The following is a 115,343-nucleotide window of genomic DNA, read 5'->3' as shown; positions in this document are numbered from 1 at the left end:
AAACAGCATTCTTTGTTCCCAACGAAAACGGCTTCTATATTCGCTGGTTTACGCCAACAAAAGAAGTCAGCTTATGCGGTCATGCGACACTAGCCAGTGCTCACATTCTCTTTTCAGAACTGAATTATCAGGGTGAGTCTATTGTATTTGATTGCATGAGTGGTGAGCTCATTGTGAAAAAGGCTGAAACGGGATATGAGATGGATTTCCCCTCACAACCAGGTGAAGTATGCGACAAATTTGATGAAGCCGAAGAGATCTTTAGTAAACGCCCTATCGCTTGCTTAAAGCATGAGGACTATGTTCTCGTATTTGATGACGAGGAATTTATTCGCAATGCAAATTTTGATATTAGTCTTTTAAAGGCATGGGACCTGCGCGGTGTAATGATCACTGCCGCTAGTACCGAGTATGATTTCATCAGCCGATTCTTCGCCCCCAATTACGGTATCAATGAAGACCCAGTGACGGGCTCTTCATTTACAAAACTCATTCCCTATTGGGCAGACAAACTAAACAAACAAACTATGTTTGCCAAACAATTATCGCCAAGAGGAGGCGAAGTGCACTGTCAGCTAAATAATGATCGTGTGTTAATTAGCGGTGGGGCAATCACATATTTAAAGGGAAAAATTATCGTTTAATAAGATAGTTCATCAAACATAGTCCAATGTTTACATGCATACTCTCAATAAAGTATGCATGTAAAAATTCTATTTTCCCGCCTCTATTAAAAGTTCGAAACACCGTTTACGATCCTCCAAATAATAGCAGTTGCTCACTACCATGATTTCGTCCAAAGCAAACGTTTCACGGATGAAGTGTAGCTTCTCCATCACCTGCTTTTGCGTGCCTACAGCACGATATAGATCACGGCTTTGCATAAACTGTGCTAACTCAGGTGTCACCAGATAGTCTTTTACTTGTTCCGGCATAAGAAAACGACCACCACTTTGGCCGGTAATAAATCGATAAAAATTCACATCGAAAGTTTTCTTCATTAAGTGCGCGTATTCCTCATCATCATGACAAAATACGCTCACAGTCAGACAGGCATAAGGGCTTTCAAGATAACTCGAAGACTTAAATTGATTTTTATAGAATTCAATGAATTCAGGCTGGACTTGTGGGTTAATAAATGCAGCAAGATTATAGGGTAAACCTTTTTCAGCTGCTAATTTGGCACTATCTGGACTGCTACCCAGCATCCAAATAGGTAAACGTTCTGGTGGTTTAGGACTAACAAGCGGATCACTCTTTTCCGATCCTAAAAAAGACATTAACTCATCCACCAATTGTGGGAAACGACTAAACTTTGGCTGACCATCAGTGGCAAGTGCCATGGCCGTTGCCATATCGGTTCCAGGTGCACGTCCGACCCCTAAATCGATACGATCCGGATACAAATTTCCCAATAAAGAAAACACCTCGGCTACTTTATAAGCACTATAGTGCGGTAGCATGATTCCGCCCGAGCCTAATCGAATATGCTGGGTGGCGGCACCTAGCGCCGCTAACAAGACTTCTGGAGCACTACCTGCAACCGTCGGGAAGCCATGATGCTCAGAAATCCAGAAGCGTTCGTATCCTAATTGTTCACACCACTTGGCCATCTCTATGGTTTCTGACAACGCTAACTGTGCGTGGTCATAGTCCCGCGCCATGGATTGATCGAGTACCGAAAGTTTCATCACATCCCCTCGCAAATACTAGCAGAATCACAATTTAAGGTTTGGGTTAACAGCCTAACCAATTACTAGACCCAATATAAAGAAGCACTAGGCTTTTTCATGATATGTTAGTATGAAAACACTGTTGCAAAAAAAATTAAGGAGTGAAGCATGATTACATATCTATATTGGATTGGTGCGCTGGCTTTAGCAGTATTGAGTTTGTATGCATTAGGCTATCGATTAAAGGCTTGGAAAGGGGCCGCAGCAACCAGCATAAGTATCTTACTAGTGGCCACATTGGCATATTTCTTTCACTTCCAACAAATTTTTGTAAAACACTGGGGTGGTGTAATGTCGGTAAGTGTACCTGAAGGGCAGAAGCACATCGCAGCGACTTGGAAGGACGATCACCTTTGGATAGAAAACTATGACCCAAAAACCAACACCTGCATATTTAAAGAGTATGCTCGCGGGGCCACACTAGAAGGTAAAGTTCTTATCAAAAACTGTAACCCAATTAAAGCGAATTAAAAAATCTATAATCAGCGCCTAGGGTATTCCATCTTTTCACCCTAGTCGCTTACTAGTAACAACCTATCCACTAGCTATGGCGCGACCTAAGTTAAGGAATTGTTGAGTCATATCGACTACAATGTAGCAATTCATCAGGGGGTTGTATGTCAGACGTTCTAGCATTAATTAAACAATATTGGGGTTTCACTGGAATCAATCCAGAAAAGGTCATTGCCGAAAATGAATTCGGCAACTTTATTCTACACGATGTGGATGGACGATTTTGGCGTCTATGTCCTGAAGACCTTTACTGCGAAATCATTGCTGATAACAAGGACGAATATAATGAATTGGTTCAAGAAGTTGAGTTCAACCAAGACTGGTTTATGGAAGTCATTCTAGAAAAAGCAGTTGAAAAATATGGCGAACTCAAACCCGGCTATAAATTTCATTTATTAGAGCCAGGAGCATTGGGCGGCAAATACGCAGTATTTAATATTCAACCGATGCCGGTGGAAAAAATCATAAAGTTCTCAGGGGAGTTGGAACATAAACGCCAACGTGCTGGTGGCAAAAAAGTTAGCTACACCCCTCTTTCGCAAGAGTCTTAATTTATGCGATTTTCGATAATTTTAACTGCCTCACTGCTATTAAGTGCATGCTCCAATCTACAGCATGAGCACAAAGCTAATAGTCAACACACCAGTAGAAATAGCCTCGACTGGGCCACTAGTTACTATGGACAGCTTCCCTGCGCAGATTGTCCCGGCATCGAAACACAAATCCGGTTATTTGATTTTGACGAAGAAGCAAACCACGGTCATTACCAACGTTTGTCGAATTACCTAGGACAACCCAATAGTCGCTTTTTTAAAGAATCCGGAACCTTTCGTTGGACGGCCGACGGTAATTCCATCGAGCTAATAAAAGAAGGCCAAGTTAGCAATACATGGAGAGTATTTGAAGATTCCTTACTCATGCTAGAACAGAATGAAAATCCAATCGAAACCTCCATGTCCAAGGCTTATAGATTGAATAAACTGAGCACCAAACAACGCCTAGCGGGTGAAATGCAACCGCGAACATGGGTTTTCTCTGAGATACTTGGTCATACCCTTGATAGCTCATCTGAAGCATTTCTTGCATTCAATGTCGATGAAATGCGAGCAGCAGGGTTCACCAGCTGCAACAGGCTAACAGGACCAATTGAAGTGAGCGATCAGCAATTGCGCTTTGGTCGTCTTGCCATGACCCGCCGTGCGTGCCCTGAATCGTCAATTGAATCCCAAGTACTGCAAGTATTACATAGAACTGCTCATTATCAGTTTCAACAGTATGCGCTGGTTCTTTTGGACAGCGACAAGCAAACACTGGCGAAGCTTGGTCTAAGCGTAAAAGAGTAAATTCATGATTTTAGATATCATCTATTTTGCAGGACTGGGCGGAACTCTCGTATTTGCCATCTCCGGAGCACTCGCTGCTGCTGAGAACGAATTAGATATCCTTGGTTTTATACTCTTTGCCACCGTGACCGGCATTGGTGGTGGTACTGTGAGAGACCTAATTCTGGGTGTCGAGGTTGCTTGGGCACACGGTCAACATGCTTATGACCTGCATATTTGTGTGGCAGCTGCCGTGGTTACTTATTTTCTCGCGCCACAATTTATAAAGCGCATGCGTTTATTGGTGTGGATGGATGCCATGGGACTCGCCATTTTTAGTGCAGTCGGTACAGCAAAGGCATATGAATTAGGACTGAGTCCTTTGGTCTGTGTTGCCATGGGTATGATCACCCCAACTTTCGGTTCTATGATTCGAGATATCCTGTCAGATCGCCAACCTGAACTGCTACAACCGGAGATATATGTCACCGCTTCCATCGTGGGAGGCGTCAGTTTTCTTTTAAGTATGCAAGTACTAACTAACCCACAGCTAAGCATACTTCTGGCGGCGCTTTCAGCGTTTTTAGTAAGATCGGCCTCAATCGTGTATAATCTACGGCTGCCTAAGTTTACGAATAAATAATTTAAGCGGTCTGGATTAGCTGAGGCACTAATCTGTCAGCCCTTAAATTGCGTATTACGACAAAGCTTAAATTAGTAACCCAAAAGGTTAACAATGGACATTTTTAACGACTACGAGTCAGAAGTACGCGGTTATATCCGCTCTTTCCCAACCGTTTTCGACAAAGCGATCGGAGCAGAGCTCTTCGATGAAGATGGAACGCGATATATAGATTTCTTCGCCGGAGCAGGCACCCTCAATTACGGCCACAACCCTGAAGTGGCAGTAGAAGCTCAGATCAAATACCTTCAAGATCGACGCATCGCACACGGCTTAGACAAGGCAACCGTTGCCAAGCAAGAGTTTATGGAGTCTTTTGTAGAGAAGATTCTTAAGCCGCGCAATCTAGAATACAAACTACAATTCACTGGCCCTACAGGTACAAACTGTACAGAAGCGGCCATGAAGCTGGCGCGCCAAGCAAAAGGTCGCCCAGGTATTGTTGCGTTTACTAACGCATACCATGGACACACCATGGGCGCATTGGCTGCGACGGGTAACGAATCTTACCGTGACGATACGTATGGCGCACGCGGTGCGACCTCTTTCATGCCATTTGATGGTTTCTTAGGCCAAGATATTGATAGCCTACATGTATTCCGTCGTTATTTGGAAGACAAGGGTTCTGGCCTTGAGCTACCCGCTGCTGTGATCATCGAAACCGTGCAAGGTGAAGGTGGTATTAACGTCGCTTCTCAAGAATTTTTACAAGGTCTTGCTGCCCTATGTAAAGAATACGACATGGTATTAATCATCGACGACATCCAAGTGGGTAATGGTCGTACTGGCAAATTCTTCAGCTTCGAAGAAGCCGGTATTAAACCAGACATGGTTTGTCTATCTAAGTCCATTGGTGGTGGCAACCCAATGGCGGTGCTTTTGATCAACCCTGAAATCGATGTTTGGTCTCCAGGTGAGCACACAGGTACATTCCGTGGTAACTCTCTTGCGTTCGTTGCTGCGAAGCAACTTATTGATCAATACTGGTCAGACGATAAGTTAACTCAAGAAGTAGATCGCAAATCAAAAGTGATGCGTGCTGCGCTTGAAGAGCTTCGTGACGAGTTCCCATCTCTAAACTGCGATGTACGCGGTCGTGGTTTGGTTCTGGGTATCGAAACAAAAGTTGAAGGTTTTGCTGACGAAGTATCTGCCAAAGCCTTTGAGAAAAAGCTTATTTGTGAAACCTGCGGTGCTGAAAGCACAGTAAACAAATTGTTCGTTGCACTAAACATCGACGACGCGATCTTCAACGAAGGCCTAGAAGTCTTTAAAGAAGCATTCCGTGAAGTAGCAAAGAAGCACGCTTAATTTGATCTGGTATAGATTTAATTAGCATCAAAGAACCCCGCGATTGCGGGGTTTTTTATGTCTGAAACAAGCTCTATTGTACGAACATTTGTATCCCTCAAATAATTTGCCATATCTAGTTTTTCGAAAACGGTTCATAAAGCGAACGGCGTTGCGTGCCATGGATGGCACGCCGAGCGCACATGGATGTGTTTACCGCGTTCGAGAGACTATGAACTGATTTTGGAAAACCCAATGATCAAATATCATATTTACTAATCCTTCATCTTTTGACGACATAGCGACTTCCAGCTGTAATATATGACTGGAATGATAAATAGCGTCAATATAATGGAAGTAAGCATTCCGCCCACCATGGGTGCAGCCAGCCGACTCATAATTTCTGAACCCGTTCCGGTAGAGAATAAAATGGGTAGCAAACCGGCAATGGTAGCCCCAGCCGTCATTAAGACAGGTCGAACCCTTAAGCTTGCTCCTTCATAAACAGTTTGCAATAACGTGGTCTTTTGACTGGCGTTTTGTTTCATGTACTCATCATATGCTTGGTTTAAATACACCAACATAATCACACCGGTTTCCACCGCTACGCCTGCTAATGCGATGAAGCCAACACCCACTGCAATGGAAAAATTAAAATCCAGTGCGTACATCAACCAGATACTGCCTGTTAAACTAAAAGGTAAGGTCGTCATCAAGATAGCGACTTCACCCAATCGCCTAAAACTTAAATACAACAGAACAATGATGATGATGAGCGTCAGAGGCACCACCAGCATGAGTTTTTGTTTCGCTCTTTCCATGTATTCAAATTGACCCGCCCATTTCAAACTGTAACCAGCAGGTATTTGAATATCCTCTTCAATTTTTTGCTGGGCCATTTTCATATAACTGCCCACATCAATATCTTTGATATCGATAAAACTCCAACCGTTAATGCGCGCATTTTCACTTTTAATAGCGCCTGGTCCCAGTTCAACATAGATATCGGCCACTTGTCCTAGGCTGAGCTCCATGCCGTTGGCGGCAATGATAGGCAGTGCCTCTAATGCTTCGGGGGAATCACGATAAGTTTGTGGATATCGCACATTAATGGGGTAGCGCTCTAAGCCTTCTACGGTTTGCGTAATGTTGCGCCCGCCAATGGCACTCGCAATTACTTGCTGTACATCAGCGATGTTCAAACCATAGCGCGCCGCTTGCTGACGCCTAATATCCACTTTGATATAGCGGCCAGCGCTGACTCGTTCACTATAAACCGATGCGGTGTTTTCCAGCTCTGCCAATGACTGTTCGATTTGCTTACCAATGTCTTCGATCACCGATAAATCGTCACCTGCTACTTTAATCCCCACCGGCGTTTTAATACCTGTGGCAAGCATATCAATACGGGTTTTAATGGGCATAACCCAAGCGTTACTTAGCCCAGGAAACTTAACAAGACTCTCCAGTTCATCGATCAAGCCTTTCGTTGTCAGCCCGTCACGCCATTGCTCGCGAGGTTTTAATTGGATGAAGGTTTCAATCATGGTTAACGGCGCCGGGTCCGTTGCGGTTTCAGCGCGACCCACTTTACCGAATACTCGATCTACTTCGGGCACGGTTTTGATTAACTTGTCGGTTTGCTGTAGCAACTCTCGTGCTTTACCAATGCTCAAGCCTGGATAGGTTGTGGGCATATACATCAAATCCCCTTCATCAAGGGGCGGCATAAATTCACTGCCCAATTTTTGCATTGGCCACAGCGTTACCAATACAAAAATAAGTGCTACCGACAATACGGTTTTTGGATAGTGAAGTAAGCGCTTAAGTACGGGCGCATATCCAGCAATTAATAATCGGTTCACTGGATTTTTCTTTTCCGGCAATACTCGCCCGCGCACAAAATAACCCATCAATACGGGTACCAAAGTGATGGATAGTGCAGCCGCTGCAGCCATGGCATAGGTCTTAGTAAAGGCTAATGGCGAGAATAGGCGACCTTCTTGCGCTTCCAAAGTAAATACAGGAATAAAACTGACCGTAATAATCAGCAAACTAAAGAACAGCGCAGGCCCCACTTCTTGCGCCGCTTGTACCACCACTTGCCAACGGTTTTCTCTATTGAGTGGTGTACGCTCCATGTGTTTATGCATGTTCTCTATCATGACAATAGCACCGTCAATCATGGCACCAATGGCAATAGCAATTCCACCCAGAGACATTATGTTGGCGTTAATGCCTTGGAGATACATGATGATATAAGCTACTAGTATGCCGACTGGTAAGCTAATCATGGCAACCAAAGAAGAGCGCACATGAAAAAGAAAAACAATACAAACCAGGACCACAATCGCCAGTTCTTCAATGAGCGTATTCCACAAGTTATCAACCGCTCGATAGATCAAACCACTGCGATCATAAACGGGGATAATCTCTACCCCTTCAGGCAAACCAAGTTTTACGCTTTCGAGTTTCTTTTTTACGCCATCAATGGTTTGTAAAGCATTCTCACCAGAGCGCATAACAATGATGCCCCCCACGGTTTCACCTTCACCATCAAGCTCTGCAATACCACGACGCATTTGCGGGCCTAACCGAACATCGGCCACATCACCTAACAATAGCGGAGAACCATTTTCATTTAATCCAAGAGGAACCTCTCGCAAGTCCTGTTGGTTTTGAATATATCCACTGCTGCTAACCATGTACTCCGCTTCGGCCATTTCAATGACTGAGGCACCGGTTTCTTGATTGCCTTGTTGGATAGCATTAGAGATATGGGCAAGTGGAATGTTATAGCCGCGCAATTTTACTGGATCAACCGTCACCTGATATTGCTTGACCATACCACCGACAGTAGCCACCTCACTGACACCGGGCACGGTTTGCAATTCATATTTTAAAAACCAATTTTGCAAACTCGTAAGCTGACTTAAATCTAACTGCCCAGTTTTGTCCTGCAATGCATATAGGAAAACCCAACCCACACCGCTCGCGTCCGGTCCTAATTGACTCTTCACTCCGTTGGGCAAATCCACTTGATTTAAATACTCAAGCACCCGAGAGCGTGCCCAATAAATGTCGGTATCATCATCAAAAATGACATACACATAACTATCACCAAAGAAACTAAAACCACGAACCGTTTTCGCACCGGGCACAGATAGCAAAGCGGTGGTCAGTGGATACGTCACTTGGTCTTGTACCACCTGTGGGCTTTGCCCCGGATACTGGGTTTTAATAATCACTTGCACATCGGATAGATCAGGAATCGCATCAACAGGTGTATTTTTAACACTAAAGATGCCAAAGGCGATGACTAAAACGGTAGCCAAGACCACGAGAAAACGATTGTGGACGGACCAATGAATCAACTGCTTAATCATGATTCATATCCTCATGATTCATAGAGCCATGGCCCATTTCACTATGATTCATGTTGTCATGATCCGCTGGCTCACTTTCCATAGGATGAATTTCGGTGACATAGAACTCATCATCATCAATTACAAACATAAAATGTATAGATTGGCTTTTATGTAAACCATTAATCAACTTGTTCGGTATGGAGGGGTCAAGTACAAAATCCATGGTAGCGGCGGGACGATTCCATTTTTCAATGGCTGCTCTACTAATATTAATGACACTATTTTTCGCATCCACATAATTGACCTTGCCCATCACGGATGCATTGGGTAAGCGCGTTGCACTGCCTCGATCTATTCGTTTAAAGTCAGACTGTTTACTGGACTCACTATCAATTAAAAATTGTGCTGAGGTAACAATGCGCTCACCTAGTTTGAGACCTTGCTCAATGGCGATAAATTGCTCATTACTCACACCAGTTTTGACTGCAATGGATTTGTACTGTCCATCTGCCACATGCTTGACCACACGATTTGAATCACCCAAGCGAATAACCGCTTCTCGAGGCACATAAGTCACTGCTTTTGACGATTGCGTTGCAAACGTCACATCCGCATACATACCAGCTTTGATTTTTTGTTGTGGGTTATTCAGTACAATACGCACCCGACCAGTACGATTCTGCATATTCAATTGCGGATAGATATAGTCGACTTGCCCATTTAACTTGTCGTCAAACCCATGAAGAGCAACGCTTACTGCTAAGCCTTGCTTGAGCCAGTGTAATTGCGATTGAAACACCTCGGCTTCCACCCACACCTTGTCGAGATTCACGATGGACATGAGCGTTTTACTCGGCCCCACAAAATACCCCTCACGGATTTGTAAGTTCTCCAACACACCTGACTGAGGTGCACGGAAGGTTACTGTTTGTTTAACGGTCTTATCTTTTCGTAAAGCTTGAATCGTTGCTTGGGGAAAATTCAACGCTCGTAAGTTATCGAGCGATGCCTCCAGTAAACTGGCATTATTTGACTTGAGGGCGAGTAAAAACTCTTCTTGCGCATTAACCAACTGTGGGGAATACAAATCATAAAGTGGCTGATTTTTTTCAACCGGATTACCAACCGCTTTTACGTGCAGTTTTTCTACCCAACCTTCTACTCGTGGATGAATATGCTGTATCGCTTCTTCATTAAACTGCACAATACCACTTGCAGTTAGTGTCATGCTTAACGGCCCTTCTTCTACTAAAGCCGTTCTCACTCCTAAATTATTTTCTACATCAGGGTTGATACGAACCAGGCCAGGAGAATCCTCTGCGCTGCTTTCTTCATAAACCGGCACTAAATCCATCCCCATGGGACTTTTACCTGGGCTATCTCGGCGATAGTTGGGATCCATGGGAGCCACCCAATACAAGGGCTCATTGCTTGAACTTGCTTCTGATTCAGCTGAAGAGAATAAAGGCGCTACTTGCCAACCCAATAATGCACCCACTAACAACAATATGAGTGCTGCTAAAAATTTCTTAACCATGTTGTGATGTTCCCGCTTTTTTAAAAAGCTAATACGAATTTTAAAGTCAATTATGCTGTTAAATTAGGGAACGTATTGGAGGACGATATAAACTGGAAGGATGTTGCTGAGTAGCAATAGTAGGGAGTTCAATCTGTATGGTACGCGCTGAGATACTTGGCGTCATCCACACAATAGAGTCATGATGGCCATGTAATAACGCTAGCATAGGGCATGAGGCGTCTTTGTCAGCACATTCGCTTTGCTGCAAATCTATCGAATGGCTATTGTGCATACTGTGGTCAGCCATAGAAACATTCGACATATCCTGATGATGACGATGATCCATCATCATGTGATCCGTTTCGGAAACCACGCTTGTACTGCTCAGCTGGGCTGTACCCGATACCATAGGACACGCACCCACCAGCCAAGACTGTAAAACCAATACACACAAAAGCACCACATAAATTGCGGTGCCGAGTATGGATTGTAAGGTCTGTCTGAGTGCGTGCATCATGATTTAAGATTAGCGCGTAATCGAGTCAAGGTAAACAATGTGACGCCATTTAGGCTATTTGGTTCCGTGATATTAGAGCGCTACAGATTTACGCATAGCCTTCTTCTGACCATGCTTGGTCTTTTTATCCATACGCTTACGCTGCGATGAGCGCGACGGCTTGGTCGGCTTTCGCTTTTTTTGCTCTTTATTGGCTTCTTTGATCATGGCCGCCAAACGCGCAAGGGCGGCTTCTTTATTGAGTTCTTGGCTTTTGTGCTCTTGGCTTTTGATGACAATCTCGCCATCTTTGGTGATGCGATGATCACTCATGGCCAATAGCTTGTCTTTATACAGGTCCGGTAGGCTGGATGCTTTAATATCGAAACGAAGATGAATGGCCGTACTATTTTTATTAACGTTCTGACCACCACTGCCCTGTGCACGCATGGCATGCATCTCAATTTCGTCATTCGGAATCTGGACTCGATGGGAAATAAATAACATAACGACCTTTGTTGCTTATTCAATCAATAGCTAGAGTAAGCGAATACCCTCTTTTTCAATTTTAATTAACTGTTGTTTATACAAGGTGCCAATTGCTTGCTTAAAGGCATTTTTACTGCACTTAAAAACACGCTTAATCGCCTCTGGTGAGCTTTTATCGCTTAGTGCAATAAAACCACCTTCCGCTTTTAGCTTGTCTAAGACTTCACCTGCCAAGCCCTCTACTTTAGCGAAACCCAAAGGACGCAAACTAATTTCAAGCTTGTGATCATCACGTACTCGTTTGATGTAGGCTTTGCGCTTATCGCCTCGTTTTAATGGTTCGAATAAATCGCTTTCATAAATCAGTCCCCAGTGAGTGCCATTTACAATCACCTTGAGGCCAAGGTCCGATTTGGCAGCGGATACGATAGTGACCTCATCGCCTTTTTTGTAAACATTGGCATCATCAATATCTAACAAAAAGCTATCAATTTTGGCGGACGCAGCAATGCGATTTGAATCGTCAAGATAAACGCGCACTAATGCTTGCTTTCCTTTCTTAAGGGCTTGGCGCTGTTCACTGAAAGGAACAAATAAATCCTTGGGCAACCCCCAATCTAAAAAACAGCCATGCTTGGTTTCATCTACCACATTTAAATACGCAAACTCACCTACTTGGACTTTCGGCTGTTCGGTAGTGGCAATCAAGCGATCTTCGCTATCACGGTAAATAAACACCGTCATCACATCGCCGACTTGTTCGTCACCCGTTAGATATTGCTTTGGCAGCAATATTTCTCCAGCGCGACCACCATCAAGCTGCAAACCTCTTGGTAGCTGACGCACTACAGGTAAATCATTGTATCGGCCGATTTGAATCATGCTGGGCTCACTTGTAAAAATAAGTCTCCATTATAGCGAAGCCAAGCCATAGCGTCATGGGAATACTCACCTGTATTACAGACGACGAGCAAAGCGATCTCGGTATGCATTGGGAGTCAAACCCGTGTGCTGTTTGAACAGGCGGCGAAAAGCCGATACGTCCTCGTAACCCACTTGCTGCATAACAGTCTCCACTGTGCGTTCTGTTTCCGCCAATGCCTTTTGTGCCACCTCCATACGAAGATTCTGAATATAGCTATGGGGCGTCATGTCTAGTGCTTGCTTAAAGCGACGAATTAGCGTGCGCTGACTGATATTAAATGTCTTAGCAAGATCATCTAGCGTCACAGGCTTATGATAGGCTGCGTCCAAATAGTCTTGAATGGATTGAATAAGACTATCTTGGTGATTGGGTCGCATACGATGCAAGCGGTAACTCAACTGACTTTGTCGGCGATAATCAATGACAAAAGCGCGCGCGGTTTGAATAGCAACCTCATAACCAGCATGCTGCTCTATCATCAGCAGTCCCATATCAAACCAAGCTAAGCCACCGCCGGCACAATAGATGTTATCGTCTTGAGTAATTAATTGATCAATACGAAGATCTACGTTGGGATAATGCCGCTTAAAGACGTCCTCAAAACCCCAATGGGTGGTGGCTTGTTTACCATTTAATAGTCCAGCTTCCGCCAAGAAGAAATTACCCGTGCAATTGGCACTTATAATCTGACAGTTTTGCTTTGCCCACTTTAGAAAAGCCAACATAGGATGGTTATTGTTCAGGGTCTGGCCAATATCCGCGCCAATGGTAGGCACGACCACAGCGTAGGGCGCAACCACCCCTTCACTATCAACATTACTCATCAGACTTTGAAAGTCGTGTTCTGCGTATAGATTTAATCCATTAATACAGCGAATGGGGCCGCGCTCGGCCGCTACCACTCTCAGATTAAAAAGTGGTTCAATCGCTTGGCCTTGTATACGTTGGTACGTCACACCGGCCAGTGCCAATAAGTCCACTACGCCAGTAATGGCTGTGGCCAGAGCACCATCAAACCCGACGACCCAGATATCACGAGTTTCTTTTTCAGTCATTGCTATTCACACCCATCAGTCACAATTAGGCATTCAACACTTAAAAATGGATTCCCAATCAAGTTGGGAATGACGGTGTCTTGAATCATCAGTCGCCATTAGGCATTCAACATTTCAAAATGGATTCCCAATCAAGTTGGGAATGACGGTGTCTTGAATCAACATTCACCACTCAACATCCAACACTAACCACTCCAAAAATGTCACTTTTAGCACTATAAATGTCATTATTGCCAATTACAGACATGCTATGGCATGGGCATACTAAAAACAAGAAAACTGCATCCAAGCACGTCATCGAGGTTTCCACATGAGTAAACTGATTAACAATAAAGACTTAAGCTTTCTGCTTTACGACGTTTTTAACGCCAACAACCTGTCTGACATTCCGGCCTATGCCGATCATGATCAGACCACCTACGATAGTGTGATCAAGACCGCTCAGCGTATTGCTGAAGATTATTTTGCTAATCACAATAGCAAGGCCGATGAACACGAACCCCAATTTGATGGCGAAAAAGTCTCCACCATTCCTGAAGTCAAAGAAGCTTGGAAACACTTTAGCGAATCGGGCCTATTGAACGCGCGCCACAGCTATGACGATGGCGGCATGCAGCTACCCGCACTGATCAACAGTGCCTGCTGTGGCTTGTTTACCAGCGCTAACCCGGGTACAGCGGGTTATCCGTTTTTGACCAGCGCCGCCGCCAATGTCATTCAAGCCTTTGGTAGCGATGAGCAAAAAGCCAAGTACTTACCTGGTATGTTCAATGGTCGCTTTAGCGGCACCATGGCGTTGACCGAACCGGATGTCGGATCCAGCCTCGGTGACCTCACGACCAAAGCAATCCCGCAAGAAGACGGCAGCTACAAGTTAAAAGGACAAAAAATGTATATCTCAGGTGGTGATCAAGACATCACTGAGAATATCGTTCACTTAGTGCTCGCCCGCGTCGAAGGTGCCAATAAAGGTGTGAAAGGTATTAGTCTGTTCATCACGCCTAAATTTTTAGTTAACGACGATGGCAGTTTGGCAGAGCGCAATGATGTAAAGCTTGCCGGTCTCTTACACAAAATGGGTTATCGCGGAACCACCAGCACCGTATTGAGTTTTGGTGAAGAAGATAACTGCACAGGTTATTTGATTGGCGAAGAAGGCAAAGGCTTGGGCTATATGTTCAAGATGATGAATGAAGCTCGCATTGGCGTTGGTCTAGGTGCCGCCATGATTGGTTATCGCGGCTACTTAGAATCATTGGATTATGCCAAAAACCGCCCGCAAGGTCGTAAACCTTCCAGCAAAGATAGCAGCAGTAAACCGCTCAATATCGTAGAGCATGCCGATGTAAAACGTATGTTGCTCGCGCAAAAATCGTATGTCGAAGGCTCCTTGGCGTTATGCTTATTCGCGTCTCGTTTAGTAGATGAGCATGAAGCAGGCGGCCATGCGGATAGCGGTATTCTATTGGATCTTTTAACGCCGATTGTAAAAAGCTTCCCTTCCTCCTACGGACTCAAAGCCAATGACTACGCCATACAGGTATTAGGCGGCGCAGGCTATATTCGTGAATACCCAGTTGAGCAATGCTATCGCGATAACCGTTTGAACCCCATCCATGAAGGTACCTATGGTATTCAGTCTTTAGACTTATTAGGCCGCAAATTATGGATGAAAAACAGCCAAGGCTTACAGTTATTGATGGAGCGTGTACAAAACACGTTAAAGCAAGCCAAAGACTTGGCGTCTTTAGCACCGCAAATAAAACGCTATCAGCAAAAACTGAATGTTTTCAGTCAGGTGGTGATGCAACTGGGTCAATCGCTGCAAAGCGGTAAAGTCGATGAAACCCTAGCCAACAGCGCGCTATTTTTAGACATGATGGGCAAGATGGTAGTGGCCTGGTTATGGATTGAAATGGCCAGCGTTGCTCAGCAAAAACTGGGCGATAGCAGCAACCAAGAAGACCAAGACTTTGTTGCCGGTAAAGTTCAAGCCTGCCGATATTTCATTGAATGGGAGCTAGGCGAAATTGAACATCAAGCTGAATTATTAAAAAGCCTAGATAGCACGTGCGCCGATATGCAAGAAAACTGGTTTTAATGAATAAGGGTTTACACAATGAGCGATAAAAAAGTATTGGTTGAAGCCAAAGATCATATTCTAACGATTACCTTTAACCGCCCTGAAAAATACAATGCCTTGGACCCAGAAAGCTACCACATACTGGCTCAAGCTTTGTATCGACTTCAGCACGAAAAAAATCTGCGCGTGGGCATTATTCAATCTCATGGGGATCATTTTACTTCAGGCTTAGAGCTAGATAAGTGGGCTCCGATTTTTGCTAATGGAGGTGAAGTGGAGCTGGCTGCAGACGAACTCGATCCCTATGGGATACAAGGAGAACGTTTAACCAAACCATTAATTTGTGCGGTGCAAGGGCTTTGCTATACATCTGGTTTAGAACTGCTTTTGAACACCGACATTCGCATTGCCACCAAAGAAACACGCTTTGCTCAGTTAGAAGTAAAGCGTGGGATTTATCCCTGCGGTGGTGGCACCATTCGCTTGCCGCAAGAGATTGGATGGGCCAACGCACAACGCTATATCTTAACTGGCGATGAGTTTAATGCAGAGCAGGCGTTTAACTGGGGACTCGTTCAGGAAATTGTGGCTCGTGATGAACTACACAATCGTGCTCGAGAGCTGGCTACAAAAATCGCTAAAGCCGCACCTCTTGGTGTGCAAGCAGCACTGAAAAGCTCCAAACTATCCCGTTATCGTGATCATGAAACTGCGTTATCCACTGTGTTCGAAGACATGCCGAAAATTATTAAGAGCAAAGATGCTCAAGAAGGCGTGCGTTCTTTCTTAGAACGTCGCGAAGCGAAATTTGTTGGGGAATGAAATGAGTTGTGAGTTGTGAGTTGTGAGTTGTGAGTTGTGAGTAATAGCGTCACCCTCAGCTTGACTGAGGGTCCATTTATCGCTTAACGAAACGGCTTAATGGATTCCCAATCAAGTTGGGAATGACGATATTGTTTGACTTTAACAATCAAACTCCAATCATTCACAACTCACAACTCAACAAATAGAGCGCTTGGTTTAAACGACTTAAACCTCGTTGTTTAAAATTCGGTTCGTCTTCTAAAATATCCCGTTCATGTATGACTGCCACCTTAAAATCATCGGCATAGTGATTGTTTATCTCTTCCGCCATTACACTAAACGGAGGGCCATCCATTTCGTTCTGATCGTAATCTAATGTGATCAAACACTGCGCTGCTTTATCGGTAATGGCCATTAATTGCTTTGCATAGGCTGATCGCATTGTCTCGGGTAAGGCAATAACAGCGGCTCGGTCATAAACCCAATCGACTGATCCTACATCGCCATGAGTCAGTTCAAAAAAATCCCCCACATAAACGGTAAGTGATCCAGCTTGATATATGGTCCCAGCTTTCCATGGACTTTTAACTGGATCTAAGTCAAGTTGCTCAAATAACGACTGTATCGCCATTTCATTTAATTCATTAGCAACCACTTCCATACCCAAGGATAAGAAAAAACCTATGTCATGAGTCTTACCGCACAGTGGAACAAATACTCTTTCGGCCTGATGTATACCTACTTCCGCTCCATATTTCTTTAACCAAGGATGAACATCGGGTAGGTGAAAACCGATTTGATTTTGCTGCCAACGTTCGTGCCACCACTCCTGTTCATGCTGGGACATAGTCATTACAAAACCCTCTTGTCTTTTTGTTCTAAGCGGCCAATGGTCGCCAATACTTTAAGTTTTCTGAATCCTTCCATGCTCGTTTCGTTTTGATGAACCCACATCCAGGCTTTATTTCCCATGTGATCTATGTATCGAAGAATAAGGAAGGAAGACCAGAGCGAATAAACACTCACATCACTAATAGGTTTTGCTTGTTGATCGTAGTGACTCAAAGAAACTTCATGATTATTAACATGCAGCGTTCGGGGGAGTTGAAATTCGTATTTTGAGCATTTGAGTCTATACAAGCAGACTGCTTGTAAGATCAGCAAGGGAATAATGACAACGACTAAGGAAAACGGCAACGCCAAATACGCTGCCGCCAGAAAGCCGTGGGAAAGACAGTGTATGCGTGTCAATATCAGAGAGGGCTGAATTGGCAAGCGTACACTAGAATACATAACTATTCGGGCTGTACTCGTGCCAATATTATTTCAACGATGGCGCGATGATCTGGATCGCTCGGTTTTTCTTTCTGCATAAACCACTTAAACAGTTCGGGGTCTTCTACATCCAGTAGGTTGCGATATCGCGCCTTATCTTCTTCACTCAAGTCGTCGTAAACCTCTTCAAGAAATGGCAGCAATAATACATCCAGCTCTAGCATGCCTCGACGACTGTGCCACCATAGGCGTTTTTTCTCTGTTGCTAGATCTTGTTCAGTCATGTTAGAGCGATCAGTCACGGCTACCTCTATTATTCACGATTCGCTAAAGCCAGCAGTATACCACTGGCTTGGGGTCAGGTGGAGACAAAACCTTAAAACCCGAGTAAAATGCTCAGGTAAAGCTAAGGGTACGGATTTATGCAAGATTTACAAAGTTACAGCATCAACGATTGCGACTATCTGATTATCCAAGGTCCAGATAGTGCAAAATTTATGCAGGGTCAATTCACTTGTGACATCAACCAAGCGACTAGCCACCAATTTTTACGAGGGGCATGCTGCAACGCTAAGGGCCGCATGGTAGCAAGCTTTGACCTGAGCCTTATAGACAAAGATCAATATCTGTTGGTCATGGCGAAAGGATTGGCGGATATCCTACAAAACCACCTTAAAAAATATGCGGTCTTTTTCAAAGCTGAGATTGTGAAAAAACAATTCAACGCGTATCACTTTGACACGATAACAAACAGCGATTTGACGGAAGACTTTTCTCAAAGCCGAACAGGCGAGCGACTGATTAAACGTCAAGGGTTTAACGCCGGTTTCGATGTGATTCAACTATCTGCAGACGCTTCAGGAATAGATGCGACCGTTAACGTTAAACAACCCTCACAGGACGTGAACTTAGCAAGAATTCAAGCAGGCTTGGCCCGTGTAACCCCAGAGACATCGGAAGAATTAATCCCCCAAATGCTGAACCTGCAGCTCACTAACGGTGTGAGTTTTAAAAAAGGTTGCTATACAGGCCAAGAGATTGTTGCCCGAATGCAGTATTTAGGCAAACTCAAGCGCCACTGCTATCGCGTCGCCTTTAATCAGGCCGCGGAAGTAGGTGACTCGCTCTTTGCTGGAGACAAAAGTATCGGCACCTTGGTGAACCTAGCTGCCAACGGTGATGGCTTTGAAGGATTGGCAGTGATCGAAGATAAGCATCTAAATGCGCCATTAACCTTGGGCAGCCAATCAACGCCAATTGAGGTGCTATGCTTACCTTATGAGCCACAACAAGGGGACGAAGAATAGTCCCCCTCTGGATTCAAGGGAGTAAGGGAGCCATGGCGAGTCTACTTGAAAGCGTTGCAAACGATTTAATTCAACAGATACGAGACGATACTCTTGTCTTGCCCAGCCTTCCAGAAGTCTGCCTTCGAGTGCGGGATGTAGCCGAAGACATCAATGCGACTATTCCGCAACTTGCACAAATCATTAGTCAGGACGCCGCTCTTTCTGCTCGGATTGTTAAAGTTGCAAACAGCCCTTTAGTTAGAACGCCATCTGAAGTAACGGATATCGGCACAGCGATAAGCCGACTAGGTATTAACTTTACCTCTAACCTAGCCATGGGCTTAGCGATGGAGCAAATGTTCCAAGCAACTTCTGATGCGGTAGACAAACGTATGCGCTCTATTTGGCACAAGAGCAGTGAAGTAGCCAGCATCAGTCATGTGTTAGCGACTCATTACACTAAACTCCATCCCGATCAAGCCATGCTAGCAGGGCTTATTCACAAAATTGGTGCCCTACCTGTATTAACCTATGCCGAAGAGAACAACGCTTTACTTAATGATGCCTTTGCCCTCGATAAGCTCATTGAAAAATTGCACCCTGTAATCGGCTCCCACATCTTAAAAGCTTGGCGTTTCCCAAAGGCTATTCTCAATGTTCCTAGCCAATACCTTAAGTTTGACCGTGACGCGGAAAAAGTCGATTACGCTGATATTGTTATGGTAGCCGTCTTGCAAAGCGTGGCTAATACCGACCACCCCTATACCAAACTTGATTGGAGTACCATTGGCGCATTTGATCGCATTGGAATCAATCCAGAAGTCGACATGGCGGAAGCCATTGATTTAGATGACGATTTAACTGGGTTGCTGGACTAAGACTCCCTCGACTAGCCCATGCAAGCACCGACAAATCAACTACAATTAATGGTATGTATGGACAATTGCTTATGGCACGAGGCCGGTTATGGCAGAAAAGCGCGACGAACGACTCATCAATAAAGACCCAAGAGCCGTTGACGAGGATGAAAACCAAGAAACCGGTTTACCCTTCTTTAAACAGCCAGCCTTCATATTTGTTCTTAAGATCTCCCTTAGTCTTGGTGTGATTAGCTCATTGCTAACAGGCCTATTTATCACTAATAGTCGTTTAACTGACGTAGAGGATCAGATACTGCAATACCAAGAAGAAATATCGGTATTTAAAGAGCAACAAGATATTCTCAAGCAAAATCTTCAGACATTAACCGCCGATCATGAATACCTTGTTTCTGAGGTCAATGCTCTTGATTTATCCGCTGCCCAAGGGGATTTAAGCAAAGCTCTGGCAATATATGACCAACAAGCAGATGCACTTAACAAACAATTAGCAGTGACACGCAACGGGCTTATGAGCCTCTCTCGAATGATCAAGGGCAGTCGAGTTTGGCAAGAAGACTATAACAACCAGTACAAAAAGTTGTTTGAAGACAATAAACAAATTCAGCAGGCCATTGATGAACTTCGCGGCGTACAAAAAGATAAGGCACAAAGAGAAGAACCTCAGTATCTGGAAATCGATTTTTAGGTACAATGATGCTTCATTTTATTTACATAGCCTAAATCATGCAGTATCAACAGTGGAGCGCGCCACACTTCCGCCCTATTAACCACTTCTATCGATCACAAAAGCACAAAGGCAGTGCCAGCGCTGATGAAATCGTCTTTGTTGCCCTAAGCTCTGATTATAACCAATCACATATAGAAGCCGCCAAAGAAGATATTCAAGCCGCTGTTCGCTTGGTTCCCAATGACCAATACTTTTGGCTTCGTAGCCTCTACGTAAGAGAAGAACTAAGAGCTCAAGGTATCGGTAGCGCACTGATGAAAACCGTTCATAGCCACATTGATGCAACGATCTACTGCTTCCCGTATAAACATTTAGAAGTCTTTTATAAAACACTTGGCTACGAACTCGTAGAAATAGATCAACTGCCTAATAGCCTACTCCAGCTATATCAACGCTATCAACGCAAATCCGATGATATCTTAGCCATGAAACGATCAGCTTCGTGCTAATTTTGTTCAATCTGGTCATTGCACAAGGTCGACGTCTCGTTAAACTAGCCCATGACGTTTTATCGATTAATGTACCGCTTGTACTAGGAAGCATCCATTTATGAGTAAATCCAACCAGTTAAGCCGCGCTGTAGCCAGCATTCAGAAGCTGCCTGCATCAATGCATCAATTCGCCATGAGTAAAGCCTTTGGTAGTAAAATTAAATACGCAGGCCATAGTGGCGTACGCTTTGAGTCTCTGAGCAATCAAGAATGCGTTGTTAGCATCAAGAACAAAAAGAAAGTACAAAATCATATTGGCGGTGTACATGCCGCAGCCATGGCATTGTTGGCAGAAACGGCAACTGGGTTTGTATTCGGCATGAACGTGCCTGACGACAAACTGCCTTTGATCAAAAAAATGGACATTGATTATGTAAAACGCAGTACAGGCGATATGCGCGCAGTCGCGACACTAACCGAAGAAGACATTGCTCGTATCCAAAGTGACGAGCGCGGCGAAGTCACAGTACCTGTCATAATTACTGACGAAGCCAATGTAGAACCAATTAAAGCCAGCATGACTTGGGCTTGGACTGCGAAGAAGCGTTAGCTTGTTAAGTTATAGCCATGTTTGCATCCTGTGATGCCAATGATTCTCTGTATGAAAAACGTACAGAGAATTCCTCTGTTTCTGCTATCCCTAGTGTTCATCCCGTACCTTCACCAATTAACAGCATTCATCAAAAAACTGAATCATATTGTTTTACAATGATGAAAACAGTAGAGTTGCTACTAGCAATACAACGATAACGATAAGCTTTGCAGTCCCCGACAAAGTGAACACCATACTGGTTTGAACTCGAGAACTGAGACACTCATGAATCTGACACAACGATTTCTGTTCGTGATTAGTGCGCTTACATTGTGCACCGCGCTATCAGGCTGTGATACTGGCACATGGAATGATCCCCATGCGACAAAAAGTGAAAAAGTAAAAACTCTTTATTCGACCTTCTCACAGCGCCCCAAGCATCTTGATCCAGCGCGATCTTTTAGCTCAGATGAATCCAATTTTATCGATCAGATATATGAGCCCCCCTTACAATATCACTATCTCAAACGACCTTATGAGTTAGAGCCCGCTACGCTTACTAAAATGCCCGAGGTTGAATACTTCGACGAGAACGGGAATAAACTACCGGAGTCCGCAAAGAAACCGACCTATAGCGTGTATCGCTTTGAAATCAAACCCGGAATCCAATACCAACCTCATCCTTCATTTGCCACAGATGAGAATGGCAAGTTTATTTATAATTTCAAGACAAAAGATGAGAGTGCTGCCTTTAAAAGCTTGAAAGACTTTACGCAAATGGGCAGTAAAGAACTAACCGCTGACGACTATATATACCAAATCAAACGTCTCGCAGACCCAATGCGTCTAGCACCTCTGCGTGGATTACTCAGCCAGTATATTTTGGGTATGTCAGAGTTTACCGACTGGGCAAAACAGCAACGCGAAAGTATGGGGCAATACGACTGGCTAGACCTACGTAAACAAGACATGCAAGGTCTAGAAAAAATAGATGACTATCATTTTACTATCACGCTAAAGGGCAAGTACCCACAATTTAAATACTGGTTAGCATTTCACTTCTTTGCACCTATTCCTTGGCAAGTAGATCGTTTTTATCACTTACCTGGTTTACCAGAACGTAACATCACATTGGATTGGCATCCTGTTGGCACCGGTGCCTACATGATGACCGAGAATAATCCCAATGCCGAAATAGTGCTCTCACGGAATCCAAATTTTCGCGAAGATTTTTATCCCATTGAGGGAGCCGCTGGCGACAAACAAGCAGGCCTTTTGGAAGATGCGGGGAGGCAATTACCCTTCATTGATCAATATGTATTTCGCCTAGAAAAAGAAGCGATTCCCATTTGGACCAAATTCTTACAAGGCTATTATGATCGTGCTGGTATTAGCAGTGATAGCTTTGATCAGGCTGTCAATGTGCAGGCAGAAGGCATCAGTCTAACCGAAGAAATGCGTGAAAAAGGCATTAACTTACAGCGTGCGGTTCGGCCTGCAACTTACTACATGGGGTTCAATATGCTCGATCCCGTAGTGGGCGGCTATAGTGAGAAAGCACGCAAACTACGTCAGGCTATTACTATTGCATACGATACTGACGAGTTTATTAAAATCTTCATGAATGGTCGTGGAGAAACAGGTATGAGCCCCATCCCACCAGGTATTTTTGGTTACCAACAGGGACAACAAGGTATCAACGACGTTATCTTTGAATGGAGTGATGGCGAAATTAAACGACGCTCAATCGAGTATGCTAAACAATTATTAGCAGAGGCTGGATACCCTGATGGTCGTGATGCAAAAACGGGTGAGCCTTTAGTTCTAAATTACGATACGACAAGTTCGGCAAATACCAAAGCGCGTCTCAATTGGATACGCAAGCAATTCCGTAAACTCAACTTACAACTAAATATTCGCGCTACTGATTACAATCGTTTTAAAGAAAAAATGGAAACGGGTAATGCTCAAATATATATGTGGGGCTGGCTTGCAGATTACCCAGATCCAGAAAACTTTCTATTTTTACTCTATGGTGATAACGCTCAAATAGATTCTAAATCTGGAGTTAATAGCGCCAACTATAAAAACGCAGCATACGATAAGCTATTCGATAAGATGCGTATCATGGACAACTCCCCAGAACGAATGGCAGTCATCCAAGACATGCTTGACATATTGCATCGAGATAATCCATGGGGACCAACCTTCCATCCTCACGATTATTTACTGAGTCATAGCTGGGTTCGCAATAATAAAATTCACGGTATCAGCAAAGCGGTTTATAAATACATCGATATTGATATTGATAAACGCAAGGCGATGCGAGCGGAATGGAACCGTCCAAATCTTTGGCCTCTAATAACGGTAGCTTTGATCATTTTATTCTTGATTATCCCTGGCTACATGGCATACAAGCGTCGCCAGCTACGCACTATTGGGGAGTCCTAACATGTTCGCTTATATTATTCGAAGAGCCCTTTACGCTATCCCAATTCTTATTGGCGTAAATATACTTACCTTCGCACTGTTTTTTATGGTCAACACTCCTGATCAAATGGCACGCGTCCAATTAGGAGATAAGCACATTAGTCAGCAGGATATCGATAACTGGAAAGCACAACGAGGCTACGATAAACCACTATTTATTAATAGTGATGAAAACGGATTATCGACTTTGACAGATACGATATTTTTTGAAAAGTCAGTCAAGCTATTGGTATTTGAGTTTGGTAAATCGGATGAAGGACGCAGCATTGGCGAAGATATTCACGACCGCATGTGGCCAAGCCTTGCACTACAAATACCTACGTTTATCGTAGGTATTTGGGTGAATATTTGTTTTGCCTTGCTGATCGTTATGTTTCGAGCAAGCGCTTTCGAATTGTCTGCTATGACCTTCTGTGTCGCTCTACTTTCCATTTCCCCTGTATTCTATATTCTTGGCGGACAATTCTTTTTTGCCAAACAGTGGAGTCTCGTACCGATTTCAGGATACTTAGAAGGTGTCGATGCATTACGGTTTTTGGTCCTCCCAATCATCATCGGGGTGATCGCAGGTATTGGCTCAGGTACACGTTTGTATCGATCAATTTTTATAGAAGAAGCCAATAGTGACTACGTTCGAACAGCTAGGGCTAAAGGCGCGTCAGAGCTTTCCATATTGTTTAAACACCTTCTACCTAACGGGATGATTCCTATACTCACCAGTGTGGTAATAGTCATTCCTCAGCTATTTTTAGGTAGCTTACTCATGGAGTCTTTTTTTGGCATACCTGGATTAGGTAGCTACACCCTCGATGCTATCCAAGCACAAGATTTCGCCATCGTGCGCTCTATGGTGTTTTTAGGCTCAGTACTTTATATCATTGGCTTATTGCTGACCGATATTTCTTACACCTTAGTTGATCCAAGGGTGAAGCTATCATGATCAAACCAGTTTTTTTATGGAGTGATATTCTCTTATTCGCCCTCATCGTCTGTGTTATATTTTTTATATTACAGTTGAGGAAAAACCCACAAGCTAAAGCAAGATGGGGTAGCGTCTTTCAATCGAAGGTCGGCATGTCTAGTTTTGTGGTTATCTCATTTTATGTACTCATAGCCTTTCTTGACTCACTGCATTTTCGTGAAGCACTACCAGAAATTGAGGGGCAACAAGAAATTCAGCAAGTGGCTTATAGTAGTGAAGTGCATTCTGTATTAGATGTCATTCTTACCGATTTACGAACAAAAAGTGAAACGACATATTCAGCCCCCTTTGCACTATATTCTTTTTCTAAAGAAAACATGACCAACGAAGAGGGCCTAGTCTATCGCGATTATCCTCGACTCAAATACGGTGGCGCTCATCTTGAATCGCTCGAGCAACGTCCACTTGATATTCTAACAACCACTTTATTCGCTAGCCTCATAGGATTAGTGGTAGTCGCTATCCCAATTTTATTTCACCGCCATTGGGTAAAAAAATCACAGGAAAACTCCCCTTACCCTTGGCAAGCCGCCTATATTTCATTGGCGCTCATAAGTATCACAACATCCTGCGTACTGTTTTTAAGTGAGTTTTATCACATCATGGGGACGGACAAGGTCGGAGCTGATGTTCTGTACCAAAGCATAAAAGCCATTCGTACTGGTGTGCTTATCGGTACACTCGCTACCTTGGTGACACTGCCTTTTGCGATTATTCTTGGTATTAGCGCAGGCTATTTTAAAGGCATCGTCGATGATATTGTTCAGTACCTATACACTACTTTAAGTTCGATTCCGGGCATTCTCTTAATTGCAGCTTCAGTTCTATTGATTGATGTTTATATCGAGACCAATAGTGAGCAATTCAATTTAACTATTCTTAGATCTGATTTTAAATTTTTAGCTCTATGCGGGATCTTAGGATTAACGAGTTGGACCACACTTTGTCGACTTTTACGTGCAGAAACCCTAAAGGTAAGTCAGCTAGACTATGTACAAGCCGCACATGCATTTGGTGTAAGTCATTCTCGCGTAATACGTCGACATATTTTGCCTAACATAACGCATATTATTTTGATCGTTATTGTATTGGATTTCAGCATGTTTGTATTAGCGGAAGCTGTACTCTCATACATTGGCGTAGGTGTGGATCCTAATATGTATAGCTGGGGTAATATGATTAATGCGGCACGTACTGAGCTTTCACGAGATCCAGCTGTTTGGTGGTCGGTCACCAGTGCATTTGTTCTTATGTTCATATTAGTGCTCGCGGCCAACTTATTGTCTGATGAAGTGCGAAATGCATTTGACCCACGCACAGCGAAGGGACACTAGGCTATGAATAAAGAAACAATATTATCTGTTCGCAATTTACAGATTGAAGTCGACACACAAGCTCTGGTTAACGGTGTCAGCTTTGATATTCATCAGGGTGAGATTTTTGCGCTTGTTGGCGAGTCCGGTTCAGGAAAATCATTGACCGCATTGGCAATTATGCGGTTATTGCCTGAAGCTCTTTGCATCAGTGGCGGCGCAATTACTTTCAAAGATACTGCACTATTTAAGCTTACCGAAATGCAAATGAATCGAGTTCGTGGCAAAAAAATCGCAATGATTTTCCAAGAGCCACAAACTTCACTTAATCCAGTACAAACCATCGGCGACCAATTAAAAGAAGTTTTAAAACTACACCAAAATTTGACCCCTCAGGAAACTCAACAAAAATTAATCAACATGCTTGAAGAGGTTGGCATTCCTGACCCTGAAGATCGACTCAAGTGGTATCCTCATCAATTGTCTGGAGGTCAAAAACAACGAGTCATGATCGCCATGGCCCTAGCATGCGAACCTGACTTGCTCATCGCTGATGAACCAACCACTGCATTAGACGTGACTATTCAGCGTCAGATTTTAGAATTGCTTGATAAATTAAGGCACGATCGTCAGCTCAGCGTTTTATTGATCACGCATGATATGGGTATCGTCAATGAAATGGCCGACCATATCGCGGTCATGCAACATGGCGACATTCTCGAGCAAGCAGAAACAAAAGCATTCTTCGAAAATCCACAACACGAGTATAGTAAACGCCTTATCCACTCACTGCCCAAACGTGATGATTTCTTTAAGGTCGACAGTAAAGAGGCCTTGCTTAAAGTGGACAATCTAAAAGTCTGGTTTGCGCAAAAAAAAGGAATCTTGCAACGAACGGTCGGCCATACGAAAGCCGTTAATGGAATTAGCTTTACCGTAGGTAAAGGCGAAACATTAGCCATTGTGGGTGAATCAGGTTCAGGAAAAACGACTGCAGGAAAAGCCATTATTCGCCTAAACCCAATTCATTCTGGAAATGTTTCATTCAATGGTGAAGCGATATCAGGACTGAATCACAAAGCTTTTTTACCCTATCGACGCAGAGTGCAAATTATATTTCAAGACCCCTTCTCCTCTATGAACCCTCGAATGAGTATCCGTGAAATTATTGAAGAAGGTATGAAAAGCCTAGGAATTGAATCCGATACTAAAAAGCGAGAGCAAAAGATGCGTACTTTGCTTGAACGCGTTGGATTAAATGCAGAGCATCTTGATCGATACCCCCATGAATTTTCCGGTGGACAACGTCAACGTATAGCCATTGCTCGCGCATTGGCTGTAGATCCTGAACTAATTATTTGTGACGAGCCAACGTCTGCTCTTGATGTTTCCATAAGAGGTCAAGTTCTAGACTTGTTGCGTGAGCTACAAAATGAATTCGGAATATCATATCTATTTATTACTCATGATTTATCAATTATTCCACATTTGGCCCATCGTGTGGCAGTGATGCAAAACGGAGAAATTGTCGAGCAAGGTACTGCGAAACAAATTATGACAGAACCGACTCATCCATATACGAAGACTCTATTGGAAGCTGTACCCAAACTACATAACCAAGTGGCTCCCTAATCGTAAACAGGAGAGCAATAAAAAAGGGAGCTAGGCTCCCTTTTTTATTGGCTTATATCAAGCCTGACCAAAAATGTGGCTAGCATCTAGGGGGCAACAAGACCGCCTGAAGCCATATATTCACGACGTTTTTGTTCGCCATCAATGTAACCTAGCCATTGCTTAGCTGACTTTTTTACATCCTCGAAAGCTTTTGCCTTTTCAAATGTGATCTTAGCCGCTTCTAAATCCTCTAGATTAAATTGAACAAGACCTTTTAGAATCAAAGCATCGTCTTCATACTTAAACTCTTCATCTTGTAGCGCTTTATTTACATTCTCTAGAGCCAGTTTCCATTCTTGTCTCTCGGTATGAATTTGAGCCAGCTTATAAAAGTCTTTACCTTCTTGCGTCTCACCAGCCGCTTGAGTCATTACCTTTATCGCTTCGTCATACTCTTTAGCAATCATCAATGCATCGCCTAATAGAGATAAGTTTTTCCCATTCTCTTCGACAACACCATCTTTGATACCCTTTATTAGCACTTGAGCCGCCTTATAGGGGACATCTTGGGTCAGCATGGCTTGCGCAAAACTCACAATATGACTTTCCTTCTCGAAAAGACCTTGGTCATAAGCCGTTTCCATGACGGATAACTCTTTACCAGATTTACCTAACTCATTGTAAACTGCGCCTAGCTGCATCCAATACTGAGGTTTTGGATACCATGTAATCAAATCTTTCAAAGAACGTTCCATAGAAACATAGTCTTTATTTTGATAGTACACGGCACGCTCAACAAGCAACCAACTTTCACGAGGTTTCTTCCCTTGCTTTTGAACAATAGCAATTGCCTTTTTAACATCGGGTAATGCCTGGTTGTAGTTTTCAAGCTGATAGTTCATTTGAGCACGCAAGATATAAGCTTCAGGCCCGGGTTTTTCGACAACTTCGAACCAGTTATTTAATGCGCTAATTGCTTTAGTGTAATCCTCTTTAATCAAATAAAGCTTAGCAATGCTGTATAAAGTTGTTTGCTCCAGACTTTCAGGCAAATTCTTTGTCTCTAATACCTTGCTATAGGCTGAGATTGCACCGTCGTAATTATCTCTGTTGAATTGCACGTAAGCGACCATATTCCAAGTCATAGCTTGCTCATACGAGTTACGACGAATATCTTTCATGTCTTCAAGGTATTCGAGTGCTTCATCGTATTGTTTTTCGTCAGAGAGTTGTCGAGCTTGATCTAACTTTTTGAAGATCATTGGGCGCATAGTCTGAGCACGACGTACTTTTCGCTTTTTCTTTTCTTCTTCTGCTGCAAAGGTCTTTTGTACCGTTAAGGGTGCTACTGACGTAACACCGTAGGCCAACAAAGCCAGCAACATGATAGTAATGAGAGAAAATTTCATAATACCCTACCTGCGCTTACTGCTGTCATCCAACTCGAAGCGGATGATGTTGCGTACACCCGGTACTTCAATGGCTTCGCCATTTTCGATTTTGGGCTTGTACTTAAACTTAGTAGCGGCTCGAATAGCAGCTCGATTAAAGATATTCGGCGGATCTGCCTCTATTACTTGCGGATCAACAACCGTACCTAATTTGCTCACGGTAAATTCCAGTACAACGTAACCTTCAATACCCTTCATTGCGGCTCTGCGCGGATACTGAGGTGCTACTTTAACAATCGGTAAATACTCACCGTCACCGCCACTGCCTGACAAGCCGGCATCAACGCTCAAGTCTGCACCCAGATCTAGACCACCAATATCCATGGCATCTGCAGATCGATCAAAATCAGGCTTGGCCATCTCGGGTTTGGGTGGCTCTTTGGGTGGTGTGGGAGGCTTCTTAGGTTGACGATCTTTGGTTCGGGTCTCGTCGTCCTGTTGCACATGAACAAACTCAACAAGCTTGCCCATGTCGTTTTCCTGAAGCACAGACCCACCAGAGGAAATCAATCCCTGCATCATTAGCGCGACACCAAAGGTGACACCTGCAGCTACAGCAATCGCAATTCCAAATCTTGGTGCTGCATTCAACATATCACGGCTCCTCAGTGGCCAACGATACGTCATAGACACCAGCAGCTCGTGCGGCGTCCATTACAGCAACTAGCGTCTTCGTGCGAGCTTCTTCGTCCGCTTGAACGACAACGGTACCTTGTGGGTTTTCCGCATGAAGACGTTCAATATTCGCTCGTACTTGGCTTTCTTCAACCTTACGCTTGTTGATCCAGATCTCACCACCTTCATTAATGGCGATCAAAATGTTAGCACGAGGTTTCGCCGACGAAGTGTTCGCATCTGGACGATTAACCTCGATACCTGATTCCTTAACAAACGATGCAGTCACGATAAAGAAGATCAACATGATGAATACTACGTCCAACATTGGCGTAATATCGATCTCACCTTCTTCTGCTTCTGGCGTCAGATTTTGAAATCCGCGTCTCATAGTGTATTCCTCAATTGCATCACTTTTGGTTAGTGATCAAATGTTAATTTGTCTTCGATGTTCGATTTTTGGCGTTGAATATGTCGTTGAATCAATGACTGTGCAAACAATCCAGTCAACGCACCAACCATACCTGCCATGGTTGGAATAGTGGCCTTAGAAATACCGGAAGCCATTGCTCGTGGGCTGCCGTTACCTATAAATGCCATTACATCGAATACCTCAATCATGCCCGTTACCGTACCTAGCAAACCAAACAGGGGACAGAGTCCTACCAACATTTTTATGGTTCGCGTATTGGTTTCTAAAGCCATTTCCACTGATGCCACCAAATCTAGACGAATCTGATGAGCCTGCCAGCTGGTGCGCTCTTTTCGCGCCTCCCATTCTTCAACGGCTTTCGCAACCAAGTCTTTGTGATTCAAAGTAAAGTAGGCAACGCGCTCTAAAATAAATAGCCAAAGCAGAAATATCAGGCCGAGGATGGCAAGGACAACGTCCCCACCCCGCTCAGTAAATAAGTAAACCTGCTCGTACGCGTTATAAAACATGGTTTACGCTGCCTTTGCTTGATATTGCTCTTCTGCTTTACGTGCCAAGATACCTGTCGCACGCTCCTGAAGAATTTGAATCAAGTCGCGACTCTTGTTATTCGTCATAGTGTGTAGGAATACACACGGAATCGCTGCAACAAGACCCAGTACCGTAGTAACCAATGCTTGAGAAATACCACCAGCCATTAGCTTAGGATCACCGGTACCAAACAATGACATGGTTTCGAACACATCAATCATACCGGTTACGGTACCGAGTAGACCTAAAAGAGGTGCAACAACAGAAATGATCTTGATCCAGTTAACACCCGCAGTTAAGCGAGGAACTTCGTTTGAAATCGCTTCGCCAAGATGAAGCTCTAAGGTTTCTGTATCTGCATCTTGATTCGCTTGGTATACGCTCATCACGCGGCCCAATGCATTGTTGTCTGAAGGAGTTTCATCATTCATTTGCTTCTTAATGCGTTTCGCTTCTGCCGAAAGCATAACCATTCGAACAAGCGCCAACAGAATACCAATAACGGCTAAGGCTAGAATGATGTAACCAACTACACCACCTTGCTGGATGCGTTCCGTTAGGCCCGCAGTTTGTCCCATGATTTTTAATAGCTGGCCACGACTTGGATCTATCCAAAAACCGTTTAGATCAGAGGAGGTATTTTCTAATTCAGATGCTGGCCCGTTATAGCGAGAGCCTGGTTGTACATCAAGTTCAACTAACTTCTTCGCCTCTAAATCCCAAACTAGGTAGTTGCCATCTGCAACCACGTTGAAGCCACCAACGCGCGTAACCGATTTAGAAACTGTTTCACCACTTGGTAAGACAACATCCGTTGTATATTGCGCGATATCACCTGTTAAGGTCATTTCACGCTGCATTTCAAACCAAAGCTGTTCGAGATTCTCAATGCTTGGCAATTCAGAAGAAGAACCTGCAACTTTGATTAGATTGCTAAGGAAGGCTTCACGCCCTTCAACTTGTGAGCTAACTACAGAGCCTTCGAAAACGCCTTTGGTATCTCCCGCTACTTGCTGGAGCACACCGAACATTTCTTTTAAAGCGCCTAAACGATTGGTTAAGCGCTCTTGCGCTGCTGAAATTTGCTCTTCGTTTTCACCAAACTGCTTTTCTTTTTGAGCGCTTTCTTGTTCCAAGCGTGTGCGTTCATCTTTCGCCATGGCGAGTAAACGTTCCTGCTGACTTTTAGCAGCATTAAAACGCTTCATACGTGTTTGGAATTCACGGTTGTCGCGGGCTTGACCTTCTTTAACAAGGTTTAAAAGCTTATCCATGTCCAAACCTGATTGAGATTTTTCTTCAGCTTGAACAGGCAGCGCCAATGCAAAGGCAACAACACCAATTGAAAAAAGATTACGTAGTTTCATTATTTGGCCTCCGCAATTACAGCAACAGGGGCAGCAACAGGTACTTTAATTAAATCTGGAGCTGCTTGTTCACGAGCGATACGAATCCCCATCATCACTTTGCTCTTATAAGATGGATCAAGTTCTTCGAATTGCTTACTTTGAGGGTTCCAAACACCTAGACGCTGACCATCCAGTGTTTGATATACCAACGAGATACGACCCGTACGCAGAAAATCTACTTCACGCTGTTCGCCATCAATTTCGACCTCACCTCGATAAGATTCAATGGTGCGACCATAGTCAATCTCTGTTTGATAGGCTTGCATGACTTTGCGGTATTTTTCCGCAACTGTTACGTCTGAACGCCCCATCATGTCTTTTAGATCTTCCACTCGATCAATGCGCTTGTCTTGTAAGAAAGGAACATCTGCGCGAACAAACTGATCAATAGCATCAATCATTCGTAGCATCAAAGGTGTAATTTGACGTTCAATCAGCGTCACTTGACGAATACTGGCTTCGATCTGATCCAGCTCTTTATCCTGAGCGGCGAGTTGTTTATTAAGCTGCTCAATATAAACCTTAAGGCCTTCAACCTCTTTGATTACGCCACGGTATTCACGCTCAGCCGAGCGGGTTTGGCTGTCAATATCATCGATCTTAATTTGAGCCTGCTGAGCATTGCCAACACGATCAACCCCTTTATTTATCGCTTGATCCAAGTCTGCAGCTTGAACATTGAGAATGCCCGCTGTCAGAAATGCGCCTGCTAACAGGGAGCTAGCTTTTGAATTAAACGGCATATGGATTACCTACTGTTTTATTTATATCCCCAAAGGGAAAGTCTTCGTTAGTCAACGGTTGCAAGATACGCCGACTTTATGACACTCGCGTTACATGACAAGTGGGTTACAGAAAAATTTCTTAAATATTTAGAAAAAATGACAAAATAAGGAGGATGTTCAGGGATGCAGATTTGGCAACGGACAAAATTTGGCGCCGTTTTTCCAGATAAAGTATATAAAAAATCTTTTAATCACTTGGATACAGAGAAAACTCGCTAAAAACTTTGAATAAATTATCCATTTTATTCCTGTCGTAGCTTAAAGCGGATTTAATCAGGCAAAAAAACACCCCTGATAAGGGGTGTTTTTTGTATCACTAGTGCCTTGTGGGCGAGTGATTAGTTAAAGACTAATCGTCCAGAGAACCAGGGATGATCCAGCCAGCATACCAAGCACTCGCGGCTGGCGTACCAGGCTCAACAGCACCAATATATGTAGTTTGATCAAATACGAAGTTTGAACCATTGTCAGTTGCTTCGATAGTTGGAGCCGTTACTGTGGCGGCAGTGTTAGTTAATGCCCAAGCAGTATCGAAATCGGCTACTTCAGAAACCAAACCTGTAGCTGTAACACTATCCTTGGTTGTGTCGTCTTTAGGGAATTCATCAGACAAACCACAATTAGAAGCCATTACGTTAACCAAGTTAACAGGTGTTGCAATCTTGGCAGTGTTGCTATCCTCATCGTGATCAGAGCTATCGATGCGAATACAACCTTTGTTGTGATCTGTGGTGGCAACAACCGAGTTAATAAAATCCACATTTACAGAGCCACGGAAACGAACACCTGGCTCAGCTCCAAGGTAATCAGCTTCAGGATCTGTAGAAGCAACTACGTTACCATCTTCGTCTACCCAAATGTAATCGCCATTTTCATCGCGAGCAGCACCCGAAATAGGACCATTAATTACAGAGATATTAGCAAGAGTCGCAGCAGTTTGAGGAACATAGTCTTCGTCTGAAGAGTTTGCTTCAATACCACGAGGGTCATTAGAACCTACAGGGCGAGCATCATCCGCTTGGTTTTGAAGAACGATAGCATATTGGATATTACCCATATAACCTTCGTCAAAGTCGATTGCATCGTCGTCGTTATTAGTCAATACAGCGTACTTAACGTTTACTGTTCCACCGAACCACTCGATACCATCGTCTTGGTTTCCGTGTACCTGCACGTACTCTACAGTCGTACCGTGACCAACACCTTGTAAAGTCAAACCGTTGATTTCATTGTTAGGACCGGCAACTTTACCAGCTTCTGCAATACGCACGTAACGAATAACGCCACTATTGTCAGCCTTATCACCGCCACCGAAGTTACCGATGAAATCACCGCCTTCACCCTCAACATTACAAACAACATCAGCTGTAACAGCAACATCACCACCACAGAATCCAGTATTACCAGCGCCATAATGAGGAGCAAAGCCTTGAATTACTACACCGCCCCACTCTCCAAGACCGTCGAAGTCATCATCTTGTCTTGAAGAGAAGGTGATTGGGTCAATAGTATTGTCGCTCTTCTTACCGTCAGCAATCAACTTTGAGCCACGGGTAACAAGCAGCACACCATCAGAGTTAGCTTTCACGTGAACGCCAGGCTCAATCGTTAGAGTAACGCCCGCATTTTTTACAGCTTGCATTTCGGCTGCGTCAGCTAAATCAACATTACCTTCACCTACTTGCAATAGACCTGATAGGCGATATTCGTAATCTTTAGTAAGAGTATAATTTTCGGTCATGGTACCCTCTAGGGTACATACCTTTGTTTCTTCGTTACACGTAACAAAAGCTGAATCATTGTCATTATTGTCATCATCACTTCCGCCACACGCGGTTAGTGCCACTGATGCACCTGTAACAGCCATTGCCATCACTAATTTTTTAAGTTCCATTATGTTACCTCTTTATTTGGTAATAGTTGGTTTAGTTAACCGACAAGATCAAGTTAAAAGTTTTTTATTACACTTGTATTAAAAGATTGTATAAAAACAAAAAAAGCGGGCTAAGCCCGCTTTCGATTAAAAAATCCAGTCAATTCCGACCGAAGCTTCTATACCCTCTTCATAACTTTCAATTATTCGACCACCTTGTGAATATTCAACTTTGCTATCAGTGATATTATTGAATTTAGTTTTTAGTGTCATTGTATCACTGACATCCCAGCTATGAACAAGGTCAATAACTGTTCTTCCTTTTTCCATCTCAAGATCTACGTTGCGAGTTACTTTATCAATTCGATCGTCAAAATAATTCACTAAAAGCGTAATACTCTGTGCATTAGAAAATTGATCAAACCCCAACTGTAAGTTACCAATAATTTCAGACTGTCCCTGTAACTGACGGGTATCACGCCCCTCCAACTGCTTAGATTGCGCATTGAGTTCAACTTCAGAATCAACCCAAGCGAAATTGCCCGATAAGAATCCAGTCCAATCTTCACCATTAAAGATGTTTTTTCTAAAGTCTAATTCAACTCCAAACACATCCGCTGAGTCACTATTGACATATGTAAAGCCATCTGCAGATGAACCTGAAGCATTCGGTACAGATTTTTCAATTGGTTTATCTATTGATTTACTAAAAACTGCTACAGAAATATTTTCATCTTCAGAAAAGTAATATTCAGTTCTTAGGTCTAGGTTAGTAATGTTCGATATTTCTAGATCTGGGTTGCCAAATAATTCGTCATCAGTTTCTGGATCATATGTAGAAGATTCAGAAAGCTCAGTTAATCCTGGACGCGCAAGTGTATTAGAAACACCTAGCCTAAATTGTAATTGCTCATTTGCAACCCAGGTTCCACTTAAGACAGGTAGCACTTCAGTGGCTGATAACTCACTATCAGCATTATTACTGTTTGGATAAGTGAGTTCTTGATTTGAGTCCTCTAGGCGCGCTCCTGCTAAGATCTTATACTCCCCATTGATATCAAATTCTGATGATACGTATGTAGCGAACATTTCATCTTGTGCATCATATGAATCAGTATCAGTTGTTCTTGTTGCCAAGAAGTAAGCATTTTGATCCAGATTATCTTCGGATAGTAAAACCTCTAAATCTGAATTATTCGGAACAGACACATTGTTGTTTTTATCAACACCATAGCGTGACAGATCAACTTCCCTATCTTTGATAGACAGCATGGCACCATATTTTAAAGTCATGGATACCATATCATTGAAATAAAATTCGTGTTGCATATCAGCGCCCATATCAATAGCGTTTTCTGTCAATTCAGAGAAACGACGCTCAAGCGTTGCTGGTGCAAGAGTTTTGTTCCGATACTGATATGTTCTTCTATCCGGCTCATAACGGTTAGATTGTGAAAGACCTATACGCCAATCTAATTGGTCACCATCACCAATCGTGTGAGACCCTGAAAACTGCTGAGATATAAGCTGTCTTTCTACCCATTGTAGTGTTAACTCATCAACGGTAATCCCTTCATCATCAACACCAGTTTCAAAACGAGTAGTATCATCGGATTTTCTCAATAGGATAGTTTTACTATTGAGTAATGTACCATCAAAAGTTTCCATACCCGCAGCAAGATAAGCTGTTAAATCAATATTGTATTTGCTTCGTTCATAATCAAACTGGCCACCCATATCATCAATATATGCATTTTCACGAGAGCTCCATTTGCTTGAATATTGAATTGCACCGTAATAGCCAAAATCTCCCGACGTGGACTCTATTAAGTCACCATATGAATAAGCGAAACCAACATTAGGTTTTGCAGTTACCTGCTTACTATTGTAATTATTTTCAAACTCACCTATGTACGATGAGACGTCATCAAAACTGAATTCACAGCCAATTTCACATCGATCGCCTAAAGCTCCCGGCGCGCCATCATTCGTAATTGACGCCACACTGCTTGGCACTTCTCGCGTACCATCATCAAAGCCCAGAGAATCAGTGTCTCCTCCATCGTAACTAATGACATCCTTACCAGTTATTTGAGAATTAGCACCAACCGATAAAGATAGTTTATTGGTATAACCTGCTGGCAATCCTTTTGTTGTCATTCTAATTGCCCCACCCGTCGTATCACCGGGTAGATCAGGTGTATAACTTTTTTGAATTTCTATTCCTTTCAATACACTAGATGGAAATAGATCAAGTGGAACATCCCGTTTCATAGGGTTTGTACTTGGCATACTAGCGCCATTTAATGTTGAAGAGATATATCGACCTTGTAGGCCGCGCACAACCGCGTATTGCCCACCAACCAATGACACACCAGCCACACGCTTTAACGCAGATGCCGCATTAGAATCACCAAAACGAGCAAGTTGCTCGGAGCCAATAGCATTCAAAACCGCACTGGAATCACGTTGCTGCGCAGTTGCTGTTGAAGGAATATAAGAACCAACAGCAACGACTTCCTCTATTGCGCTGTCACCACTCATGCTCATATTGACATTCATAGCAGTTGCATAGTTACCTATTACACGCAAATCGCTGATATCCCGTGCACCATAAGTTGGATGCTCAATACTAAGATTGTATTCGCCACGAGGAAGCTCTAACTCGTAATAACCTTCGCCGTCGGTTTGAACTGAGACACCTGCGCCGGCAACGGTGATGGTCGCTCCTTCTACGCCACCCCCTGTTTCATCAGACTCGATATAACCTGAGATTTGTCCGTATACTGGCGCTTCTTCTTGGCCCGGTGTGTAAACACTGATCTCTGGAACCGCTTCGCCGCCGATCATTTCTACTTGAATCTCAGCATTTTGCTGAGCGCTGGCATCAAATTCGAATTCACCGGCCCATTGACCAAACTCACTCAATTCAACTTGATGAGTGCCTCCACCGAGCTCAAAGCTTGCGAAGCCATTTTTTCCTACTAACTTGCGATCACCGTTCACTGTGATAGATAAGGTATCAACAGGCTGGCCTTGCTCTGTCACATAAAAAACCGCTTCACCGGCTAAAGCACCTGAGGCACTAATCGCTGCAATGAAACCCGCTAGCAAATTGCGTTTCATACTGTCTCCAACTCGTTATAAGTCTTGTAATTCGTGTATTTTTGTATGGTTGGCACGATAATTCTGAGATGTGACAGCTTTGTTACATGACAATCTGCTTTCAGATTTGCTTCAGTTTTATGGCGAAAATATGACGGAACCATCATCCCAGAAGCCCCGAGTTGCGTGGGCTATAACGACGCCATGGCAAGTAAGTTGTAAATATGAATTTTTTGTTACAAAGAGCATTTAGCAGAGAAAGCGCTTACCCCTTCGCATAAGCAATAGAAATCCGTAAAATAGAGGACTTAAATATCTGAATCCCGCTTGGACTGTATGACCGTCAATATTATTGAAACCAAAGACCTCTCTGATGTAGAAATCACCCCAGAGAACAAGTGCGATTTTTGCTCGGCTAAATGCTGTCAGTATATTACTCAGGAATTAGATACTCCTCGCTCCATGCACGAATTCGATATATTGTTGTGGCAAATTGCCCATGAAGATGTGCATATTTTTAAGGATGGCAATGGCTGGTATTTGCTTGCTATGACCAAGTGCAGCCAATTATTACCAGACAATCGCTGCGGTATCTACGAAACACGCCCACTAATCTGCCGCGAACACAGCAACAATGCTTGTGAGTTCGATGTACCTATCGATGAAGGTTGTGACTTATATTTTCAAACTTATGAAGAATTCGATGCTTATTGTCGTAAACGCTTTAAAACCTGGGATAAGCGTATAGAAAAGTTTGAGGCAGAGCGTGCCAAGCAAAAGTAATGTTAGAAAGCCAGGCGGCATTTAAGACTGTAAGTGCCGATCTGGCCCTGAATGCGATCTAAACCAGTTTCACTCCAAATCTTGAATCTGCCAGTTGATAGGCTTTTGTCCTTGCTCTAATAAATAACGATTGGCTTCAGAGAAGCAGCCTGATCCCATAAATGCAGTAAAGTCCTTGCCACTTTTTGTCGCTCCCAGCGGACTGGGATGACTGGTTTTTAACACCAAATGTTTACTAGTATCCACTTGTGAACATACATCGTGAGCAAAGCGACCCCAAGCTAAAAACACCACACCCCGCTTGTGCTCATTAATGAGCTGGATACAAGAGTTAGTAAAGCGTTGCCAGCCTTGCTTGCTATGGCTACCTGCTTGTCCAGCGCGAACCGTCAGAGAAGCATTGAGTAGCAGGACGCCTTGCTTTGCCCAGCTTTCAAGGTTTCCGGTCTTGGGGATGGAAAGACCCAGGTCACGGTTTAGTTCTTTATAAATGTTGCGTAAAGACGGAGGAATTTTTATTCCGTCAGGCACACTAAAGCTCAAACCGTGAGCTTGGCCTTCACCGTGATAAGGATCCTGCCCCACAATCACAGCTTTGATATCCTCAAATGGCGTCAACTGAAACGCGTTGAACCAGAGCTCTTTGGGTGGATAAACAATTTGCTCTTGAGCGATTTCTTCTTTCAGAAACCCTCGTAACTGAGCCATATAATCTTGAGACATTTCTAAGTCGAAATGTTGCTTCCATTGCCCCTCTAATTTATCCGTAATTTTATTCGCCATTATCATCACCGCTATTCTGATCAGGTATAGCTGGTTTACTGTTATCTAGTAACGTCACGCAGAATAGACGATAAATAAAGATACCAAAATATGGGGTTATCAATACGTTTGCTACAAATAAGACAAACTGCGTGGCAGCTTGAGGCAGCGCAATCATAGACGAAATTATTCCACTGAAAATTGCCCACGCTACCAACATAGCCATCATTAACAGTAAGCCACGCAGCACGATGGAACTTGACTTCACTTGCTCACTACTTAACTTCATACCCTCAATAGGGCCTGCATCTTTTAATACCACATGATAAGCAGCAAAAACCAAGCGATAGATAATAAATAGAATCGGAACTGCGATAAACAACATCAAGAGTAATGCTGCACCATGGGCCTCCCCTGAGCCCATTTCGTTAGGAAATATCAAACCGGCTACAATCGCGATAGGTATGGCCACTAGGAAGCAAAAAACGCCAATAGCGAAGCTGACCAGAATCATAGGCCCCATTTTCTTCAAGGCTTTTGGTAGTGCTGCGGTTAAACTATCATCCTGCTCTTCAGAAAACTGATGAATAAAAACCAACTGTAGCGTATAAAAGAAAAATCCTACTAGCATTGCGATCAACAAACCTGCAACACTCACATCCATTTGTTGGGTCATCATGCCAGCGCCAGCAATACTGCCGCCAAGCAATAGCGGAGCCAAGTTAGAACCTAGGCTGATCCAAAAAACTTTGTTAAATACGCGGCCATAAAACCGAAAACTTTGTGCAGCGACATCGAAAGCAGTCATGAAAATCTCTATCTTTTTCTGATGATATTAGCATCATATCGAATTCGGCCTGAGGTCGCTAGAAAGTGAAAGTAATAGATACGCTCTCACCTTGATCTGAGCGAAGAACAATAAGCCAAAAATAAAAAAGCCATTTATGATGCCTCATAAATGGCTTTTTCTAACAACCGGCATTAATACAGATATGTAATTACCGAGTTAATAATCATCCACGAGGACGCATGTGTGGGAACAAAATCACGTCCTTAATGGTTGGGCTATCGGTAAATAGCATCACCAAACGGTCGATACCAATGCCTTCACCAGCGGCAGGTGGCATGCCGTACTCAAGTGCCTGCACGTAATCCGCATCATAGTGCATGGCTTCATCATCACCGGCATCTTTTTCTTCCACTTGCTTACGGAAACGCTCTGCTTGATCTTCGGCGTCGTTAAGCTCTGAGAAGCCATTAGCCAACTCGCGACCTCCAACAAAGAATTCGAAGCGATCAGTTATGAATGGGTTTTCATCATTACGACGGGCAAGCGGCGAAACTTCCCATGGATAAGCCGTAATAAAGGTTGGCTGATCAAGTTTGTGCTCTGCGGTCTCCTCAAAAATCTCACATAACCACTTACCGGCACCCCAAGCACTTTGCTTAGCATCTTCTCTGATACCTACTTGGCGACCGTATGCAATTAGTTTATCCAAGTTATTTTCTGGGTCGTTAATCACAGCTTCATCGAAGTCAGGGTTATATTTCAATACCGCTTCCATCATAGTGAGGCGCGCAAACGGCTTAGCAAAATCGTATACGGTTTCGTTGACCACATTGCCTTCAGCGTCTTTTTCCGTTGATACAATGTCGGTCGTACCCAGCACGTCTTGCGCGATGTTACGCAGCATATCTTCTGTAGTGTCCATCAAATCATGATACGTCGCATACGCTTGGTAGAATTCAATCATGGTGAACTCTGGGTTATGTCGAGTAGACAAACCTTCGTTACGGAAGTTACGGTTAATTTCGAAAACACGTTCGAAGCCGCCTACTAGCAAGCGCTTCAAATACAACTCTGGCGCGATACGTAAGTACATATCAATACCCAGCGCATTGTGGTGTGTTTCAAATGGTTTTGCTGTGGCACCACCAGGAATCGCTTGTAGCATGGGCGTTTCCACTTCCATAAAGTTGCGATCGCTTAGGTATTTGCGCATGGCTTCAATAATTTTAGAACGCACCATGAACAAATCACGGGTTTCTTGGTTGATAATTAAATCCACATAGCGCTGACGATATTTAATTTCTTGATCCGCTAAACCATGGAACTTATCAGGCAATGGACGCAGTGATTTGGTTAACATGATCAAGTCGTCTGCAGTCGCCACATTAACATAAAGTTCGCCTTTACCTGACTTATGTAAAGCGCCGCGTGCACCTACGATGTCACCTAAATCAAATTTAGACTTGTAGTTAATTTCTTTTTGCACATCTTTAGGGACGTAAAACTGAATACCGCCAGAAGCGTCATTGATTTTAGTAAATGGGCCACGTTGGAACATGATGCGACCCGCAACAGCAACCTGATTGTCCTGCGCTTCTAATTCTTCCTTACTGAATTCGCCAAATTTAGCCTGAAGGTCAGCAGCTAAATCTTTACGGTCAAAGTCGTTGCGGTGACCATTGGCTTTACAGCCGTCACGCAAAGCAGAAAGTTTCTCGCGGCGCTCCGCAATCAGTTTGTTTTCGTCCTGTTGTTGATCTGCCATATTGCTACCTTTTTGATGATCGCTTGATGGCTTGCATCAAACGCTAATTGTATTCTTTAAATTAGAAAGAGCACCTTATACACGATCCCTTAAATTAAGTTATCGCGGACAAGGCCCTTCCTATACAAGTACTTTCAACTTGTCTTATAAGCACAACGACTTATAGGCCAGCTTTCAACGACGCTTCCATAAATGGATCCAGCGCCCCGTCCAAAACTTGCTGCGTATTGCGGTTTTCTACACCGGTGCGCAAATCTTTGATACGCGCATCGTCCAATACATATGAACGAATCTGGCTGCCCCAGCCAATGTCACTTTTACTTTCTTCTAGGGCTTGCGTATCCGCATTACGTTTTTGCATTTCCAGCTCAAACAATTTTGCCTTTAACTGCTTCATGGCTTGATCTTTGTTTTTATGCTGAGAGCGTTGATTCTGACATTGAGTTACGGTATTGGTCGGCACGTGAGTGATACGTACCGCTGATTCTGTGGTGTTAACGTGCTGACCACCTGCACCACTGGCGCGATAAACATCGATACGTAGATCAGCAGGATTGATATCAATCTCGATATTATCGTCAATCTCAGGAGAGACAAATACTGATGCAAATGATGTATGGCGACGACCACTGGAATCAAATGGAGATTTACGAACTAAACGGTGAACACCCGTCTCTGTACGCAACCAACCAAATGCATACTCGCCTTCAAAACGAATGGTCGCACTTTTGATACCCGCCACGTCTCCGGCAGATGCTTCCATTAGCTCAACTTTGAAGCCTTTGGCCTCACCCCAACGTAGATACATACGCAGAATCATTTCCGCCCAATCTTGCGCCTCTGTACCACCAGAACCCGCTTGGATATCCAAATAAGCGCTATTTTCATCTGCTTCGCCGCTGAACATTCGACGGAATTCAAGCTTTTCAAGTTTGGCTTGCAGTTCGTTTAACTCGCTTACCACCTCGTCAACGCTGTCGGCATCGTCTTCGGCCACGGACATTTGAAGTAACTCATCACAGTCACTCAAGCCAGTGTCCATATCATCGATGGTCTGCACAACAGCTTCAAGAGCTGAGCGTTCACGACCCAACTCTTGTGCTTTTTCCGGCTCATTCCAGATCTCGGGCTGACCCAGTTCTAGTTCAACTTCTTGTAAACGCTCCGCTTTCGTAGCGTAGTCAAAGATACCCCCTAAGCATCTCTGTTCGGGACTTTAAGTCTTTGATTTGGTTAACAATTGGTTGAACTTCCAAGAGAACTCCTTAAAAGGCTGTATTTACTCGAATTAAGGCGCGAATTTTACATAAAATACCCGCTTAAAAACAGAGGCAACAAGCTATATTATCCCAGTTGCATCAACTCTATTTAGCGCTATAGTGGATTCATGACTAATTCTACTCTTTACCGCATTTCACTATTTATTTGGCTATGGGCATGCTTTACTCCTAATTGCTTAGCCATTGAAAAATCTGATTTGGAGCCAGTAATTGAAAGTTTGACTAAGTTTGCGCGCTCAAATGAGGTCATTTCTTGGCTAAAAGCCAATGACTCCACATTTAACCTACCAGACATCTTGCAAATTGACCGAGAGTGGAACTCTAAACCTGATATAGAGAATCAGTTCTTTGATCCAGAGGTACAAAACCAAATTGCCGTTTTTATGAGTGAAAATAGATTATTTGTTGAGATTATTCTAATCGGTAGAAATGGCGAAACATTGGCAGCAATACCCAAAACCTCTGACTATTGGCAAGGGGATGAAGACAAGTTTATTCAAGTCATGGCCTACCATAGAAACTATATAGGGCCATTAAAATGGGACGAGAGCACTCAAACCATAAGTGCCCATGTATCCATCCCTGTGACACACAAGGATGAAACTATTGGCGTTATAACTGGGGGGATCGAAGCGACTCTTCAGGATTTAAGCCGAGCTCAGATCAATTAGAATCCGATCTCATCCACCAGCAATCCAATCCATCAAGCAACATGTGGATTCCCAATCCCATGCCAAGCCAAAAAACCACCTTAGACCAGCTTGCATTAGGCTTCCTCAGCAACAACGGAATTAGCACCATCAGACCATAGACAAACAAGGCGGGTATTTGATGTAGAGGATGAAACCCAATGCTACACCGATTGGGAGCATAAAGCGGTGTTGCCAAGAGGTGATCAATATCCACTAGCATGGTGAGCATCATTAGAATGTAAGCGGAAAAGGCTCCTTTACTTAAAAGCCAATACTTGACACCAGAAGCGAGGCCTTGTTCATTAAGTGATAAAAAGGAGACTCGAGAAAAAATCCAAGCCAGTAGCGCAGGGACAATAAAATGCAAAACTATATGTAGCCAAGGACGGTGCTCCATGGCCAAATAAAACAATCCGGAAATCATAGCGTTCTTTGTAAGAGATTATGAGCGATATAAATAACTGTACTACGTACGATACAAATAACGGCTCTACGAGCGATATATAGTCTTAATAAGGTGATAACCGAAGCGGGTTTTAATCGGCCCATGAACTTTCAGGATCGGGCGCTTAAATACCACATCATCAAACGCTTTGACCATATCTCCTTTATGAAACTCACCTAGATTGCCACCCTGTTTTTTGCTTGGGCACGTAGAGTACTGCTTTGCTAGCTTGCCAAAGTCTTCCCCTTTGGCCAGGCGCTGCTTCAGTTCTTCAGCAAGTTTTTTGTCTTTCACTAATATATGGCAGGCACTGGCAACGGGCATAACTTAATCTCTAACTATCACTTTTCTAAACCGGTATTCTAACTGATAATAGCGGTTTTCGTTGGATTGATTTCTTCATGGCCCTGAAAGCACTCATCCGTAAATGCTCGCTGAACATCAGCGATATGGATCGACATTATTATCACACGCACGAATTTACATTGGCCCAACACCCAAGTGAAACCGATCTTAGACTCATGGTGCGAATACTGGCATATGCATTAAATGCCGAAGAAGGTTTAGAGTTCACCAAGGGACTAAGCACTACAGACGAACCCGATTTATGGAAAAAAGATCTAGTCGATCATATAGAGCATTGGATTGAACTTGGACAAGTGGATGAAAAACGTGTCCGCCAAGCTTGCCATAAAGCAGACAAAGTCACGCTCTATACCTATCAAGATAACGCGGCGGACGTATGGCAAAGCCAAGTTAGAAAAGCTCTGATTGAGTATAAAAACCTGAGTATATACCATATACCAGAACCTCAATGCCTAGAACTGGAAAGCCTTATCGATCGAGGCATGTCATTATTTGTGACCATTCAGGATGAAGCCATTACCGTGAGTAATGATAGAAGCAATATTGAGATCACGCCGCAAAAAATAACAGCATGATCGGCCCGCAACACGGACGTTTAAGGTGCCCTTATGAAAAACCCATTTATTATCATCCCCATCATTACCATTGCTATCGCGCTGTTTAGCGTTGGCAAACAGGTTGCGGATTCGCCATTACTGAACTCAAACTCCGCTTTAACAGACCTTTACTCAGACAATCGAAAGAAAATAGAGGAAATGCAGTCCGAGCTCGCAACACTAAAAAATGTCAAAAATCCTAGTGAGCACCAGATTTGGCATATGGCACACCTAGAAAAAAGCATCGCCCACATTCAAAAACATACGCCAGCACCAACAACAGTTGACCCTGTGCTGACGGGGCAATTCAAAAACCTCAGCATGATTGCCACCATGATGCTCTTTGGTGTCGTGGGGGCAGCATACCACTACGCCAAAAAAGCGAAGCGCCAACCAATAAGAGGTTTCAATCACAAGCCAAATCGAACAAGTCCCTTTAACGACCCAGTTGCCCAAAACACCCACTGGCAGTCCGCCAGTACCTATGCCAGCAACTTTCCTACACAAAAGCTGCTGCAAACCCCTAAAGGCTACAAGGTGGTCATGAGCATAGAATTATTACTTATCTGCCAATGCTTAATTTTCATGGGCCTAGTACCCATTCTAATTGATCATTTAATAGCGGGAACAAGGCTATTAGACGGACTTAGCAGTGGCTATGGCGCGCTGATTCTTATTGGCGTCGCTCTATGGGGCGGGCTGGCACTTAATACAATCGAAATCAATACTAACGAGCGCACCATCAAGAAAGGCAAGCAACGCTATTCATTTAATCAAGTTCATGCATTACAGGTCATTACAAGCTTGGCAGGTGGTCGCGGTCACGGCATTTATAAAAACTATGAATTGAATCTTGTGTTCAAGGATAGCGAGCGTCTGAATCTACTGAATCATGGGGGAGAAGCGGAGTTTGAGCAGCAAACCGAGCGCTTAAGCAAGCTTTTGGCAGTCCCTGTCTGGGAAGCCTAATTGAGGCTCAGAGTGTATAACCTCTAATTTTCAGATACAAAAAAGGCAAGCCGAGGCTTGCCTTTTCTTTCAAACAGAAAAAATCAGCGATTAGATCGCAACGATTTTCTCAGCTTGAGGACCTTTTTGGCCTTGAGTTACGATGAACTCAACTGCTTGGCCTTCAGCTAGGGTTTTGAAACCCTCGCCTTGGATTTCGCTGAAGTGAGCGAAAACGTCTGGGCCGTTTTCTTGAGCGATGAAACCGAAGCCTTTAGCTTCGTTGAACCATTTAACAGTACCTGTAACTGTAGACATAGTAATATCCTAAATTGATAAGTTTTGGCCTCTATAGGGGCCGGTTGTGCTTGGAAATATAGACTGGAACTTAAAAACTTAGGACGTTGTTACGTGAACAGCGCATTTGGTTTTGTAAATAAAAGACTTTCTTTCTAGCTGAGGTGAATACTAGACCTATTTATTGGGCCTGTCGACGTATTTCTTGCTGAGAACGCACTATTTCAGCAGTTTTTGTACGATTATCGGCAATTGGGTCAAATCTCACGCTATCTCCCTGCATCACAGCTGCTGTTACTTAAAAAAACACCGATCAATGTGAACTGGATAACGCTTTTCAAAGCCACCCGGTCATCACCATGAAGGCCTTCACATTTTGTTACATAAGTACAAGACGTGTTGCTGAGCTGGCGTAAAATACAATTATCGAATTGGTCACGAGCCAAATTTTAACGGCTACTCACAGAAAGGTGTTTAATGGGTTTACCATCCCTAGCTTTTAGCAAGTCCATGGCATGCGCCGCAGCTCTCTTCACACTGCTGATGTCTAATGGCGTACAAGCCATCGACGAGGATTACGATGATATCTGTCGTTGCCAGAACCCTTATGAAAGTGGTCGTAGCATCCCAGTGGTTATTCGCGATTTCAAAGAATCTCATCCTGACTTTGAAAGTTTTACGGGTAACTACGCGAATACCAATATCGTAGAAGAAGACCTAGGACCAGATGGTCGACCTGTATACAGTGGTGAAGACTACCTTTCTACGAGCGGTAAAGAAAACTTCGATCAGTGGTACCGCAATGTACCAGGCGTGAACATTGCCTTTCCGACACAATTAAAATTGACAGAGGTGGCGCCTGGTTTGTGGGAACACAAGGATATGGAATTCTTCCCTATCGATAACCTTGGCTGGGGTAATGAGCGCTTCCCACGTAATTATCACTTTACTATGGAAATGCATCTGCAGTTTCTATACGAAGGTGGTGAAAGCTTTACTTTCCGTGGTGATGACGATTTATGGGTGTTCATTAACGGCAAGCTAGCGATTAATCTAGGCGGCACACACCCCATGCTAGAAGACACTATTCATTTAGACGACCTAGCAGAAGAATTAGGTATCGAGCCAGGAAACATGTATAGCTTTGACTTATTCTTTGCCGAGCGCCATTTCAACCACTCTCGCTTCATGTTCCAAACCACTATTGACCTAGAGTGCTTGTAGTACTCTGGGTTTCTCTACACGCACAAGCGCAACAATACTTTCGATTAGCTGACTATCGGAATAATGTCCTATAATTCAATATCAGGCAAATTGTTGGCAACTTCTTCGAAAGAATCGTAACAATCTAAGACTGCGACGACGTTTTCTAACGGCTCAGCATAAATACCCGCTACATCGGCCTCACCTTTAGTAACAATAGAAAATGCTAACTTTTCTTGAGGAGGACAAAACTCCGCGTGCACGCTTTCTTTATTCCCCCTTGGATCCACTCGATACCAGCCATATTGCTCTAAATACACCGCATTCAACCCGTGCAAACAAAACGGAGGTTGATCTCCTATTGTAAGACGCTGATAACACAGAGCTGCTGGAATGCCATTAGCGCGCAGCAATGCCGCCAATAAATGGCTTTTAGCGTAGCAAAACCCTGTACCATGCTTCAGTACATCGCTGGCTTTGCATGTGACAGGGTTAAGTTGATAGTCCCAACTGTGCTTGATTTTGTCTCGAACAAATTCAAAGCAGGCTTTGGCAATAGCCGTATCTTCAGTATGACCTTCCGCTAATTGGCGAGCCTTCTGTTGAATACTTAGTTCATCACAGTCGATGTACTGCGAAGCTGCAAGATAAGTGTGTAAATCCATTTAATTACTTCCTTTTCTATTGATCCCACTCGCTAGTCACAGCTATATCCTATTTTTGTAACGATGTATAAAGACTACTACCCGTTCAATTCAAATGAAACAAAATACACTTCTTACATACAAAAAAGGCAGCTAATGCTGCCTTTTTTGTCGACGAGCTATATCTTTACAAAATATTATTTTACCTTAGTCCACGCCATTGGTTTAAATGGCTCATCGACGGGTGTATCAGCAAAATGATTTGTGTAGTTAGACATTATCTTTTGTGAATAACCCAGAATGATTTCGAGTATATTCTGCTTAGTGAAACCAGCATCTAGAAAAGCCGTCACTTTATCTGCACTCACAAAACCCTGGTCACGTACCACTGAAAGAGTGAACGTGCGAAGAGCTTCCAAACGCTCATCTGCTATTGGAGTTTCGTTGCGCAATGCTTCTGATAGCTCATCGCTAACACCCATACTCTTTGCAATACCAGTGTGTGCAGGCACACAGTAATGGCAGTTGTTCTCAACGTTAATACTTTGCCATACCACAGTTAACTCATCTTCGTTAAAGCTAGAGTTCATGAACAACTCATGCACACGCTGATAAGCGTCCAGTAACTCAGGTGATTCAGCCATGACACCATGCAAGTTTGGAATCATGCCGAAGGCTTTTTTGGACTTCGCTAGCAACTCTTTACTCTTCTCTGGTGCAGTCTCTGGTGTATGAATTTCAAACTGTGCCATATTGACCTCTCAACTATTTGAGTGATTGATGATTTCGGTTTAAACCGACTGGTTTAAACTCTAGCCCAGTTTAGACCGATCGGTCAAAAATAAGTATTGGAACAGTGTTTCCAAGGGTGAATAATGGTCTTCAGCGCTTGACTCATCTAATTTTTGTATAAATCCAATTGTTTATTCCACATGGTCTAATTAAAATGGATCAAGATTTACGCGGAGACCGAAATGCCTTGGGAAAAGTCATTCAATGAGGATACAGCAGTAGAAAATGCCATGGCCGTATTTTGGGAAAAAGGCTATGACGCTGCTTCTATATCAGAGCTTTTGAAAGCCGTAAAAATGAGCAAAGGCAGCTTTTATAACGCCTTTGGCAGCAAACGTGACTTATTTTTACGCTCGCTCGATAAATATGAATCTGACAGACGCCGTGTTTTTCTATCGCAACTTGAGGCGATGGATGACCCAGTTCAAGCCATACATCGTTTTTTCGATACGATTGTCAATGAAATGCTCACCGACGAAACCCGCAAGGGATGCTTTTTGATTAATACGTCCCTCGAACTAGTAAACCATGATCAACAAATCAATGACTTGGTTAAGTCCGGCATCGCTGAAATCGAAGCTTTCTTCAAACGTTGTATTGAGGTAGGCCAAGCACGGGAACAAATTCCTCATAATCTAACAGCTGAAACAACCGCGAAAATCTTACTGTCTTTAGCCGTTTCGATTCGAGTCTTAGGTCGCGGAGGATTTAATGAGAAATCGCTTCGTGTGATTGCACACGAAGCGAAAACCTTGGTGACTGGGCCAGATGACCCAGACGACGCTTAAAGTTGATGAACTAGTCCCATGCGGGAGCAAAGTCAGGGTTTGCAATCCGCTCATTAGCATCTAAGGTCAACTGACTCGCAGCTAAATTCCCATCCAAATTTCTACGTTTAGTTGAGGAAGGTATGGTTGTTAACCCTTGTTGTAATTGCCAAGCAATGGCCACTTGCGCGGGATTGCTGTTATGACGGTTTGCGATATCAAGCAACACCTTATCTTCCATAACTTTTCCGACTGCTAGAGGCATATAGCCAGTGACCTTCACCGATCGACGTTCGCAGTGCTTTATCACAGCTTGGTTTTGCAAATAAGGATGGACTTCCACTTGGTTGGTATATATTTTTCCATCACCCAGAATGTTCAATGCTTCATCTAATTGCTCATTTGTAAAATTGGAAACACCGATGTGCTTGGTAAGTCCTTTCTCTTGGCATTTGGCTAACTCTCCAAGATACTCCTTCATTGAAACCTTACCTTCTTTTTCTGGCCAATGAATTAAAAGCAAATCTACCGATGCCACCTTAAGTTTTGCTAAGCTCTCTTCGACGCTGGGAATGAATGCTTCCGCTGATAAATTATCCAACCAAACTTTTGTCGTTAAGAAAATCTCATTGCGATCGATACCGCTTTCTTCAATTGCCAAACCAACTTCAGACTCGTTTCCATAAATTTGCGCCGTATCAATATGTCGGTAACCTGCCTCTAGCGCCTGCTTAACGGAGTCTTTAGCAATATCGCCTTCAAGACGGAATGTTCCCATTCCTAGAGTTGGCATTTCGTTTATCATTTCATTTCCTCTTTTAATGTTTCAATCTCGTTACATTTACTGTGTTTGTTTATGCGGATTTCAACCCCGTTCGCTGATCTAATACGCCTGATAGCCGAGTCAACAAAAGCGCCACCAGCACGATTAGTCCACCTATCCAAGAAGTGTCCATCAAAGACAGGTCTTGAATGATGTATCCACCTAAAACGGAACCAAATGCAATGCCTACGTTAAACGCAGCTATGTTCAAGCCTGATGCAACATCTACTGAATATGGAGTGTACTTTTCTGCTAATTGCACAACATAAACCTGCAGACCTGGTACATTACCGAATGCAAACGCTCCCCAAATAAGAATTGTGAGTACCGATGTCACGGGATGCATAGCAGTAAACGTGAACAGTATTAAGATAATCGCTAAAGCGGAAAAGATAATTGTAAGTGCGCGAATGGGGCCCATGCGATCCGCTAGCTTACCTCCCCAAATATTTCCTAACGCAACAGATACACCATACACCAGCATAATCAGAGCAATGCTACTTGCCTCAAAACCAGACACCTCTTCAAGGATTGGCGCTAAAAAAGTAAACGCAGTGAATGTACCGCCATAACCAATCGCCGTCATGGCATACACTAACAATAGTCGCGGTTGTGTTAGCACGCTGAGTTGTTGTGTGATGTTTGCAGGAGGTGTTTGCTTCAAATTGCTAGGAACTAAAATTGCGCTACCTATCAATGCAAGCAGACCTAAACCAGCAACCACCATAAAAGTCGCTCTCCAGCCAAAATACTGCCCAATCCAAGTTCCCAAAGGAACACCAGTGACAAGCGCGACTGTTAAACCAGTAAACATAATGGCAATGGCACTTGCTTCTTTATCTTTGGTAACCAATCCAGTGGCAATAGTCGAACCAATCGAAAAGAAAACACCATGGGCCAGTCCCGTTAAGATCCTTGCTGTAATAAGAGAGCTATAACTAGGCGCCAAGAAAGCGAGCACATTGCCTAAGACAAATAATGACATGACAGCAAGCAAGACTTGTTTACGTTGCCAACGAGCGGTAACGGCTGTTAATACAGGGGCACCCACAGCAACGCCAAGGGCATATAAACTCACCAGCAAACCTGCCGAGGGTAAAGAAACTCCTAAATCATGAGCAATGGTTGGCACCAGACCAACGATTACGAATTCTGTGGTACCAATGGCAAAAGCACTGATGGTCAGTGCGAACAATGCAATAGGCATAATGATCTCCAAAATTATCTAAGTTGCAGAGAAGTATGCTTATTGCTAACTTTGATAAAAACAGCAAAATAGTTAAATCACTTTTACAAATATGACAATAATCTCTCGAACGGAAGATCTAGAAATTCTGCTCGCTACCATCGATTCAGGTAGTCTCACTGGAGCAGCAAATGCATTGGATATTCAAGTTGCCCGTGTATCTCGAGCTATCAGTCGCTTAGAAGCAGAACTCGATTGCTCTCTTCTCAACCGCACAACCCGAAAACTGGAACTGACTGAAGAGGGCCGCGTCTTCAGTGAGCGTGTGCGCCAAGCTCTGCAACATCTGAGTCATGCAGAGAGCACCTTAAGGGACTTAAAAGAACAACCAGCCGGTATTCTCCGAGTTGATGCGGTTACGCCATTCATGATTCACCAAATTATCCCACTACTACCTGAGTTTAGAATTCAGTTTCCGCTCATTGAGCTAGAACTTGTGAGCAGTGAAAACATCATTGATTTAATAGAGCGCCGCACAGATATCGCCATTCGAATTGGGCCTTTAAAAGATTCAAATTTGCACGCGAGACCATTAGGTAGGAGTCCATTGTCAATTGTGGCAAGCCACGATTACATTGAACGCTTTGGCGCGCCAAGTAGCATCAATGAACTCGCCAATCACAACATCATTGGGTTTGCTCAGTCACCCCATTTGAACAATTGGCCTATTGGCACCGGTATCAATATTGAACCAGACATTAAAAGCAGCAACGGTGAACTTATTCGTCATCTTTGCCTTGAGGGTCAGGGGCTAGCCTTGCTTTCGCATTTCATGATCAAAGAAGATCTTAAAAACAATCGCCTCATAGAAGTATTGCCAGGAAGTGTGACGCAGAACAATAACAGAGAAAGAGTTAATGCTGTTTTTTATAAAAATACCGCGCTTTCCTCTCGTATTCTTGCGTTTTTGGATTTTATTGAGCCACGCTTGCAATTAGCATAAAAAAACCTCCGGCCAAATAGCACGGAGGTTTAAGCACTCGATCGAACAATTCTGTAACTAAGACTAAAGAAGCCTAGCCTAGTTCCGCAGCACCAAAAATAGAGGTGGCGTTTAGGCCTTGTTTTTCCATAATCTCACGAAGACGTTTTAATGCCTCCACTTGAATTTGACGTACACGCTCGCGTGTTAAGCCTATTTCAAAACCAACTTCTTCTAGCGTACTAATTTCATAACCGCGAAGACCAAAACGGCGCGCGATGACTTCCCTTTGCTTTTCTGTTAATTCGTCTAACCAGCCGTCTAGGCTGCTGCTGATGTCATCATCTTGCAAAACTTGGCAAGGATCGCTAACGGCTTCATCGGCAATAGTATCAAGGATCGCTTTATCACTGTTGTAACCTAGTGGCGTATCAACAGAGGTTACACGTTCGTTTAGGCCCAGCATGCGTTTCACATCATCCACAGGCTTCTCTAGTAAATCTGCAATTTCTTCTGCCGTTGGCTCATGATCAAGTTTTTGTGTTAATTCACGAGCTGCGCGTAGATAAACGTTTAATTCTTTAACAACATGAATTGGTAGGCGAATCGTACGAGTCTGATTCATGATCGCACGTTCAATGGTTTGTCGAATCCACCACGTAGCATAAGTTGAAAAACGGAAGCCACGTTCTGGATCGAATTTCTCAACAGCGCGAATTAGCCCAAGGTTGCCCTCTTCGATAAGGTCTAGCAGGGTTAGTCCGCGGTTCACATAGCGACGGGCAATTTTCACAACAAGGCGAAGGTTGCTTTCGATCATTCGCTTACGACCTTTCTCGTCCCCTTTACGAGCCAAGCGAGCGAAGTGAACTTCTTCTTGCGGTGTGAGTAATGGCGAGAAACCAATCTCGTTGAGATAAAGCTGTGTTGCGTCTAAATTTTTCTGTACGTCGTGGTCTTGGCCCACATCAGAAATTTCTGTTTTCTTCGACTTTGCCGATGTTTTCACTTCAGCTTCCGCCAGTTCGATGACATCAGAATCGTTGTTGTCTTCGAACTGATCTTGGATTAATTCCTTTTTTGCTGCCATGAGATAGCCCACCCAATGTTTTAGTTGTTAATCTGACAGTTTTTATTACTTTGCAAGAAAGCATTCAAAACTCGTTCCAACTTAACAACTCAGATTGAACGTTTACCCATTTAACTATTTCTTTGGTAAATATTTTAATGGGTCCACTGGTTTTCCACGACGCCGAATTTCAAAATGCAGTTTTACTTGATCGGTGCCACTAGAACCTATTTCGGCAATGGGCTGTCTAGCTTTAACTTGTTGGTTCTCTTTGACCAGTAATTTCTTGTTGTGAGCGTAAGCGCTTAGAAATTCCTGATTGTGTTTAATGATCACCAAGTTTCCGTAGCCGAGTAATCCGCTACCCGCGTAGACAACGGTGCCCGCTGCTGCCGAGTAAACAGATTCCCCCAAACGACCGGCTATATCAATCCCCTTATTCACAGGCTTTTTAGTTGAATATTTGGCGATCACATCGCCATCGGCTGGCCAGTGCCAGTCTCCCATAGCACTCGAAATTTCAGGCTTTGTCGTCTTCTGTCGAGTTTTATAGGCACTTGGTACATTCGTTTTTATTGATGGTTTGCGTTTCGTCAAAGTTTTGCTATTGGCGGGTTTTGACGATTTTGCAACGGGGCGATCATGAGAAACATTTAATTTTTGACCAGGATAAATCGTGTAAGGATGACGAATTCCGTTAGCGCGTGCTAGCGCTTTATGATCCCAGCCATAACGCCATGCAACCGAAAAAAGTGTATCTCCTTTACGCACTTCGTACACATCCGTGCTGGACATATTGCCAGAGAATTTTTCATGTACAGAGACAAAGCCGGTACATCCAGCCGTCAAAAGGATTAACCCAATGATGATGGTTAAATAGAAATAATTCTTATTAACTAAAGAATGTCGGTTTTTTTGACGCTCTGTGAAGGCAGTAATGGCTGCGTACATGACCAGTCCAGTTTTAATACGTTTTAGTTTTATTTTTTCACCTTTTTAAGAAAACAATATTCTTAAAAAAAGTGTGAGTTCACAATTTGTTACACAAAAAAGGCTCATTTGCCAAAATTTTGCGGTGGTTCCGATATGTAAACTTGACGAACTATTAGTTAACAGCTGATCTATTATTGCTCAATTTTTGCTGTTTTCTGGCGTTTAGCCAGATAAAGTACACCAACGAACCCTAGGAAAAAGGCGAAAACAGCGGCCATAACCTGGGGGGATTCTACCTGCCAAGGGGCAACAGGCCACTCAGAAACTGGCACAGTTTGCCCCTGGCTATTTACACGCGTGGATAATATCTCACGCCACGGCCATAGTTTTACCAAGGCACCCAGCATAAAACCACTTAAAACCACCATAGTGGCATCATGAAACCGCGCTAATAACCAAGAAAGGAACCGGGAGAAAAGCATGATTCCAACCAAACAACCTAATGCAAAGACCGCCATAATCCCTACATCAAACTGCTTCACAGCTGAAATTACTAAACCGTACATACCAATCAGTAGCAAAATAAAACTGCCAGATATACCGGGTAAAATCATTGCACTAATGGCAATCGCCCCGGAAAAGAAGAATAAAATTGGCGAAGCTTGACTAGGCGTGGGCGTCATTAAACTAATGCCAGCGGCAAAAACGATCCCTAAAACTAACAAAATTAACCTCGGTGGAGTACGCCATTGCACCTGCAAAAGAACATAAACAGCGGATGCTAAGACCAATCCGAAGAACAACGACCATATAAAAACAGGAAATGTATTGAGTAAATAATGGATAACCTGAGCCAAACCAAGAATGCTCGTGATCATGCCTGCGAGTAGAACAGCTAAGAAAGTGCCATCGAATTGTTGCCAAGCGGCTTTAATACCCTGCTGCTTGAGAACTTTTAGTGTATCTAAACCAAAGCTCTTAATCGCATTGATTAAGCGCTCGTAGATTCCAGTTAATAATGCAATGGTACCCCCAGATACGCCAGGCACTACGTCTGCTGCCCCCATGGCCATACCCCGAAAAAAGTGACCTAACACATAAACTCCTTACTTCTGTGTGCCTGATAACATAGGAACAAACATCACATCTTCTATGATTTTTTTACTAAAGCCGTCTTCATTGCGGGTGACCAAAGTCAATACTTGCTTGCGTTCATCGCCAATAGGAATAATTAACTGACCTCCCACTTTCAATTGCTCTGCTAACTGAACAGGAATGTGGTCTGGTGCCGCAGCAGAAAGAATTGCATCGAATGGGCCTTCGTCTGACCAACCCCAATTACCATCTGCATGCTTCAGTTTGACGTTATTGGCCCGCAGGAGTTTCATCCTATCTTTCGCTTTTTGTTGAAGCGGCGCAATACGCTCGACGCTGTAAACACGATTCACCAACTGGGCAAGCACGACCGCTTGATATCCACAGCCCGTTCCTATTTCAAGAACCGATTCAAGTGGCCCTTGCTCTAGCAAAATTTCGGTCATACGAGCGACAATATAGGGTTGGCTAATGGTTTGCCCAAAACCAATTGGCAGCGCGGTGTCTTCATAAGCTCGATGACTTAATGCTTCGTCCACAAAAATATGCCTAGGCGTATTCGCAATCACCTCTAAAACATCTGGATTACGTATGCCACGTTCCTTTAACCGATCGACCAATCGATCGCGCGTACGTTGGCTGGTCATACCAATGCCCTGGAGCTGTAGCGGAGTCACAATTTCAATCCCCTTAGCGACTGCAGAGACTCATGATGAGTCATATCTACATGGATAGGGGTAATCGATACAAAATTATGCTCAATGGCATAAAAGTCAGTATCTTCTGCATTATCCGCTACATTCCCCACAGCACTGATCCAGTAGCATTCTTTACCTCTTGGGTTTTCTGTTTTCACAGGGTTATCACTGCGGTGACGGTGACCAAGACGGGTAATGGCAACACCCTTCAATTCGTCAAATGCTACATCGGGGACATTAATATTAAGTAGTGTTCTTGCGGGTAATTGCAGTTGTAATAGATCAGGTAAAAGCTGCATCAATACTCTTGCAGCTGTATCAAAAAATTGGGTCCCCGCCAGTGAAATAGCAATAGGAAAACGAACCAGAAAGCGTCCTTCCATAGCCGCAGCTACGGTACCACTATAAATCACATCGTCACCCAAGTTTGCACCACGATTAATACCAGAGATAACCAAGTCCGCATTGTGGTCTGTAAATTGGCTGATACCGAGATGAACACAGTCAGTGGGTGTACCGTTCACACTGATAAAACCATTATCTAAATAGGTTGGATGCAGCGGTCGGTCAAGAGTCAGCGAATTGCTTGCTCCGCTTCGATCCCGATCCGGTGCTACCACCTGTATATCGTAACCAGCATCCTGGCAATATTTCGCTAGGGTTTGCAAACCGGGTGCATACACACCATCGTCATTGCTTAATAGTATTTTCACAATTAACCCTTACTTATACCTTACTCGCATCATCGATTTGACCTAGCTCTCTTAACAAAGAGGTAGCAAAATAACCGGACCCTAATGAGAACTCCAAGACAAGTGTTTCATCATCTTGCCAAGTCCAAGCCAGATCAGGCAACAGCATACGTGTTGTGCGACGTTCTTGCTTTAAGCCTTGTTTCTCTAGTCCTTGCGATAACACCTCATATTTTTGCGCTATTTGGCCTTCTATATCGGCGAGATCGGCTTCGCTTAAACTGTTTCCCCGTCCCCACATCGCACAAGTGGGGTGAATATTTTGATTTCGCCAACGCTGCGATTCCGCTGCGGTACCATCTGCAATAAAACCGCGAAGACTTCCACTAAATCCAAAAACATCGCCTTTTATAGGTCTTTGCCACACGTTACCTTGAACACGATGAGCTAGCATTTCATTAAATAAAAATGAACGGGCTGCTGATGTAAACAGTGATGCTTTTTGACGATTACGGGGACGCTTGCCAGACACAAATAATCGCTCAGCTTGAACAATGTTATCGTAATCATGGCCAAAGCGCTGACCACCAAAATAATTAGGAACACCTTGATCTTTAATCATGGTTAATCGCTGCTCTAGTTCAGCTTTACTTCCTTGCACATTTCGCAAGCGTAACTTGAAATGATTGCCGCCGAGGTTGCCACGTTTAAGCTTAACGCCGTAATACCCCTGATCAATTAATGTAAACTCTTCGCGCTCAAATAATGCGGTTAAATCCGGTTGACGCTTTTCTACTGGAATACTGAACCACTGGCGGGTAATAGCATGGCGATCTTTAAGGCCAGCATAGCCCACATCTCTTAAATCAATTTGTGCGTGATTGGCAATTTGGCGAGCCAACCATTGAGTATTCGTATCGGTCTTTTCAATGAATAGATACCAGTGAGGTCCTTCTTCTTTTAAAATACGATTACTTAGTTCAGTGACCTGAAAGTCTTCTGCTTCCACTCGATATTGCGCCGTTATATCAAGGGGGGAATAGGCCAGTGGCCACTGATTAGCAATTTTTGCGTAGTCCATTAATTTGGCTCCCGCATCAATAAAGCCACAGCTTCTACTGCAATGCCTTCTTTGCGCCCAACGAAACCTAACTTTTCTGTGGTCGTTGCTTTTACATTGACTTGATCTATTTGAATTTCCAAATCAATAGCAATCGTTTCTCGCATGGCTTGGATATGCGGTGCCATTTTGGGGGCCTGCGCCATAATCGTAATATCAATATTACAGATTTTGTAATGTTTGGCTTTTACTTCATGCCACACGTGTTTCAACAAATTTCGACTGTCTGCATTAGCAAACGCTGGATCGTTATCTGGAAAATGGTGACCAATGTCTCCTAACGCGACAGCGCCTAACAATGCATCGCATAACGCATGCAAAGCCACATCTCCGTCACTATGGGCTAATAGCGTACGCTCATAAGGAATTGCAACACCACCAATCTTAATTGATACGTCGCCCGTCTCTTCTGAAAACTTATGAACATCAAAACCGTGACCAATACGAAACATGTATAACCTTAACTAACTTTCATTGGTTAAAAACTGTGTAATCATCGCTAAATCATCTGGATGAGTCACTTTAATATTACTAGCAAGTCCTGCGATCATTATCGGTTTAAGTCCGACGTGTTCCAGAGCCGATGCTTCATCCGTTACGGGCAAATTATTCTGTAGACTAAATTCGATCGCTTTTTTTAATACACCTAGTGGAGCAAGTTGCGGTGTCAATGCATGCCAGAGTTGCTCTCGCTCAACGGTCTCAATGATATTACCTTGAGCGTCAGTACGCTTCATCGTATCGCGAACGGGGGCCCCAATAATGGCACCATGTTCATTTCGTGCATCGTACAAGCGTTGAATGTCATTTAGGGAGATACAGGGTCGTGCCACATCATGAACCATTACCCAATCGCTTACGTCGGCTCCTTGCTGAACTAATGCATTGAGGCCGTTCAAAACAGAATCGACACGCTCTTTACCTCCATCACAATTCAGAATGCGAACATCTTTTGATACGGGCATATTGTGGAAAAAAGGATCATCATGATTCACAGCGATCATGATTTTCTCAAACATGGGAAAGCATAATAATCGTGTTAATGTATGCTCAAGAATACTTTGACCATTAACCTGTAAATATTGCTTTGGTCGGTCGGCTTTCATTCGTTTGCCAACGCCCGCAGCAGGAACGACTGCATAAAGCGCCATTTTAATCCTGACCCTCTACGACAATAAAATAGGTCTCGCCGCTTTTTATCATACCCAATTCCTTTCTCGCTTTAGCTTCTAACGAATCCATACCCGAACGAAGAGCTATAATTTCTTCTGTTAGAACTTGGTTCTTAGCTTGGAATTCGGCATTACTTTCTTTGCGTTGCTCTATCAAGGATTGCATTTTCCAATTGGCAAGTAAGCCACTTTGGTCGAACCAAAGCTGATATTGAAGGACAAGAAAAACAACGAGGGCGATGACTTTCCAGCCGTATCGCTTAAGGGATTGTGTGAGAACTGTGTTCATAAGCGGCCGTAATAATTATGGTGTAGAAGCCACAATGTACCACGCCTAAGCAACGAATGCTTAGACGTGGTTTTAAAAAGTCGAGCGAGGGTTACGCCTGACCTTTCACTTCTTTCAAACCATTGTAAACCGCTTTGTCACCCAATTGCTCTTGGATGCGTAACAAACGGTTGTACTTAGCAACACGGTCAGAACGGCATAAAGAACCAGTTTTAATTTGCCCTGCACAAGTACCAACCGCTAAATCAGCAATAGTCGTATCTTCGGTTTCACCTGAACGGTGAGAAATAACCGCCGTATAGCCCGCTTCTTTTGCCATCTTAATCGCTTCTAGAGTTTCTGTTAGAGAACCGATTTGGTTGAACTTGATAAGGATTGAGTTAGCGATGTCCTTTTCAATACCTTCTTTCAAAATCTTAGTATTGGTTACAAACAAATCATCACCTACTAGCTGGACCTTGCTACCAAGCTTTTCAGTTTGATACTTCCAACCGTCCCAATCGGACTCGTCTTGACCATCTTCAATAGACACGATTGGATATTGATCGCATAACTCTGCAAGGTAGTCAGAGAACTCTTCAGCACTGAAGACTTTACCTTCACCGCTTAGATCGTATTTACCATCTTTGTAGAACTCAGAAGAAGCACAGTCCAGTGCCAGTGTAATGTCTTTACCTAACTGGTAACCCGCAGCCGATACGGCTTCTTTAATAACAGCTAAGGCATCTGCGTTTGATGCTAGGTTTGGAGCGAAGCCACCTTCGTCACCTACTGCTGTGTTAAGACCTTTGCCTTGCAGTACTTTCTTAAGGTTATGAAAAATCTCGGCACCCGCGCGCAGACCTTCAGAGAATGAAGTAAAACCAACTGGTTGTACCATAAACTCTTGAATATCAACGTTGTTATCAGCGTGCTCACCACCGTTCAAGATGTTCATCATTGGTAACGGCATGCTGAATTGACCTGCTGTACCATTTAGCTCTGCAATATGCTCATAAAGCTCAATACCTTTGGCAGAGGCTGCTGCTTTTGCTGCCGCAAGAGATACAGCCAAAATAGCATTAGCACCTAAAGTCGCTTTGTTATCTGTACCATCTAGCTCAAGCATTTTATGATCGAGTGCTTTTTGGTCAGTTGCATCCATACCAACCAATGCGTTTTTAATTGCACCATTTACATTAGCAACAGCATTTAATACACCTTTACCCATGTAACGCGTTTTATCACCATCACGCAGCTCTAACGCTTCGCGTGAACCTGTAGAGGCACCAGAAGGGGCGCAAGCCGTACCAAAAAATCCACCTTCTAGTAGAACATCCGCTTCTACCGTTGGGTTACCACGGCTGTCCATAACTTCACGGGCTTTTACATCAATGATTTTCGCCATGACGGTGTTAATCTCCAATTAATTATCAGTCAAAAAATGTCGAATTTATAAAATAAGAAAAGCCCTTTCGGGCTTTTCATAAAATAGATTTACGCTTTACCTGCTTGCTTCAAACCCGCCGCAACAAATGCCGTAAATAGGCCATGACCATCGCGCGGAGTCGAAGTGAATTCAGGGTGGAATTGACAGGCTACAAACCATGGGTGGTCAGCCACTTCTACCACTTCGACTAGCTTGCCGTCCATTGAACGACCTGCTATGCGTAAACCATTTTTTTCTAGAGTCTCTAGGAAATTATTGTTTACTTCGTAGCGGTGACGGTGACGCTCAACAATCACCTCTTGACCATACGCTTGCGCAGATAGCGACTCAGGCGTTAAGCGGCACTCTTGGCCACCAAGACGCATAGTGCCACCGAGATCGGAATCTTCAGTACGCTGCTCGGTCTCACCTTCTGCGGTGGTCCACTCGGTGATTAGGCCGACGACAGGATTCTTAGTAGAGCTGGAAAACTCAGTACTATGGGCATCTTCTAAGCCGCACACATTACGAGCGAATTCGATAACCGCGCTTTGCATGCCTAAACAGATACCCAAATACGGAATTTTGTTCTCACGAGCGTATTGTACCGTGCGAATTTTACCTTCTACACCGCGGTTACCAAAGCCACCAGGAACAAGAATCGCGTCTTTCCCTGCCAGTACATCAGCGCCGTCACGCTCAATGATCTCTGAGTCAATGTACTCGATGTTCACCTTAGTACGGTTCTTCAAACCGGCATGATCAATGGCTTCGATCAAGGATTTATATGCATCCAATAACTCCATGTATTTACCTACCATGGCGATATTGATTTCATGCTCTGGATTCAATTTAGCATCGATCACCTCATCCCACTCGCTAAGATCCGCTTCATCGCATTCCAAACCAAATTTGTCGATGACGTAATCGTCAAGACCGGTTTGCTTAAGCAACTCAGGAATACGATAGATGGTATCTGCGTCTTCTAATGGGATAACCGCGCGCTCTTCAACGTTGGTGAACAGGGCGATTTTACGAAGAGAACCTGAATCAATGCGGTGATCAGAACGACAAACGAGAATGTCAGGTTGCAAACCAATGCTGCGCAGTTCTTTTACACTGTGCTGAGTTGGCTTGGTTTTGGTTTCGCCCGCAGTGGCGATGAATGGCACTAGGGTTAGATGCATGGATAGTGCACGCTTGCTACCTAGCTCAACTTTGAGCTGACGCACTGCTTCAAGGAAAGGTAACGACTCGATATCACCTACGGTGCCACCGATCTCAACCAAAGCGACGTCGGCGCCTTCGGCACCGGAATAAACACGACGCTTAATTTCATCTGTGATGTGAGGGATAACCTGAACCGTACCACCTAGATAATCACCACGACGTTCTTTGCGCAATACATCTTGGTATACGCGACCTGTGGTGAAGTTATTACGGCTACTCATAGTGGTACGAATGAAACGCTCATAGTGACCTAAATCTAGGTCGGTTTCCGCGCCATCTTCGGTAACAAACACCTCACCATGCTGGAATGGGCTCATGGTGCCTGGATCCACATTGATGTAGGGATCCAATTTGAGCATGGTAACTTTGAGTCCGCGTGCTTCGAGGATAGCCCCAAGAGAAGCGGATGCAATGCCTTTGCCCAATGAGGACACAACACCGCCTGTGACGAATATAAAACGAGTCGACATATACTGGTGAATCCGAATAAAAAAAGAAGTTGGATTGTTCGAACGAGATGGCGCTACAGTTTACCAGAAGCCCCCAAGCGGGTAAATCCGAGATACAAAATTTAACGGATAAATCCGCCCTCTATGGTTTTAGCCTAGCAGTTAGGACTAATAACGCCTCACATAAATGACAACCCGGCGGTTTTCGGCTCGCTGTTGGGCATCCATCACCTGCCCTTCAATCGGAGCCGATTTAGGCCGAGAGTCAGCATAACCAGAGGCTTTGAGCTGCTCTTTTTTGACTCCTTTGCCCAGTAAGTACTTAACCACGTTACTGGCTCGAGCTGCGCTGAGTTCCCAATTGGAAGGGAATTTCTCAGTGCTAATGGGCACATCATCCGTATGTCCCTCGACTTCCACCAAGTGGGTTTTATGAACACTGCTTTCAATCACTTTGGTGACTTCATTGAGGACAGGCAAAGCCTGTGGGCGTATGGCGGCACTGCCAGAGTCGTACAGAGAGAAATCGCTGAATTCGACTTTGACCCCTTTTTTATCAATCACCACGCTGACGTTTTCCTGCATATTATGTTGATTGATAATCTGGTCGAGTTCTTTTTTGATGTCGCTGAACGGAGTCACTACCTTCTCCCCCGTCAGCACACCTGCGAGCCCTTCTTTTAATGATTCAATTTTGCCTTGATTCAAATCAGATACGGAGAGAATCATGACAAAAAAGGCGAGCAATAGCGTTATGGCATCCGCGTAGGTGACAATCCAACCTTCACCGTCAGCATCAAAGGTTTGTCGACGACGACGCAGCCCACGTTTGTAGGTTTTATCACTCATTTTCTAGCTCTTGTGGGTGATAGCGCTTAGAGGGCTTCACATAAGCGTTCAAGCGATCTTGAATAAACAGAGCATCGCGCTTTTCCGCAAGCAAGCAAAATCCATCAATCATCAATTGGTGCTTAAAGAATTCTTGTTCTTGCTTTTCCGTTACATGAGCTGCTGTGGGCTTGAATAATAGGTTAGCCAGTAGAACACCATAGAGCGTGGTAATTAATGCCAATGCCAAACCTTTACCTAGGTTGGCCATGTCATCGCCCATGTTATCCAGCATGATGATTAAACCAACAATGGTCCCCACCATGCCAAATCCGGGAGCATAAACGCCCATGGTATTTAAAACTTTTCCTTCCAAACTCTGACGCTGCCAATGGCTATCCATGGCATCGCCCATGATGACGCGGATGTCTGCAGATTTGTATCCGGAACCCATTAGCTCAATCCCCAGTGATAAAAACGAATCTTTCGACTCTTTTTTTGTCAGGCTATCTTCCAGCGCACTAATGCCACCATCGCGGTAGATATTGGAAAACTCTGTAAAGCGTTGGACTAACTTAGATAAATGGCTTTGTGTGCTTTTACTGGCTTGTACAGTTTCAAGCATGGCACGAAGTGCATGCATGACCTCATTAAAACTAAAGCTGATGAGTGATGCCGCGAACGTTGATCCAATAACCATCATGGCACTGGCAGCACTCAAAAACATGAGATGGTTGTCCGTGCTGCCAACCACGGCAAGCACAAATAAACCGATACCCGCTGTGATACCAATGAGCGTACTGAAACTGATCATGACTCAACCTGTGCCTGTAGCTGATCCATGGAGAACTTACCTGTACTGATATATTCCCGTAGCTTGTGAACAATCGCTCGACGTGCTCGGTCGATTTCTTGCTGACCAATACGTCCCTCTTTGCGTTTTAAATCTTCCCGCGCCATGGCTTTCAGTTTCGGCGTCAAAGAGGTTAAAACGTGAATTTTAAATTGGTCAGGGGTATTGCAAATTGCCTCACCAATAAACTGGCGATCCACTTCGCGTAAAGCGTTGCTAAGGATATTTTTCGGTGTTTTGATTATATCTGCAAAGGTAAAGTATTTCTGGCGCAGTTTATAAAAGGTATCCGGCTTATCATGTTTTAACTGCTTAAGAACTTTGGCTTCTTCGCTGCTGCTCATATTGTCCAGCATGCTCATAAGCATGGTGAGCCCGTCAGCGTTGACATTTTCAAAGCTCGGAACTTGTTGAGCGGATTTCGCTAAACGGTCAGCCACGTCTTTAAACGTGTCCACAGGAAACGACTCAAACTGACCAAGTTCAGAAATAACCTGCGCCTGTTGATTTCCTGCTATACGGTTTATAACACGCGCTCCTTGTTCACTAGGCAACTGACTAATGACCAAGGCCTTAATTCGTGCATCCTCGTGCTGAATCAAATACAAAACCTGAGAATCATTGAGTTTCGATAAAAACTCAAAAGGATGACTTCTCACCGGTTCGCCCGTATGCAGTTTCTGTTGCAGCACTTGATGAAAATCTTGAAGATGCTGCAATTGCTCTTCTTCATCAGGATGCTGCTCTGCTAGATGAGCCATGATGCTTTGTAACTCATCCGGTTTTACATTAGGAAAAATCGAGCGAAATAGGCTACGACCAAGTACTTTATAAACGCTGGCGAGCATGGGGATTTTATCTTCTTGTGTCGTCAACTCATCCATTATGCCTTGCACAACCATAGGCTGCCCCAAGCCCAGACTAATCACTTCTTGCCGTGTCTTCTGCATGGATTCTTTTTGCCGTTGTTGCTGATCAGGTTCTTCAGGTTGGATCGTTGACGAAGCCGTCGCGGGCAATTCTGTATTAAGATTCGAGCTTGACTCTTCATTGTTTTGTTTCTTACGTAGCATCAAAACAATTAAAATTAGGAACAAAAAGGCCAGCAGACTTAACAAACCTAGTAGTAACTCATTCATATGCTGCTCTAACCAGGTTTTAGGCGCTACTGTTTGCTCTTCCGGCGTTGTCTCATCCAACTCACTAAATTGAGTTTTAATGATTTCAAACTTATCGCCGCGCAGGTCATTTAGATTGGCTTTTTGATAGACAAGATTTCGAATAAATGCCTGCTGCTCTTCATTCGTATCAGTATCAACCACAACAGTAATCATCAATTGCTTAATTTTATTGAAAACCGCAATGGTTTCCTCTTCCATCTGTTCTTGACCGGACCCGCCGTTACCTCCATTTTCCCATTGAGGTTGACGTTGCTGTTGCTGCAAGCGCTCAATTTGCTCACGCATAAATTGCAGCTCAGCATCTTTTTCTTTATCAGAAGGGATTTCGGTAAAGGGTAGACCAGGCAAGCTTTCTACATCGCTTTCACTTTCCTCAAAGTCCGATTGAGGAAAACGAATCTTTGGGTAATCCCGACTAGGTGCAACAGGCTGTTGATTTTGTGTCGGCTTAATCGGCTTCTTGATCACTTGACGAATACGCTGAATTTCAACATCCACATTCACCATAAAACGGTTGTGACCTAGGTATGCACGAATATCTCGGGCGAGACGGTCTTCTAAACGGGACTTTAACTGTATTTCTTCGAGATCGTCTTTTTTAGTCGGAACCTCAATGGGCTCTTCTTGTGCATAAGAGATCTGTGAAATCAGCAATATAAGGAGCAAAGCTATCCGAATCATTATTCGCTCCTAGTTCACCAAACGTAAACTTTGTTTGACATCGCTTAGGGATGGATCAAGTTGCAAGGCTTTTTCCCACGAACGACGCGCATCGGTTTTGCGACCCATCTTGTAATAGATACTGCCTTTCAGGGCATGAGCTTGCGCTGACGAAGGAACCAAGGCCATGGCCTTGTTGGTTTCTTCAAGGGCTTTCCAATAAGACTTGCGATAGAAAAGTGCCTGAGCACTTAGCATGTGTTTTGTAGCATCAGAGAATAACGCAACCGCTTTTTCATTAAAAAATTCTTCCTCCTCTGAAATGGTATCGGGACGTTTAGCTTTTGCTTTACCTGTCCCTGTATCACGTCTCACGCCAGGCACAGTCATGTCTGAACCTGGCGGTAAGTCCATGCTAAATACAATGTCACTCTCACCCGCATTTAACATCATCATCACATCGTACCCAGGACCATGACGATGAATATTGACAATACCGTGGTTCGCTTTCGCATACTCTTCAGAAGTTAAGTCGCTGGCGCCTGTTCCTGTCATTTCAGATGTGTCTTGAAACGTCCCCGGAAGCTGTTCTTTAAACGGATTCTGTTCCATATCAAACTGACGCAAGCTACAGGCTGACATAATCAAAGCAATACTTAAGATACTTAATACGCGCATACCAGCCCTCCTTAAAAGCGATAACCCAATGTGAGCTCAATGCCAGTTCCACCAAAATCTGAAGAATCTTCATAATTGGCATCCGAGTCCCATTCAACCTCATCGGATGAAAGGTAAACGGCACCAATAGCCATGAAGCCGTTTGTGACAAATGGAAACTCCAGACCGAATTTACTCATTAAACCGTGACTGCCACTAAAGAAAGCCTGTCCTATACCTAAATATACCTTGGTATTTACCCAGTCTTTTACTGCATCGACATTCACGTAAACTCGGCCCTCTAAATTAAAACCATTGATACTAAATTCATCGGTTTCGGAAAAATTACGGAAATATTCAAACCCAAGGCTATATTCAATATCTTTGTTCAAGCTCGTGTATTCTCTTCGGCGTAGCCCAAAGCCAGTGACGTTATCTAATTTTGCATCAGCCGTAGCGCCCAATCCGTCACGTTCTGCACTTAAGGCCATGGAGCTAATGGTCATCTCGATCTCAATGGTTTCGAACTCTAGCTCCTCTTGCTCTCTTGTGGTTTTCTTAGCGTATTCCTTCAACCACACCAACTCATTATTAGTGGCATTTACCATGCGCAGATTCACTGTAAACTTATTCTCGTGAACACTGGCACTCCATAAAACAAACGCATCCACGCGGACGTTTTCCGAGAGTTTTCTCAAGTCCTGATTGCTCTGAGCACTTTCACTGATTAATAATCGACTGTCCTCAAAATTGACCCGCGTATTACGACATTCAATGCAATCTACGACTTCAAAGCGTCCAATGCCCATGAACTTACCGAGCAGTTTATTCTCAATCATTAAATGGACTTGTTTGGGGATTTTGCGGTGCAAGCGATCACCGTTATGATAAAAAGCAATTCGCTTAATCTCTTTATTGATGTCCATCAGCTCCTCGGGAATGAGAATACTGTCGTCGTCTAAAAGGCGAGAAAAGCCTGCATACTGGGTTGCAGGAATACCTAAGTCGGGTAAACCCGATGACACCACGCGAGTCTCTGAAAAAGATTTCGACGAAATTATGGCGCAAATAATAAAAATGACCGTCGAGATAATAACGGTTATTGAGGAAAATTTTTGCTGATCCTGAATCATCCTTGGCGTCGTCCATCATTGCCTTTCACTATAAAAATAAGCATAGCCGATGACACGTATTGCGCTAGCTGAGCATAGCGTTTTGCACTAAGGTTTTATGTACTCAGGCCGATATAGTCTAGGGACAGAAAAAGGAATGTGCATGACCGCTATGAGAGTCCTCGAAAAACCCTATTTCATTATTATTGTTTTAATCGCTCTACTACCGGTCAATTCTTATGGCGACGGGCAATGGATTACTGGTGTGATTGTTTCAGGGTTGGAGCAACGAATGGATGACGAAGAGGCCGCTTTCGAAATTATTGCCGCCAATAAAATACATAAGTGCAATGATAAAGGCAGCCAGACTTTTCGTTTTTATAGTGAATATGAGCAAGTACAAAATCGAAGGTTTGAATTAGCGCTGACCGCCTTTTTGCATAAAAAGCCAGTTTCGCTTTACGTCAATGGTTGTGAGAAGGGAACCATGTTGGTGGAAAGATTAATTATTAGGGACACTCTGGAGCGCCCCTAACACAGCGATGACAAAGCCCCTATTTTTTACTCATAAAGGCCGTCCGTGCGTGCCGCCATAATAAAGTCATTACGATGCAAGCCCTTAATATTATGACTCCACCAAGTCACGGTGGCTTTGCCATATTCCAATAGAATATCTGGATGATGATCCTCGGATTCTGCTAAGTTTCCGACCTTGTTAGTAAAGGCTAAGGCCTCCACAAAATTCTTAAATTTGTACTCCCGCTTAAGCTTGGATGCTCCCTCTTCCAGCACTGTTTGCCAGCTGGGGATATGCTTGAGTAAATCCGCTTGCTCGGTTTCGGTTACTTGGCGTGCGTTTTCTTTGGATCCATCGAACGCTTCGCTTGCTAAGGTCATACGACGTCTCCTGTATTAAGAATGTCCTTTCAGCATACTAGAAACGTTTCAAGATACAAATCTAAGCCTGAAAAACGAAAAAAGGGAGCTAGGCTCCCTTTATGTCGATTGATTCGATCAAGTTAAATGACGAATCTTAACCCAGTTCTTTGGCGTTGATCTTGGCGTACCACTCTTGTGGACCCGTTTTATGAACCGAGGTGCCATTCACATCCACAGCCACCGTTACTGGCATATCAACCACATCAAATTCATAGATGGCTTCCATACCCAAGTCTTCAAAACCTACGACTTTTGCATCGCGGATAGCTTGAGATACCAAGTATGCCGCGCCACCGACTGCCATTAGATATGAAGCTTCATTGTCTTTAATTGCGTCAATGGCGATTGGACCACGTTCAGCTTTACCAATCATGCCCATAAGGCCGGTTTCTTCGAGAATCGTACGGGTAAATTTATCCATACGAGTAGCAGTCGTTGGACCTGCTGGTCCCACCACTTCATCGCGCACAGGATCAACAGGGCCCACGTAGTAGATGAAGCGATTTTTAAGATCTACCGGCAGCTCTTCGCCTCTACTGATCATATCGACCATGCGCTTGTGCGCGGCATCACGGCCAGTTAGCATTTTACCGTTCAATAACAGGGTTTCGCCCGGCTTCCAAGCTTTCATGTCTTCGCGAGTGACGGTGTTGAGGTCAACACGACGCACGCTATCGCCCACTTCCCATGAGATTTCTGGCCAGTCTTCTAGCTTAGGTGGTTCTAGTTTTGCTGGACCAGATCCATCAAGTTCAAAATGAGCATGACGAGTGGCAGCGCAGTTCGGAATGATTGCAACTGGCTTGTTTGCTGCGTGTGTAGGGAAATCAGCTACTTTCACGTCAAGTACAGTGGTCAGACCACCTAAGCCTTGAGCGCCAATGCCGAGCTTGTTCACCTTCTCAAACAACTCTAAACGCAATTCTTCAGCGCGAGTTTGAGCACCACGCTCTTGCAGTTCTTTAATATTGATTGGTTCAAGTAACGCTTCTTTCGCAACCTGCATGGCCTTTTCAGCGGTACCACCGATACCTATGCCCAACATACCTGGCGGACACCAGCCTGCACCCATTTTAGGCACTTGCTCTAAAACCCAGTCCACGATGGAATCGGAAGGGTTTAACATGGCGAACTTAGATTTGGCTTCTGAACCACCGCCTTTCGCAGCAACATGCACATCAACAGTATTACCTGGAACAAGCTTAGTGTGGATAACCGCTGGCGTATTGTCTTTGGTATTCTGACGCTTGCCATCTGGATCAGCCAATACAGAGGCGCGTAGAACATTGTCTGGATGCGTATAGGCGCGACGAACACCTTCGTTGGCCATATCTTCAACGCCCATCGTCGCGTCTTCAAAGCGCACATCCATACCAATGGTCAAAAACACGGTTACAATACCGGTATCCTGACAAATAGGACGATGACCTTGGGCACACATACGGGAGTTGATTAGAATTTGTGCAATAGCGTCTTTCGCGCCTGGATTCTCTTCTTTGTTATACGCTTCTTCCATAGCTTGGATGAAGTCTAACGGATGGTAGTAGGAGATATACTGCAGAGCATCTGCCACACTCTGGATCAGATCTTCTTGCTTGATCACAGTCATAATGAGGGTCTCTCAATCACTCGCTTTAAAAAAGGTGCACGGATTGTAGCACGAAAACTAAGGGGAAACAGGCTTCCACTTTGATCTAAGGAAGTGTGATTTTAAAACGACTGCCTTTATTTTCCATAGATTGCACCTCGATTGTGCCGTTGTGAGCGGTGACTATGGTGTACGCAATAGCCAAGCCCAAACCGATTCCCTGCCCCACTTCCCGAGTAGTAAAGAAGGGTTCAAAAACCTTACTCATATCCGCCTCATCAATACCTGGACCATTGTCATCGATACAGATAATTAGCTTACCTTTTTCTCGTCCTATGATTATTCTCACTCGCCCGTTGGATTTGCTTGCAATGGCTTTAAACGCATTGTCTAAAACCTTGTTCAACGCAAGTTTGATTTGATCTTTTCTGCCTTTCATTGGCACATCATTGGCGTATTGCTTCATGACCTGTACGGATTTGGGATAAAGCGGAGACAAATCTGATACGATCCGATCGATAACGGCTGCAATATTAAATTCACTGACAGACTCCTTATCAATTTCGCTGAATACTTGCATGCCTGCCACAATATCTTTGACTCGAATCAAGGCTTGAGAGGCTTCATCAATCAAGTCCCCCATATCGTCAGAGATCGCATCGATGTTTTCTTCTTTATTGTGGGTTACTTGTTCTTGGTTTTCTGCGGAAATATGCGTTTTTTGTAATGCATTTATATGCTCCACCAGCTCAACCCCATACTCCTTTAACGTGGAAATATTTGCACTGACGATGGCCATTGGGTTATTAATTTCGTGAGCGACCCCCGCGGCCAAATTTCCAATAGCGGCAAGCTTTTCGGTCTCCAATAATTTATTTTTCGTTTTCACCAATGCCATTGAGGTTTTGTTAAATTGTCGCAACAATTGACCAAATTCATCATGGCGTTCTACTGCAGGATAGTTTTCTCGATTACCTATCGCTAGCTGTTTAAAAAGTCGACTCAATTGTTTAATAGGTGATACAAACGATCGTGTGAGACGTGACGATAGCAACAGGATCCCCATAGAAAAGGCGACCATTAGAATAAACATCAATAGTTTATATCGATCCAAGGGTTGCATAATAAATTTTTCTTCATACTGTAAGCTTAGCAAGCCATCAATACTTGGGATAACAGAGGAGGTTTTAAAATCAATAGACTCTATATTCTTTGGTTGGATATCCTCACGAAATATCATCTGATACCAAAATGATTCTTCTAGCTGCAAGTTTGTGACACTCAACTTGGCCGTTGAAGTGAACAACCCTTTTCTCAGCAATTGATTTTCAAGCTGCGAAAATGTCCGACTGACCATCAATGTACCTATATGGCGATTATCTGAAAAAACAGGTGCCGCATAATAGAATAGTTGTCGATCTTCATATTTATCCAAACCGCCAAACATAGAGTAACGAGACAGACCCATATTGCTTTTCTCATATACATAGGCTAACGGACTCGGCTCTGACCTCAATTTGGTATTATGATAATGCCCCTGTAACAAACTAAAAACCACATAGCCCGAATTACTTATTAAAAACACATCATAAAAACCATTGAGTTCGATGAGCTTTGTTATAGCAGGAATATACTTGTCTTCAGCTTTTTGATAGTCAGTTGAGTATATCCCTTTGTTTGCCAACACCTGTTCGAAGTCCAACAAAGCATCCGATATCATGGGCATATGCGTCATCGATACAATATTTTCTAATGCATTTTTATTAAAAATCTCAAATTGATAAACAGTATCTTTTGCATGTCGGGAAATCTCATTATGTACACCTTTTAAATAACTGTCCTCGAACATGAGAATTAAAGTAATACCAACCGCAAGCACAGGAAGCAAGCCAACAATCATCATATAAAACAGCAGGCGGGTTCCTACACGTTTAAATGCAATATCGGGAAACAAGCGATTAAATAGACTGCCAACGGCCATTTTTGTTTCTCCAATAGAGTCTCATTTGTAAATCCCAGTGTGTTGCTGGCCTTAGTTCTGGAAACACAATAGGTTCGACTGATTCTATTTTTTTCACCACGCTCACATTCTCACCATCGCGCATGATTAAATATTGGTTGTGCCACATGTGTTGATTCTGTATATGCATTGAATTACGCACAGCGTCGCGAGAAAATTGCTTTGCAGATAAATCATCAAGCGACCATCGAGGACGATCAATTTGTGAATCTAGAATCTCTTTCACAAATATCCATGAAGTTAACATCTGTGACTGCTGATTCTGTGGTGATGACGTTATAAAAAAATGTTGTGACTGGCTACTGGAATCCATTGGATCAAGACATGTATGAATACCTTTCTGTAGTGAATCATCAATCCATTTAAAAATTTTTTTGCCTATATCTGCACATGCCGTATTGATGTAGAGATCATTTGAGGTACTTTCGATGATGTCAGCTATTACATCTTCATTGTTTTTAGTCATGAGCAGCGCTCTACCCCACTGATAGTCAATCGCCTTCATATACTGCTTTAAGATGTAATGACTCATGTGTGAATCGATATTTTGCTCACCCAACAGATGTACTGACTCAAGCTTACGCCCCTTGATAAGAGGGAGTAGTAAGCCGAGTTTTTGAGAAAAAATCGGACCTAAATGCCACAAATTAGGATGCTGTACCAAGCCATGACTTCGCCCCAAAAATATAAAGGGGGTTATGGTGTCTTTTACCGCGTCTAATACCTGCATTTTGCAGGTTCCAGTAAAACAACCGAGTAATACTTTCTGCGAGCCTTGCAAGGTGGAAGTTGACTTTGACAGAGCCTCTGGATCGTTATCGACAATACTAAGTGTTAGATGCTTATGATCTTGAATATACTCAGTTAAGTGCTTTATGAAGGTATTATTCTCAACGGAGTAACCGCTCTCTTGGATATAAATTAGTTCAACTTGAGGCAGCGGTGAACGATTTATCCAAATCACGCCAGCAATGGCGATTATGAGAACAAATGCAGAAAAGAACTGAAACCAGCGCATAAAAACACCTAGTATTAGCTGTATAACTAATACTAGCTGTCTAAGCTGACAAAATTAGAAAATTCTAGGCTAAAAACGATAAGTAGTTAGAACGGAATCTGCTATGAAGGCTACCACCACCATTGCATGGTATTTTCATCTTCCTGAGCTTCTGCATCAAGATCAATGACACGGCTATCAAACACTTCTTCTAGCTCATCCTCTGATAGCGGCCCCTGCGACTTAATCACTCTCCCGCCCTCACTAAGCATGCGGGTTTGAGGCATTTCTTGGTGAGCCAAATCTTTACTCACGAGCATGAGAGGGCCATCGCCTAGAGGAATATCTTTGTCCAATTTTTGAAACGCTTCATCTGGGGGATCTATTTCGCTATAGCGCAAGAAATAGACCTTGTCCGCCTCCACGGCAAGATTAAGCTGTGCGATACGCTTTAAGTCAAACTCGAACGATTCTGTCGCAATGCCTTCTAGACCAAAAAGGGGGCGCCTCATTATAATTTCGTATTCACCCGGCTCTAGCTCAAACCACGTATAACCATTCGCTTTAATATTAAAAATACGCTCGTTGTCCATGTAAAACGTTGGTGCTTCGATCTCGTCCGCGGCCCATTCACTATTAGGTCGATAAACATATAGCAGCGCTTTGTTTTCGTAATCCCAACGGTTAGCCACCTGCTCATACTCTTTGCCAGAGGTAGACGATATATAGGCGCCAAAGTTATGGCCTATGGATTGATAAATTTGTAGGCAGCCAGTCAGCGTGACCAATACAAATATTGCGGTTAAGAACTTTATTATTTTTGTCATTGTAGTCTTGTTGCGCCAGATTAAACTGTTTCTGAGAACAGATTTTATTTCGCTGCGTATAATGACATAATTACAAAAAATAACAAAAGAAAACAGGCCGGAAACAATACCATGGAACGACCTAAAGTGACGTTAGGCAAGGTATTCGCAGTACTTGTTATCGCTATCATTGCGCTACCTTTTGCGCTCGCTGAAGACTATATTCCCATAGGAGAAGAGTACTATGGGAACGATATCGACGCAGCCATTCGCGAAGCCAAGCAAAATGACAGAACGGGTAATTATAATAAAAAGTATTGGTACAACCGCACTACATCAAAATCATTTGCTTTACCAAAACTACAGAGTGATGACCTAGAAAAAGCTCGTTTAGAGGGGGCATTAGGCGCAACTGCAGCTGGGAAACCTGACGATAAAAGTTTACCAGATGATGAAAATTCAACTCGATTAGCAGAAGAATTGCGCAGAATTACTGAAGAAGAAAGCAATAATCTAACTGACAATCAACCTGTGGACGCTGCTGACGTCTTAAGACAACGCTTTCAGACATATGATCAAATCCAATCTGAACTTCCTAGCGGTGCAATTATGTCAACAGAAGGCATTACTAATATCGGTACGGTGAACAGCACACCAAGACCGTAACGAATATAAAGCAGCAAAGCTAAAATACAAGCATTAAGCAGGATAAAGGTGCGAATATGAAATGGTTAATCGTCTTAGCAATGACCTTTTTAACAATGCATACAAGTGCTTCTGATCTCATAGATAATTATTATTCAAACGATATCAATACCGCTGTTAATACTGCTAGAGAGCGTCCCCACCATTACGATTACAGTACCACTTATCGCTATAAACGCACGACAGCGCAGAGTATTGAACTGAAAAAACTGAATCTCGATGAGTTAGATGAAACGCGTTTAAAAATGAGTGGAAACTTACCGGAGCAAAATACCGCAATTAACAATGAAAATAACACTATTGCACTGGAGAATGATCAACGAGTTGAGCCTCAGCAATCCTCTACTTCAGATATACCCAGCGCAATCTTACCGAAAGCCATCAATCCCATATACAGTGGGCAAACACTACAAGGACAGATGTCGACTCAAGGCATCCTTCAGGCTGGTTCGGTAACATCGACGCCCAGACCCTAAACATACAAGACTTATTATTAGGAAGTCTGGGATAAACTTTGCCTAGCTTTGCTTGTCCTTAATTCCCGCGATTTCTTTGCCAATAAAAATAGCTTGCTATCGCGTTGCCACTGCTGCTGAATCACAGAATGGCCCTGTAACGCTGACAGATATTCTTCCGAGAGTTTCATAAATTTCTCGTATAGGGCTGCAAGATTGATCAATTGATTCGCATCTAGACTTCCTTGAATTTTTACTTGATCAACCAGTGTATCTGGCGTCAATGAAAAATCCGCATTCGTTATATTGAGAGACTCAAGCTGGGCAGAAATATGCCAACAAAAAACCGCCAGCATGTATTGATCTTCAAGTAAGCGAAAGCGTTTACTGTAATCACTATGACCATCCCCCTCCAACTGGTAAGCATTTGCTTCAGTTAAGGTCAACTTGCCATGATCAAGTTCAGGGAGGATACCAGCAGGACGACTCTCGCTAATTTCGACTCCCTTCGTATCTTTCTTCAAGCTGTACGCTCTCAATCTTCCTTGTTCTTCAAGAAGGTGGGACCTAGCAATCACTATAAGCTGTCTTACATGTTGTCCATGAGTGACAAAGGTTTTTTCCCCACTTACAACAATTTGGCTTTGTGCATTGAGCACAGCTTGAGCTTGTAATTGCCGGGGGTGATTGCCCTGAGTTTCAGAAACACAAAATGCGGCCCACTGCTTCGGATTAAGCAAGGGGACCAAATGAACTATTGCGGCTTGATAAGCCAACGCAAACGCTTGGCTTGGCGATGCAGTACGCCTCGCCAAGTGTTCTAAAGTCTCTTGGGATTGATGATAATTTGACTCTAAAACTGCTTGCTCAAACACCGCCCAACTATCAAACATCGTCATAATCAAGGTGTCGCTTGCGTTGCAGAACCTGCTTTTTGTGACGCAGATAATGTCTTCAATTCAGACTCTAAAACATTGATTCGTTTGAGTAGTCGTAATCGCGTAGCATCCATAGCCTTAATTCCTTTTTCATGGCGTTCGAGTGTCGCTGCTAAGTCTGAAGGCAAAGACGCTATCGCTTTATCCACACCCTGCTGTAACGCCTTATTTTGTTCTTTAAGCTGACTCATTTGTCTATTGAGATCTTGTTTTAGCTGTGCAATATCGCTAACCAATGACTTCTCGGTCTTATCTACCTCTGCAGCAATGCGGCCAATGCGCTTGTCATGCTCGGTAATTTGCTTATTCTGAGCATCTAAGCGATCTGCATTTTTATTGATGTTTCGCTTGTTTCTTTTGTTGGACACATCCCAGAGTTTACGGATCTCATGATCTTGCTCTTTAATGATCACTTTGAGTGCGTCTACCGATAAGTTAGCTTGTTCATCAGTACTCACTAATCGCTTCTGCAAAGCAGCAATAGCTTGTAATTGTTTATCGCTTTGGCCTTGAAGTTTATAAAATTGCACCAATAAACCAATAGTTAAGGCCAAGGTGAACAACAAAATAGCCCATACGATCTTTGAGTTGCCACCAGAACTCCCATGAGCTCTAGGTTTTGCTTTGGGTCGTGTGCGTGATTCCACTTCATCTTGGCTGATTGAAATAGAAGCAAGTTGTTCGGGTTCTTGTTCTTTACTCATATTGGACCAATATTCTCGAAGTTTTTGCCCATTTTGGCAGGCTTTCGAGGATTGGCAAGTCATCTAATGTGATCTGGGAACCAGAAATCAACGAACTATATGCACTTGCTAGCAGGGTATAACCCTATTTTTTACATGAATAGAAAGCCTCAGCGTTGAGTGCTATCATTCATGAAACCTAGATAAAACCTTGGCTGAACTGCTAAATTTATCTTTTTTTGATGATTGAGAGTCAACACAATAACGGAGAGCCCATTATGGCATTCGAACTTCCAGCACTTCCTTATGCGAAAGACGCACTCGAGCCACATATTTCTACAGAGACACTAGAGTATCACCACGGTAAACACCACAATACTTACGTGACCAAGCTAAACGGTTTGATTCCTGGTACTGAGTTTGAAGGCAAATCTCTAGAAGATATCATCAAAACTTCTTCAGGTGGTGTATTCAACAACGCAGCACAAATTTGGAACCACACTTTCTATTGGAACAGCCTAAGCCCTAATGGTGGTGGTGAGCCAACAGGTGCAGTTGCAGACGCTATCAATAAAGAATTCGGTTCTTTTGATGCATTCAAAGAAAAATTTAACGACAAAGCGGTTAACAACTTTGGATCTAGCTGGACTTGGTTAGTTAAAAAAGCTGACGGCAGCCTAGACATCGTTAATACGTCTAACGCTGGCACCCCAATCACAGAAGAAGGCGTGACGCCTCTAATCACTGTGGACCTATGGGAACACGCTTATTACATCGACTACCGCAATCTACGCCCTGAATACCTAAAAGGTTTCTGGGCACTTGTTAACTGGGACTTCGCGAACGAGAACTTCGCCAAGTAATCCAGATAAGTTGCTGAAAACAGGCCCTAGGGCCTGTTTTTTTTTGTCTAAATTATTTTAAACTAGCGACTCTATTTTACAGAGTAAATGGTGTTTCATGCCCCGACTTATACTTGGCTCAAGCTCACCTTTTCGTCGAGAGCTATTAGAAAAACTGGATCTTAGCTTTGAATGCGATAGCCCAGACATTGACGAGACGCCACTGAAAAATGAAAAACCAGAAGACATGGTGGCGAGATTGGCAAAAGCAAAAGCCATGGCCATCGCAGAACGAAATCCCCAATCCATCATAATTGCTAGCGATCAATGCGCAACCTTAGACGGCGAAATCATTGGCAAGCCAGGTGATCATGAAAACGCAGTAGCTCAACTACAAAAAGCCAGTGGTCGCTGTGTTACTTTTTACACGAGCCTATGCGTCTACAACGGTCAAAATGAAGTAAGTGAGGAAATTGTAGAGCCTTTTTACGTTTACTTTCGCGAGCTAAACGACCAGCAAATCGAAAACTATTTGCAGAAAGAACAACCCTACAACTGCGCAGGCAGCTTTAAATCGGAAGGCTTAGGCATTAGCCTATTTGACCGTTTGGAAGGAAGCGACCCTAATACATTGATTGGTTTACCGCTCATACAGCTCATCCGCATGCTAGAGAAATTCCACATCAAGGTCATCTAAAGCGAAGCGGGTTGGAGTCGAACTGGAAGTGTATGGCATCCTCCTAGAATTTGGAGGATGCTCGGTAAGAACGATTGCTAGGGATTAATTAGCGTGCGAACAACTTGCGCAGCTTTTCATCGATACCGTCATCACCCATGATGGCTGACAAATCAATATCATAAATACCATCGTATTTACGTCGTAAAATCTTTTTATTGTCTGCTTTATCCAATACAACCGTTGGCTTTAGGAAAACAATCAAGTTTTGTTTCACACGGCTTTCACTGGTTGAGCGGAATAACCAACCGATGATTGGAATATCACCTAAGAAAGGCACTTTACTTTCACTTTCTTGAACGGCATCGCGAATCAAACCACCTAACATCACAATTTCACCGTTTTCAGCCAAAATTTGTGTCTGAATTGAACGCTTATTCGTTATCAAATCTGCTTGCCCCTCAACCGCTGTTGGAGCAACCGATTCCGTACTTTGCTCAACAGACAAACGAACAAACTTGCCGTCCTGAACATGTGGTGTAACTTTTAAAGTTGTACCGATATCTTCGCGCTTAATGGTAGTGAATGGGTTGGAATTTGATGTACTTGATGTGGACCCTGTCACGAACGGCACGTTTTGACCCACGATAATTTCTGCTTCGTGATTGTCCATGGTCATGATGCTAGGCGTGCTGAGCAAATTCGCATTACTAACAGACTCCAAGGCTTGTACTAGGAATGCAAATTCGGTGTCACCGTTTTGGCCAACCCCACCTAATGTTAATCCTGAGCTGATCGCAGGTTGACCTGTTGCAATACCCGTTATTAATTGCGAAATACTGGTGCCTGCATTAGCAAAATCGGTAGCGACTAATGGTGTTTCACCCGTTTCTTGGTCCAGTGCAGCAGTTTGCACACCTACACGATCATCTACCTGGCCAGTCACTTCAACAATCGCTGCTTCAATCAGCACTTGAGCTCGACGCACATCAAGCTCGGTAACAATTTCTTTGATTTCCGACATAACAGAAGGCTCCGCCCGAACAACCAGGGCATTCAATCCGGTATCCGCATGAATACTCACACTGCCTCCTGCTTGAGATTTACCTTTGTCGTCTTTTACATCACCCATTAGGTTTTTAAGTAACTCCGCCAACTCTTCAGAGTCCGCGTGCTGAAGACGAATCACTGATGCTTTACCAGAGAACTTTGAAGGACGATCCAAGGTCGCGATCAATTCCTTAACTCGCTCTCGTGCAGATTGTTCACCTTGGATGATCAATCGATTTGCTCGTTCATCAGCCACAACGCGAATGCGACCAGCTACACCACTGGCTTCACGGGCTTTGCCACCTTCACTTACTTTATCTGGGTCAAGGTTCGTTAAGATATCAACAATATCGCCAACCCAAGCTTCCTCTAGCTGAACCACTTCTAACTCGGAAACACCTGAACCGTCTAAACGCTGAATAATTTTTTCAAGACGGCGCACATTAGATGCATGATCCGTAACAATTAATGCATTTGCGCTTTTGACACCGGCCAAATGACCATATTTAGCCACCATAGGTCGTAAAATAGGAACCAAATCCAGTGCTGGCGTATCTTTAATTTGAATCACTTGCGTAATCATTTGCTCGCTTTGAGGAGCATTGACCGTGGTGGGCATACCACCTTCTTGTTTCGTATCGTTTTGCTGAACTATTTTGATGATGTGACCAGCAGGAATGGCAGAAAAACCGTGCACAGCCAGCACAGACTGGAACATTTCATAAACTTCGTTTTGTGTCATGGGCGTATCAGAAACAATGGTCACCTTGCCCTTTACGCGAGGATCGATCACAAAACTATAACCCGTGATATTAGCGACCTGAGTGATAAACGCTTTGATATCTGCGTCCTTTAAGTTCACTTTCCAAGTTTCATCATCTGCAGCCAACGCCTGAAACGGCATGGATAGCAACAACAGCGCTATCGCCAAATAGGTTCTTATTTTCATATCCATTTTCTTACCACATTGAAAACTGTGCATTAAAACCGGTGAGGGATCGTCAGACGACGACTGCCTCGCTCTATTACAATGGTGGCCTGTCCAGAGGCATACACCTGATCAATGATCTCACGATCCTGTTCTGGATCCCCCAATTGATGACCATTGATCGAAATTAACTTATCACCCGGCTTCATACCGATACTCATCAGCATCGTGGCCGACGGGGTCAATACATAGCCATCGCCGGTGGCTGTAACACCTAGGTTTTTCATCGCCGACTCAGGGTTAGCGAGCTGCTCTTTGGCAAAATCAACAAATTGATCCGGCGTGCGAATTTTCCTCAATTCTTGTTTAAATTCACGTCGATCTAATGGTTCCTTGCTCGCGGAGACGCTGGGCGCTTTGCGTTGGGAAGAAATGCCTTTCAACAAGGCTTGGCTTTCTTCAAATGTCAACGTCTCAAGCTTTCCGCTATTGTCCAAGATCACTCTGTCTTCATATACCTGTGACAAACGCGTTCGCCCTTGAACACGATCACCGACTAGGAAAAACTCACCTTCACGCCCTTGTTCACTGATAATTGCACTAGATTCTTCTGGCGTTTTTGCAACAAATACACCCATCAAAACTAACCGCAGTCGAGTCTTAGGCGCATCGATTTTTTCTTGTACGTCTGTTTGCGCATCGGCTTCACCCATTAGATGCCAAGATGCCATATCATAGCGTTGCGAACTCGTTTGCACTTTGTCGCCATCCAAATTTGGCGGAGGCAAAACCAGCGTTGGCTGCTCAATAACCAACCAAGTCATGACCGCCAGCTGATAAGCTAGAACCAAACTCAGCACATATTTAGCCAAGGTTAACGTCGGCGCAACTGCTTTGTGGTTAAGCCAATTCATATCGATCATGGCAGCACCTTCTCGGACACTTCAAAAATGACATCATCAGGTGTCACTTTACCGCCGGGCCAAGGCTCATTTATTAAATCAAGCATGCGTTTATAAATGGATACACCGCCCCACCCATCTGTATTGAGATAAGCTTGCGCTACACCGTTACCTTCTGTGGTATTCAAATCCACCAAAAGCTTACCTTGCTGTTCTGATAGTTGAGCAACCAACATTGGCATGGTCGTGCGCTTGATTTGACGACCTTTGGGGTAACTCACTTCACCACCCAACCACACAATATTGCCAGTTACGTTGTAAGCAGTTTTGTCCTTAAAGTCATAATCCAATGACTGGATATTAAGTTCTACATCACCTTGCATGGTGCGTCTCGTACGCTTAATTGCCTGGTTTATTAGGGTTTCGTTAATTACACCAGTTAAACCATCAATGCTCACATAACGACTCAGGGCATTGGCCCTTAGGCTTGCATCGACATTTAAGAAATTACCCTTAGCCTGAATATCCGCTGCGATACTACCTGTGAATAAAGGCAATATATCCAAGTCCCATCGGGCTTGCAGTTGACCGGTATAGGGATGCTTAAGCGTTACCGCACCCTGCCACAGCGTGCCTTCAACCGCTATTATTTCCACAGGCAAGCCCTTGGGCTCTAGTAGCTTGTAGACAAAACTAATCGGGAGTAGTGCAACCAAAAACAGCAAATAGGCGAGAATGGATACAGCAATGAGTTTCTTGTTATTCGGGGCCTTGGCCACAGACGACAAACCTTATTCTTATTAAATCATAGTAATTGCGAGCTATTGTAAAGCAGCGAAGCGCTAGTGTAACCCGCCTCTGTGACAAAAAAGTGAAACAAAATCGTCAAATTTGAGAAATAAAAAAAACCCGATCACAAAAAGCGACCGGGTTTTTTCGTTTTCTCGCTATTTAACCGATGCAACGGTCAAATAATGAACGGCTTACATCATGCCTGGCATGCCGCCCATTCCGCCCATGCCACCCATATCAGGCGCACCGCCGTTTTCTTCTGGAATATCAGCCACCATAGCTTCAGTTGTGATCATTAAACCACCCACAGATGCGGCCGCTTGAAGAGATGAGCGGGTTACTTTAGTTGGGTCAATGATACCTAATTCGATCATATCGCCATATTCGCCAGTTGACGCATTGTAACCAAAGCTACCCTCGCCAGATTTTACCTTGTCTACAACAACAGAAGCCTCATCACCAGCGTTGTAGGCGATTTGACGAATCGGTGCTTCCATAGCACGTAGAGCAAGCGCGATACCCACGTTTTGATCTTCGTTGTCACCAGTGACCGTTACGTTAGAGATGGCGCGAATAAGAGCGACACCACCACCAGCAACAACGCCTTCTTCAACGGCTGCACGAGTGGCTTGCAGTGCATCTTCTACACGGTCTTTCTTCTCTTTCATTTCGATTTCAGAGCCTGCACCGACCTTGATCACGGCTACACCGCCAGCTAGTTTCGCTAAACGCTCTTGTAACTTCTCTTTGTCGTAATCAGATGTTGTGGTTTCGATCTCAGAGCGGATTTGTTCGCAACGAGCTGTCACATCAGCATCCGAACCGGCACCACCCACCATAACTGTGTTCTCTTTGTCGATAACGACTTTCTTGGCTGTACCTAGATCTTCTAGAGACGTGGTTTCTAGGCTCATGCCCACTTCTTCAGAAATCACTTTACCGCCAGTCAAAGTCGCGATGTCTTGCAACATAGCTTTGCGACGATCACCAAAACCAGGCGCTTTTACAGCGGCTACTTTAAACGTACCGCGCATGGTGTTCACAACAAGTGTTGCTAGCGCTTGGCCTTCAACGTCTTCCGCAACGATTAATAGTGGACGACCAGACTTGGCAACATTCTCTAGTAGAGGAATGATTTCTTGTAGGTTGTCGATTTTCTTGTCAGCAAGAAGAATTAACGGGTTCTCTAGCTCAACATTCATCTTCTCTTGATTATTGATGAAGTAAGGAGATAGGTAACCGCGATCAAACTGCATACCTTCAACCACTTCTAGCTCATCTGCTAGACCTTGGCCTTCTTCAACCGTGATCACACCTTCTTTACCGACTTTCTCCATCGCTTGAGCAATCAGATCGCCCACAGTTTTGTCAGAGTTGGCAGAGATGGTACCAACCTGAGCAATGTTTTTGCTATCTGTGCAAGGGCGAGATAGTTTTGCTAGCTCTTCAACCACAGCCGCAGTCGCTTTATCGATACCACGCTTAAGGTCCATTGGGTTCATGCCAGCGGCAACGCTTTTTAGGCCTTCATTAATAATTGCTTGGGCAAGTACTGTTGCAGTAGTCGTACCGTCACCGGCTTTATCATTGGCTTGAGACGCCACTTCCTTAACCATCTGTGCGCCCATGTTTTCGAACTTGTCTTCTAGCTCGATTTCTTTGGCTACTGAAACACCGTCTTTAGTAATGGTCGGTGCGCCAAAAGATTTATCCAGCACAACATTGCGACCTTTGGGGCCTAACGTTACTTTAACCGCATCTGCTAAAACGTTAACACCTTTTAGCATTTTAGAACGGGCGCTATCACCAAACTTTACATCTTTTGCCATGATTCTTGTTCCTCTATTTACTGTTCAACACTATAAAATTTGAAAGCAGGCTTATTCGATGATGCCTAATACATCGCTTTCATTCATGATCAATAGCTCTTCACCGTCTATCTTGACGGTATTGGCTCCATATTGACCAAATAATACAGTGTCGCCTTCTTTCACTGCTAATGGCTGAACTTCACCGTTTTGAAGAATGCGACCGCTACCTACAGCAACAACTTCACCTTGATTTGGTTTTTCAGCTGCTGCGCCAGGAAGCACGATACCACCAGCGGTTTTGGTTTCTTCTTCTTTGCGACGAACCACAATACGATCGTGTAACGGACGAATTTTCATTTACGTATCTCCATACGAATTGTTTGTATTGTCAGGGTTAAAAAGCGACTGCTTCGAACTAAAATCATCGGTTTCATTGTTAGATTTAATCCGATGCAACCACCAAAAATTTTGGATGCTTTGAGAATGGGGTCGAGATATCAGATTTCAACACCCATTAGCAAAAAAATTTAATCTTTGCGTTCGTACTCACCTTCGATAATGCGACCAGAGTCATTAGCGCGAGTTGAACCCGGCTCACCTCGGTAAACCTGTATCTTGGGTGCTAACACACCACGACTAATGGAAGCTGCTAAAGGACCACGAATAAATGGCATAACACCTAAAAATCCCAAAGTGTCAGTGACGAAACCAGGAATCAGCAAAAACACACCACTGACCAGCAAAATCACACCTTCAATCATATGCTGTGCAGGCAGCTCACCCATGGCCATATGCTCTCTAGCGCTGTTAAGCGTGCGTATCCCCTGTAGTTGTACCAAGGCTATGCCGATCACCGCAGTAGCGATGGTTAACAATACTGTCCACAGCGCACCTACTTTGTCTCCAACTTGGACAAAAACGGCTATTTCAATTAACGGCAGCAATATCAGGGGCAATAAAAAACGCATGATTCCTCACTTTTTTCTGTTTACATGTTAATGGTGGTGTCTTTTTTGCTTTTCAAGAGAAAACACTAAAAAATTGACACAGGTGATACATGGGCGAATTAGTTGAACTTCTCGATAGCAGTATCAAAATCACTCTGGGGGCCATTATTGCTGGGCTAACTGCATACTGGATGTCAGGGAGTCGAGTTAAGCAACACCTTAATCAGCAGAAAATTCAGCATCAGCGTGACCTAATCGAAGGCATCGCACAACAATCAGAGCAAGTTCATCACGTGTTCATGAAATACTTTGAACTCATCATTGAATACATGAACGCCACGCGCAACGGCTATGACTGGCCGCAAAGCCGCCGAAGCGAGCTGTATTTAGTATTGGATGAAATGGTTCACAGCTTTAATGAACTGACTGCTGCAGAATCCAAGTTATTGTTACTGAATGAGAAAATGCTTTACAAGACGCTACGTAAATTTCGTAACAAGGTGGTTTTTTTCCGACGCCACTTCTATATCGACAAAAAGGATCTAAGCGAGCAAGAAGCGCAAGACATCAAGCGCGAAATCAGCAAACTACGTGAACAGTTTTTTGCTGAGCTCAGTGCCTGTTACGCAAAGGTATAAGCTTGCCAGAGTATGTCCAACACCTGTTAAGAAAATTGTAAGACCTGTTGTTTCCTTCGTGTGTAGACCCTTCGCCCCAGCTGTTTCGGGGCACCTTTTCTTTCTTGAGTAAACCATAGCATTGCCAAAATCTATATAATCGCTAGAGTACATCGGTAATTTGACTGACTTTGGAAGGCAACTCATGGATCTTTCCCAATCTGTAATCGCCATTACAGGTGCCGCGCAAGGCCTTGGACTGGCAATGGCGCAATATCTAGCCGATAAACATGCAAAACTCGCACTGATTGATCTAAACCCAGAAAAACTCGCCGAAGCAAAACAAACTTGCTTGCACGCGGGCAGTCCACAAGTAGAAACCTACGAAATTAATGTAGCTGACGAAAAGCAGGTTGAAGACCTATTTGCAGATATCCCAAAAACCCTCGGCGGCCTCAATGGTTTGATCAATAACGCTGGAATCTTGCGTGATGGCCTGTTGATACGTCAAAAAGATGGGGAGATTCAGAAACTCTCGCTCTCCCATTGGCAAAGTGTGATTGACGTTAATCTCACTGGGGTCTTTTTATGCGGCCGCGAATGCGCCTATCAAATGATCAATCACCAACAGCAAGGTTGTATTATTAACATCTCCAGTATTAGCCGATCTGGCAACATGGGACAAAGCAATTACAGTGCAGCCAAGGCTGGGGTCGCATCCCTCGCAACCGTTTGGAGTAAAGAATTGGCCCCTCATGGTATACGATGCAATGCTATCGCCCCAGGCTTCATTGAATCTGACATGACCGCCAGCATTCGTCCTGAAATTATCGAAAAGATGAAAAAAGGCATCCCCATGGGCCGCATGGGCCAAGCGCAAGAAATCGCACACACTGTAGCATTCCTGCTAGAAAACGATTATATGAGTGGTCGGATTGTCGAGGTTGACGGTGGTTTACGCCTCTAAACCACCGGTATTGCTCAATAGTTCCCCACTCGACCAAAGTCGCGCTATTTTTTTGTGGCTCCTGATAGATTTGAACTACTCTAATTAAAGACAGGTACAAATCTAGCAAGGGGTCGCTCTATGGCGCTCAATTTACAGAACAAGCTTTTGGGTATCATCAGTGCCGGAATCATTGCCGTTGGACTGATTAGTGGTACGAGTTTCTTGTCACTGTCGGGAGACGTTCAAGAATTTGAAGAAGTACTGGGTAAAGATGTAAAAGCAGCCCTCGCCGCAGACCGGATGAGCATTGAATTCAAAATTCAGGTTCAAGAATGGAAAAATGTTCTCTTGCGCGGACACGACCCCGATCAACGTGAAAAGTATTGGGGACGCTTTAACAAGCAGCATGATAAAGTACAGGCGCTTGGCCAAAACATTATTGATTATACTGCTCAGCCGGAAGTAGAAACTCTGACCAAAGAGTTTCTCGCTGAGCACAATGCTTTAAAACCTAAGTATCAAAAAGGTTTAGACACCTTCATGGCATCAGGTTTTGACCACAAAGCAGGTGATAAAGCCGTATCTGGTATCGATAGGGCTCCCATTAAACTATCCGTACAAATAACCGATACCGCCTTTGCGCAGGCTGAAGAGCATAGTAACTCAACCGTCAACTCAGCCAATTCCACTGTCACTGCTGGATTAACCATCATACTGGTGGCTGTGGTTGTAATTTTAACTCTGGCTATTATGTTTATTAAGCGATCGCTTATCACACCCATTCAAACCGCTCATAAATATCTAATGGATCTTGCTGCAGGTCACCTAGATTTCGATATTAAGACGCATAGAAGCACTGACGAAATTGGTCAAATGTACTCAGCCTTGAAGCAGCTGCAAGGCAACCTCTTAGACGGCACTAATGCCATCAACAGTAGTATTCAGCAGCTCAGCGAAAATGCACAAGAATTGCATCGGATCGCTACTGCTATCGAAAGAGGTACAGACGGCCAATACAAGCGCACTGACCAGATGGCCACTGCGATTACAGAAATGTCAGCCGCAGCCAGTGAGGTGGCTCGACACGCGCAAGAAGCGGCCAGTGCTGCTCAGGATGTGGATAATATTGCTCAATCTGGCGTAAGCATCATGCGTAATGCCATTTCAGCAATTAACAGCACCAGCGAGCAGATAGCCAACACTGCCGAAGTTGTGCGAAACCTTGAGCAAGATACCAAGAGCGTAGGGACAGTCTTAGACGTTATTAAAGGTATCGCAGAACAAACCAATTTACTTGCCCTTAATGCGGCCATTGAGGCTGCGCGAGCCGGTGAACAAGGTCGAGGATTCGCCGTGGTTGCTGATGAAGTCCGTACCTTGGCCCAGCGCACACAAGAAAGCACTGCCGAAATCCATACGATCATCGAGAATGTGCAGAATGGCGCGCTCAACGCAGTAAACGCCATTGAATCTGGTCAACAAAGAACCGAAAGCAGTGTTGAACAAGTAAACCAAGCGGGAACGACCATCGAGAATATATCGACTGCCGTACAAAGTATTCTCGGTACCAATGAGCAAATTGCTCAAGCCGCACAAGAACAAAGCAGCGTGTCTGATGAAATCTCGCAAAATGTGAACGACATTACGCAGATCGCCAGCGAAAGTTCTGAAAATGCGAAACACACTTTACAACTCAGCGAGACACTCACAAAAATGTCCAGCACACTAAAGCAACAGATGAAAAAGCTTAAAGCTTCATAATATTAATCTGTTACTATAGCGTCATGGACTTTCATGACGCTATATACTTGCAACTCGCCCATATTCCCTATGGCCATGTCACTAGTTATGGTTCATTGGCAAAAAAAGCAGGATTCCCAAATCATTCTCGCCATGTTGGCAACTTATTAAAGAAACTACCCCAGGACAGTATTCTGCCTTGGTATCGTGTAGTTAACAGTCAACGTAAAATCAGTTTTGCAGAAAACAGCCCCGCCTACAAAAGACAAAAAGAAAAACTGGAGGCTGAGGGTATTACTTTTCTGAGGGGGCGAATCCTTCCTGAGTTTTTTGTTGATTAGAAGAATCAGACTCAGAATGTTCGATGTCCACACCGAGATGTCGACTCACTAAGACAACTAAAATCATAATCGGTACACCGATGGAAGCTGCGAATGTAAAAAATCCGGTATAGCCAATACTCTCCACAATGCCACCTGAATATCCAGCCAAGGCTTTAGGTAAAAGAGTCATAAGCGAAGAAAAGATGGCATACTGCATCGCAGTAAATTTGATATTCACCAAACTCGACAAGAAAGCAACAAAGGCTGCACTGGCCAATCCTGCCACTAAGTTATCTGCCGCTACAATACTATACAGCGCATACAAGTTGTGATCGGTATAAAGCAATATAATAAAAGCTAGGTTGGTTATGACGACCAATGCGGCACCGATAAATAGCATTCGCATGACACCCAAGCGCATCGCTAAAATACCACCGATGAAGCCACCAAATATGGTCATAATTAAGCCAAATAGTTTAACCGCATCGGCTATTTCATTTTTACTGTACCCTAAGTCTTGGTAGAAAATATTGCTGACCACGCCTAGCACGATATCACTAATCCGATACAAACCAATTAACGCCAATAAAAGCCAAGCAGTTTTCAATCCATAATCTTGGAAAAACTGCTTTATAGGTGCCACGTAACTATTAACAAACATTTCTTCGTTAACAATTCTCATGACAATACATATCTTGCCTATTCCTACGGCAATCGCGAGGCCAATACACAAGCGAATCAACTCAACTAATAACCCCGATAATGCTTGGTTACCAAAAAGACCAGTAAAATATGCCTTACTTTCGGTGGCAGCATCGCTGCTGATAACGAAAATTGTGACAAAGCCAGTAACACATAAAACAAACGCAAGCAGCAAGCCACTATAGTGCTTGGGTGCATGTTCAAACTGAGACTCACGCTTAATCGGTTCTGTTATTAAGAAAGTGGCGAGAATTCCGACTAATACAAAAGCGGACATGATGTGATAAGACCATTGCCAAGCCTGATAATTATATAAGTCCTTGGTCGTGCCAAAGTAACTAGCCAAATAGAGTGCACCCGCCCCTGATACAATCATGCCAATACGATAACCAGCAATATAGCTAGCACTGACTAAACCTTGCATATCGGCATCTACTGCCTCTATTCGATAGGCATCTATGGAAATGTCTTGGGTCGCCGCCGAGAAACCTAACAATACTGCACCCATGGCCATGTAAAACAATTCAGCTTCGATTATGGGGTTTGATGTGGCCATGAGAGTGATGGCTCCAGCGATACCTAGCTGTGATAGCAATAGCCAAGAACGTCTTAACCCCAACCATCGAGTAAGTCCTGGAATAGGCAAGCAATCCACCAGCGGTGCCCAAACGAATTTAAAGCTGTAACCAAGAGCGGCCCAACTAAAGTAAGTAACCGCTGACTTATCAATTCCGGCTTCACGTAGCCAGAGTGACAAAGATGAAAAAATGAGCAGTAGGGGCAAGCCAGCTGAAAAGCCTAGCAATGACATATAAAAAACTTGGCGCTGAAACACAGCCGCCAAGCTCTCTTTCCAACCATGTTCAGTCTGTATGGCTTTCAGCATTGCGCGCATGGAATCAGTCTTTGAAGTTTTTGAATTCTAGCGGTAACAAAATCTCATCGCTGCTTTTCCAAAGCTGCATGACTTCTTGCAAATCGTCGCGTTTTTTACCTGTTACTCGAATACTGTCACCTTGAATGGCTGCCTGCACTTTCATTTTGGCCTCTTTGACCATTTTCACCATCTTTTTGCCAAGCTCTTTATCAATGCCTTCTTTCATAGTGGCTGGCATTTTTACTTGCTTGCCAGCTCCCCTCAAATCGCCATATTCAAGACAGGTAATTTTGATACCACGTTTAATTAAGCAAGTTTCAAGCATGGGCTTCATTTGTTCTATTTGAAACTCTTCGTTTGCAGTGAGGGTAATCACCCCTTCTTTTAATTCAAAAGACGCATGAACGCCTTTAAAGTCATAGCGGCGCTCTAACTCTCGGTTGGCTTGATCCACGGCATTTTGGGCTTCGTGCTTATCCACTTCAGATACCACATCAAATGATGGCATGGTGATTCCTCTTATCTAAAGGTCATATCAAAGAATAAATCGAATTCTACCAGCATAAAAGCAAACTATCTGCCCATAATGCAGCGTCAAAACTGGCAAAGCGAAAGCGATTGTCTATGTTTAATGCATGAACGATAAAATTAGCCTTGATTTGGCGAATCATTACTACTTACTGCAATTACCCGGCACTCAAGGACAGTTGCTGTTTCCGTCTGTATTCGCCTACGACGTTTTTCTACATCAGCTACAAAATATTGAAGGCGTTCACATTCATGCCTACGCCCTGTTTCCTGATTCTGCCACCATACTTGTCCATTGCGACTCTGCACCCTCGTTGTGGATCGACCGATTCATGTTGAATTACAATAACTGGTATCAAGAAGTCACTGGATACAGTGGTTTCGTCTTTGACGATCAACATCAAACGCATCAGTTGGTTCAGCCTCGGTTACTGCCACGGCTGGTTAAATATGTGCACCACATTCCTGTAAAGCAAAAATATTGCACCGCGCCACAGCAATACATTTATAGTTCGTTTCATGACTATATGTCAGTGCGAATCACTGGAGTCGAAATCGATACGGTGCTATCTACTATATCGCCGCACTTCGGACAAAGAGTGCGCCGATTCTTCGATTACATGACCGACACCACCCGCGATATTGATGCCATCAAGACCCATGATTACTACCACGCTTACGCAGACCAAGCCTATCTAGCCAAAGCACTGTCTCAATATCAATCGAGGGCACATATTGAATACGACGATACTCATTGGCATCCGATTTGGAATCAATGCTTACAACAATTAAGCCGCCTACTCGATCTCTCCGAGGACTACTTAACTGGGCGCAGTCGTCATCACCACTTTGTAGATGCTCATTTCCTAATGGCATGGTGTTTCATCAATTGTTTTGAGGGCCCCGTTTATTATGCCGCTAAACAACTTGATTACGACGAAACCAGTATCCGTTTGAATATAAAAGGTATAGAACTGCATCATCGCGCTCAATTTCTGAAAAACATCAAACATAAGCTAGCTCCAACGCACGCTGCTTAATTTCTCGCTTTTAGTAACGTGCGAGATTACTGCAGTCGAAGGTAAAATCCGTTAATATTTGATGTCATCAAGCTTTAGCCGTTTTTGATTCATGCTGAACATTCATATTTTAGGTACCGGCGCTATTGGCAGTCTTTGGGGCAGTTATTTCGCCACTGACACTAACGACCAAAACTACTCGCTAACGTTTATCAGCCGTTCTATTCAAGAAAATCAGTATCGCTATCATTTAGCGCCCGAAGATCGATGGATCCAAGGTCGCTGCATCAATGCTCAACGTCAAAGCAAAGCCGAATCTATTCGTTATCTCATCGTCACTTGCAAGGCATATGATGCATTGCAAGCCATGGAACAAATACAAGATCTGTTGATGGAACCTTGTCATATTGTATTATTGCAAAACGGCATGGGCTCTCAGCAAGCAATTACGAAGGCTTATCCTCAACATGCCATATACGCCTGTAGCTCTACCGAGGGTGCATATAAATCAGATGTGCATCATCTGATACACGCAGGAAAAGGTCAGAACTTATTGGGCCCTATGAACACAATCGCCAAGCAAATCGGTCAGCCTACTTGGATTCCAGATAACACGTACCAATATACACACGACATCAATACCGCTCTGTGGCGCAAGCTGATTATCAACTGTGCAATCAACCCACTCACCGCGCTATACCAATGTCGTAATGGGCAATTAATTGAGCACGAGCCTTACCATCAACACCTCAAGCGTATTTGCGCTGAACTACAGCCACTGATCTCGCATCAGCAATTGGATATTGACGATGCTTATGATTTAGCACGGCATGTATGTGAGATTACAGCTCAAAATCAGAGCTCGATGCTACAAGATAAACTCAATAATAAGCGTTCGGAATTGGCCTATATCACAGGGTTCGCCATACGATCTCTAGAAGAATCGGGGCTAACCAATGAAGAAAATAACAGACTCTATCACGCATTAAAGCAGCAAAGCCTAAAAGACTAGCCAGCATCAGTGCATTGCTTGATACTTAACCGATGTGTACTCTTTAGACTTATACAAGAATAAAACACTTCAGACATGCGCCAATTTTTCCGCCAAATCAATGTTCGACAAAAAGCACTCGTGTTGCTCAGTATTTCCATGGTGAGTGTTTTTGCTATGAATCTCACGAGCAATTTATGGCTAGCGAACAAAAACCCCATGCACGAAAACCTAGCTGGACTCACTCCTTTGCTTTACACACCCAATACGCAAAGCCTATCCCCAGAAGAATGGTTAGTGTATTTGAATAAAAAACAGAATAACTTTGATATAAAAGGCGTGGCTGTTTACGACTATCAAGGTCGACTCGATGCCTCATCAGCTGGAGATTTCCCTTCAAGCTTGGGGGATCTTGACCCCGCTACCCTCGGCTCATCTAGGGCATTAATTCCAGGGGTTGGCTTTACTTTAATGGTAGACCTTAAAGCACACACTTTAAAAATCTTCGCGTTCGAAATCATGGTGATAAGTGCGTTGCTGCTCATCGGCGGCATTATCATGATTTACGTAATATTATATTTTATCAACCGACTGATTACCCGCCCTATCCTATCATTGACCGATACCACCAATGAGATCGCATTGGAACAAAACTATAGTTTGCGTGCCAGGCGTTTTTATCCTGACGAAGTTGGTACATTGGCAGAAAATTTTAACTTTATGCTCAATCGTATCCAACAAGATGACTATATGATGCGACAGGAAAAAGAAAAAGCCGAGCAGTCTCGCTTAAGGGCTATCGAGCTATCAAAAAAAATGCACGATACTAATGAACGCTTGGCTTTTGAAGTAAAAGTCAGAGCAAGAGTTGAGCATAAACTGACTGACTTTCAGCATTATCTAAATAACATAATCGACTCCATGCCTAGTGCTATCATTGCCATCGACCAAGACTTACAAGTCAGCCAGTGGAATAAAGGCGCAACAGAACTTACCAAAGTACCAAGGGATAATGCAATCTATCAGCCTCTAGAGGAGTCTTGTGGTTTTCTATTTCCTTATCTGCAAAAAATTACTGACTCATTAGAAAAACAAAGTATCAATAAGATCGAACGTGTTGCTTATTCAATCGGAGACGATGAACAATTCCTAGATATCACGATTTACCCCTTGCTAGATACAACACGATCAGGTGCGGTTATCCGGATCGATGACGTTACGGAACGTACCCAGATGGAAAATATGATGGTCCAATCGGAAAAGATGATGTCGTTAGGTGGTCTGGCTGCAGGAATGGCGCATGAAATAAATAACCCCTTAGGCGCCATAGTGCAAACAGTCCAAAATATTAAACGTCGCCTTAACCCAGCCATCAGTCGCAATCAAGAAGTGGCGAACGAGTTGGAGCTTGAATTGGATCAGGTTGTGTCTTATATCCAAGCTCGAGAAATATTTGATTTTCTTGAGAACATCTACAGTGCCGGTGAACGCGCGGCCACTATCGTCAGCAATATGCTGCAGTTCAGTCGCCAATCATCCAAGAGTCTGCAAGCTCAGGATATTCATAGCATATTGAATCGCTCAATTAGCATAGCCCGCAATGAATATCGATTAAGTGAGGGATATGATTTTCAGTCCATTAATTTAAAGCAAAATTATGATTTAACATTGCCGACAGTGCCCTGCATTTCTTCCGAATTAGAACAAGTAATTTTGAATCTATTAAAAAATGCTGCGCAAGCACTACAGGAGTACAGTAAACAACAACCAGACTCATGGCAGGGTGAGATTACACTCTCTACTTGGAGAGATGATGACAGCGCTTACATTTCAGTAGAAGACAACGGTCCTGGTATGGATGACGATACCTGTAAACATATTTTTGAGCCCTTCTTCACAACGAAAGAAGTGGGTATGGGGACAGGACTTGGTTTATCAGTGTCGTTCTTCATTATAACCACCCACCACAAAGGCCAGATGCACGTACAAAGTAGTATTGGCAAAGGCACTAAATTTAGCTTACAGCTCCCTATAAAACCTCCTATCTTGACCGTAGAATCATAGTTTCGTACTATGTCGCCAGTTTTAGGTGCTCAGAATTATCGTCTTTATTCTGAGTTAAACGGGAAACTGGTGCGACGATTCGATCTGACTCGCCTCTTCTATTCCAGTGCTGCCCCCGCAACGGTAAGCAACCTATCATCAACATCCCGCCACTGAGCGAATCGCTTGGGAAGGCGTTGATGAGAATGTAAACGAATTAACGTACATTCAGGTTGTAAGCCCGGATACCGGCCTAATCATGTTTTAGCTTAAGTTGCGGTGGGCGACTAAGTGACAGTACAGTGATACAACTCGTTTTTATTGGCTGACACTTTATGACGCCTAACCTTGGTAGGTTAGTGTGCTATTCCCGTTCAAATTGATTACAAATATCTTAACAGCAAGACTGTGCTTTCTATCCACAGTGAGTATCAGTGTAATTATTACTCACAACAACGCACTCGGCGCCGAAACTAAGCTATCACCTATTTACTCAACAGCTGAAACACACCTAACACAGCCTCCTGGACTAATTGTTGTTGATTTAAGCAACGAGAAAAGATTTTCACTTTTGTCCGATGCTTTAAAAAGTGTGAACAGTTTACAGGTTTTAGATTCAGGTGTGCCCGGCGATCCAGTTCTAGTGAGCATACAAGGAGCTTCAAGTCAGCAGACCCGCTTACTTATCAATGGCATCCCAACTAACTCATCTCAATGGGGCACCTACGATGTTAACAAGCTACCCATTGATTTTATAGAACGTATAGAAATTCACACATCGAGTCATAGTCAAGGTATCAACCAAGGTATTGGCGGCACTATTAATATTATTACAAAGAAAACCACCCCCTCTTCGTTAAACATTGGGGTCGGTAGCTATGGCAAGCAACGTTTCGGCATGCATTACGCAATAGGTAAAAACCAACGACTATCAATTAGTCATCAGAAGTTTGCTAACGATTACCGCTTACCAATCGCCAGTCCTGCTGATAATCCCCAAGCGCAAAATCAAAAACAATCACTCAAAAATGCTGAGTTTTCCATAACATCTGCGCAATACCATTATGTTCATAGCCTCGCCAACGTTGAGCTTAACGCTGCACATTCTGAAAAAGGTGTACCAGATTATTTCCGAAACACGCCTTTAAATTCAGCGAGCCTTGAAAAAAAATCCTATGGAATACTCATTACTTCGAATCAAAAATCATTTTTCAATTTGCCAAAAATCTCCCAAAATTTTCATCTATCCATCAAACAAGAAAGAGAGAACTTCAAGGATATTGAAGGAACCATAGGTCTGAGCAGTAATGACGATGTTTATGATCAAGAGCAACTTGAATTGAGCTGGAAACCCGATTACAGCAGCGAAAGTATCTATAGCTTTCTTAGCATAACGACCAAGTTCGATCAGTTTAGTAGTCAACATCGATTAGACGATGATAGTTTTCTCTGCACTACTCCTCAAGGCAGTTGTGACCAAAAAGCTAAGCAATATCAGTTGAATACTAACGGCTCTGTTACCGTATTTAGTCAAGATAAAACACACTCTTTGACCTCTCAAGCTAGTCTCTTCCAAGTTAATCAAGAAAACAGCGAGCGAAATAATACCCGAATAACTCAGTCAGATGATGTCTATGAGCAGTACGCACTTATCTACGAACTTGATGCTAATAGTCCATCTCTAGATGAACTTAGACTCAAGATTGGGTTTGAAAAGAATATTCGCATACCCTCTTTATTTGAGCGATTTGGTGATCGAGGTTTGCTCATCGGAAACCAGGACTTAAAAGCAGAAACTGGCCGAAAATGGTTCATAGAACTTCCCTACCAATATAAACAAGTCTCGATAGCAGGATCTTTATTTCATCGTGACTTAGACAATGCCATTGTAGCTGTCTATGACAGCCGTGGTGTAGGAAGGTACGAAAATACAAGTAAAGCAGCCATGTCCGGGCTAGAGCTTAAGGTTCGCTTAGACAAAGAGTTTTGGTACTACCAAATTTCTACAAGCCAATACGATAGTGAAACCCAAAGTACACAGGTGAAATCATTTAACAACAAGCAACTACCCGGCATTTATCACAATATGATACAAACCCAGCTTGGTTTTTCTCACCACCATTGGAAGGGTAACTTAGAATACCAATACGCAGACAAACTCTACATTGATCGTAGTAATCTGGCGGAAGGCGATGAAAGAGAAATCGTCAATGCATATCTTGAATATGAGTACTCGTCTTTAACACTCACCTTATCCATACAAAACCTAACCAACAATCAATTTAATGACTATACCAATCGTCCCGTCGTTGGCAGGCAGTGGATGATAAATAGCGCTTATTACTTTTAAGAAAGAGGAACGATAATGAAAAAGATAGCAATCCTGTTAAGCCTAATATTGCTCACGGCATGTGGCAGTAGTAGTGATACACACCCTGAATCAGCCATAAAAATATCTGATATCGTTGCGTCACCAGATGGACAACTATGGATCTCAATATCGGATCCGAGCGATCCAAGCATAGAAATTCTAGAGCCATTAAATAATGGTATTAGTCAATCTATTGAATTTGAGGTACCGCCCAGCTCAATAGCCTTCTTTAAAGATGATACAAACTCAGAGCGATTTGCAGTTCAACAAATTTCCGCGGACTACACTAGCAGCCAAGTTTCTATTGGTAGCTTGAGTGATCCCAGTACAACCTCATTATTCCTAAATAAAGCTAAATCTGATTACACAGTGAAAGCATACAATCAAAATCTTTATCACATTGGTCGTTTCAGCATCGATACAATAGAAAGTCTCTCGCTTAGTGACAACGAACTAACATCGAATTGGAATTACTCTGCTCTCAACGATAACGAAACTGGTTCTGCGAATACTTATCACATTGAACATAGAAATAATCAATTCGCGTATCTTATTCGCTACGGACAAACGACCGTCGAAGAGATTGATGTAACAGCAAGCGATGCAGCAATTTTTTTTACAGGAAATAGCATAGATCTTTCCGACTACATTGTGGAAGGTGCCAGTAGTCCGAATGCTGTCAGTGCAAAAATCATTGGCTCCGAACTATTCGTTTTGCTACAACGCCAAGACGTGAACTTCACCGCTCAAGAAGCTTACCTCGCTGTTTTCGACATTTCGGACCCAGATAATATTACCGAAATAGATACGCAAACATCTTCTGGAGGTTTAAAAGGTATCAAACTTAACCATAGAAATCCGGTCGGACTTGACATTCAGGGAAGTAATATTTTTATCGCTAATAGAGGTGATTATGGTGTCAACCAAGGCGGTCTAGAAGTAGTTAACATCTCAAACTACAGTGTTACTACGCTAGTCGATGGTAACTCTTTCCCTGAACTAAATACGTCTAATGCCTTATTTCATGTTACTGATGTCAGCATTATTGATCAAAACACTGGATACGCCGCGTTAAACATTGAAGAAGGTTATACCACGCTACGCACTGAGTTGGTAAGGTTTGACCCAAGCACTTTAACATTGAGTGGATTGGTTGACCTAAGCTCAACAAAGTAAACAATTGCTAAACAAACCGCCACTAGAGCTTTTTCTTAGTGGCGGTATCTTTAATAACTAGAAATATCTCGAATGAAACCGCAGGTGTTCAGAGATAAATGTACTAATGAAATAATAGCTATGATCATACCCCGGCTGCATTCGAAGAGTTAGCGGATATTGGCTTAATTCAGCGGCATCCACTAACGTCTGAGGCCGAAGTTGCTCATCTAAAAAATTATCGGCATCCCCCTGATCCACAAGCATGGGTAACTGTTTGTTTTCACTCCTTTTCATCAATTCACTACTATCGTACTGTGTCCAGTCACTCTCGTTATCACCCAAATAACCTTTAAAGGCTTTCTGTCCCCAAGGGCAATTTATCGGGTTTGCGATGGGACTAAATGCAGACGCAGATGAATAGCGTTCACTATTTCTTAAAGCGATCATTAAAGATCCATGACCTCCCATAGAGTGGCCACTGATAGCACGCTGATCAGTAACAGGAAAGTGCTCCTCAATAAGATTTGGCAATTCACTTACAACATAATCATACATTTGATAGTGCTGATCGAATGGCGCCTGCGTGGCATTAACATAAAATCCAGCACCTAGACCAAAATCGTAACTGCCCTCGGCATCATCAGCCACCATCTCACCACGAGGACTTGTATCAGGCGCCACAATAGCAATCCCAAGCTTAGCGGCCTCAGCAAAAGCTCCTGCTTTTTGCATAAAATTCTCTTCCGTACAGGTTAAACCGGATAGCCAATACAAAACGGGGACTTTTTCACCAGTTGCGGTTTGAGGCGGTAAAAAAATAGCGAAACGCATTTCACAACGAGTGCTAGTCGATTGATGACGATATTGCTTATGCCATCCATCAAAAACTTTAGCACTACTCAAAATATCCAAACTCATCTTGTTCCCTTTACAGATAAAAACAATAAAGACTTCACAACATAAAATAAAAATACCGCTTTATTTATTGTAATGAATCACGGAGCGAATACTCTTGCCTTCATGCATCAAATCAAACGCTTCATTGATATCCTCCAACCCCATTGTATGGGTGATGAAATCATTCAACTTGAACTCACCTGCAAGATACTTTTCCACTATGCCTGGCAATTCACTCCGACCTTTCACACCACCGAAGGCACTTCCTCGCCAAACTCGTCCGGTAACTAACTGAAAGGGACGGGTAGAAATTTCTTGCCCAGCACCTGCAACACCAATTACTACTGACTCTCCCCATCCTTTATGACAACACTCTAGAGCAGAACGCATAACATCAACGTTACCAATACACTCGAATGAGAAGTCCACGCCGCCATCTGTTAATTCGACGATCACTTCTTGAATGGGCTTGTCATAATCGTTTGGGTTAATGCAATCAGTTGCACCCAGCTGCTTAGCAAGCTCAAATTTACTCTCATTGATATCGATACCAATAATTCGAGACGCACCAGCCATCGTCGCCCCAATAATCGCGGATAAACCAATACCACCTAAACCAAAGATGGCTACGCTATCGCCTGCCTGAACCTTTGCTGTGTTCATAACAGCGCCCATCCCGGTCGTCACACCACATCCAAGTAAGCAGACCTCTTCCAAGGGAGCGCTCTTATTCACTTTAGCCAAAGAAATATCGGGTAGAACTGTGTACTCAGAAAACGTGGATGTCCCCATATAGTGGTAAATAGGCTTGCCATCTTTGTAAAAACGAGACGTGCCATCTGGCATTAACCCCTTGCCCTGGGTTTCACGAATCTTTTGACATAGGTTTGTCTTACCCGAAGTACAAAACTTACATTCTCCACATTCTGGCGTATAAAGCGGAATAACGTGGTCTCCCACGGCCACACTGGTAACACCCTCCCCCACAGCTTCAACAATGCCGCCACCTTCATGTCCCAATATCGCGGGGAAATTGCCCTCAGGATCCTCTCCTGACAAAGTAAATGCGTCAGTATGGCATACGCCTGTCGCAATGATCTTGACCAAGACTTCACCTTTGCGCGGCATCATGACATCAACTTCTTCAACACTGAGAGGCTGGCCAGGACCCCAAGCAATGGCCGCTTTTGATTTAATAAAAGTATCTGACATAAAAGCTCCTAAGTCTGATCGATGGCAATCAATTACGTTAAGTACAGTTTAGACAACAAAGTGTGCCTAATGGCTATTTATCATTTTAATTGCTTCTCATACAATGATAATCAACATATAAAGTAAAATACTTTTACATAATGGTAATAATATGCGTATTTGGGAAGGCGTGGTTGAATTCACATTAGTGGCAGAACTCGGCAGTTTTACAAAGGCCTCTCAAAATCTAAACATCAGTGTTGCTCAAGTAAGCCGCCTAATTTCACTTTTAGAAAAACGGCTTAAAACCAAGCTACTATATCGAACCACACGCAAAGTGACGTTAACCGCGGAAGGTGAGATTTATTATCAGAGGTGCAAACAGGTTTTAAATGAATTGGAAGAGGCTGAACGTGCGCTAGGAAATCTTCAAAATAAACCTCAAGGCACTATAAAGTTGACCGCCCCTGTTATGTACGGTGAGACTTTTATTCAGCCCTTAGTTCACGAATTCATGCGAATACACCCAGCTATTGAGGTAACCGCAAACTTAAGTAATCAACAACTGGATTTAATAGACGGTGGTTACGACTTAGCCATTCGGCTTGGCAAGCTCAAGGACTCAACACTAATAGCAAAACCCTTAAGCCAGCGCCGCTATCGCGTATGCGCGTCTCCAAGCTACCTAAAAGATTATGGCGCCCCACACTCATTACCAGAGCTAGTCGATCACAATTGCCTTGTGGGTCAACACCAGTATTGGCGATTCGAACACAAGGGGAAGCAAGTGGCAACCAAAGTCATAGGCACTTTAAGTTGTAACAGCGGATATGCATTAGTCGATGCCGCATTGAAAAACTTAGGATTAATACAGCTACCCAATTATTACGTCGACGATCACATAGAGAAAGGGCATTTAGTGGAGGTATTATCTAAATATCGGGAAGAACCGGAAACGATATGGGCAGTTTACCCACACAATCGTCACTTATCACCGAAAGTAAGGCAGCTGGTAAACTTTTTAGCTCAAGGATTAGATAAAAATTAGATTGGCCGAAACCACTTAAATGGCATATCTGACTATTGAGTATAACGCTTCTAAATTAACACTTGCTTCAAAAACAACAAAACCCGCTTTCGCGGGTTTCGTTCAATTAGAACAGGCTTACTTTACCACTTTCAATGAAGGCCTTCCTGAAGGTTTTTCAGACTTCTCTTCTTTTGGTGGCTGCGGCGCAGGTGGTGGATCGTTTGGATCTGGCGCTCCGGCTTCATTTCCAAACACCATACCTTCACCAGTTTCTTTCGCATAAATAGCCATGACCGCCACTATCGGTACATAGATATTTTGCGTTACACCAGCAAAACGTGCATTAAAGCTTAATGCATCGTTGCTGATCAGTAAGTCTCGAACCGCATTGGGGCTCACATTTAATACGATTTGCCCATCGTTGACATATTCCATGGGCACTTGAACACCAACAATATTGGCATCAACTAAAACATAGGGAGTGGATTCATTATCCAAAACCCACTCATACAGTCCGCGCATTAAATATGGGCGAGAAGGTGTCATTCGCGCATTTCCTGTTCAGCCTCAGATAGGCTAGCTTGGAAAGCTTCGCGCGCAAATAAGCGCTCCATGTATTCTTGTAAGTCTTTAGTTTGCTTTTCCGGTAACTCAATCCCCATTACAGGTAAACGCCACAACAATGGTGCTGTTACACAGTCTACAATACTGTATTCGTCGCTCATGAAGTAAGGCTTCTCAGCGAACAAAGGTGACGTACTGATAAGACTCTCACGAAGCTCTTTACGGGCTTTCGTTACCGCATCAGCGTCTTTGTTTTCAAGAATAATATCGGCCAATGAACACCAATCACGCTGGATACGGTACAACCATAGACGGCTTTCAGCACGGGCAACTGGATAAACAGGTAGCAATGGCGGATGCGGGAAACGCTCGTCTAGATATTCCATCATGATGTTTGGCTCATATAAAACCAAATCACGATCCAACAAGGTTGGTACAGCGTTATAAGGGTTTAACTGAGCTAGGTCTTCAGGTGGATTTGCAGGATCCACATCGTGAATTTCGACCGTTACGCCTTTCTCAGCAAGAACAATGCGTACTCGGTGGCAATATTGATCTTCACCATCTGAAAAGAAGGTCATGGAAGAGCGCTTGGCTACAACACCCATAGAGGTTTTCCTCACCTTAAACAAATAAAAAACTCGGCCGCCGATTATACATCAACTACCGAGTCTTGTGGGATTTATATGCGCGATTCTATATAAAAATGGACCAATTCGCCAACAAAAAACACTACTAACCCTGCCTAGAAAAAAGCACGCTCTTTGGGCATTAGATCAACGCCGCCATATCACGGGATTATTGAACGCTGAATCAAAACTTAGCATCTATATTCACACCAGAGGTATCAATGTGGAAGTTAGGGGGGGTATTAAAAAGGATTATTTGAGAGGTCTAGATGAAACGAATTGAAAAACCATTCCAATTTAGATCTAAGAGCATTAGTGAAATTATGTAAACAAGGCGCAAAAAAGGCCAACAAACGACTCCAATCTAATTACTGACTAGAAGCGTCAATGAGGAAGTAAGAGCGAGACATTAAAAAAAGGGCGATTAGAGGAGTTTAGATACACTAAATGACTCCAATCGCCCTTTTTTATAACGAAGCTATTGCGACGCAATTAGCTTCTAGTGGATGTCGCGCCAGTATTCACGGTTCAAGTAATACACCGGAACAAACAAGATCGCCAAGAACAACAACACCCAGAAACCGATGCGTTGACGCTCTAGAGCCGATGGCTCACCCATATAGACTAAGAAATTCGTTAGATCTTTTACTGCATCGTCGAATTCTTCTGGGTTTAGCTGACCTTCTTCCTCTAGATAAAGCACGCCTTCTTTCTCTTCGTATAGCTCTTGACCGGTTAATGGATCAAAGCCAACGACTACAGGCGCCGTACCTTTAACCTGACGACCTTGAAGGTCTTCAAGTACATGAGGCATACCTACGTCTTTAAATACCGCGTTGTTGACGCCGTATGGACGAGTATCGTCTTCATAGAAGCTTTTTAGATACGTGTATAGCCAATCTGCACCACGAACACGAGCAACTAGCGTTAGGTCTGGAGGCGTTGCACCAAACCATTTTTTTGAGTCTTCTGGACGCATAGCGATTTTCATCAAACTACCAATTTTTACGTCACGGAAAACCAAGTTGTCCATCATCACATCTTCTGGAATGCCTAGATCACGTGCTACACGGTTGTAACGCGCAAACTTAGTGCTGTGACAACCCATACAATAGTTTGTGAACAACTGGGCACCACGCTGAAGAGATGCTTTGTCTTCAAGATCCACTGGCATGTCATCCAGTTTCACGTTTCCACCGCCTGCAGCAAAGGCAAAGGCTGGCAGAATGGCAAATATGATTGCAATTAACTGTTTCATTAGCCTGTTACCCTCTCTGGAACTGGTTTGGTTTTCTCTTTCGCTGAGATGAATGGCAAGGTTATGAACCATGCGAAGTACAAGAATGTACTTACTTGACCAAGAATTTGGTACAAGCCTGTCGCTGGCTGCGTGCCTAACCAAGTCAGTAGCGCGAAAACGATACCGAAAAGCACCAAGTTAATGCGAGAGATGTAACCTTTGTAGCGCCATGAGCGCACTGGGCTACGGTCTAACCAAGGCAATACGAACAAGATTGCGATCGCACCACCCATTAAGATAACACCGCCAAGCTGAGAGCTAATTGGTCCTAAATCAATGGTCCAAGCACGCAATACCGTATAGAACGCACCGAAGTACCATACAGGGGCAATGTGTGCAGGGGTCTTCAAGCCATTCGCTTCTTCGAAGTTAGGTGGCTCAAGGAAGAAACCGCCGCCGGTTGGCATAAAGAACATCACTGCACAAAATACGAATAGGAATACTACGATACCCACTAAGTCGTGAACTGTGTAATAAGGGTGGAAAGGAACGCCGTCTAAAGGACGACCCTTTTCATCTTTGTGCTTCTTGATATCGATACCGTCTGGATTATTAGAACCCACCTCGTGTAGAGCAAGAATATGCAATACAACCAAGGCAACAATCACCAAAGGCAATGCAATTACGTGTAGCGCAAAGAAACGGTTAAGAGTTGCACCAGAAATCAGGAAGTCACCACGAATCCACTGAACTAGATCAGGGCCAATTACAGGGATAGCGCCAAACAAAGAAATGATTACCTGAGCACCCCAGTAAGACATCTGACCCCAAGGCAATACATAACCCATAAAGGCTTCGGCCATTAGCATTAGGTAGATCAGCATACCAAAGATCCAGATTAGCTCACGAGGCTTCTGGTATGAACCGTACATAAGACCACGGAACATGTGCAGGTAAACAGCTATGAAGAAGAAAGAAGCACCGGTAGAATGCATATAGCGAATCAACCAACCGAACTCAACATCACGCATAATATATTCAACAGAGGCAAATGCCGCTTCTGCTGAAGGCGTGTAAGACATGGTCAGCCATACACCGGTCAAAATCTGGTTGGCCAGCATCAGCATGGAGAATACGCCGAAGAAGTACCAGAAGTTAAAGTTTTTTGGAGCATAGTACTTAGACATATGCTTTTCAAAGGTGGCAGTGACAGGAAGACGATCGTCAATCCACCCCATGAAGGCTTGGAATTTACTCATTACGAATTCTCCTCATCCACACCTACAATTAGGGTGTTTTCATCTTCGAAGGAGTATGGCGGTACTGCTAGGTTCTTCGCTGCTGGAGAGCCTTGGAATACACGACCCGCCAAATCAAAGCGTGAACCGTGACATGGGCAGAAGAAGCCACCTTTCCAGTTTTCGTCAAACGGCTGTGGTTCAACTTCTGGAACGAACTGAGGCGCACAACCTAAGTGAGTACAAACACCTTCGATAACCGCAATCTCTTCGGTACGGGCACGGTATACGTTATCCGCATAGTTTGGTTGCTGATCTTTATCGTTATTCATTGGATCTTTTAGAAGATCATTCAATGAATCTAGCAAGCCGACGGTTTCTTCGGTACGACGTACCACATAAACCGGCTTACCACGCCATTCAACCGTCATCATTGCGCCAGGCTCAAGCTTACTAATATCTGCTTTTGCTGGTGCACCCGCTGCTTTTGCCTTTTCGCTTGGATTCCAAGACTTAACAAAAGGCACGGCCACGCCAACCGCACCAACACCGCCACCCACTGCTGTGGTTGCGATGAGGAAGCGGCGCCGACCTACATTTACGCCATCATTGCTCATTCAGGCATTCTCCCATCAACTTTCATCTTCAATTCGTTACGTAGCCTTATAAAAACTGATTACTTGCCACCACACAGTAATCTTAATAAGGGCTCGTTTACTGGCCATCCTGTAACTAAAGCACATTTGGACGAGCAGAGGAAAAAATCGGCACAGATAGTAATGAAATGTGGCTAGCTATACAAGGCGCCAGATCAATTTCTCAGGGCTTTTATCAGTATAAACCCTTGTTTTTAGACAAAAAAAACGCCCAGATAAAAATCTGAGCGTTTTTTGACAAGCTGAGCTTGAAGCGAAAAATATTAACGCTTGCTGAATTGCGGCTTCTTACGTGCTTTACGAAGACCCACTTTCTTACGCTCAACTTCACGATCATCACGAGTTACGTAACCCGCAGCACGAAGAGGTGCACGCAAAGTTTCGTCATACTCCATAAGAGCACGAGTGATACCGTGACGGATAGCGCCCGCCTGACCAGATGCACCACCACCTTGAACAGTGATGAATAGGTCGAACTTTTCAGTGCTCTCAGTCAACTCTAATGGCTGACGAACAACCATGCGAGACGTTTCACGACCAAAATACTCATCCAAAGAACGCTTGTTAATAACGATTTGACCAGAACCAGGACGCAAGAAAACACGTGCGCTGGAAGACTTACGACGGCCAGTTCCGTAATATTGATTTGCTGCCATGATGACTCCCCTTAAATCTTAAGCTCTTGTGGTTGCTGTGCAGTGTGTGGATGCTCAGAACCGGCATACACTTTCAACTTACCGTACATTGCACGACCAAGAGGGTTTCGAGGAAGCATGCCTTTAACAGCTAACTCAACAACACGTCCAGGCTTACGAGTCTGAAGGTCGTTGAAGTTAATTTCACGCAAGCCACCTGGGTAGCCTGTGTGACGGTAATACATCTTGTCTTGTGCTTTCTTACCAGTTACAGCTACTTTGTCAGCATTGATAACTACGATGTAGTCACCAGTGTCAACGTTAGGAGTGTATTCTGGCTTGTGCTTACCACGCAAACGACTTGCAACTTCAGTAGCTAAACGACCTAGTGCAACGCCTTCCGCGTCGATTACAAACCACTCACGTTTTACGGTTTCGGGTTTTGCAGTAAAAGTTTTCATAATTTTCTATTCCGCCTAATCAGTATGTTACCGACAACAACTGGCTCACCCAGAGGGGTAACACAGTGTTAGGGCTTCGTCTTGGGGAAACGATGGCGGCGGATTATACAGAAACCCAACTAGGATTTCACGCTTTTTTTGCGCTCAAATCCACCGCTACGAATGCTTTGCTTAGCAAATACAAAAGGGCCGCCTGGCGTCCCTTTTGAACTCCACAACAAATTTACTTGCTGCTAAGCTTTTCTTTGATACGTGCAGACTTACCGCTACGCTCACGCAAGTAGTAAAGTTTAGACTTGCGAACATCACCGCGACGCTTAACTTCAATACTGTCTACAACTGGGCTGTGAGTTTGGAAAGTACGCTCCACGCCCACACCGCTAGAGATCTTACGTACAGTGAAGGCAGAGTTTAGGCCACGGTTACGCTTACCGATTACCACACCTTCGTAAGCCTGTAGACGCTCACGGTTACCTTCTTTTACTTTAACCTGTACAACAACAGTATCACCAGCACCAAACTCTGGTACGTCTGACTTTAACTGTGCAGACTCAATAGCCTGGATAATTTTGTTTTTGCTGCTCATGACTAGCTCCTAAGTAATTACGGATAGGTTCAGGCGTCACCGCGACCCTGAACGTCACGCTTATATTCTTGCAACAGCGCATCTTCTTCTTTCGACAAATCACGCTTTGCTAGCAGATCGGGGCGTTTTTCCCAGGTTCTGCCAAGCGCCTGCTTTAGGCGCCACTGTCTAATCTTCTCGTGATTACCACTTAGCAATACATCTGGCACTTTTCGACCTTCATGCTCTTCCGGTCGAGTGTAGTGCGGACAATCAAGCAAACCGTCAACGAATGAATCCTCAACGGCACTCATATCATGCCCTAGCACTTCAGGTACTAAGCGAATCACACTATCCATGACCACCATGGATGCCAATTCACCGCCACTTAGCACGTAATCCCCAATGGAGATCTCCTCGTCGATTTGCGTTTCAATCAAACGCTCATCAATGCCTTCGTAGCGCCCTGCCAAGAATATCAATGATGCTTCTTGGGCCAATTGTTGAGCTTTATCCTGTGTCAGGGTTTCACCCTGCGGCGATAAATACACAACTTTGCTTTGTGATCCTAGCTTAGCTTTCGCCGCTTCAATTGCATATTTAAGCGGCTCAACCTTCATCAGCATGCCTGGACCACCACCATAAGGTCGGTCGTCCACAGTTTGATATTTATCGATGGTGAAGTCTCGAGGATTCCACACATCAACCGACACCAAACCTTTATCCACTGCCCGACCGGTTACACCAAAGTCAGTCAGTGCTTGGTACATCTCTGGAAATATGGAGATGACGCCAAACTGCATGATCAGAATTCCGGATCCCAATCTACTCGAATGAAGCCTTGCTTCAGATCGACATCTTTCGTGCAATCGTTGGTATAAGGCAGCCAGCGCTCGCGACCATCGAGACTCTCCTTACACGGTTTAACCACTAAGACGTCGTTATTACCCGTGTTAAATAGATAGTCCACTCGACCTAAAACCACATCATCCGTGGTAACCACCAATAAACCTTCAAGTTGGTGGTAATAAAACTCGCCTTCCCCGGGCTCAGGCAACTGCCCTTTGTCCATTACGACATCGCATTGAACATACTGTTCTTGTGCCTGATTCCGATCTTGGCAATCGTCCAGTGCAGCAACGAGACCTTTGCCTTGCGTGCGCCACTCTCGAACCTTCACTGGAACAAGTTGACCCTTTTTAACAAGGTGCCAACCATCATAAGAGAACACATTCTCTTTGGGCTCAGTGTAGCTGTACACTTTCACCCACCCTTTGATGCCATATACGCCGGTGATCTTACCTATTTTGGTGAAATTGTCGGGTATTTTACTCATCAAAGTGTCTTACTACCTTCACTATTAACCAGCTGCTTGCTGCTTCTTAGCTTCTTTTACCAGCTTAGTTACGCGATCACTTGCTTGAGCGCCTTTGCTTAACCAGTACTCAACGCGCTCAAGATCAACGCGTAGACGTTCTTCTTGGCCACGAGCGATAGGGTTAAAGAAACCTACACGTTCAATGAAGCGGCCGTCGCGTGGGAAACGCTGATCCGCAACAGACAAATGATAAAAAGGACGTTTTTTAGAGCCACCACGGGCTAATCGAATCACTACCATGCGACAGTGCCTTCTCCAGAGGGTGAGTTTTGGTATCGCTCACCGTTCAACAATAAACATCCGACGTACCGATTAAATACAACGGATGCACAATAAGGGGCGCGTATTGTATAGGGATTAAGCTAGAAAAGAAAGCCCCTTTTAAAAGTGGCTTTTTTGCCCTGTAGCCCTTCAGATATGAGGCCTAGACGGCATTGGAAATGATTCAAATAATAGCAAGCCTGCGCCCCTATATTCCGGCACGCCAACCATTGGTAATAGGATAACGACGGTCGCGCCCAAAACCGCGCTGTGTCAAGCGCACGCCGACGGGTGCCTGGCGTCGCTTGTACTCATTAATATCCACCAAGCGAATAACCCGGTTAACCTCATCCTCTTTAAAGCCCTTGGCGATAATCGCCTGAGCACTCTGATCTTCCTCAATATACAACCTCAGTATCTCATCAAGCACCGGATAAGCGGGTAACGAATCCTCATCTACTTGGTCTGGCGCCAGCTCCGCAGACGGTGGTCGACTAATAACACGCGGTGGAATTACCTCACCCAGCGTGTTGCGATACTTGGACAATTCAAATACTAGGGTTTTAAACACGTCCTTCAGAACACCATATCCACCAGCCATATCGCCATACAGAGTGGCGTAGCCGACAGCCATTTCACTCTTATTCCCCGTTGTCAGCACAAGACTGCCTTTTTTGTTACTCATGGCCATGAGCAATACACCGCGGCAACGACTCTGTAGATTTTCCTCAGTGGTATCTACCTTAGTGCCTTCAAACTCATCCGCCAGCGTTCCCATGAACGCATCAAACATGGGTTCGATGGGCATGACTTTGTATTCCACCCCCAAACGATTCGCCTCGTCTTCGGCGTCATGCAGACTCATTTGAGAGGTGTACTTGAAGGGCATCATGATCGCCTGTACACGCTCTTTTCCCAAAGCATCCACCGCCACGGCCAGTGTTAGGGCCGAATCAATACCGCCGGACAATCCAAGTACCACGCCTTTAAAGCCATTTTTATTCACATAATCCTTCGTACCTAAAACAAGCGCAGAGTAAATACTGTCTAATTTCTCTCTGTGCGGCTCAGTCTTGCCGTCGATAGAACTGACTGCACCATCATCTATAGCAAGCTCTACAACTGGCTGAGCTTCGTCGTAAGTGATCGCTCGGCTTTTCACATTACCTTGCTGATCCACAACAACCGAGCCACCATCAAAAACCAGCTCATCCTGACCACCTACCAAGTTAACGTAAACAATCGGCATAGCCCCTTCCAAAGCCCTTTCTTTTAGCAAGGCTTCGCGGTGCAAAGGTTTATCGATATGAAAAGGAGATGCATTTAAATTCAACATCAATTTTGCGCCCGCCTGCTTAGCTTGCGTCATAATGCCTTTTTGCCAAATGTCTTCACAAATGCTTATGGCAACTGGTAGCCCTTTAATTTGAACCACGCATGGTTGAGTACCTTCAATGAAATAACGCTTTTCATCAAACACTTGGAAATTGGGTAAATGCTGCTTGGCATACTCAGCAACTAGGCGGCCATTTTCGATAACTCCAGCCATGTTTTGTAAGCCACTTGCTGTGACTTTGGGGTAGCCAATAACAAGTGTTATCGGTAGTGCTGCTTCTTCAATCTCTTGCAGCGCTTGCTCTACTCGAAGCTTTAAACTCGGGCGCAGCAATAAATCTTCTGGAGGGTAACCTGTCAAGGTTAATTCTGGAAAGATAACCACGTCCACACCCTTCTCCACCGATTGCTTGGCGGAGGCTAAAACCTTCTGAGTATTACTTTGAATGTCGCCAACAACGAGATTAAGCTGAGCTAAACAAACGGAAAGGGACTGCTCTGACACCGTAATAACCTTGATTATGGATATGAAAAGCCCGTATTCTGCGAAAATTACGCGTCATCGGCAAATGAATCCATGAATAATTATGTTGAATTAAAGCCCCTATCCCGACTTTACGCCTATTTTTCAATGGGTCTGGGCATTGTTTTCCTAGGTTTTTATTTTTTTGAAGAGCAATTAAAGTGGTGGCAGAGCACCAGTCCAAAACTGCTACCCATCATCCTCACAGCCTACATGGCTTTAGCCGTTACCAATCTTATTCGGGCCTATCGTGACGTACCCGCCACGTATGAAAGTTATCAAATTACACTACTCACAGAAGTTTTACTCATTGGGTTTTTGCTATTGTATATAGCCCCGCAACAATGGGATTTAGCACTTATTATGCTGCTAAATGTGGGGCTAGCGAGCAGTTTGGTCAAACAACGTCACGGGTACTTTCTTGCTGCAATGGCGACCATCTTAGTACTCAGTCACACATGGGTTCATGGAGACAACCGTGTTACCGACCAATTATTAAGTAGCACTCTCGTTAGCGTCTTATTTTTCCTTGAGGTCTTTGTTATTCAGGGACTCAAAAATCGGCTGCGGGAAGCTCAATCGGAAGCAAAGGCATCACAAAGTCAACTCCTCAGTGTCGCTCGGATCAACGATGTCATTATCGAACGCATGCAAACCGGAGTATGCCTAGTCAATGAAAGTGGACGAATTCTGCGTATTAATCGTGCTGCTGTTGAGCGCATAGGCGAATATACGGCTGGCGAACAGATTCCACCCGCAATAGAGGAACGGCTGCGCTTTTGGATGCAATATCAATTACAGAATCACGACACGATTGAATTGAGCGATACAGCAGCTGGCTCAATAATCGTGAATTTCGCCAACATCGACTCTCACTCAGTCCTTATATTTATTGAAGACAAAGATACCGTCACGCGACGTGCCCATCAGTTTAAATTGTCCTCTATGGGACGCATGGCCGCCAGCATTGCTCATGAAATTCGAAATCCGCTCAATGCGGTTAGCCATGCCGCTCAGCTGTTACAAGAAAGCCCAGACCTGCAGCAAGATGACACCGAATTATGTAACATTATTCTCAAACAAAGCTCCCGAATGGAGCAAATTATTCAGAATGTATTACAAATTAGCCGACGCAAAACCACCAGCCTTCAGTGGATAAAACTTGATAACTGGTTAGAGAACTTCAAGACAGAATTCGAACAGCAGCACAAAGTTCCGTTAGACATTGACGGTGGCGACTTAGATATTCGATTTGATCCCAGTCAATTACACCAAGTACTTTGGAATCTCTGTCACAACTCAGTGGCCTATGGGCATGCCGCAGCCAACGCCCCAATACTGCTGAAGATCGACGAGCATTCTGGCCATAGCCGTCTACGTATTATGGATAACGGCCCGGGAATATCACCAAAAGAACAAGAGTTTTTATTTGAGCCATTTCACACAACTTCCGCCCAAGGCACAGGCTTAGGTCTCTATATTGTAAAAGAGTTATGCGAAGCCAATCAGGCAAAGATCCACTACCGAAATCGACACGCAAAAAAGGACGGCGCAGACAAAGGCGCTTGCTTTGAAATTTTGTTCGCACAATCCAGTTAGCAAATCAAATTCGGGCAAGAAAAAGCCACAAATAAGGGCGACAGAATCTCGGAAAACTGGATAATGGCGCCCTAAATATCTACTTCTGGTGTACTCACTATGCAGATTAAGGTTAATTTCCTCGATAACCTCCGTCTTGAAGCAAAATTCGATGATTTTACCGTGGTCGCTGACCAACCGATCCGCTATAAAGGGGACGGCTCAGCGCCCAGTCCGTTCGATTACTTCCTAGCATCTTCAGCCCTTTGTGCAGCCTACTTTGTCAAGGTGTATTGCAATGCTCGCGATATCCCTACCGACAATATTCGCTTATCGCAAAGCAACATAGTGGACCCAGAAAATCGCTACAATCAAATTTTCAAAATTGATGTAGAACTACCAGAAGATATCAGTGAAAAAGACCGCCTAGGAATCATCCGCTCCATTGATCGCTGCACCGTAAAAAAAGTGGTGCAAACTGGGCCAGACTTCCAAATCGAAGTCGTAGAAAACCTAGATGAGGATGCACAAGCTTTACTCGAGGTACCTAGTCTGGAGGGAGAAGGAACCAGTATTCTTGGCAAAGACCTACCCGTTGAGCAAAGTATTGCCAAAATGACCAGCTTGCTTTCAGGCCTTGGTATGCAGATCGAAGTCACTTCATGGCGCAATATCGTTCCCAACGTGTGGTCTTTGAATATTCGCGACGCTGACTCACAGATGTGTTTTACCAATGGCAAAGGGGCAACCAAAGAAAGCGCATTGGCCTCTGCTCTGGGCGAATTCATGGAGCGCTTGAACTATAATTTTTTCTATAATGATCAATACTTCGGGCCCGACATCGCCAACGCAGAGTTTGTTCATTATCCAGATGAGAAATGGTTCCAGCCTGGTTCCAATGATGAGTTGCCAGAAGAAATTCTCGATGACTATTGTTTAGAAATTTACAATCCAGACGGGGAGCTTTGCGGCTCTCATTTATACGACACAAACTCTGGCAATACAGAACGTGGTATTTGTTCGTTACCATACACGCGCCAGTCAGATGGACAAACCGTCTATTTCCCTTCTAACTTGATTGAAAACCTTTATCTTAGTAACGGTATGAGTGCAGGTAACACAATCGAGGAAGCACAGGTTCAATGCCTTTCTGAAATTTTCGAACGCGCAGTGAAGCGTGAAATACTAGAGAGCGAACTCGCGTTACCCGACGTTCCGAAAGAGGTTCTTGATCAATACCCAAGTATTGTTGCAGGTATTAACGGACTAGAAGAACAAGGCTTCCCAATTTTTGTAAAAGATGCCTCATTGGGTGGGCAATTTCCCGTGATGTGCGTTGCCCTTATGAATCCACGCACTGGGGGTGTATTCACATCCTTTGGCGCCCACCCTAGTTTTGAAGTCGCACTGGAGCGCTGCGTAACCGAGCTAATGCAAGGCCGCAGCTTCGAAGGCTTAAACGATGTGCCCAAGCCAACCTTTGAATCGTTAGCGGTAACGGAACCGAATAATTTCGTTGAACACTTTATCGATTCAACCGGCGTCGTGTCTTGGCGCTTTTTCAGTAACAAAGCAGACTACGACTTTGTGGAATGGGATTTTACCAATAACGGCCAACACTCAAATGCTCAAGAAGCGCAAACTTTATTCGGGATTTTAGAATCCATGGGGAAAGAGTCTTACATGGCAGCGTACAGTGACTTGGGAGTACCTAGCTGTCGCATTCTCGTTCCCGATTATTCCGAAGTTTACCCAGTGGAAGATCTCATCTGGGATAATACCAACAAAGCACTGTTGTTCCGCGACGACATCCTGAACATACATGACTTAGATGCTCAGCAATTAGAGGCCTTGTTCGATCGCTTGGAAGAAAGTGAACTGGACGACTACACCGATATCATCACTCTCATTGGTATTGAGTTCGATGAAAATACCGTTTGGGGACAGCTTACCATCCTCGAGCTAAAGCTCATGATTTGTTTGGCAATTGGTCGCTTGGAAGATGCCAAAGAATTCACCGAGATGTTCCTGCAGTACAATGATAATACCGCGGAACGCACTCTCTACTATCAGGCCATGGACGCCGCGCTCGAAGTTTCCCTCGACGATGATATGACTATGGA

The 115,343-nt window shown here is 43.8% G+C and carries 115 protein-coding genes and 1 riboswitch (2 of these 116 only partly in view); of the genes, 41 read left to right on the top strand and 74 right to left on the bottom strand.

Features of this window, described 5'->3' with window-relative positions; genetic code table 11:
• Nucleotides 1-644 carry the 3' portion of a PhzF family phenazine biosynthesis protein gene (locus HF888_RS04735; protein WP_007019063.1) on the top strand. Its footprint begins 136 nt before the window's first position, so 644 of the gene's 780 nt are visible here — the last part of the coding sequence; its start codon lies off the left edge, out of view; its stop codon occupies nucleotides 642-644.
• 69 nt (nucleotides 645-713) lie between these two features.
• Here the strand turns inward: HF888_RS04735 and HF888_RS04730 are convergent, their stop codons facing one another.
• On the bottom strand, nucleotides 714-1,691 hold the full coding sequence (locus tag HF888_RS04730) for an LLM class flavin-dependent oxidoreductase (protein ID WP_007019062.1): 978 nt from the start codon (nucleotides 1,689-1,691) through the stop codon (nucleotides 714-716).
• Nucleotides 1,692-1,841: 150 nt separating this feature from the next.
• On the opposite strand from HF888_RS04730, the gene HF888_RS04725 reads away from it, so the two are divergent.
• The 5 genes from HF888_RS04725 (at nucleotide 1,842) to ectB (ending at nucleotide 5,561) form a co-directional block, all read left to right on the top strand.
• Entirely contained in the window at nucleotides 1,842-2,204 is a 363-nt protein-coding gene (locus HF888_RS04725) for a hypothetical protein (RefSeq protein ID WP_007019061.1), read from the top strand.
• A gap of 146 nt (nucleotides 2,205-2,350) precedes the next feature.
• The gene (locus tag HF888_RS04720; RefSeq protein WP_007019060.1) at nucleotides 2,351-2,797 is read left to right on the top strand and encodes a T6SS immunity protein Tdi1 domain-containing protein; all 447 of its coding nucleotides are present in this window, start codon (nucleotides 2,351-2,353) and stop codon (nucleotides 2,795-2,797) included.
• A 3-nt stretch (nucleotides 2,798-2,800) separates the two neighbouring features.
• Nucleotides 2,801-3,589 carry an META domain-containing protein gene (locus HF888_RS04715; protein WP_007019059.1) on the top strand — a complete coding sequence of 263 codons (789 nt, stop codon included), beginning with the start codon at nucleotides 2,801-2,803 and terminating at the stop codon, nucleotides 3,587-3,589.
• 4 nt (nucleotides 3,590-3,593) lie between these two features.
• Complete coding sequence (locus tag HF888_RS04710; RefSeq protein WP_007019058.1) at nucleotides 3,594-4,211, top strand: trimeric intracellular cation channel family protein; 618 nt, start codon at nucleotides 3,594-3,596, stop codon at nucleotides 4,209-4,211.
• A gap of 93 nt (nucleotides 4,212-4,304) precedes the next feature.
• Nucleotides 4,305-5,561, top strand: a complete 1,257-nt coding sequence (gene ectB, locus HF888_RS04705) for a diaminobutyrate--2-oxoglutarate transaminase (RefSeq protein WP_007019057.1) — start codon at nucleotides 4,305-4,307, stop codon at nucleotides 5,559-5,561.
• A gap of 254 nt (nucleotides 5,562-5,815) precedes the next feature.
• Here the strand turns inward: ectB and HF888_RS04700 are convergent, their stop codons facing one another.
• The 6 genes from HF888_RS04700 to HF888_RS04675 all read right to left on the bottom strand — a co-directional run bounded on the left by HF888_RS04700 (nucleotide 5,816) and on the right by HF888_RS04675 (nucleotide 13,392).
• Nucleotides 5,816-8,926: an efflux RND transporter permease subunit gene (locus HF888_RS04700; RefSeq protein WP_007019056.1), complete on the bottom strand. Its 3,111-nt coding sequence runs from the start codon at nucleotides 8,924-8,926 to the stop codon at nucleotides 5,816-5,818.
• Nucleotides 8,919-10,445, bottom strand: a complete 1,527-nt coding sequence (locus HF888_RS04695) for an efflux RND transporter periplasmic adaptor subunit (RefSeq protein WP_007019055.1) — start codon at nucleotides 10,443-10,445, stop codon at nucleotides 8,919-8,921. Before HF888_RS04695 ends, HF888_RS04700 begins: the two co-directional genes overlap by 8 nt.
• Before the next feature lie 58 nt (nucleotides 10,446-10,503).
• Nucleotides 10,504-10,944 carry a hypothetical protein gene (locus tag HF888_RS04690; RefSeq protein ID WP_007019054.1) on the bottom strand — a complete coding sequence of 147 codons (441 nt, stop codon included), beginning with the start codon at nucleotides 10,942-10,944 and terminating at the stop codon, nucleotides 10,504-10,506.
• A 72-nt stretch (nucleotides 10,945-11,016) separates the two neighbouring features.
• The gene (gene arfB / locus HF888_RS04685; protein WP_007019053.1) at nucleotides 11,017-11,430 is read right to left on the bottom strand and encodes an alternative ribosome rescue aminoacyl-tRNA hydrolase ArfB; all 414 of its coding nucleotides are present in this window, start codon (nucleotides 11,428-11,430) and stop codon (nucleotides 11,017-11,019) included.
• A 30-nt stretch (nucleotides 11,431-11,460) separates the two neighbouring features.
• On the bottom strand, nucleotides 11,461-12,294 hold the full coding sequence (locus tag HF888_RS04680; protein WP_007019052.1) for a CvfB family protein: 834 nt from the start codon (nucleotides 12,292-12,294) through the stop codon (nucleotides 11,461-11,463).
• Nucleotides 12,295-12,369: 75 nt separating this feature from the next.
• The gene (locus HF888_RS04675) at nucleotides 12,370-13,392 is read right to left on the bottom strand and encodes a GlxA family transcriptional regulator (protein WP_007019051.1); all 1,023 of its coding nucleotides are present in this window, start codon (nucleotides 13,390-13,392) and stop codon (nucleotides 12,370-12,372) included.
• A 310-nt stretch (nucleotides 13,393-13,702) separates the two neighbouring features.
• On the opposite strand from HF888_RS04675, the gene HF888_RS04670 reads away from it, so the two are divergent.
• A complete protein-coding gene (locus HF888_RS04670) occupies nucleotides 13,703-15,493 on the top strand; it encodes an acyl-CoA dehydrogenase (protein ID WP_007019050.1) in 1,791 nt (596 codons plus the stop codon).
• A gap of 18 nt (nucleotides 15,494-15,511) precedes the next feature.
• A complete protein-coding gene (locus HF888_RS04665; RefSeq protein ID WP_007019049.1) occupies nucleotides 15,512-16,297 on the top strand; it encodes a crotonase/enoyl-CoA hydratase family protein in 786 nt (261 codons plus the stop codon).
• Between the two features lie 163 nt (nucleotides 16,298-16,460).
• Here HF888_RS04665 and tmpT read toward each other — a convergent pair whose 3' ends face one another.
• From tmpT to HF888_RS04650, 3 genes are all read right to left on the bottom strand, one after another.
• A complete protein-coding gene (gene tmpT / locus HF888_RS04660; protein WP_040298256.1) occupies nucleotides 16,461-17,126 on the bottom strand; it encodes a thiopurine S-methyltransferase in 666 nt (221 codons plus the stop codon).
• Between the two features lie 5 nt (nucleotides 17,127-17,131).
• Nucleotides 17,132-17,344, bottom strand: coding sequence for a hypothetical protein (locus HF888_RS04655; RefSeq protein ID WP_133308531.1), 213 nt, complete (start codon nucleotides 17,342-17,344; stop codon nucleotides 17,132-17,134).
• A 230-nt stretch (nucleotides 17,345-17,574) separates the two neighbouring features.
• The gene (locus HF888_RS04650) at nucleotides 17,575-17,838 is read right to left on the bottom strand and encodes an FAD assembly factor SdhE (RefSeq protein ID WP_040298255.1); all 264 of its coding nucleotides are present in this window, start codon (nucleotides 17,836-17,838) and stop codon (nucleotides 17,575-17,577) included.
• A 138-nt stretch (nucleotides 17,839-17,976) separates the two neighbouring features.
• Between HF888_RS04650 and ygfZ the strand changes: the two genes are divergently transcribed.
• The 9 genes from ygfZ (at nucleotide 17,977) to HF888_RS04605 (ending at nucleotide 27,891) form a co-directional block, all read left to right on the top strand.
• Nucleotides 17,977-18,861, top strand: a complete 885-nt coding sequence (gene ygfZ / locus HF888_RS04645) for a CAF17-like 4Fe-4S cluster assembly/insertion protein YgfZ (RefSeq protein WP_007019045.1) — start codon at nucleotides 17,977-17,979, stop codon at nucleotides 18,859-18,861.
• 32 nt (nucleotides 18,862-18,893) lie between these two features.
• Nucleotides 18,894-19,721: an HDOD domain-containing protein gene (locus HF888_RS04640; protein WP_007019044.1), complete on the top strand. Its 828-nt coding sequence runs from the start codon at nucleotides 18,894-18,896 to the stop codon at nucleotides 19,719-19,721.
• A gap of 88 nt (nucleotides 19,722-19,809) precedes the next feature.
• Complete coding sequence (locus tag HF888_RS04635; protein ID WP_007019043.1) at nucleotides 19,810-20,409, top strand: hypothetical protein; 600 nt, start codon at nucleotides 19,810-19,812, stop codon at nucleotides 20,407-20,409.
• 38 nt (nucleotides 20,410-20,447) lie between these two features.
• Entirely contained in the window at nucleotides 20,448-20,900 is a 453-nt protein-coding gene (locus HF888_RS04630; RefSeq protein WP_007019042.1) for a GNAT family N-acetyltransferase, read from the top strand.
• Between the two features lie 100 nt (nucleotides 20,901-21,000).
• Nucleotides 21,001-21,492, top strand: coding sequence for a DUF4442 domain-containing protein (locus HF888_RS04625; protein WP_007019041.1), 492 nt, complete (start codon nucleotides 21,001-21,003; stop codon nucleotides 21,490-21,492).
• Between the two features lie 267 nt (nucleotides 21,493-21,759).
• Nucleotides 21,760-23,925, top strand: coding sequence for an ABC transporter substrate-binding protein (locus tag HF888_RS04620; protein ID WP_007019040.1), 2,166 nt, complete (start codon nucleotides 21,760-21,762; stop codon nucleotides 23,923-23,925).
• A gap of 1 nt (nucleotide 23,926) precedes the next feature.
• Complete coding sequence (locus HF888_RS04615) at nucleotides 23,927-24,904, top strand: ABC transporter permease (RefSeq protein ID WP_007019039.1); 978 nt, start codon at nucleotides 23,927-23,929, stop codon at nucleotides 24,902-24,904.
• Complete coding sequence (locus HF888_RS04610; protein ID WP_007019038.1) at nucleotides 24,901-26,280, top strand: ABC transporter permease; 1,380 nt, start codon at nucleotides 24,901-24,903, stop codon at nucleotides 26,278-26,280. Before HF888_RS04615 ends, HF888_RS04610 begins: the two co-directional genes overlap by 4 nt.
• Before the next feature lie 3 nt (nucleotides 26,281-26,283).
• Nucleotides 26,284-27,891: an ABC transporter ATP-binding protein gene (locus tag HF888_RS04605; RefSeq protein ID WP_007019037.1), complete on the top strand. Its 1,608-nt coding sequence runs from the start codon at nucleotides 26,284-26,286 to the stop codon at nucleotides 27,889-27,891.
• Nucleotides 27,892-27,977: 86 nt separating this feature from the next.
• On the opposite strand, the gene HF888_RS04600 is transcribed toward HF888_RS04605, so the two are convergent.
• From HF888_RS04600 to HF888_RS04565, 8 genes are all read right to left on the bottom strand, one after another.
• Nucleotides 27,978-29,282, bottom strand: coding sequence for a tetratricopeptide repeat protein (locus HF888_RS04600; protein WP_007019036.1), 1,305 nt, complete (start codon nucleotides 29,280-29,282; stop codon nucleotides 27,978-27,980).
• 6 nt (nucleotides 29,283-29,288) lie between these two features.
• Entirely contained in the window at nucleotides 29,289-29,918 is a 630-nt protein-coding gene (locus HF888_RS04595) for an energy transducer TonB (protein ID WP_007019035.1), read from the bottom strand.
• A 1-nt stretch (nucleotide 29,919) separates the two neighbouring features.
• Nucleotides 29,920-30,330, bottom strand: a complete 411-nt coding sequence (locus HF888_RS04590; RefSeq protein ID WP_007019034.1) for an ExbD/TolR family protein — start codon at nucleotides 30,328-30,330, stop codon at nucleotides 29,920-29,922.
• Between the two features lie 29 nt (nucleotides 30,331-30,359).
• A complete protein-coding gene (locus HF888_RS04585) occupies nucleotides 30,360-30,881 on the bottom strand; it encodes a MotA/TolQ/ExbB proton channel family protein (protein WP_007019033.1) in 522 nt (173 codons plus the stop codon).
• A gap of 3 nt (nucleotides 30,882-30,884) precedes the next feature.
• Complete coding sequence (locus HF888_RS04580; RefSeq protein WP_007019032.1) at nucleotides 30,885-32,270, bottom strand: MotA/TolQ/ExbB proton channel family protein; 1,386 nt, start codon at nucleotides 32,268-32,270, stop codon at nucleotides 30,885-30,887.
• Complete coding sequence (locus tag HF888_RS04575) at nucleotides 32,270-33,055, bottom strand: DUF3450 domain-containing protein (RefSeq protein ID WP_007019031.1); 786 nt, start codon at nucleotides 33,053-33,055, stop codon at nucleotides 32,270-32,272. Before HF888_RS04575 ends, HF888_RS04580 begins: the two co-directional genes overlap by 1 nt.
• 391 nt (nucleotides 33,056-33,446) lie before the next feature.
• Complete coding sequence (locus tag HF888_RS04570) at nucleotides 33,447-34,991, bottom strand: hypothetical protein (RefSeq protein ID WP_007019030.1); 1,545 nt, start codon at nucleotides 34,989-34,991, stop codon at nucleotides 33,447-33,449.
• 126 nt (nucleotides 34,992-35,117) lie between these two features.
• Complete coding sequence (locus HF888_RS04565) at nucleotides 35,118-38,096, bottom strand: TonB-dependent receptor (RefSeq protein ID WP_007019029.1); 2,979 nt, start codon at nucleotides 38,094-38,096, stop codon at nucleotides 35,118-35,120.
• 315 nt (nucleotides 38,097-38,411) lie between these two features.
• Here HF888_RS04565 and HF888_RS04560 point away from each other — a divergent pair, with 315 nt between their 5' ends.
• Nucleotides 38,412-38,858, top strand: a complete 447-nt coding sequence (locus HF888_RS04560) for a YkgJ family cysteine cluster protein (protein WP_007019028.1) — start codon at nucleotides 38,412-38,414, stop codon at nucleotides 38,856-38,858.
• A 69-nt stretch (nucleotides 38,859-38,927) separates the two neighbouring features.
• On the opposite strand, the gene ung is transcribed toward HF888_RS04560, so the two are convergent.
• The 4 genes from ung to prfB form a co-directional block, all read right to left on the bottom strand.
• Nucleotides 38,928-39,641 (bottom strand): uracil-DNA glycosylase, encoded by a 714-nt coding sequence (gene ung / locus HF888_RS04555; RefSeq protein ID WP_007019027.1) that lies wholly within the window; start codon nucleotides 39,639-39,641, stop codon nucleotides 38,928-38,930.
• Nucleotides 39,631-40,428 carry a DUF7847 domain-containing protein gene (locus tag HF888_RS04550; protein WP_007019026.1) on the bottom strand — a complete coding sequence of 266 codons (798 nt, stop codon included), beginning with the start codon at nucleotides 40,426-40,428 and terminating at the stop codon, nucleotides 39,631-39,633. Before HF888_RS04550 ends, ung begins: the two co-directional genes overlap by 11 nt.
• Before the next feature lie 205 nt (nucleotides 40,429-40,633).
• Nucleotides 40,634-42,175 carry a lysine--tRNA ligase gene (gene lysS / locus HF888_RS04545; protein WP_007019025.1) on the bottom strand — a complete coding sequence of 514 codons (1,542 nt, stop codon included), beginning with the start codon at nucleotides 42,173-42,175 and terminating at the stop codon, nucleotides 40,634-40,636.
• Nucleotides 42,176-42,335: 160 nt separating this feature from the next.
• Nucleotides 42,336-43,377, bottom strand: a protein-coding gene (gene prfB / locus HF888_RS04540) for a peptide chain release factor 2 (RefSeq protein WP_133308533.1) whose coding sequence is annotated in 2 segments (ribosomal slippage) — nucleotides 42,336-43,358 and nucleotides 43,360-43,377 — 1,041 coding nt in all. Because the reading frame shifts where the segments join, the coding sequence is not laid out codon by codon here.
• A 185-nt stretch (nucleotides 43,378-43,562) separates the two neighbouring features.
• Between prfB and HF888_RS04535 the strand changes: the two genes are divergently transcribed.
• The gene (locus HF888_RS04535) at nucleotides 43,563-44,126 is read left to right on the top strand and encodes a PDC sensor domain-containing protein (protein ID WP_007019023.1); all 564 of its coding nucleotides are present in this window, start codon (nucleotides 43,563-43,565) and stop codon (nucleotides 44,124-44,126) included.
• Here the strand turns inward: HF888_RS04535 and HF888_RS04530 are convergent.
• Together HF888_RS04530 and HF888_RS04525 are read right to left on the bottom strand one after the other, a co-directional pair.
• Nucleotides 44,119-44,571: a DUF6122 family protein gene (locus HF888_RS04530; protein WP_007019022.1), complete on the bottom strand. Its 453-nt coding sequence runs from the start codon at nucleotides 44,569-44,571 to the stop codon at nucleotides 44,119-44,121. The two genes, HF888_RS04535 and HF888_RS04530, sit on opposite strands and share 8 nt — an antisense overlap.
• A gap of 66 nt (nucleotides 44,572-44,637) precedes the next feature.
• Nucleotides 44,638-44,916, bottom strand: coding sequence for a peptidylprolyl isomerase (locus tag HF888_RS04525; protein ID WP_007019021.1), 279 nt, complete (start codon nucleotides 44,914-44,916; stop codon nucleotides 44,638-44,640).
• 77 nt (nucleotides 44,917-44,993) lie between these two features.
• Between HF888_RS04525 and HF888_RS04520 the strand changes: the two genes are divergently transcribed.
• Together HF888_RS04520 and HF888_RS04515 are read left to right on the top strand one after the other, a co-directional pair.
• Nucleotides 44,994-45,533 carry a YaeQ family protein gene (locus tag HF888_RS04520; protein ID WP_007019020.1) on the top strand — a complete coding sequence of 180 codons (540 nt, stop codon included), beginning with the start codon at nucleotides 44,994-44,996 and terminating at the stop codon, nucleotides 45,531-45,533.
• 33 nt (nucleotides 45,534-45,566) lie between these two features.
• Nucleotides 45,567-46,523, top strand: coding sequence for a hypothetical protein (locus tag HF888_RS04515; protein WP_007019019.1), 957 nt, complete (start codon nucleotides 45,567-45,569; stop codon nucleotides 46,521-46,523).
• Nucleotides 46,524-46,613: 90 nt separating this feature from the next.
• Here HF888_RS04515 and HF888_RS04510 read toward each other — a convergent pair whose 3' ends face one another.
• Nucleotides 46,614-46,820 (bottom strand): cold-shock protein, encoded by a 207-nt coding sequence (locus HF888_RS04510; RefSeq protein WP_007019018.1) that lies wholly within the window; start codon nucleotides 46,818-46,820, stop codon nucleotides 46,614-46,616.
• A 456-nt stretch (nucleotides 46,821-47,276) separates the two neighbouring features.
• On the opposite strand from HF888_RS04510, the gene HF888_RS04505 reads away from it, so the two are divergent.
• The gene (locus HF888_RS04505; protein ID WP_007019017.1) at nucleotides 47,277-48,023 is read left to right on the top strand and encodes a fibro-slime domain-containing protein; all 747 of its coding nucleotides are present in this window, start codon (nucleotides 47,277-47,279) and stop codon (nucleotides 48,021-48,023) included.
• 68 nt (nucleotides 48,024-48,091) lie between these two features.
• Here the strand turns inward: HF888_RS04505 and HF888_RS04500 are convergent, their stop codons facing one another.
• A complete protein-coding gene (locus HF888_RS04500) occupies nucleotides 48,092-48,667 on the bottom strand; it encodes a transglutaminase-like domain-containing protein (RefSeq protein WP_007019016.1) in 576 nt (191 codons plus the stop codon).
• 176 nt (nucleotides 48,668-48,843) lie between these two features.
• Entirely contained in the window at nucleotides 48,844-49,398 is a 555-nt protein-coding gene (locus tag HF888_RS04495) for a carboxymuconolactone decarboxylase family protein (RefSeq protein ID WP_007019015.1), read from the bottom strand.
• 222 nt (nucleotides 49,399-49,620) lie between these two features.
• Here HF888_RS04495 and HF888_RS04490 point away from each other — a divergent pair, with 222 nt between their 5' ends.
• Complete coding sequence (locus tag HF888_RS04490) at nucleotides 49,621-50,226, top strand: TetR/AcrR family transcriptional regulator (RefSeq protein WP_007019014.1); 606 nt, start codon at nucleotides 49,621-49,623, stop codon at nucleotides 50,224-50,226.
• 10 nt (nucleotides 50,227-50,236) lie between these two features.
• On the opposite strand, the gene dkgB is transcribed toward HF888_RS04490, so the two are convergent.
• Both dkgB and HF888_RS04480 read right to left on the bottom strand, forming a co-directional pair.
• On the bottom strand, nucleotides 50,237-51,010 hold the full coding sequence (gene dkgB / locus HF888_RS04485; RefSeq protein WP_007019013.1) for a 2,5-didehydrogluconate reductase DkgB: 774 nt from the start codon (nucleotides 51,008-51,010) through the stop codon (nucleotides 50,237-50,239).
• Nucleotides 51,011-51,059: 49 nt separating this feature from the next.
• The gene (locus HF888_RS04480; protein WP_007019012.1) at nucleotides 51,060-52,235 is read right to left on the bottom strand and encodes an MFS transporter; all 1,176 of its coding nucleotides are present in this window, start codon (nucleotides 52,233-52,235) and stop codon (nucleotides 51,060-51,062) included.
• A gap of 91 nt (nucleotides 52,236-52,326) precedes the next feature.
• On the opposite strand from HF888_RS04480, the gene HF888_RS04475 reads away from it, so the two are divergent.
• Complete coding sequence (locus tag HF888_RS04475) at nucleotides 52,327-53,217, top strand: LysR family transcriptional regulator (RefSeq protein WP_007019011.1); 891 nt, start codon at nucleotides 52,327-52,329, stop codon at nucleotides 53,215-53,217.
• A gap of 73 nt (nucleotides 53,218-53,290) precedes the next feature.
• Here HF888_RS04475 and rpoS read toward each other — a convergent pair whose 3' ends face one another.
• The 16 genes from rpoS to HF888_RS04395 all read right to left on the bottom strand — a co-directional run bounded on the left by rpoS (nucleotide 53,291) and on the right by HF888_RS04395 (nucleotide 68,558).
• Entirely contained in the window at nucleotides 53,291-54,286 is a 996-nt protein-coding gene (rpoS, locus tag HF888_RS04470; RefSeq protein ID WP_007019010.1) for an RNA polymerase sigma factor RpoS, read from the bottom strand.
• A 114-nt stretch (nucleotides 54,287-54,400) separates the two neighbouring features.
• On the bottom strand, nucleotides 54,401-55,216 hold the full coding sequence (locus tag HF888_RS04465; protein ID WP_007019009.1) for a peptidoglycan DD-metalloendopeptidase family protein: 816 nt from the start codon (nucleotides 55,214-55,216) through the stop codon (nucleotides 54,401-54,403).
• A gap of 173 nt (nucleotides 55,217-55,389) precedes the next feature.
• Nucleotides 55,390-56,295, bottom strand: coding sequence for a DUF368 domain-containing protein (locus HF888_RS04460; RefSeq protein ID WP_207798150.1), 906 nt, complete (start codon nucleotides 56,293-56,295; stop codon nucleotides 55,390-55,392).
• A 9-nt stretch (nucleotides 56,296-56,304) separates the two neighbouring features.
• On the bottom strand, nucleotides 56,305-56,940 hold the full coding sequence (locus HF888_RS04455) for a protein-L-isoaspartate(D-aspartate) O-methyltransferase (RefSeq protein WP_040298244.1): 636 nt from the start codon (nucleotides 56,938-56,940) through the stop codon (nucleotides 56,305-56,307).
• A 26-nt stretch (nucleotides 56,941-56,966) separates the two neighbouring features.
• Nucleotides 56,967-57,707, bottom strand: a complete 741-nt coding sequence (gene surE / locus HF888_RS04450) for a 5'/3'-nucleotidase SurE (RefSeq protein WP_040298234.1) — start codon at nucleotides 57,705-57,707, stop codon at nucleotides 56,967-56,969.
• 10 nt (nucleotides 57,708-57,717) lie between these two features.
• On the bottom strand, nucleotides 57,718-58,764 hold the full coding sequence (gene truD, locus HF888_RS04445) for a tRNA pseudouridine(13) synthase TruD (RefSeq protein ID WP_007019005.1): 1,047 nt from the start codon (nucleotides 58,762-58,764) through the stop codon (nucleotides 57,718-57,720).
• Nucleotides 58,764-59,255 carry a 2-C-methyl-D-erythritol 2,4-cyclodiphosphate synthase gene (ispF, locus tag HF888_RS04440; RefSeq protein ID WP_007019004.1) on the bottom strand — a complete coding sequence of 164 codons (492 nt, stop codon included), beginning with the start codon at nucleotides 59,253-59,255 and terminating at the stop codon, nucleotides 58,764-58,766. The genes truD and ispF overlap by 1 nt, the downstream gene beginning before the upstream one ends.
• A 12-nt stretch (nucleotides 59,256-59,267) precedes the next feature.
• Nucleotides 59,268-59,954, bottom strand: a complete 687-nt coding sequence (gene ispD / locus HF888_RS04435; protein ID WP_007019003.1) for a 2-C-methyl-D-erythritol 4-phosphate cytidylyltransferase — start codon at nucleotides 59,952-59,954, stop codon at nucleotides 59,268-59,270.
• A 1-nt stretch (nucleotide 59,955) separates the two neighbouring features.
• Nucleotides 59,956-60,264 (bottom strand): FtsB family cell division protein, encoded by a 309-nt coding sequence (locus HF888_RS04430; RefSeq protein WP_007019002.1) that lies wholly within the window; start codon nucleotides 60,262-60,264, stop codon nucleotides 59,956-59,958.
• 91 nt (nucleotides 60,265-60,355) lie between these two features.
• The gene (gene eno, locus HF888_RS04425; protein ID WP_007019001.1) at nucleotides 60,356-61,651 is read right to left on the bottom strand and encodes a phosphopyruvate hydratase; all 1,296 of its coding nucleotides are present in this window, start codon (nucleotides 61,649-61,651) and stop codon (nucleotides 60,356-60,358) included.
• Between the two features lie 89 nt (nucleotides 61,652-61,740).
• Nucleotides 61,741-63,372 (bottom strand): CTP synthase, encoded by a 1,632-nt coding sequence (locus HF888_RS04420; RefSeq protein WP_007019000.1) that lies wholly within the window; start codon nucleotides 63,370-63,372, stop codon nucleotides 61,741-61,743.
• A gap of 147 nt (nucleotides 63,373-63,519) precedes the next feature.
• On the bottom strand, nucleotides 63,520-64,200 hold the full coding sequence (locus tag HF888_RS04415; RefSeq protein WP_007018999.1) for an OmpA/MotB family protein: 681 nt from the start codon (nucleotides 64,198-64,200) through the stop codon (nucleotides 63,520-63,522).
• A complete protein-coding gene (locus HF888_RS04410; protein ID WP_007018998.1) occupies nucleotides 64,193-64,993 on the bottom strand; it encodes a motility protein A in 801 nt (266 codons plus the stop codon). The genes HF888_RS04415 and HF888_RS04410 overlap by 8 nt, the downstream gene beginning before the upstream one ends.
• Nucleotides 64,990-66,894 (bottom strand): FliG C-terminal domain-containing protein, encoded by a 1,905-nt coding sequence (locus tag HF888_RS04405; RefSeq protein ID WP_007018997.1) that lies wholly within the window; start codon nucleotides 66,892-66,894, stop codon nucleotides 64,990-64,992. Before HF888_RS04405 ends, HF888_RS04410 begins: the two co-directional genes overlap by 4 nt.
• A gap of 9 nt (nucleotides 66,895-66,903) precedes the next feature.
• Nucleotides 66,904-67,551: a tetratricopeptide repeat protein gene (locus tag HF888_RS04400; protein ID WP_007018996.1), complete on the bottom strand. Its 648-nt coding sequence runs from the start codon at nucleotides 67,549-67,551 to the stop codon at nucleotides 66,904-66,906.
• Nucleotides 67,552-67,562: 11 nt separating this feature from the next.
• The gene (locus tag HF888_RS04395; RefSeq protein ID WP_133308530.1) at nucleotides 67,563-68,558 is read right to left on the bottom strand and encodes a hypothetical protein; all 996 of its coding nucleotides are present in this window, start codon (nucleotides 68,556-68,558) and stop codon (nucleotides 67,563-67,565) included.
• Nucleotides 68,559-68,805: 247 nt separating this feature from the next.
• On the opposite strand from HF888_RS04395, the gene HF888_RS04390 reads away from it, so the two are divergent.
• Nucleotides 68,806-69,177 carry a hypothetical protein gene (locus HF888_RS04390; RefSeq protein WP_007018994.1) on the top strand — a complete coding sequence of 124 codons (372 nt, stop codon included), beginning with the start codon at nucleotides 68,806-68,808 and terminating at the stop codon, nucleotides 69,175-69,177.
• Between the two features lie 26 nt (nucleotides 69,178-69,203).
• Here the strand turns inward: HF888_RS04390 and HF888_RS04385 are convergent, their stop codons facing one another.
• The 5 genes from HF888_RS04385 to HF888_RS04365 all read right to left on the bottom strand — a co-directional run bounded on the left by HF888_RS04385 (nucleotide 69,204) and on the right by HF888_RS04365 (nucleotide 75,013).
• Nucleotides 69,204-69,539, bottom strand: a complete 336-nt coding sequence (locus HF888_RS04385) for a 4a-hydroxytetrahydrobiopterin dehydratase (RefSeq protein WP_007018993.1) — start codon at nucleotides 69,537-69,539, stop codon at nucleotides 69,204-69,206.
• Nucleotides 69,540-69,675: 136 nt separating this feature from the next.
• Nucleotides 69,676-71,190: a fumarate hydratase gene (locus HF888_RS04380; protein WP_007018992.1), complete on the bottom strand. Its 1,515-nt coding sequence runs from the start codon at nucleotides 71,188-71,190 to the stop codon at nucleotides 69,676-69,678.
• Nucleotides 71,191-71,275: 85 nt separating this feature from the next.
• Nucleotides 71,276-73,150, bottom strand: a complete 1,875-nt coding sequence (locus HF888_RS04375; RefSeq protein WP_007018991.1) for a sensor histidine kinase — start codon at nucleotides 73,148-73,150, stop codon at nucleotides 71,276-71,278.
• The gene (locus tag HF888_RS04370) at nucleotides 73,128-74,207 is read right to left on the bottom strand and encodes a hypothetical protein (protein ID WP_007018990.1); all 1,080 of its coding nucleotides are present in this window, start codon (nucleotides 74,205-74,207) and stop codon (nucleotides 73,128-73,130) included. Before HF888_RS04370 ends, HF888_RS04375 begins: the two co-directional genes overlap by 23 nt.
• A 110-nt stretch (nucleotides 74,208-74,317) precedes the next feature.
• Nucleotides 74,318-75,013: a DUF2846 domain-containing protein gene (locus tag HF888_RS04365; protein WP_007018989.1), complete on the bottom strand. Its 696-nt coding sequence runs from the start codon at nucleotides 75,011-75,013 to the stop codon at nucleotides 74,318-74,320.
• A gap of 111 nt (nucleotides 75,014-75,124) precedes the next feature.
• On the opposite strand from HF888_RS04365, the gene HF888_RS04360 reads away from it, so the two are divergent.
• Both HF888_RS04360 and HF888_RS04355 read left to right on the top strand, forming a co-directional pair.
• Nucleotides 75,125-75,658: a hypothetical protein gene (locus HF888_RS04360; protein WP_007018988.1), complete on the top strand. Its 534-nt coding sequence runs from the start codon at nucleotides 75,125-75,127 to the stop codon at nucleotides 75,656-75,658.
• Nucleotides 75,659-75,714: 56 nt separating this feature from the next.
• Complete coding sequence (locus HF888_RS04355; RefSeq protein WP_007018987.1) at nucleotides 75,715-76,173, top strand: hypothetical protein; 459 nt, start codon at nucleotides 75,715-75,717, stop codon at nucleotides 76,171-76,173.
• A 17-nt stretch (nucleotides 76,174-76,190) separates the two neighbouring features.
• Here the strand turns inward: HF888_RS04355 and HF888_RS04350 are convergent, their stop codons facing one another.
• Complete coding sequence (locus HF888_RS04350; RefSeq protein ID WP_040298232.1) at nucleotides 76,191-77,051, bottom strand: acyl-CoA dehydrogenase family protein; 861 nt, start codon at nucleotides 77,049-77,051, stop codon at nucleotides 76,191-76,193.
• Nucleotides 77,052-77,053: 2 nt separating this feature from the next.
• Entirely contained in the window at nucleotides 77,054-77,794 is a 741-nt protein-coding gene (locus tag HF888_RS04345; protein WP_007018985.1) for a hypothetical protein, read from the bottom strand.
• 257 nt (nucleotides 77,795-78,051) lie between these two features.
• Here HF888_RS04345 and sodB point away from each other — a divergent pair, with 257 nt between their 5' ends.
• Nucleotides 78,052-78,636 carry a superoxide dismutase [Fe] gene (gene sodB / locus HF888_RS04340; RefSeq protein WP_007018984.1) on the top strand — a complete coding sequence of 195 codons (585 nt, stop codon included), beginning with the start codon at nucleotides 78,052-78,054 and terminating at the stop codon, nucleotides 78,634-78,636.
• Between the two features lie 97 nt (nucleotides 78,637-78,733).
• The gene (locus HF888_RS04335) at nucleotides 78,734-79,312 is read left to right on the top strand and encodes a Maf family protein (RefSeq protein ID WP_007018983.1); all 579 of its coding nucleotides are present in this window, start codon (nucleotides 78,734-78,736) and stop codon (nucleotides 79,310-79,312) included.
• Nucleotides 79,313-79,400: 88 nt separating this feature from the next.
• On the opposite strand, the gene gspD is transcribed toward HF888_RS04335, so the two are convergent.
• From gspD to HF888_RS04305, 6 genes are all read right to left on the bottom strand, one after another.
• Nucleotides 79,401-81,290 carry a type II secretion system secretin GspD gene (gspD, locus tag HF888_RS04330; RefSeq protein WP_133308529.1) on the bottom strand — a complete coding sequence of 630 codons (1,890 nt, stop codon included), beginning with the start codon at nucleotides 81,288-81,290 and terminating at the stop codon, nucleotides 79,401-79,403.
• Between the two features lie 32 nt (nucleotides 81,291-81,322).
• Nucleotides 81,323-82,192 carry a type II secretion system protein N gene (locus tag HF888_RS04325; protein WP_007018981.1) on the bottom strand — a complete coding sequence of 290 codons (870 nt, stop codon included), beginning with the start codon at nucleotides 82,190-82,192 and terminating at the stop codon, nucleotides 81,323-81,325.
• Complete coding sequence (gene gspN, locus HF888_RS04320; RefSeq protein ID WP_007018980.1) at nucleotides 82,189-82,950, bottom strand: type II secretion system protein N; 762 nt, start codon at nucleotides 82,948-82,950, stop codon at nucleotides 82,189-82,191. Before gspN ends, HF888_RS04325 begins: the two co-directional genes overlap by 4 nt.
• Nucleotides 82,951-83,154: 204 nt before the next feature.
• Complete coding sequence (gene groL, locus HF888_RS04315) at nucleotides 83,155-84,792, bottom strand: chaperonin GroEL (protein WP_007018979.1); 1,638 nt, start codon at nucleotides 84,790-84,792, stop codon at nucleotides 83,155-83,157.
• A gap of 51 nt (nucleotides 84,793-84,843) precedes the next feature.
• The gene (gene groES / locus HF888_RS04310; RefSeq protein WP_007018978.1) at nucleotides 84,844-85,131 is read right to left on the bottom strand and encodes a co-chaperone GroES; all 288 of its coding nucleotides are present in this window, start codon (nucleotides 85,129-85,131) and stop codon (nucleotides 84,844-84,846) included.
• Between the two features lie 170 nt (nucleotides 85,132-85,301).
• The gene (locus HF888_RS04305; RefSeq protein ID WP_210436500.1) at nucleotides 85,302-85,742 is read right to left on the bottom strand and encodes an FxsA family protein; all 441 of its coding nucleotides are present in this window, start codon (nucleotides 85,740-85,742) and stop codon (nucleotides 85,302-85,304) included.
• A gap of 89 nt (nucleotides 85,743-85,831) precedes the next feature.
• On the opposite strand from HF888_RS04305, the gene HF888_RS04300 reads away from it, so the two are divergent.
• The 4 genes from HF888_RS04300 to HF888_RS04285 all read left to right on the top strand — a co-directional run bounded on the left by HF888_RS04300 (nucleotide 85,832) and on the right by HF888_RS04285 (nucleotide 89,368).
• On the top strand, nucleotides 85,832-86,359 hold the full coding sequence (locus HF888_RS04300) for an energy transducer TonB (protein ID WP_168367042.1): 528 nt from the start codon (nucleotides 85,832-85,834) through the stop codon (nucleotides 86,357-86,359).
• A gap of 184 nt (nucleotides 86,360-86,543) precedes the next feature.
• Entirely contained in the window at nucleotides 86,544-87,305 is a 762-nt protein-coding gene (locus HF888_RS04295) for an SDR family oxidoreductase (RefSeq protein WP_007019108.1), read from the top strand.
• Nucleotides 87,306-87,425: 120 nt separating this feature from the next.
• Nucleotides 87,426-89,048: a methyl-accepting chemotaxis protein gene (locus HF888_RS04290; RefSeq protein ID WP_007019107.1), complete on the top strand. Its 1,623-nt coding sequence runs from the start codon at nucleotides 87,426-87,428 to the stop codon at nucleotides 89,046-89,048.
• A gap of 23 nt (nucleotides 89,049-89,071) precedes the next feature.
• The gene (locus HF888_RS04285; protein ID WP_007019106.1) at nucleotides 89,072-89,368 is read left to right on the top strand and encodes an MGMT family protein; all 297 of its coding nucleotides are present in this window, start codon (nucleotides 89,072-89,074) and stop codon (nucleotides 89,366-89,368) included.
• On the opposite strand, the gene HF888_RS04280 is transcribed toward HF888_RS04285, so the two are convergent.
• Both HF888_RS04280 and HF888_RS04275 read right to left on the bottom strand, forming a co-directional pair.
• Complete coding sequence (locus HF888_RS04280; protein ID WP_007019105.1) at nucleotides 89,322-90,947, bottom strand: AmpG family muropeptide MFS transporter; 1,626 nt, start codon at nucleotides 90,945-90,947, stop codon at nucleotides 89,322-89,324. The two genes, HF888_RS04285 and HF888_RS04280, sit on opposite strands and share 47 nt — an antisense overlap.
• A gap of 4 nt (nucleotides 90,948-90,951) precedes the next feature.
• A complete protein-coding gene (locus tag HF888_RS04275) occupies nucleotides 90,952-91,437 on the bottom strand; it encodes a YajQ family cyclic di-GMP-binding protein (RefSeq protein ID WP_007019104.1) in 486 nt (161 codons plus the stop codon).
• 127 nt (nucleotides 91,438-91,564) lie between these two features.
• Here HF888_RS04275 and HF888_RS04270 point away from each other — a divergent pair, with 127 nt between their 5' ends.
• The 5 genes from HF888_RS04270 to HF888_RS04250 all read left to right on the top strand — a co-directional run bounded on the left by HF888_RS04270 (nucleotide 91,565) and on the right by HF888_RS04250 (nucleotide 99,057).
• The gene (locus HF888_RS04270; protein WP_007019103.1) at nucleotides 91,565-92,497 is read left to right on the top strand and encodes a hypothetical protein; all 933 of its coding nucleotides are present in this window, start codon (nucleotides 91,565-91,567) and stop codon (nucleotides 92,495-92,497) included.
• A gap of 91 nt (nucleotides 92,498-92,588) precedes the next feature.
• On the top strand, nucleotides 92,589-93,488 hold the full coding sequence (locus HF888_RS04265) for a ketopantoate reductase family protein (RefSeq protein WP_007019102.1): 900 nt from the start codon (nucleotides 92,589-92,591) through the stop codon (nucleotides 93,486-93,488).
• A 75-nt stretch (nucleotides 93,489-93,563) separates the two neighbouring features.
• A complete protein-coding gene (locus HF888_RS04260) occupies nucleotides 93,564-95,531 on the top strand; it encodes an ATP-binding protein (protein WP_007019101.1) in 1,968 nt (655 codons plus the stop codon).
• A gap of 6 nt (nucleotides 95,532-95,537) precedes the next feature.
• Nucleotides 95,538-95,781: riboswitch (cobalamin riboswitch) on the top strand.
• Between the two features lie 300 nt (nucleotides 95,782-96,081).
• Nucleotides 96,082-97,860: a TonB-dependent receptor gene (locus tag HF888_RS04255; RefSeq protein ID WP_165837047.1), complete on the top strand. Its 1,779-nt coding sequence runs from the start codon at nucleotides 96,082-96,084 to the stop codon at nucleotides 97,858-97,860.
• Between the two features lie 15 nt (nucleotides 97,861-97,875).
• Entirely contained in the window at nucleotides 97,876-99,057 is a 1,182-nt protein-coding gene (locus HF888_RS04250) for a hypothetical protein (RefSeq protein WP_007019099.1), read from the top strand.
• A gap of 57 nt (nucleotides 99,058-99,114) precedes the next feature.
• Here HF888_RS04250 and fghA read toward each other — a convergent pair whose 3' ends face one another.
• Complete coding sequence (gene fghA, locus HF888_RS04245; protein ID WP_007019098.1) at nucleotides 99,115-99,957, bottom strand: S-formylglutathione hydrolase; 843 nt, start codon at nucleotides 99,955-99,957, stop codon at nucleotides 99,115-99,117.
• A 60-nt stretch (nucleotides 99,958-100,017) separates the two neighbouring features.
• Nucleotides 100,018-101,148, bottom strand: coding sequence for an S-(hydroxymethyl)glutathione dehydrogenase/class III alcohol dehydrogenase (locus HF888_RS04240; protein WP_007019097.1), 1,131 nt, complete (start codon nucleotides 101,146-101,148; stop codon nucleotides 100,018-100,020).
• A gap of 151 nt (nucleotides 101,149-101,299) precedes the next feature.
• Here HF888_RS04240 and HF888_RS04235 point away from each other — a divergent pair, with 151 nt between their 5' ends.
• Complete coding sequence (locus HF888_RS04235; RefSeq protein WP_007019096.1) at nucleotides 101,300-102,175, top strand: LysR substrate-binding domain-containing protein; 876 nt, start codon at nucleotides 101,300-101,302, stop codon at nucleotides 102,173-102,175.
• Nucleotides 102,176-102,292: 117 nt separating this feature from the next.
• Here the strand turns inward: HF888_RS04235 and HF888_RS04230 are convergent, their stop codons facing one another.
• From HF888_RS04230 to HF888_RS04175, 12 genes are all read right to left on the bottom strand, one after another.
• Nucleotides 102,293-102,703 carry a ClpXP protease specificity-enhancing factor gene (locus HF888_RS04230; RefSeq protein ID WP_007019095.1) on the bottom strand — a complete coding sequence of 137 codons (411 nt, stop codon included), beginning with the start codon at nucleotides 102,701-102,703 and terminating at the stop codon, nucleotides 102,293-102,295.
• Nucleotides 102,700-103,329, bottom strand: a complete 630-nt coding sequence (gene sspA / locus HF888_RS04225) for a stringent starvation protein SspA (protein WP_007019094.1) — start codon at nucleotides 103,327-103,329, stop codon at nucleotides 102,700-102,702. Before sspA ends, HF888_RS04230 begins: the two co-directional genes overlap by 4 nt.
• A gap of 520 nt (nucleotides 103,330-103,849) precedes the next feature.
• On the bottom strand, nucleotides 103,850-104,608 hold the full coding sequence (locus tag HF888_RS04220; RefSeq protein ID WP_168367041.1) for a cytochrome c1: 759 nt from the start codon (nucleotides 104,606-104,608) through the stop codon (nucleotides 103,850-103,852).
• Nucleotides 104,608-105,849, bottom strand: a complete 1,242-nt coding sequence (locus HF888_RS04215) for a cytochrome b (protein WP_168367040.1) — start codon at nucleotides 105,847-105,849, stop codon at nucleotides 104,608-104,610. The genes HF888_RS04220 and HF888_RS04215 overlap by 1 nt, the downstream gene beginning before the upstream one ends.
• Nucleotides 105,849-106,445: a ubiquinol-cytochrome c reductase iron-sulfur subunit gene (petA, locus tag HF888_RS04210; RefSeq protein WP_007019126.1), complete on the bottom strand. Its 597-nt coding sequence runs from the start codon at nucleotides 106,443-106,445 to the stop codon at nucleotides 105,849-105,851. Before petA ends, HF888_RS04215 begins: the two co-directional genes overlap by 1 nt.
• Nucleotides 106,446-106,747: 302 nt before the next feature.
• On the bottom strand, nucleotides 106,748-107,140 hold the full coding sequence (rpsI, locus tag HF888_RS04205) for a 30S ribosomal protein S9 (RefSeq protein WP_168367039.1): 393 nt from the start codon (nucleotides 107,138-107,140) through the stop codon (nucleotides 106,748-106,750).
• Between the two features lie 11 nt (nucleotides 107,141-107,151).
• Nucleotides 107,152-107,580, bottom strand: coding sequence for a 50S ribosomal protein L13 (rplM, locus tag HF888_RS04200; RefSeq protein WP_168367038.1), 429 nt, complete (start codon nucleotides 107,578-107,580; stop codon nucleotides 107,152-107,154).
• Between the two features lie 223 nt (nucleotides 107,581-107,803).
• A complete protein-coding gene (gene rplS / locus HF888_RS04195; RefSeq protein WP_007016751.1) occupies nucleotides 107,804-108,166 on the bottom strand; it encodes a 50S ribosomal protein L19 in 363 nt (120 codons plus the stop codon).
• A gap of 29 nt (nucleotides 108,167-108,195) precedes the next feature.
• Complete coding sequence (trmD, locus tag HF888_RS04190; RefSeq protein WP_007016750.1) at nucleotides 108,196-108,948, bottom strand: tRNA (guanosine(37)-N1)-methyltransferase TrmD; 753 nt, start codon at nucleotides 108,946-108,948, stop codon at nucleotides 108,196-108,198.
• A 2-nt stretch (nucleotides 108,949-108,950) separates the two neighbouring features.
• Entirely contained in the window at nucleotides 108,951-109,481 is a 531-nt protein-coding gene (rimM, locus tag HF888_RS04185; protein WP_007016749.1) for a ribosome maturation factor RimM, read from the bottom strand.
• A gap of 24 nt (nucleotides 109,482-109,505) precedes the next feature.
• Nucleotides 109,506-109,763, bottom strand: a complete 258-nt coding sequence (gene rpsP, locus HF888_RS04180; protein ID WP_007016748.1) for a 30S ribosomal protein S16 — start codon at nucleotides 109,761-109,763, stop codon at nucleotides 109,506-109,508.
• Between the two features lie 229 nt (nucleotides 109,764-109,992).
• Complete coding sequence (locus tag HF888_RS04175) at nucleotides 109,993-111,624, bottom strand: NAD+ synthase (protein ID WP_007016747.1); 1,632 nt, start codon at nucleotides 111,622-111,624, stop codon at nucleotides 109,993-109,995.
• A 72-nt stretch (nucleotides 111,625-111,696) separates the two neighbouring features.
• Here HF888_RS04175 and HF888_RS04170 point away from each other — a divergent pair, with 72 nt between their 5' ends.
• Both HF888_RS04170 and HF888_RS04165 read left to right on the top strand, forming a co-directional pair.
• A complete protein-coding gene (locus tag HF888_RS04170; protein ID WP_007016746.1) occupies nucleotides 111,697-113,241 on the top strand; it encodes a sensor histidine kinase in 1,545 nt (514 codons plus the stop codon).
• Between the two features lie 99 nt (nucleotides 113,242-113,340).
• A protein-coding gene (locus HF888_RS04165; protein ID WP_007016745.1) for an OsmC domain/YcaO domain-containing protein crosses the window boundary here: on the top strand, nucleotides 113,341-115,343 show its 5' portion. 193 nt of this gene lie beyond the right edge of the window; 2,003 of the gene's 2,196 nt are visible here — the first part of the coding sequence; the start codon lies at nucleotides 113,341-113,343; its stop codon lies off the right edge, out of view.

The sequence above is a fragment of the Bermanella marisrubri genome, from assembly GCF_012295615.1.
GTDB lineage: Bacteria > Pseudomonadota > Gammaproteobacteria > Pseudomonadales > Oceanobacteraceae > Bermanella > Bermanella marisrubri.
This window is presented reverse-complemented; position numbering and strand designations above follow the sequence as displayed.

Coding starts and splice junctions, on each gene's coding strand:
- HF888_RS04730 (WP_007019062.1), bottom strand. CDS start 1,691: ATGAAACTTTCGGTACTCGATCAATCCATGGCGCGGGACTATGACCAC.
- HF888_RS04725 (WP_007019061.1), top strand. CDS start 1,842: ATGATTACATATCTATATTGGATTGGTGCGCTGGCTTTAGCAGTATTG.
- HF888_RS04720 (WP_007019060.1), top strand. CDS start 2,351: ATGTCAGACGTTCTAGCATTAATTAAACAATATTGGGGTTTCACTGGA.
- HF888_RS04715 (WP_007019059.1), top strand. CDS start 2,801: ATGCGATTTTCGATAATTTTAACTGCCTCACTGCTATTAAGTGCATGC.
- HF888_RS04710 (WP_007019058.1), top strand. CDS start 3,594: ATGATTTTAGATATCATCTATTTTGCAGGACTGGGCGGAACTCTCGTA.
- ectB (WP_007019057.1), top strand. CDS start 4,305: ATGGACATTTTTAACGACTACGAGTCAGAAGTACGCGGTTATATCCGC.
- HF888_RS04700 (WP_007019056.1), bottom strand. CDS start 8,926: ATGATTAAGCAGTTGATTCATTGGTCCGTCCACAATCGTTTTCTCGTG.
- HF888_RS04695 (WP_007019055.1), bottom strand. CDS start 10,445: ATGGTTAAGAAATTTTTAGCAGCACTCATATTGTTGTTAGTGGGTGCA.
- HF888_RS04690 (WP_007019054.1), bottom strand. CDS start 10,944: ATGATGCACGCACTCAGACAGACCTTACAATCCATACTCGGCACCGCA.
- arfB (WP_007019053.1), bottom strand. CDS start 11,430: ATGTTATTTATTTCCCATCGAGTCCAGATTCCGAATGACGAAATTGAG.
- HF888_RS04680 (WP_007019052.1), bottom strand. CDS start 12,294: ATGATTCAAATCGGCCGATACAATGATTTACCTGTAGTGCGTCAGCTA.
- HF888_RS04675 (WP_007019051.1), bottom strand. CDS start 13,392: ATGACTGAAAAAGAAACTCGTGATATCTGGGTCGTCGGGTTTGATGGT.
- HF888_RS04670 (WP_007019050.1), top strand. CDS start 13,703: ATGAGTAAACTGATTAACAATAAAGACTTAAGCTTTCTGCTTTACGAC.
- HF888_RS04665 (WP_007019049.1), top strand. CDS start 15,512: ATGAGCGATAAAAAAGTATTGGTTGAAGCCAAAGATCATATTCTAACG.
- tmpT (WP_040298256.1), bottom strand. CDS start 17,126: ATGTCCCAGCATGAACAGGAGTGGTGGCACGAACGTTGGCAGCAAAAT.
- HF888_RS04650 (WP_040298255.1), bottom strand. CDS start 17,838: ATGACTGAACAAGATCTAGCAACAGAGAAAAAACGCCTATGGTGGCAC.
- ygfZ (WP_007019045.1), top strand. CDS start 17,977: ATGCAAGATTTACAAAGTTACAGCATCAACGATTGCGACTATCTGATT.
- HF888_RS04640 (WP_007019044.1), top strand. CDS start 18,894: ATGGCGAGTCTACTTGAAAGCGTTGCAAACGATTTAATTCAACAGATA.
- HF888_RS04635 (WP_007019043.1), top strand. CDS start 19,810: ATGGCAGAAAAGCGCGACGAACGACTCATCAATAAAGACCCAAGAGCC.
- HF888_RS04630 (WP_007019042.1), top strand. CDS start 20,448: ATGCAGTATCAACAGTGGAGCGCGCCACACTTCCGCCCTATTAACCAC.
- HF888_RS04625 (WP_007019041.1), top strand. CDS start 21,001: ATGAGTAAATCCAACCAGTTAAGCCGCGCTGTAGCCAGCATTCAGAAG.
- HF888_RS04620 (WP_007019040.1), top strand. CDS start 21,760: ATGAATCTGACACAACGATTTCTGTTCGTGATTAGTGCGCTTACATTG.
- HF888_RS04615 (WP_007019039.1), top strand. CDS start 23,927: ATGTTCGCTTATATTATTCGAAGAGCCCTTTACGCTATCCCAATTCTT.
- HF888_RS04610 (WP_007019038.1), top strand. CDS start 24,901: ATGATCAAACCAGTTTTTTTATGGAGTGATATTCTCTTATTCGCCCTC.
- HF888_RS04605 (WP_007019037.1), top strand. CDS start 26,284: ATGAATAAAGAAACAATATTATCTGTTCGCAATTTACAGATTGAAGTC.
- HF888_RS04600 (WP_007019036.1), bottom strand. CDS start 29,282: ATGAAATTTTCTCTCATTACTATCATGTTGCTGGCTTTGTTGGCCTAC.
- HF888_RS04595 (WP_007019035.1), bottom strand. CDS start 29,918: ATGTTGAATGCAGCACCAAGATTTGGAATTGCGATTGCTGTAGCTGCA.
- HF888_RS04590 (WP_007019034.1), bottom strand. CDS start 30,330: ATGAGACGCGGATTTCAAAATCTGACGCCAGAAGCAGAAGAAGGTGAG.
- HF888_RS04585 (WP_007019033.1), bottom strand. CDS start 30,881: ATGTTTTATAACGCGTACGAGCAGGTTTACTTATTTACTGAGCGGGGT.
- HF888_RS04580 (WP_007019032.1), bottom strand. CDS start 32,270: ATGAAACTACGTAATCTTTTTTCAATTGGTGTTGTTGCCTTTGCATTG.
- HF888_RS04575 (WP_007019031.1), bottom strand. CDS start 33,055: ATGCCGTTTAATTCAAAAGCTAGCTCCCTGTTAGCAGGCGCATTTCTG.
- HF888_RS04570 (WP_007019030.1), bottom strand. CDS start 34,991: ATGGAACTTAAAAAATTAGTGATGGCAATGGCTGTTACAGGTGCATCA.
- HF888_RS04565 (WP_007019029.1), bottom strand. CDS start 38,096: ATGAAACGCAATTTGCTAGCGGGTTTCATTGCAGCGATTAGTGCCTCA.
- HF888_RS04560 (WP_007019028.1), top strand. CDS start 38,412: ATGACCGTCAATATTATTGAAACCAAAGACCTCTCTGATGTAGAAATC.
- ung (WP_007019027.1), bottom strand. CDS start 39,641: ATGGCGAATAAAATTACGGATAAATTAGAGGGGCAATGGAAGCAACAT.
- HF888_RS04550 (WP_007019026.1), bottom strand. CDS start 40,428: ATGACTGCTTTCGATGTCGCTGCACAAAGTTTTCGGTTTTATGGCCGC.
- lysS (WP_007019025.1), bottom strand. CDS start 42,175: ATGGCAGATCAACAACAGGACGAAAACAAACTGATTGCGGAGCGCCGC.
- HF888_RS04535 (WP_007019023.1), top strand. CDS start 43,563: ATGACTAATTCTACTCTTTACCGCATTTCACTATTTATTTGGCTATGG.
- HF888_RS04530 (WP_007019022.1), bottom strand. CDS start 44,571: ATGATTTCCGGATTGTTTTATTTGGCCATGGAGCACCGTCCTTGGCTA.
- HF888_RS04525 (WP_007019021.1), bottom strand. CDS start 44,916: ATGCCCGTTGCCAGTGCCTGCCATATATTAGTGAAAGACAAAAAACTT.
- HF888_RS04520 (WP_007019020.1), top strand. CDS start 44,994: ATGGCCCTGAAAGCACTCATCCGTAAATGCTCGCTGAACATCAGCGAT.
- HF888_RS04515 (WP_007019019.1), top strand. CDS start 45,567: ATGAAAAACCCATTTATTATCATCCCCATCATTACCATTGCTATCGCG.
- HF888_RS04510 (WP_007019018.1), bottom strand. CDS start 46,820: ATGTCTACAGTTACAGGTACTGTTAAATGGTTCAACGAAGCTAAAGGC.
- HF888_RS04505 (WP_007019017.1), top strand. CDS start 47,277: ATGGGTTTACCATCCCTAGCTTTTAGCAAGTCCATGGCATGCGCCGCA.
- HF888_RS04500 (WP_007019016.1), bottom strand. CDS start 48,667: ATGGATTTACACACTTATCTTGCAGCTTCGCAGTACATCGACTGTGAT.
- HF888_RS04495 (WP_007019015.1), bottom strand. CDS start 49,398: ATGGCACAGTTTGAAATTCATACACCAGAGACTGCACCAGAGAAGAGT.
- HF888_RS04490 (WP_007019014.1), top strand. CDS start 49,621: ATGCCTTGGGAAAAGTCATTCAATGAGGATACAGCAGTAGAAAATGCC.
- dkgB (WP_007019013.1), bottom strand. CDS start 51,010: ATGATAAACGAAATGCCAACTCTAGGAATGGGAACATTCCGTCTTGAA.
- HF888_RS04480 (WP_007019012.1), bottom strand. CDS start 52,235: ATGCCTATTGCATTGTTCGCACTGACCATCAGTGCTTTTGCCATTGGT.
- HF888_RS04475 (WP_007019011.1), top strand. CDS start 52,327: ATGACAATAATCTCTCGAACGGAAGATCTAGAAATTCTGCTCGCTACC.
- rpoS (WP_007019010.1), bottom strand. CDS start 54,286: ATGGCAGCAAAAAAGGAATTAATCCAAGATCAGTTCGAAGACAACAAC.
- HF888_RS04465 (WP_007019009.1), bottom strand. CDS start 55,216: ATGTACGCAGCCATTACTGCCTTCACAGAGCGTCAAAAAAACCGACAT.
- HF888_RS04455 (WP_040298244.1), bottom strand. CDS start 56,940: ATGACCAGCCAACGTACGCGCGATCGATTGGTCGATCGGTTAAAGGAA.
- truD (WP_007019005.1), bottom strand. CDS start 58,764: ATGGACTACGCAAAAATTGCTAATCAGTGGCCACTGGCCTATTCCCCC.
- ispF (WP_007019004.1), bottom strand. CDS start 59,255: ATGTTTCGTATTGGTCACGGTTTTGATGTTCATAAGTTTTCAGAAGAG.
- ispD (WP_007019003.1), bottom strand. CDS start 59,954: ATGGCGCTTTATGCAGTCGTTCCTGCTGCGGGCGTTGGCAAACGAATG.
- HF888_RS04430 (WP_007019002.1), bottom strand. CDS start 60,264: ATGAACACAGTTCTCACACAATCCCTTAAGCGATACGGCTGGAAAGTC.
- eno (WP_007019001.1), bottom strand. CDS start 61,651: ATGGCGAAAATCATTGATGTAAAAGCCCGTGAAGTTATGGACAGCCGT.
- HF888_RS04420 (WP_007019000.1), bottom strand. CDS start 63,372: ATGTCGACTCGTTTTATATTCGTCACAGGCGGTGTTGTGTCCTCATTG.
- HF888_RS04415 (WP_007018999.1), bottom strand. CDS start 64,200: ATGAGTGATAAAACCTACAAACGTGGGCTGCGTCGTCGTCGACAAACC.
- HF888_RS04410 (WP_007018998.1), bottom strand. CDS start 64,993: ATGATCAGTTTCAGTACGCTCATTGGTATCACAGCGGGTATCGGTTTA.
- HF888_RS04405 (WP_007018997.1), bottom strand. CDS start 66,894: ATGATTCGGATAGCTTTGCTCCTTATATTGCTGATTTCACAGATCTCT.
- HF888_RS04400 (WP_007018996.1), bottom strand. CDS start 67,551: ATGCGCGTATTAAGTATCTTAAGTATTGCTTTGATTATGTCAGCCTGT.
- HF888_RS04390 (WP_007018994.1), top strand. CDS start 68,806: ATGACCGCTATGAGAGTCCTCGAAAAACCCTATTTCATTATTATTGTT.
- HF888_RS04385 (WP_007018993.1), bottom strand. CDS start 69,539: ATGACCTTAGCAAGCGAAGCGTTCGATGGATCCAAAGAAAACGCACGC.
- HF888_RS04380 (WP_007018992.1), bottom strand. CDS start 71,190: ATGACTGTGATCAAGCAAGAAGATCTGATCCAGAGTGTGGCAGATGCT.
- HF888_RS04375 (WP_007018991.1), bottom strand. CDS start 73,150: ATGGCCGTTGGCAGTCTATTTAATCGCTTGTTTCCCGATATTGCATTT.
- HF888_RS04370 (WP_007018990.1), bottom strand. CDS start 74,207: ATGCGCTGGTTTCAGTTCTTTTCTGCATTTGTTCTCATAATCGCCATT.
- HF888_RS04365 (WP_007018989.1), bottom strand. CDS start 75,013: ATGACAAAAATAATAAAGTTCTTAACCGCAATATTTGTATTGGTCACG.
- HF888_RS04360 (WP_007018988.1), top strand. CDS start 75,125: ATGGAACGACCTAAAGTGACGTTAGGCAAGGTATTCGCAGTACTTGTT.
- HF888_RS04355 (WP_007018987.1), top strand. CDS start 75,715: ATGAAATGGTTAATCGTCTTAGCAATGACCTTTTTAACAATGCATACA.
- HF888_RS04350 (WP_040298232.1), bottom strand. CDS start 77,051: ATGACGATGTTTGATAGTTGGGCGGTGTTTGAGCAAGCAGTTTTAGAG.
- HF888_RS04345 (WP_007018985.1), bottom strand. CDS start 77,794: ATGAGTAAAGAACAAGAACCCGAACAACTTGCTTCTATTTCAATCAGC.
- sodB (WP_007018984.1), top strand. CDS start 78,052: ATGGCATTCGAACTTCCAGCACTTCCTTATGCGAAAGACGCACTCGAG.
- HF888_RS04335 (WP_007018983.1), top strand. CDS start 78,734: ATGCCCCGACTTATACTTGGCTCAAGCTCACCTTTTCGTCGAGAGCTA.
- gspD (WP_133308529.1), bottom strand. CDS start 81,290: ATGAAAATAAGAACCTATTTGGCGATAGCGCTGTTGTTGCTATCCATG.
- HF888_RS04325 (WP_007018981.1), bottom strand. CDS start 82,192: ATGATCGATATGAATTGGCTTAACCACAAAGCAGTTGCGCCGACGTTA.
- groL (WP_007018979.1), bottom strand. CDS start 84,792: ATGGCAAAAGATGTAAAGTTTGGTGATAGCGCCCGTTCTAAAATGCTA.
- groES (WP_007018978.1), bottom strand. CDS start 85,131: ATGAAAATTCGTCCGTTACACGATCGTATTGTGGTTCGTCGCAAAGAA.
- HF888_RS04305 (WP_210436500.1), bottom strand. CDS start 85,742: ATGCGTTTTTTATTGCCCCTGATATTGCTGCCGTTAATTGAAATAGCC.
- HF888_RS04300 (WP_168367042.1), top strand. CDS start 85,832: ATGGGCGAATTAGTTGAACTTCTCGATAGCAGTATCAAAATCACTCTG.
- HF888_RS04295 (WP_007019108.1), top strand. CDS start 86,544: ATGGATCTTTCCCAATCTGTAATCGCCATTACAGGTGCCGCGCAAGGC.
- HF888_RS04290 (WP_007019107.1), top strand. CDS start 87,426: ATGGCGCTCAATTTACAGAACAAGCTTTTGGGTATCATCAGTGCCGGA.
- HF888_RS04285 (WP_007019106.1), top strand. CDS start 89,072: ATGGACTTTCATGACGCTATATACTTGCAACTCGCCCATATTCCCTAT.
- HF888_RS04280 (WP_007019105.1), bottom strand. CDS start 90,947: ATGCGCGCAATGCTGAAAGCCATACAGACTGAACATGGTTGGAAAGAG.
- HF888_RS04275 (WP_007019104.1), bottom strand. CDS start 91,437: ATGCCATCATTTGATGTGGTATCTGAAGTGGATAAGCACGAAGCCCAA.
- HF888_RS04270 (WP_007019103.1), top strand. CDS start 91,565: ATGAACGATAAAATTAGCCTTGATTTGGCGAATCATTACTACTTACTG.
- HF888_RS04265 (WP_007019102.1), top strand. CDS start 92,589: ATGCTGAACATTCATATTTTAGGTACCGGCGCTATTGGCAGTCTTTGG.
- HF888_RS04260 (WP_007019101.1), top strand. CDS start 93,564: ATGCGCCAATTTTTCCGCCAAATCAATGTTCGACAAAAAGCACTCGTG.
- HF888_RS04250 (WP_007019099.1), top strand. CDS start 97,876: ATGAAAAAGATAGCAATCCTGTTAAGCCTAATATTGCTCACGGCATGT.
- fghA (WP_007019098.1), bottom strand. CDS start 99,957: ATGAGTTTGGATATTTTGAGTAGTGCTAAAGTTTTTGATGGATGGCAT.
- HF888_RS04240 (WP_007019097.1), bottom strand. CDS start 101,148: ATGTCAGATACTTTTATTAAATCAAAAGCGGCCATTGCTTGGGGTCCT.
- HF888_RS04235 (WP_007019096.1), top strand. CDS start 101,300: ATGCGTATTTGGGAAGGCGTGGTTGAATTCACATTAGTGGCAGAACTC.
- HF888_RS04230 (WP_007019095.1), bottom strand. CDS start 102,703: ATGACACCTTCTCGCCCATATTTAATGCGCGGACTGTATGAGTGGGTT.
- sspA (WP_007019094.1), bottom strand. CDS start 103,329: ATGGGTGTTGTAGCCAAGCGCTCTTCCATGACCTTCTTTTCAGATGGT.
- HF888_RS04220 (WP_168367041.1), bottom strand. CDS start 104,608: ATGAAACAGTTAATTGCAATCATATTTGCCATTCTGCCAGCCTTTGCC.
- HF888_RS04215 (WP_168367040.1), bottom strand. CDS start 105,849: ATGAGTAAATTCCAAGCCTTCATGGGGTGGATTGACGATCGTCTTCCT.
- petA (WP_007019126.1), bottom strand. CDS start 106,445: ATGAGCAATGATGGCGTAAATGTAGGTCGGCGCCGCTTCCTCATCGCA.
- rpsI (WP_168367039.1), bottom strand. CDS start 107,140: ATGGCAGCAAATCAATATTACGGAACTGGCCGTCGTAAGTCTTCCAGC.
- rplM (WP_168367038.1), bottom strand. CDS start 107,580: ATGAAAACTTTTACTGCAAAACCCGAAACCGTAAAACGTGAGTGGTTT.
- rplS (WP_007016751.1), bottom strand. CDS start 108,166: ATGAGCAGCAAAAACAAAATTATCCAGGCTATTGAGTCTGCACAGTTA.
- trmD (WP_007016750.1), bottom strand. CDS start 108,948: ATGCAGTTTGGCGTCATCTCCATATTTCCAGAGATGTACCAAGCACTG.
- rimM (WP_007016749.1), bottom strand. CDS start 109,481: ATGAGTAAAATACCCGACAATTTCACCAAAATAGGTAAGATCACCGGC.
- rpsP (WP_007016748.1), bottom strand. CDS start 109,763: ATGGTAGTGATTCGATTAGCCCGTGGTGGCTCTAAAAAACGTCCTTTT.
- HF888_RS04170 (WP_007016746.1), top strand. CDS start 111,697: ATGAATAATTATGTTGAATTAAAGCCCCTATCCCGACTTTACGCCTAT.